At 72.4% G+C, this 115,343-nt stretch carries 67 protein-coding genes (2 of these 67 running past the window's edge); 18 read left to right on the top strand and 49 right to left on the bottom strand.

The genetic code is table 11. The features are described from left to right. From ACIBSV_RS26945 to ACIBSV_RS26915, 7 genes are all read right to left on the bottom strand, one after another. Positions 1–836, bottom strand: partial view of an SCO6880 family protein gene (locus ACIBSV_RS26945; RefSeq protein ID WP_395867331.1) — the 5' portion only. The gene continues 655 nt to the left of window position 1, outside the view; only the first 836 of its 1,491 coding nucleotides appear in the window; its start codon is at positions 834–836; its stop codon lies off the left edge, out of view. Between the two features lie 73 nt (positions 837–909). Beyond that, positions 910–1,725: a hypothetical protein gene (locus ACIBSV_RS26940; RefSeq protein WP_395867329.1), complete on the bottom strand. Its 816-nt coding sequence runs from the start codon at positions 1,723–1,725 to the stop codon at positions 910–912. A gap of 24 nt (positions 1,726–1,749) precedes the next feature. Beyond that, positions 1,750–2,043 carry a hypothetical protein gene (locus tag ACIBSV_RS26935; RefSeq protein ID WP_395867327.1) on the bottom strand — a complete coding sequence of 98 codons (294 nt, stop codon included), beginning with the start codon at positions 2,041–2,043 and terminating at the stop codon, positions 1,750–1,752. A 2-nt stretch (positions 2,044–2,045) separates the two neighbouring features. Beyond that, positions 2,046–2,675, bottom strand: coding sequence for a DUF6668 family protein (locus ACIBSV_RS26930; RefSeq protein ID WP_395867325.1), 630 nt, complete (start codon positions 2,673–2,675; stop codon positions 2,046–2,048). A gap of 75 nt (positions 2,676–2,750) precedes the next feature. Then, positions 2,751–3,080 (bottom strand): hypothetical protein, encoded by a 330-nt coding sequence (locus tag ACIBSV_RS26925; protein ID WP_395867323.1) that lies wholly within the window; start codon positions 3,078–3,080, stop codon positions 2,751–2,753. 385 nt (positions 3,081–3,465) lie between these two features. Continuing rightward, positions 3,466–5,022, bottom strand: a complete 1,557-nt coding sequence (locus ACIBSV_RS26920; RefSeq protein WP_395867321.1) for a hypothetical protein — start codon at positions 5,020–5,022, stop codon at positions 3,466–3,468. A 103-nt stretch (positions 5,023–5,125) separates the two neighbouring features. Further along, positions 5,126–6,022, bottom strand: coding sequence for a hypothetical protein (locus tag ACIBSV_RS26915; protein WP_395867319.1), 897 nt, complete (start codon positions 6,020–6,022; stop codon positions 5,126–5,128). A 554-nt stretch (positions 6,023–6,576) separates the two neighbouring features. Between ACIBSV_RS26915 and ACIBSV_RS26910 the strand changes: the two genes are divergently transcribed. After that, a complete protein-coding gene (locus ACIBSV_RS26910) occupies positions 6,577–7,695 on the top strand; it encodes a hypothetical protein (protein WP_395867317.1) in 1,119 nt (372 codons plus the stop codon). A 265-nt stretch (positions 7,696–7,960) separates the two neighbouring features. Here ACIBSV_RS26910 and ACIBSV_RS26905 read toward each other — a convergent pair whose 3' ends face one another. Further along, positions 7,961–8,947, bottom strand: coding sequence for a LysR family transcriptional regulator (locus ACIBSV_RS26905; protein ID WP_395867315.1), 987 nt, complete (start codon positions 8,945–8,947; stop codon positions 7,961–7,963). A gap of 126 nt (positions 8,948–9,073) precedes the next feature. Between ACIBSV_RS26905 and ACIBSV_RS26900 the strand changes: the two genes are divergently transcribed. Further along, a complete protein-coding gene (locus ACIBSV_RS26900) occupies positions 9,074–10,219 on the top strand; it encodes a Glu/Leu/Phe/Val dehydrogenase (RefSeq protein ID WP_395867313.1) in 1,146 nt (381 codons plus the stop codon). Positions 10,220–10,321: 102 nt separating this feature from the next. On the opposite strand, the gene ACIBSV_RS26895 is transcribed toward ACIBSV_RS26900, so the two are convergent. Beyond that, entirely contained in the window at positions 10,322–11,320 is a 999-nt protein-coding gene (locus tag ACIBSV_RS26895) for a hypothetical protein (RefSeq protein ID WP_395867311.1), read from the bottom strand. Between the two features lie 476 nt (positions 11,321–11,796). Between ACIBSV_RS26895 and ACIBSV_RS26890 the strand changes: the two genes are divergently transcribed. Continuing rightward, positions 11,797–12,735: a hypothetical protein gene (locus ACIBSV_RS26890; RefSeq protein ID WP_395867309.1), complete on the top strand. Its 939-nt coding sequence runs from the start codon at positions 11,797–11,799 to the stop codon at positions 12,733–12,735. 55 nt (positions 12,736–12,790) lie between these two features. Here the strand turns inward: ACIBSV_RS26890 and ACIBSV_RS26885 are convergent, their stop codons facing one another. Together ACIBSV_RS26885 and ACIBSV_RS26880 are read right to left on the bottom strand one after the other, a co-directional pair. Continuing rightward, positions 12,791–13,984: a hypothetical protein gene (locus ACIBSV_RS26885; RefSeq protein WP_395867307.1), complete on the bottom strand. Its 1,194-nt coding sequence runs from the start codon at positions 13,982–13,984 to the stop codon at positions 12,791–12,793. Beyond that, positions 13,971–14,939, bottom strand: coding sequence for a helix-turn-helix domain-containing protein (locus tag ACIBSV_RS26880; RefSeq protein WP_395867305.1), 969 nt, complete (start codon positions 14,937–14,939; stop codon positions 13,971–13,973). The genes ACIBSV_RS26885 and ACIBSV_RS26880 overlap by 14 nt, the downstream gene beginning before the upstream one ends. A 345-nt stretch (positions 14,940–15,284) precedes the next feature. On the opposite strand from ACIBSV_RS26880, the gene ACIBSV_RS26875 reads away from it, so the two are divergent. After that, positions 15,285–16,388 carry an AraC family transcriptional regulator gene (locus ACIBSV_RS26875; protein WP_395867303.1) on the top strand — a complete coding sequence of 368 codons (1,104 nt, stop codon included), beginning with the start codon at positions 15,285–15,287 and terminating at the stop codon, positions 16,386–16,388. 178 nt (positions 16,389–16,566) lie between these two features. On the opposite strand, the gene ACIBSV_RS26870 is transcribed toward ACIBSV_RS26875, so the two are convergent. Next, positions 16,567–17,130, bottom strand: coding sequence for an XRE family transcriptional regulator (locus ACIBSV_RS26870; protein ID WP_395867301.1), 564 nt, complete (start codon positions 17,128–17,130; stop codon positions 16,567–16,569). Between the two features lie 99 nt (positions 17,131–17,229). Next, entirely contained in the window at positions 17,230–18,804 is a 1,575-nt protein-coding gene (locus ACIBSV_RS26865; protein WP_395867299.1) for a serine/threonine-protein kinase, read from the bottom strand. Between the two features lie 97 nt (positions 18,805–18,901). Between ACIBSV_RS26865 and ACIBSV_RS26860 the strand changes: the two genes are divergently transcribed. Continuing rightward, positions 18,902–20,224, top strand: a complete 1,323-nt coding sequence (locus tag ACIBSV_RS26860; RefSeq protein WP_395867297.1) for a hypothetical protein — start codon at positions 18,902–18,904, stop codon at positions 20,222–20,224. Between the two features lie 73 nt (positions 20,225–20,297). Here the strand turns inward: ACIBSV_RS26860 and ACIBSV_RS26855 are convergent, their stop codons facing one another. The 7 genes from ACIBSV_RS26855 to ACIBSV_RS26825 form a co-directional block, all read right to left on the bottom strand. Next, positions 20,298–21,836 carry a hypothetical protein gene (locus tag ACIBSV_RS26855; protein WP_395867295.1) on the bottom strand — a complete coding sequence of 513 codons (1,539 nt, stop codon included), beginning with the start codon at positions 21,834–21,836 and terminating at the stop codon, positions 20,298–20,300. Positions 21,837–21,899: 63 nt separating this feature from the next. Then, positions 21,900–22,901 (bottom strand): hypothetical protein, encoded by a 1,002-nt coding sequence (locus tag ACIBSV_RS26850; RefSeq protein ID WP_395867293.1) that lies wholly within the window; start codon positions 22,899–22,901, stop codon positions 21,900–21,902. Between the two features lie 385 nt (positions 22,902–23,286). Next, on the bottom strand, positions 23,287–23,496 hold the full coding sequence (locus tag ACIBSV_RS26845) for a ferredoxin (RefSeq protein WP_395867291.1): 210 nt from the start codon (positions 23,494–23,496) through the stop codon (positions 23,287–23,289). A gap of 6 nt (positions 23,497–23,502) precedes the next feature. Further along, positions 23,503–24,723: a cytochrome P450 gene (locus ACIBSV_RS26840; protein WP_395867290.1), complete on the bottom strand. Its 1,221-nt coding sequence runs from the start codon at positions 24,721–24,723 to the stop codon at positions 23,503–23,505. Continuing rightward, positions 24,720–25,574: a class I SAM-dependent DNA methyltransferase gene (locus ACIBSV_RS26835; RefSeq protein ID WP_395867288.1), complete on the bottom strand. Its 855-nt coding sequence runs from the start codon at positions 25,572–25,574 to the stop codon at positions 24,720–24,722. The genes ACIBSV_RS26840 and ACIBSV_RS26835 overlap by 4 nt, the downstream gene beginning before the upstream one ends. An 86-nt stretch (positions 25,575–25,660) precedes the next feature. Then, positions 25,661–26,959 (bottom strand): YcaO-like family protein, encoded by a 1,299-nt coding sequence (locus tag ACIBSV_RS26830; protein ID WP_395867287.1) that lies wholly within the window; start codon positions 26,957–26,959, stop codon positions 25,661–25,663. Positions 26,960–26,985: 26 nt separating this feature from the next. Then, a complete protein-coding gene (locus ACIBSV_RS26825) occupies positions 26,986–27,960 on the bottom strand; it encodes an aKG-HExxH-type peptide beta-hydroxylase (RefSeq protein ID WP_395867285.1) in 975 nt (324 codons plus the stop codon). 725 nt (positions 27,961–28,685) lie between these two features. Here ACIBSV_RS26825 and ACIBSV_RS26820 point away from each other — a divergent pair. Beyond that, a complete protein-coding gene (locus ACIBSV_RS26820; RefSeq protein WP_395867283.1) occupies positions 28,686–29,831 on the top strand; it encodes a glycosyltransferase family 4 protein in 1,146 nt (381 codons plus the stop codon). Positions 29,832–29,973: 142 nt separating this feature from the next. Here ACIBSV_RS26820 and ACIBSV_RS26815 read toward each other — a convergent pair whose 3' ends face one another. The 3 genes from ACIBSV_RS26815 to ACIBSV_RS26805 all read right to left on the bottom strand — a co-directional run bounded on the left by ACIBSV_RS26815 (position 29,974) and on the right by ACIBSV_RS26805 (position 32,757). Then, entirely contained in the window at positions 29,974–30,213 is a 240-nt protein-coding gene (locus ACIBSV_RS26815; protein ID WP_395867281.1) for a YbdD/YjiX family protein, read from the bottom strand. Then, a complete protein-coding gene (locus ACIBSV_RS26810; protein ID WP_395867279.1) occupies positions 30,210–32,426 on the bottom strand; it encodes a carbon starvation CstA family protein in 2,217 nt (738 codons plus the stop codon). The genes ACIBSV_RS26815 and ACIBSV_RS26810 overlap by 4 nt, the downstream gene beginning before the upstream one ends. Before the next feature lie 85 nt (positions 32,427–32,511). Continuing rightward, entirely contained in the window at positions 32,512–32,757 is a 246-nt protein-coding gene (locus ACIBSV_RS26805) for a DUF3311 domain-containing protein (protein ID WP_395867277.1), read from the bottom strand. A gap of 186 nt (positions 32,758–32,943) precedes the next feature. Here ACIBSV_RS26805 and ACIBSV_RS26800 point away from each other — a divergent pair, with 186 nt between their 5' ends. The 7 genes from ACIBSV_RS26800 (at position 32,944) to ACIBSV_RS26770 (ending at position 40,702) form a co-directional block, all read left to right on the top strand. Continuing rightward, complete coding sequence (locus ACIBSV_RS26800) at positions 32,944–34,506, top strand: sodium:solute symporter (RefSeq protein WP_395867275.1); 1,563 nt, start codon at positions 32,944–32,946, stop codon at positions 34,504–34,506. Between the two features lie 200 nt (positions 34,507–34,706). Then, positions 34,707–35,219 (top strand): sigma-70 family RNA polymerase sigma factor, encoded by a 513-nt coding sequence (locus tag ACIBSV_RS26795; protein WP_395867454.1) that lies wholly within the window; start codon positions 34,707–34,709, stop codon positions 35,217–35,219. Then, positions 35,216–35,485, top strand: coding sequence for a hypothetical protein (locus ACIBSV_RS26790; protein ID WP_395867273.1), 270 nt, complete (start codon positions 35,216–35,218; stop codon positions 35,483–35,485). Before ACIBSV_RS26795 ends, ACIBSV_RS26790 begins: the two co-directional genes overlap by 4 nt. 508 nt (positions 35,486–35,993) lie before the next feature. Next, the gene (locus tag ACIBSV_RS26785; protein WP_395867271.1) at positions 35,994–37,628 is read left to right on the top strand and encodes a discoidin domain-containing protein; all 1,635 of its coding nucleotides are present in this window, start codon (positions 35,994–35,996) and stop codon (positions 37,626–37,628) included. A 197-nt stretch (positions 37,629–37,825) separates the two neighbouring features. After that, positions 37,826–39,118: an MFS transporter gene (locus tag ACIBSV_RS26780; protein ID WP_395867269.1), complete on the top strand. Its 1,293-nt coding sequence runs from the start codon at positions 37,826–37,828 to the stop codon at positions 39,116–39,118. Continuing rightward, a complete protein-coding gene (locus tag ACIBSV_RS26775) occupies positions 39,115–40,083 on the top strand; it encodes a hypothetical protein (protein WP_395867267.1) in 969 nt (322 codons plus the stop codon). The genes ACIBSV_RS26780 and ACIBSV_RS26775 overlap by 4 nt, the downstream gene beginning before the upstream one ends. 175 nt (positions 40,084–40,258) lie before the next feature. Beyond that, complete coding sequence (locus tag ACIBSV_RS26770) at positions 40,259–40,702, top strand: hypothetical protein (RefSeq protein WP_395867265.1); 444 nt, start codon at positions 40,259–40,261, stop codon at positions 40,700–40,702. 128 nt (positions 40,703–40,830) lie between these two features. On the opposite strand, the gene ACIBSV_RS26765 is transcribed toward ACIBSV_RS26770, so the two are convergent. The 5 genes from ACIBSV_RS26765 to ACIBSV_RS26745 form a co-directional block, all read right to left on the bottom strand. Continuing rightward, positions 40,831–41,511, bottom strand: coding sequence for a hypothetical protein (locus ACIBSV_RS26765; RefSeq protein WP_395867263.1), 681 nt, complete (start codon positions 41,509–41,511; stop codon positions 40,831–40,833). A gap of 349 nt (positions 41,512–41,860) precedes the next feature. After that, positions 41,861–42,049 carry a DUF1059 domain-containing protein gene (locus ACIBSV_RS26760; RefSeq protein WP_395867261.1) on the bottom strand — a complete coding sequence of 63 codons (189 nt, stop codon included), beginning with the start codon at positions 42,047–42,049 and terminating at the stop codon, positions 41,861–41,863. 343 nt (positions 42,050–42,392) lie between these two features. Beyond that, on the bottom strand, positions 42,393–43,985 hold the full coding sequence (locus ACIBSV_RS26755; protein WP_395867259.1) for a sigma-70 family RNA polymerase sigma factor: 1,593 nt from the start codon (positions 43,983–43,985) through the stop codon (positions 42,393–42,395). Positions 43,986–44,278: 293 nt separating this feature from the next. Then, positions 44,279–45,853, bottom strand: coding sequence for an FAD-dependent oxidoreductase (locus tag ACIBSV_RS26750; RefSeq protein ID WP_395867257.1), 1,575 nt, complete (start codon positions 45,851–45,853; stop codon positions 44,279–44,281). 193 nt (positions 45,854–46,046) lie between these two features. Continuing rightward, positions 46,047–46,814 carry an IclR family transcriptional regulator gene (locus ACIBSV_RS26745; protein WP_395867255.1) on the bottom strand — a complete coding sequence of 256 codons (768 nt, stop codon included), beginning with the start codon at positions 46,812–46,814 and terminating at the stop codon, positions 46,047–46,049. A gap of 452 nt (positions 46,815–47,266) precedes the next feature. Here ACIBSV_RS26745 and ACIBSV_RS26740 point away from each other — a divergent pair, with 452 nt between their 5' ends. The 3 genes from ACIBSV_RS26740 to ACIBSV_RS26730 all read left to right on the top strand — a co-directional run bounded on the left by ACIBSV_RS26740 (position 47,267) and on the right by ACIBSV_RS26730 (position 50,843). Beyond that, a complete protein-coding gene (locus tag ACIBSV_RS26740; RefSeq protein WP_395867253.1) occupies positions 47,267–47,977 on the top strand; it encodes an MIP/aquaporin family protein in 711 nt (236 codons plus the stop codon). Between the two features lie 56 nt (positions 47,978–48,033). Further along, on the top strand, positions 48,034–49,563 hold the full coding sequence (gene glpK / locus ACIBSV_RS26735; protein WP_395867251.1) for a glycerol kinase GlpK: 1,530 nt from the start codon (positions 48,034–48,036) through the stop codon (positions 49,561–49,563). A 227-nt stretch (positions 49,564–49,790) separates the two neighbouring features. Next, on the top strand, positions 49,791–50,843 hold the full coding sequence (locus tag ACIBSV_RS26730; protein WP_395867249.1) for a PHP domain-containing protein: 1,053 nt from the start codon (positions 49,791–49,793) through the stop codon (positions 50,841–50,843). 58 nt (positions 50,844–50,901) lie between these two features. Here ACIBSV_RS26730 and ACIBSV_RS26725 read toward each other — a convergent pair whose 3' ends face one another. Beyond that, entirely contained in the window at positions 50,902–51,510 is a 609-nt protein-coding gene (locus tag ACIBSV_RS26725) for a DoxX family protein (RefSeq protein WP_395867247.1), read from the bottom strand. Between the two features lie 131 nt (positions 51,511–51,641). After that, positions 51,642–52,649 (bottom strand): non-homologous end-joining DNA ligase, encoded by a 1,008-nt coding sequence (ligD, locus tag ACIBSV_RS26720; protein ID WP_395867245.1) that lies wholly within the window; start codon positions 52,647–52,649, stop codon positions 51,642–51,644. Between the two features lie 100 nt (positions 52,650–52,749). Between ligD and ACIBSV_RS26715 the strand changes: the two genes are divergently transcribed. After that, on the top strand, positions 52,750–53,814 hold the full coding sequence (locus tag ACIBSV_RS26715; RefSeq protein ID WP_395867243.1) for an ATP-dependent DNA ligase: 1,065 nt from the start codon (positions 52,750–52,752) through the stop codon (positions 53,812–53,814). A gap of 54 nt (positions 53,815–53,868) precedes the next feature. Here ACIBSV_RS26715 and ACIBSV_RS26710 read toward each other — a convergent pair whose 3' ends face one another. The 9 genes from ACIBSV_RS26710 to ACIBSV_RS26670 form a co-directional block, all read right to left on the bottom strand. Beyond that, positions 53,869–55,494: an amylo-alpha-1,6-glucosidase gene (locus ACIBSV_RS26710; protein WP_395867241.1), complete on the bottom strand. Its 1,626-nt coding sequence runs from the start codon at positions 55,492–55,494 to the stop codon at positions 53,869–53,871. A gap of 1 nt (position 55,495) precedes the next feature. Continuing rightward, entirely contained in the window at positions 55,496–56,335 is an 840-nt protein-coding gene (locus tag ACIBSV_RS26705; protein ID WP_395867239.1) for a carbohydrate ABC transporter permease, read from the bottom strand. Between the two features lie 15 nt (positions 56,336–56,350). Further along, positions 56,351–57,310, bottom strand: a complete 960-nt coding sequence (locus tag ACIBSV_RS26700; RefSeq protein WP_395867237.1) for a carbohydrate ABC transporter permease — start codon at positions 57,308–57,310, stop codon at positions 56,351–56,353. Between the two features lie 13 nt (positions 57,311–57,323). Continuing rightward, positions 57,324–58,613 carry an ABC transporter substrate-binding protein gene (locus ACIBSV_RS26695; RefSeq protein ID WP_395867235.1) on the bottom strand — a complete coding sequence of 430 codons (1,290 nt, stop codon included), beginning with the start codon at positions 58,611–58,613 and terminating at the stop codon, positions 57,324–57,326. A gap of 96 nt (positions 58,614–58,709) precedes the next feature. Beyond that, positions 58,710–59,477 carry an SDR family NAD(P)-dependent oxidoreductase gene (locus tag ACIBSV_RS26690; RefSeq protein WP_391588289.1) on the bottom strand — a complete coding sequence of 256 codons (768 nt, stop codon included), beginning with the start codon at positions 59,475–59,477 and terminating at the stop codon, positions 58,710–58,712. Continuing rightward, positions 59,474–60,580, bottom strand: coding sequence for an ATP-NAD kinase family protein (locus ACIBSV_RS26685; protein ID WP_395867233.1), 1,107 nt, complete (start codon positions 60,578–60,580; stop codon positions 59,474–59,476). Before ACIBSV_RS26685 ends, ACIBSV_RS26690 begins: the two co-directional genes overlap by 4 nt. Further along, positions 60,577–62,133: an aminomethyl-transferring glycine dehydrogenase subunit GcvPB gene (gene gcvPB / locus ACIBSV_RS26680; RefSeq protein WP_395867231.1), complete on the bottom strand. Its 1,557-nt coding sequence runs from the start codon at positions 62,131–62,133 to the stop codon at positions 60,577–60,579. The genes ACIBSV_RS26685 and gcvPB overlap by 4 nt, the downstream gene beginning before the upstream one ends. After that, positions 62,133–63,467, bottom strand: a complete 1,335-nt coding sequence (gene gcvPA / locus ACIBSV_RS26675) for an aminomethyl-transferring glycine dehydrogenase subunit GcvPA (protein WP_395867229.1) — start codon at positions 63,465–63,467, stop codon at positions 62,133–62,135. The genes gcvPB and gcvPA overlap by 1 nt, the downstream gene beginning before the upstream one ends. Beyond that, positions 63,464–65,452, bottom strand: coding sequence for a beta-galactosidase (locus ACIBSV_RS26670; protein WP_395867227.1), 1,989 nt, complete (start codon positions 65,450–65,452; stop codon positions 63,464–63,466). The genes gcvPA and ACIBSV_RS26670 overlap by 4 nt, the downstream gene beginning before the upstream one ends. Positions 65,453–65,558: 106 nt before the next feature. Here ACIBSV_RS26670 and ACIBSV_RS26665 point away from each other — a divergent pair, with 106 nt between their 5' ends. After that, positions 65,559–66,215 (top strand): GntR family transcriptional regulator, encoded by a 657-nt coding sequence (locus ACIBSV_RS26665; RefSeq protein ID WP_395867226.1) that lies wholly within the window; start codon positions 65,559–65,561, stop codon positions 66,213–66,215. A 131-nt stretch (positions 66,216–66,346) separates the two neighbouring features. Here the strand turns inward: ACIBSV_RS26665 and ACIBSV_RS26660 are convergent, their stop codons facing one another. The 10 genes from ACIBSV_RS26660 to ACIBSV_RS26615 all read right to left on the bottom strand — a co-directional run. Then, complete coding sequence (locus ACIBSV_RS26660) at positions 66,347–67,120, bottom strand: thioesterase II family protein (RefSeq protein ID WP_395867224.1); 774 nt, start codon at positions 67,118–67,120, stop codon at positions 66,347–66,349. Between the two features lie 106 nt (positions 67,121–67,226). Then, positions 67,227–68,426, bottom strand: coding sequence for a cytochrome P450 (locus ACIBSV_RS26655; protein WP_395867222.1), 1,200 nt, complete (start codon positions 68,424–68,426; stop codon positions 67,227–67,229). Beyond that, positions 68,423–70,054, bottom strand: coding sequence for an MFS transporter (locus ACIBSV_RS26650; RefSeq protein WP_395867220.1), 1,632 nt, complete (start codon positions 70,052–70,054; stop codon positions 68,423–68,425). The genes ACIBSV_RS26655 and ACIBSV_RS26650 overlap by 4 nt, the downstream gene beginning before the upstream one ends. After that, positions 70,051–71,556 carry a DHA2 family efflux MFS transporter permease subunit gene (locus ACIBSV_RS26645; RefSeq protein ID WP_395867218.1) on the bottom strand — a complete coding sequence of 502 codons (1,506 nt, stop codon included), beginning with the start codon at positions 71,554–71,556 and terminating at the stop codon, positions 70,051–70,053. Before ACIBSV_RS26645 ends, ACIBSV_RS26650 begins: the two co-directional genes overlap by 4 nt. A 79-nt stretch (positions 71,557–71,635) precedes the next feature. Next, positions 71,636–73,066, bottom strand: a complete 1,431-nt coding sequence (locus ACIBSV_RS26640) for an acyl-CoA carboxylase subunit beta (protein WP_395867216.1) — start codon at positions 73,064–73,066, stop codon at positions 71,636–71,638. Then, a complete protein-coding gene (locus tag ACIBSV_RS26635; RefSeq protein WP_395867214.1) occupies positions 73,063–76,407 on the bottom strand; it encodes a type I polyketide synthase in 3,345 nt (1,114 codons plus the stop codon). Before ACIBSV_RS26635 ends, ACIBSV_RS26640 begins: the two co-directional genes overlap by 4 nt. A gap of 4 nt (positions 76,408–76,411) precedes the next feature. After that, positions 76,412–88,234, bottom strand: coding sequence for an SDR family NAD(P)-dependent oxidoreductase (locus ACIBSV_RS26630; protein ID WP_395867212.1), 11,823 nt, complete (start codon positions 88,232–88,234; stop codon positions 76,412–76,414). Between the two features lie 51 nt (positions 88,235–88,285). Beyond that, positions 88,286–94,885 (bottom strand): SDR family NAD(P)-dependent oxidoreductase, encoded by a 6,600-nt coding sequence (locus ACIBSV_RS26625; protein WP_395867451.1) that lies wholly within the window; start codon positions 94,883–94,885, stop codon positions 88,286–88,288. 23 nt (positions 94,886–94,908) lie between these two features. After that, complete coding sequence (locus ACIBSV_RS26620) at positions 94,909–110,277, bottom strand: type I polyketide synthase (protein ID WP_395867449.1); 15,369 nt, start codon at positions 110,275–110,277, stop codon at positions 94,909–94,911. 246 nt (positions 110,278–110,523) lie between these two features. Then, positions 110,524–115,343 carry the end of a type I polyketide synthase gene (locus ACIBSV_RS26615; protein ID WP_395867211.1) on the bottom strand. Its footprint extends 13,924 nt past the window's final position, so only the last 4,820 of its 18,744 coding nucleotides appear in the window; the start codon falls outside the window, past its right edge; its stop codon occupies positions 110,524–110,526.

Below are 115,343 nucleotides of genomic sequence, written 5' to 3'. Positions count from 1 at the left end.
GGGCGCGCCTGTCCTGCTCCGGTCATCTGCAGACCGGCGCACAGTCCGGGCAGCCGGGTGCCCAACTCGGTGGCCATCTCCTCCGGAGTGCGCTTGGGCACGCCGGGGCGAGGAGCGCCGGAGAAGGTCAACGCGACCCGGGTGGACACCCGTGCCGAACCCACCGGGTAGAACTCCACGACCTCGTTGAGCACGTGCTTGGAAAGGTTGGGCGCGTCCGGCCGCAGATGGTCGAAGACCTCACGACGCAGGCGTTCACCGGTGTCGACCGCGGTCTCCACTGTGACCGAGGCGGCCACGATGCCGGGCTCGTTGCCCAACGCGGCCAGCCACTGTCCCCAGTAGGCGACCCAGGTGTCCACCTGTTCGGTGTCCACCAGCGATCCGCCGTCGGCGTCGCACTCGATCACGACGGTGTGGTCGTTGGTGGAAGGCACCGTCAACAGCGCGAACGGGCGCTGATAGGCGTCCTGGGCTTCATAGAGCTTCGACCCGGCGGCCAGGCCTGGCAGCTTGCAGGTGCCCAGCGGTATACGACCCAGGGGGCCGGATCGGTAGAGGTGTTGACCCTTCGCTTTGCCCCGCGACCACGCGCCTCGGGCGACCAACCACTGCAACCCCGTACGTCCTTGTCGATCTCGGTACAGCAAGGGAGCCAGGACGACCGCGAGCAACACCGTGAGGAAGATCGCGAAGACCAACGAGATCATCATGCTGACGATGATCGTGACCATGCCGCCCAGCAGGATCATTGTTCCGGCCATCCCCAGGCCGAGGATGCCCGGCGAGGTCGGCTTGCGCCAATTGCCGTAGGTACGAATCTCGGGTGCTGTCACGTTCGTCTCCTCGGTGGCCGCGACCGCTCGGATCCGCGGTTGCGGTCGGAAGTGCCCGGCGGTTCACGGACCGTCAGGGGGTCCACGCCACGTATCCGGCACTCGACGACACCGATCGGGCCGGAGGCCGGGAGCCGTCGGGTGGAAGTTGCAGACGCCAGCCTTCGTCCCAGACCACGGTCCACGTCGTGGCATCGAACGTGCCCGCCCGCTCGCGCATCCGCACCAGGGTCACGGTCGATGCCTGTGGAGAGTAACTGTCGACCCGAAAGCCGACGAACTGGGGCTTGTCCTGCACGGATTGGCCCTGATCCGCGGTCCGCGTCGGCGCCGCCGAACGACTGCGGGCCAGGAAGCTCTCCTTGCCGGGACCCTGCGCCAACATCGTGCCCGCCACCAGGATCGGCGACTCCGCCGTCTCGTAGCGCTCACTGATTTGCGCCGCGGCGATCAACGCCCCGGCCGGCGTGCGCGCGTAGCACCGGACCGTTCCGGAATCGGCGAGCCCCGGGCCGGCCGTGCGCGAGACCGGCAGTCCCACACCGTGGTACGGCTCCCAGACCACGCCCGCCGGCTGCACCGTGGGAATGGTCTGATCCCGGTCGGACAACTCCGGGCACTGTTTCGCCGCGGCGGTCGAACTCTTCTCGCCGCCCGTGCCGGACGGAACCGCCGTCGACGAGGCCACGGTGGTCGCCGCGGCGGAAGCCGCGCCGGCCTGCGGTGTCGAGGGCAGCCCGTCCGGCTCGAACACGATCACCGTGACCGCGGCCAGACACAGGATGCCGAAGCCCGCCGTGGCGACGATGAACCCCCGCTGGGTGAAGGGGTTCCCATCATCCCCGGAGCGGTCGTTGTCGGCCGATTTGTTGCGCCGTAGGAAGGCCACAGTCGTTCCCCCGGGGAGATCCGCCTACTTCAGCAGCAGCTGTGCGAGCGTCGCGCAGCTGCCCACCAGGATGGCGGCGACCATGATCCAACCGAGGCTCATGATGTGCTCGCCGCTGCCACCGCTCTTGTGCGACATCGCCATTCGTCCCGCGCAGGCCAGGACCGCGATGACACAGACCACCGTGACGACCCAGGCACCGTAACCGAGCAACTCGTTGATGCCGCTGCCGAGCTTGCCGGGCGCCTTCGGCTTGGGGTCCTTGATGTCCGTCGTGAAGCCCTCGACCCGTGCAAGCGTCGCTGCGATCAAAGCCATTACTACTCCCCGCTGTATCGGTTGTTGGTGAGGCCGGCCAGTTCGGAAGCCAACTTCCGAACGTCCTTGGCGGAGTTCCGGGCGTCGGGCCACTCACCCAGTCGCCACGCCTCGTTCCAGGAGATTCGCCACAAACGAGGCACCCCTCCCGCGACGAGCTTCAGCCATTGCTGAAGGCTCTTCGGCAAGGGTCCGGGGGCGTCGGCGACGGCCACCAGACCCAGGAGGTCGACTCCTTCCAGTGCCCCGGAAGCCCATTGCCTCCCGGCGTTCTGGGCCGCGTGCAGACCGCCGGCGTGGGTCCGGGCGACCAGGACCACACCGCTTCGTCCCGACGTCGAGGAGACTGGCCATCCCCGGCCCCCGGATTCGGCGCCCTGCGGGATCGCCAGTGCGAGGGTGCTTTCCCCCGCTCCCCCGTGGCAACTCACCCACCACCAGGGCGGACGAGCGGAGCCGGGGGGAGTCCAGGTGCCCAGACCGCCCGTTCCCGGCTGCACCAACCCGCGTTGCGGCGATTGCGGCCCGAGGCTGACGTAGGTGGGAGTCTCCACTACGGGTTCGGCCTCGACGGTCACCGTGGCACGCGGTAGCCACGGATTGTCCTTCGGCTCTTCAGGTCGACGTGACACGAGATCACCTCCCGCGCTACGACGGTCGTCGCAGCGTGGCGGCAGGAGCCATGACCGGATTCCGGGAGCGCGGCATCAGAAGACGACCGCCTTCGCGATCGACACCGAACTTCCGGCCAGGGCACAGGCGACCATCACCCAACCCATGCCGAAGATCGTGCCCTCGGCGTCCCCGTCGCGATACGTCATGGCCAGCTTCGCTGCGGACAACAGGAATCCCACCACACACGCGGCAATCGTCAAATACATGCCGATGCTGATGATTTCGTTCAGCGGCCCGGCGAAAGGCGCGCTCCCCCCGGGATCGGGAGGCAGTTGCTTCACCGTATTCGGTGGCACGATGTAGGTGGGCGGCGCCGGTCCGTCCGGCGGATCGTCCATCGGCAGCAGATCGAACAGCACCATGTGTATCTCCAGGCGTTCGGCAGTCGGCACCGCCCCGCCCCGCCGATCCGAGCCTCATGCCTCGGTGAAAACCCGAAACATCGGCCGTAGTGCCGTATTTCCGCGCGCGCGCGAAAAAAATGGGAGGACGGAAGTCACCAGCGCGCGCTCTCTCCGCGCCGGGCAGACCTCCACGTCGCCGTGCCATCGGCGGAAACCGGCCGATTGTGGGGTCTGCCACGAGATGGTGCTCCGTAAGACGTGATGATGCCGATTGATGCAAGGCGCACGCCGACATTAGCCACCCCGTGGGAACCCCACTATCCAGATTGCGTGGGACCGATCGCGCCAATCGGATGACCGCCGAGGACCGCGCCGCGCGGTCGGTCCCGACCCGACGAATCGGTCAATTCTGCGCCGCCGGCGGGGTCTTGTTCGCGTCCGGACACACCGGTTCCCCGCGGGCGACGAGCACGCCGGTGGGCTCTCCGATCAGCGTGCTCACCACGAAGCAGGAGCTGCGCGGCGCCTGCGAGAACACCGCGGTTCGCTCGTCGGCGCCGACCAGGACCCGCTCGACCAGACTGCCCGCGGGCGTCTGCGCGATGGCCACATACCCACTCACGTTCTGCACGTTCGTCGGCGCCTCCCAACCGACCTTGAGCGCCTTCTCGAACCCGCTCACCGCGACGGATCGCGGCACCCGGGAGGCGAGTTGGGCCTGCTCGACCGGCCGCGCCGTCTGTGTCGACCACGCGGCCGCGGACCCGGACGGCTTGCCCGGCTGGACCGGCACCTGCCGATCGGCCGGTCCGGGCGCGAGCGTGCTCGGGAGAGAGGGTTCCGGCGCCGCCGTGGGCTTGTCGTCGCCGCCCGACACCAGGACCACCCCGATGGTGATCACCAGCAGACCCGCGGCACCCGCCGCAACCAAAAACATCGGCTTGATCCGCTTGCGATCCGCCTTCTCCTCCGCCAACTCCCAGTCGTGGGGGCGGGGGAAGTAGCCGGTGGGACCCGCGCCCGGCGCGCCGGTGGGTAGCGCTTCCGGTTCCGCATTCGCATCCGCAAAGGTGTGCGAATTGCCTTCGTCCGGCTCGTCCTCGTAACCCGCGTACGGCGAGACATAGGGCGGCGGCTCGTCGGGGTCGGAACCTGTCGAGGACGCCGAGGGCACCGAAGGCGTCGCGGCTGCCTGGCGCGGCGGGTCCTGGTCCAGTTCCTCGTAGCCGGCGTACGGCGAGACGTACGGCAGCGGCTCGTCGGCGCCGGAACCGCCCGAGGGCACCGAGGGCATTGCCGCGGCCTGGCGCGGCGGGTCCTGGTCCAGTTCCTCGAATCCGGCGTACGGCGAGACGTACGGCGGCAGTTCGGCGGGCTCGAAGTCCGACTCCGGCTCGGGTGCCGGCGCCGGCTTGGGCTTGGGCGCGGGCGCGGGCGCGGGCTGGAACGTGGGCGTGGGCTCCGGCTCCGGCTCGGGCGCCGCCTGCACCGGCAGCGGCGCGGCCGAGACCGGGACTTCCGCCGCCGGCACGTTCTCCCGCTCGTCGCCCTCGGCCGGCCACCACGCGGGGGCGGACAACTGCCGCGGCGGCGTCCAGGTCTGCCCGGCGTCGGTATCGGCCGGGTCCTGCTCGGCCGCGGTGCCGGCGGAGACGGAAGGTACGCCGACCGTCGCGGGCCACCACTCCCCGTCCGGCGCGAGCAGCGACTCCTGCCCGTTCCGAGCGGCGGCGGGACGCGGCGGCTCGTCGAGCCACCACTCCTCGTCCGGCGGAAGCAACGCCTCCTGCCCACGCGGATCAACGGCGGAGCGCGGCGTCGCGACCGGCCACCACTCCTCGTCCGGCGGGAGCAACGCGGCCTCCGGTCTGCTCGCCCCGTCGCCCGCGCCCACCTCGGGAACGACTCGGTCGCGTTGTGTCGCGGCGCCTTCGTCGGCACCTTCCCGACGCTCTTCCACTGGATCGTCTCCCCTCGATGAGTCTCGATGAGTCGTCGGCCGCGGGACCGGTGACGAGGCCGTCGCCCGTCGGGGCCGAACGAGACAGGACCTGCCAAACCGCTCAACCCAACGAACGGAGTTCCTCGAGCCAGCGCGTCGCGACGCCCGTCGTCGGATCGTCGGCGCCGCGCACCCGCATTTGAGCCTCGACCACGAGGGGACCGACTTCCAGGCTTGCCCGGAGCCGGGTCACCCGTCGCCAACTGGTGTACGCGTTGGCCGCATAGCGTTGTGCCGCCGGGTCCGACGCGACGTCCACGCCCGACTCGAGGGCCAATTCGGCGTAGATGCGCGCCGCCAGCTCGGGTTCCCCGGCGAGGGCGGCGACATACGCGCGCACTTCGCGTGCCCCCCTCGGCGGGGTCCCGCCGTCCGCGACGAGTCGCTCCGACAGTTCGCGGGCCTCGTCCAGGTTCCCGGCGTCGGCCGCCGCGCGGATCCGCACCAGCAACTCGTGCCGCTGCCGCGCGAGGGAAGCCGAGGACTCGGGGGCGGCGGCGGAGGCCACGGGGACGGAGGCTTCGGCGACGGCCGGCTCGGGCGTGGCGGGGCTCGGAGCGGCAGGCGCCGAAGCGGCGGGGGGCGCCGAAGCCGCGGCAGGCGCCGGCCGCGCCTCGACCGTCTCGAACTCGACCGGAGCGGTGTGCGTCTCCCCGACCGGCGCCGTTCGCGCGGCCGGTGCCGACGACCGGGCGGGCTCGGGATGCGCGTCCGTCGCGACCACGGCGCCGTCGACGCCGACGATCAACGGCCAGCGGGTACCGTCCGCCTCGACCGCGACGGCCCGCACCGGCCGCCCCAGGGCCAGGGCCTTGACGGAGACCCACCGAATCGCCTCGGCCCGCGCGTCCTCGTCGGGCGCCAAGGGCACGAGTACCCCGTCCACCGCCGTCTCCCCGTGGACGGTCATCTCGATCACGATCACCGGTACGGCCGGCACCGAAGCAGGGTCGATCATGTACGGCTCCCCCTGGATCCTCGACGAGCGTCTCGAACGCGTCGTCCGGTCTCGACCGAGACCTCCCACCGTGCGCGATCACGACTGTGCCAAGCGAGTCCGCGCGCATCGTGGGAACCCACCCTAAGACCATCGGCGGACGGCCACGCGGTCCCCGGTCCCACCGAGGACGCGCCCGGGCTCGGGAGGGTTCCGGGCGGTCCGCGGTACGGGCCGGCGAAATCCGGGCACAGCCAAAGGAATGACCCGGTATACCCATCGAATGAGCCACCCGGGACGGTCGTCGGCATCGTACTCGTGATGCGCGCCACCTTCGATACACGGGCGCCCCGGGTCGGTGTTCCGCGCGGCAGCACGCCGGTGAATGTATGCTTCCCATCCGCGACTTCGACATCGGAGCTCGGTTTCACGCGGCCGGGCGAATAGGGCCGGACCGCAGCACCGGCCACCCGCTTCGGGTGACGACGCCCGCATGGAAGTCTCCGTGAAGGGGTTATCACAGCACGTCACAATCGGTGCGGTCGTACATCGATTCCCGAAATCGAGGAGCTCTCGTGACCGGTAACGCCATACCCGCTTGGCCGGTTGTCACCATCGAGATCGCGTGGGACGACTCCGTTCGCGTCGACGGCAATGTGATACCGGTCGAATTGAATGGCGATCCCCGGGCGGCGGCCCTTGCCGTCGCGGCCGAGACGGCGCGGCTGCTCGGCCGCCCGGTGCGGGTCGATGCCATCGAACCGGACGGTACGACGTTCCCGCTCGTGGTGTCCACGGACGGCTCGGCGACCGAAGCGGGCCCGGCCTCGGCCGCCCCACAGGCCCGCCGCGGCCTGTTCGGCCGCCGCAAGAAGGCCGAGCCGAGCGGACCGCCGCCCGTGTCGGCACCCGATCCCCGGGTCGCGCCGAGCCCCGCTCCCGAGTTCCGCGAATCCCGCGACACACCGCCGTCGGACCCTCGTCCGGCCGTGGACCCGACGCCGTCCACCCCGTCGGCGGATCTCGCACGTCCCGGGTCTCCCCGCGCCGAATCCGCCTCCGCGCCGGCTGCCTCGGAGCTCGGCTCGCCGACTCCCGGTTTCGACGAAACGCCTGATCCGAGCCCCGCGTGGCGACCTCCCTCGACTGCCGCACCCGCTGCCGCGCCGGGCGAGAGCCGACCGGCCGAGGCGGTTTCCGGCGACGCGAAGGGCCCGGCGCGGGTCTCCTCGACGGCGCCCGGAGGGGCCGCCGCACCTGCGCCCTCGCGCGAGCAGGCACACACCCTCGGCCTGATTCGACGTTCGATCGACGAGCGGGACACGGCACGCGCGTTGGAGCTGGCCGCCGCCCTGGACGCGACCAGCGCCGCGACCGGCGATCCCGCACAGACCCTGGCCGGCCGCGAAGTCCATGCCTACGTGGCCCTGTTGTCGGGTCGGGTCGAGCCCGCGGTGGAGTTGTACGCCGGAGCCGTCTCGATCGGTCTGCGCCTGGGCGCGGACGGGGATTGGCCGCCGCGCATGGCGGAGAACGCGCACTATTGTTGGCTCCGGGTGAAGGATCCGAAATCCGCGCTCGCGTTGGGCCGGCTCGTCCGGGACGCGTACACCACCATTTCCGCCGTGGATTCCCCCGCCGCCAAGGCGGTTGCCCGACGAATGGCCGACCTCGAACGGTCCGCGACCGCCTGACCCGCCGCACGCGTCGCCGAATTCGCCCTCTCGGGATGTCGATTCGGCGACCCGCCGATGTACGCACCGCGAATCCGGCCTTTTCCGTGTCCGCGGGTTCATCCGCTCTCCTGGCCGCGGTTCGTCGCCGGCGCGGGAATGGCCGGCCGTTTTCCGCCCCGTGTCGCGAAAGACTCGATGGCTCGCTGTGGGCGAGCCATCGCTCGATATCCACGGGGCGGAAAGCGGCGACTCCCGGGCTTCGCAGCGGATTTCGGGAACGCGATCAGCTCGGCTTCGTCCCCCGCTCCACGTGCTCGACGGCGGCCGGGGCTCCCAGCGGCCCGAGCGACTCGTCGGCCCGGACGAACCGGCCCTGGAGCCGCTGCCCGGCCAGCACGAACGCCCCCAACGCCGCCTTCATCAGCGGATTGTGGTTGGCGGTGCGGTACAGCGCGGACACCCGACGATACGAGGGCGTGTGCGCCAGCGGTACGCCCACCACCCCCTCCCGGGCCTGGTAGGCCAGGCCGGGGACGATGGCCACACCCGCCCCCGCGGCGACCAGGCCCTGCACGACGTCGTAGTCGTTGCTGCGGAAGGCCACCTTGGGCGCGAAGCGGTGCGCGGCGCACACCCGGGACAGGCTCGTGGAGCCCGCCGTTCCGGGCCGGCTGGCCACCCACCGCTCGTCGGCCAGATCAGCGATGTCGACGCCGTCCTCGCGCAGCGCGGGGTGGCCCTCCGGCACCAGGAGTGCCAGTGTCTCCTCGACGAGCGGGAAGACCGTGAGTTCTTCCGGCCACACGCGCGGCACCAGGTCGTAGGCGAAAACCAGGGCCAGGTCCAGGTCGCCCTTCTGCACCTGCGGTACCAGGTCGTCCGGCTCGGCCTCGTCCAGCAGGATCTCGGCGGTGGGGTGCAGTCGGGTCAGCTCGGCCACGGCGTGCGGGACCAGGCGTTCACCGGCGGTGGGGAACGTGCCCAACGCCAGCCTGCCGCTGCGGCCTTGCACCACATCGCGGATGTCGCGCTCCAGGCTGTCCAGTACGGCGATCGCGTCGCGGGCTCGATCGGCGATCGTGAACGCCATCCCGGTCGGCCGGATGCCGTGTGCCTCGCGCTCGAACAGCGGCGTTCCCACCGCTCGTTCCAGCGCGGCGATTTGCTGGGATACCGCCGACGCGGTGTATCCGGTGCGGCGCGCGGCGCGCGCGAACGAGCCGGTGAGCACGACCTCGATGAGCGTCTGCAGGTGCAAGGGGTTGAGCATCAGTATTCCTTGGCCTCGCTCGAACGAGGTCGCGGGCTGGCGCATCTTGGCACTCGGAATCCGGGCCACGACTCTGTTGGAGCACGGTAACCGTATCGATCGTTGGGTCTCGAGGAGTGCTTCGACATGTCGGATGTCCTGTCGCTGATGGATCAGTGGGGGCCGGAGAAGGTCGTCTCCGTGTCACACACCCGCACCGGAATGAAGGGCGTGCTGGTCATCGACAACACCGCCCGTGGCATGGGTAAGGGCGGCACCCGGATGTCCCCGACGGTAACCACCACCGAGGTGGCCCGCTTGGCCCGGGTCATGACGTGGAAGTGGGCGGCGGTCGACCTGTTCTACGGCGGCGCCAAGGCCGGAATCGTGGGCGATCCGGCCGGATCGGACAAAGAGGCGATACTGCGGGCGTTCGCGCGAGCCCTGTGGAACGAGGTGCCCAGCGAGTACGTGTTCGGTCTGGACATGGGATTGACCGAGGACGACGCCGCGATCATCCAGGACGAACTGGGCGATCGCGGTGCGGCGGTGGGCACCGACGCCGTGTTGGGCGGGGTCCCCTACGACCGGCTCGGGGTGACCGGGTTCGGGGTGGCCGAGGTGGCCGACGCGATGTTGGCGCACATCAATCTGCCCCTTCGGGGCGCCCGGGTGGTGGTCCAGGGGTTCGGCGCGGTCGGCTCGGCCGCCGTGCGCCGCTTCGCGGAGCTCGGTGCGACGGTGGTCGCGGTCTCCTCCGTGCACGGGACGTTGTACGACCCGCACGGCCTGGAGGTGGAACGGTTGTTGCGCTCGCACGCGGACAGCGGCGACCTCGCGGTCAAGGAGTACTCGGGTGGGACCGTGCATCCGCTCGGATTCGAACTGACGGTACCCACCGAGGTGTTGGTGCCGGCGGCGATCCAGGACGTGATCGACGAGCGAGTGGCCGACGGGATCACCGCCCGGCTGGTCGTGGAGGGCGCCAATCTGCCCACCTCGCCCGCCGCCCAACGCGTGCTCACGGACCGGGGCATCGTGGTGGTGCCCGACTTCATCGCGAACGCCGGCGGTGTGGTGGCCGCCGGATTCGCCATGGACGCACGCTACTCGGCGTTTCGCCCGGACCCGGAGGTGATCCGGGCGACCGTGTCCACGAAGCTGCGCGAGAACGCCGTACTGGTCCACGAGGAGGGCGCTCGTCGAGGGATCACCTCGCACGAGGCCGCGCGCTCGCTGGCCCAGGAGCGGGTATTGGCCGCGATGCGGCTGAAGGGCAGGGTGGCGCGTTGACCGCCGGCTCGGGGTTCGGGGGTCGGGGTCGTGTCCGACCGTCGACCTGCGGCCGGCCTTCGCACGGCACCTGACCCGGCGCATGGCGATGTTCGACCCGGCTCAGGCGTGCGTGTCCAGGGACAGCGGCATCTGGCAGAAGGTCTCGATCTCCTCCTGGAGTTCGCGCACTCGCGTCTCGCGCGCCCGCAGCGGACGACGCAGCCGCATGTGCACCTGCATGACCAGGGACAACAATCCGTGCACGCGCCAGGCAGGTTCGAGTCGCAGCACCGGGCGCAGCGCCTCGGTGGTCGCCTCGATCTCGTCCAGGCTCGCGTAGGCCAGCGCGATGGCGACCCGGGCCTGCATCTCGTCGGCGAACGAGTAGCCCTCGGGGGCGACCGCCGCGTACCGGCTCAGCGCGATCTCCGCGGCTTCGATCGCCCTGCGTTCCGCACCGGGGATGAAGACCCGGGTCAGCGCCTCGTAGGCACTTTGCCGAGCCGGGTCGAAGTTCAGCAGGCCGCCGATCTCGTCGAGTTCGTCGCGCCGGGACAGCTCGCGGGCGTCGGCGGCGGCGCGCAGCGCGGCCGACGCCGCGAGCGCGTCGCCCAGCGAGGCCTGGGTCAGCGCGACCAGGGAGTGCAGCCACACGGCGGGGGTGCCCACCCCGGAGTCCTGTACCGAAGCGCCCAGTCGGGCGTAGCGCAGTGCCTCGTGCACCCAGCCGGCCCGGTAGGCGATCAACGACTGCACACCGCGCAGCCACACTTCGGCGCTGGGGTTGCGCGCGTCCGCGACCGCGTTCACCAGTCCGGCCTGGGTCGCCGCCAACGCTTCGCGGGTGTCTCCCAGGTCGTGCCGGGCCCAGCCGGAGATGCCGCGCACAAGCGCCTTGGTCAGCGGGTCGACGCGCGCACCGTCCGGGTCTCCGTGCTCCGACTCCACCGCGGTGGCGCGCCGGCGGACGGCGACCAACTCGTCGTGGAACGTCGGCAGTGCGGTGTGCGGATACACCGCCGCCAGACGCCGGACGGCCGCCGTCGTCCGAGCCGGGGACAGGAACTCGACCGCGCCCCCGGGCTCTTCGAGGACGTCGACCTTGTTCGGGAGTTTCATGCGTTATCTCTCCGCCGATGCGAGATCGTGCCTTACCTGCCGCCAGCGTGCCCCCATCGGGCGCGCGCGCAAAGGCCGTATCGGTTACCCGAACTCGGTAAACCCGAAGGTAACCGCAGGGAATGGCCATCCGGGGCTTCCCGGAGCCGCCCGGGGCGACCGCCCGCCGGCTCCCCGCAATTGCCCGGAAACATCGACACCCGATGCCGCATCGAATGGCGGGACGCCCGACGACGACTTTATCCTCGAAATGTTGCACCGGTCGATACCCCCGCCGCTGCGCCGACTGCACCGTCGAATGTATGCTGCAAAACAGTTCCGCTTCCCCCCACATTCATTCCGGCCGGCGCCCGGATCGAGCCGATGGCCGGGTGACATTCGATCGCGACCTCCTCGGGTCGATTCCGTGAGCGCATTTCCACTGCGCGTCACCACCGTGTCGCCGGTGCGCCGATTCCTGATATCGAGGAGCCCTCGTGACAACTGGCATCGTCCCCGACGGGCCCGTCATCGTCGTGGAGATTTCGGCGGATCACGCCGTGCGGGTGGCCGGTCAAACCGTGCCGGTGCCGCCCGGGGGCGATCCACGCGCAATTGCCCTCTCGGTCGTCGCCGAACAGGCTCGGCTGCTCGGGCATCCGGTTCGGGTGCACGCCGTGGAGCCGGACGGGACCATGTTTCCGTTGAACGTGTACGCGGACCGCTCCATCGCCGAGGCGGGCCCGCCGGTGCTGCCGACGCCGCGGGTCGAGCCGGCGCGGCCGGAGCGGCGGCGCGGCAGGTTCGGCCTGCGACGGTCTTCGTCCGAGGAGGTCGCCGGGTCCGTCCCGGCCCGGCCGCCGGTGACGCCCGAGTTCACGGCGGCGCCTGCCGTGGGGTCGGCGGCGAGCCCGGTGATCGGTGCCGACCCGGTCCTGCCGGCGCCGACCTGGGCCCCGCCGGGATCCGCGCCCGCGGTTTCGGCGCCGTCGGCCCCGAGGGTGCGCACGCCCGACGACCTGCCGCCTCCCGAGGAGGAGGAGCGCCTGGTTTTGGACCTGATTCGCGGTGCGATGCACGCCGGGAACGGGGCTCACGCGTTGGCGATCGCGGCCGATCTGGACGCGATCTCCACCGCGGATCCGGCCCGGCGGTTGGCCGCGCGCGAGGTGCACGGCTACGTGGCACTGGCCACGGGGCGACCCGAGTTGGCCGTGCGGTTGTACGCCGAGGCGGTCACCTTCGGCGACGGATTGGCCGAGCCCGGGGAGTGGCCGGCGCGGATGGCCGCGAACGCGCACTTCTGCTGGTTGCGGGTCACCGACCCGGTCGTCGCGCAGGCCGTGGGCCCGTTGGTGCTGGACGCCTACGCGGCCGGCGGGGCGGCGGATTCCGCGGGGGCGCGAGCGGCCCGCAGGCGGATGGCGCGAACCTGAGCACGCCGGCCGGGTCCGATCCTGCGGCCCCGCCCGGCGGGGCCGCGTGGGTTGGTCAATGGTGCGCGAGCGCGCGTGGCGGAAGCGGGTTTCCACTCCCGCCCACCTGGGGGCCGGCCGCCCACAGGCGGTGCAGGTCGTCGGGGGCCAGGGGGGTGTGGTATGCCGCGCGCAGCACGTCGGCGGCTACCGGTCCCCCTTCCTCCGCGAGCCGGACGAACCAGTCGAAGCCGGCCGGATAGGCCCACAGGTACGAGCGCAGCAGCGGGTTGGCACCGCGGTCGCAGATCAGATCGGCGATCTGCTCGTCGGTCCAGAACGGCACCCGGGCCCGGGCATGGGCCGCGCACGCCGCCACACCCACTCCGCGGTTGATGGCCAAGTGCAGTTCGCTGCGCACCAGTTGCAGGTAGTGGTCCAGTCGCACCCGGGCGATCAGCACGGCGTCGTCGGGCGTCACGAACAGCGGGAGCGCCTGGGCCAGTCCCTCCAGCACCACCTGGGTGGGTCCGTGTACCGACAACACCCGCACCCACGGCACGTCCTCGCCGGCGCACCGGTGCGCGAAGCTCGCCGCCTGGAGACCGTGGCCCAGCACCTCGTGCAGTGCGAACTGCCGTGCGCCGACCCGGGTGAAGCGCGCGTTGCGCGGATTGAGCCGTAGTCGAACGTGCCGTCCCACGCCGTCCAACCAGTACGCCCAGTAGGCGTCGACCTCGACGCATTCGATGGTCAGCTCGTAGGACGCCACGGATTCGGTCACCTTGCGGACCGCCGGTTCGTACTCGGCCGCCGCCACCCGGATCTCGGTCGGCACCAGGTCCGCGTCCAGGGGCTCTTCGGCGATCCGCAGTTCCCGATCGGTGGCGTCGTGCCAGCCGATGCCCAACCCTTCGAGCAACTCGCGTGCCAGTTCAGCTCGTTCGGCGACGTAGTCCGCCGACCAGCCCACCGCGGCGCAGCCCTGGGTGGCTCGGATGTACTCGTCGAGGTCGAGACGTTGCCCCAACTGGGCGCCCAGATAGGCCAGATCGGCGTTCAGCCGGGTGGCCAGGCGGGGTGCGTCCGCCAGTTCCGGGGCCGCCGCGAGTTCGCTCAGCCGCGCGTGTACGGCCAGTCGATCACCCGCGGCGGGCACCGGCGCGGCCTCGGGAAAGAAGTCGAAGTCGATGATCGGGGCACCACCTCGCTCGATCTCGAGGTGGTGCCAGGCGCGAATCGCCGCTTCGATCTCGTTACGCACTGTCATGGACCACATCCCAACGCAAGGTCACGTACTGATTGGCGTGCAGGTCTTGCCTGGACAACGTCACGTGCAGTCGATCCTCGTCGAGACTCCATCGGGTGTGCTGGGTGACCGAGCTCTCCGAGCCGTCCGGATACTGCTCGATCGCACCGCACCCGCGGAACTCGGTGACCCCGTGTTGGGTCACGCTCAGGGAGAATTGTCGCGTAGGCCGCGCGATGGCCTGACGCCAGTACGTCGCGTCCACGAACATCCCTCCCTCACACACGTATTCGATGACCGTAGTCTCCCCGTGCGGGACGGGCGGTGAAATCTGGCACGCGAACTTGCTCAAGCCGGTGGTTTCGTACAGCCGCTGGATGGCGATCTGCCGGTCGCACGCGTCGGTGGGCGTGATGGTCAATCGGCCGCGGGTGCGCTCGAACCACATCTCCCGCACCATCCGGGTGAGCGGTCGGCCGGTCAGGTTCAGTACGACCTGGCGATAGGTCAACCGCACGTCCCCCCGGGCGTCCACCTCGATGTTCACCTGTAGCGAGAGTTCCACCGCGTCGCCGAACGGCATCGACTGCTCGCTCGACGTGTCCCACGGCACCGGTTCCCAGTGGTCGGCGGCGGCGGCGCGGGTCGGCTCCCCGACCGGGGCCGGGGCGTCCAGGGGCCGGTCGTCCTCCCACGGCTGGGGGGCAAGGCCCAACATTTCGCCGGGAATGCGCAGCCCCTGGGAAACCCGCTCGATAACGTGCTGCTGGCGGACCTGGGCCCTTCCCTTGACGTAATCCCCCACCCTGCTCGGTGTCATCTCGCACAGCCGCGCCAATTTGCTCAGAGTAAATCCGAGATCATCTTGCGCAAGCCGGAATATGGCCCCCAGATCGCGGTCCGCACAGGCCCTGATCATGGCCGGAGTGGCCAACAATTCGGTAGTCAGCGGCGTTCGGTCACCGATTTTCGGCATATTGAGCTCCCCGTGACGGGGCCACCCGGGAGCGGCCCACGTTGTTACTGACGAATTTACCAGCGCCGGGTAACGGACTCGACCTTATGCGGGACTCTTCACGGATCCATACTCGAACGAAAGCGCGTTCATTCGAACGCGGTCCGTGACATCCAATTCCGAAGCGGGCGGGCAGGCACAAATGCGGTACGGGCAAATGGGGCCGGCGGGCATATATCGCCCGTTCTCGTGGCCCGCTCGCGTGTGTGACACCGACCACCGCGAAATCGCCCATGCCCGGGTCGTCCGCGACCGATCGGCGCGCCTGTCCCGCTGCGCCGCGGTCACGTCCGCAAGGCGCCCGGCGTGAACCGTCCCATCGAGGCGAAGACCCAGGAGATCATGTCCGCGTCCACCCCCTTTCGTCCCGTATTGGTCGAGCGGAGGCAACCCATCGCCGAGGCCGCCCGCGTTCCCACGACCGAGACCACCGCCCATCGGCGTGTGCTCTACCAAGGGGCCGATCCCGCCGCGGTGCACGCGGCCGTGGCCTCCCGGCTGGGGCCGCACCGGCTGCACATCCCCGCGGCGCGGATCAAGGCGAGCTTCCGGGTGCTGCACGAGGGCGACATTTCGATCCACGAACTCGCCTACGGCGCCCGCGTCGACATGTACCTCGACGGCAACACCCCGGATTACCTGATCCCCATCCGCCACCGGGGGTGGGGCCGAGTCGTCATCGACGACGTGGAGAGCGCTCTCTCCCCGTGTGTCCTGGGCCCCGATCGCCCGGCGCGGCTGAGCTGGGAACCCGACACCTCCGTGGTGATCGTCCGGATCCCGGGCGCGACGATGGAGCGGGCGATGGAGCGCGCCGGCGAGTCGTCGAGGGTCGGCGCGTTGGGCCCGTACCTGGACGGCGCCGACCTCGGCGTCCGGCAATGGCTCTCGCTGGCCCGCGACTTCAGCGCGATGGTCGATTCGGCCGGACATCTGGCCGGTTCGCAGTTGGCCGCGCGCCATTTCGAACAGGTGCTGGTGCACGGGTTGCTCTCCTGCGCGCCCGCCTACGGCGCCGGTTCGCGGCCCGACGCGGGCTCGACCGAGCCGAACGGCCTGCGCCGGGCCCTGGCCTATTGCGCCGAACACGCCGGTGAACCGATCTCGGTCAAGGCCGTTGCCGCCGCGGCCGGCATGAGTGTGCGCACACTTCAGGAGAAGTTCCGCATCCACCTGGGCGTGACTCCCGTGGGCCACCTCCGCCGAGTGCGCCTGGCCGGCGCGCACGCGGATCTGCTCAACGTGGCCGAGGGAAGGTCCCGGGAGACGGTGACCGACATCGCGCTGCGTTGGGGCTTCGGTCACCTGGGTCGTTTCGGTTCCATGTACCGCGAGACATACGGGCAGTTGCCCTCGCGGACCTTGCGCAGCGGAGCGGCGGACCCGGAGATCTCGCGCGCCGCGGGCTGATCGGGGGCACCGCGTCGGGTCGATGATCGATGGAATCGGTGGCCCGGCCGCATCGGCCGGGGCACCGTGTCCGTCGCATCCGCTGTGCCCACCGCGCCTGTTGTGCCCGCCGCATGCGGTGGGCGCGGCGGGCGCGGTGGGCGGACACGCCGTCGGGCGCACGATGATTCGCGACCGCCTACAGCGCCGAGAGTCCCACGGTGGCGCGGAAGTGTTCGCGGGCGTCCGATGTGCGTCCGTTGCCGTACACCCGCAGGACCTCCGCCAGGCCCGGATAGCGCTGGGCGAGCAGTTCGGCCGCGGACTCGATCTCGGCGGCCGACGCCACCGCACGCAACACCGCGTGCACCGCCGCGGCCGGGTCCGCTCGCGGACCGGTCAGCACCTCGGGACCGTTCAGCCGCAGGGCCGTGCGCGTGCTGGGCTGGTGCGAACGCACCCGCTCCAGCGCGGCCTCCCGATCGGCGACCGCCAGGCGGTCGAAGTCGGTGGAGGCGACGAGTGCCTCGACCTCTTGGAGTCGGGCCAGCACGGCGGGGTTGCCGATCTTGGCCCGCTGACCGGACATCAGTTGCGAGAGCATCGGCGCGGACAGGCCCAGCATGTTGGCCAGTTCCATCTGCGAGGTGCCCAGCCGTTTCAGGAGCCGACGGAAGCGGTCGTTCAACGGCTCGCCGTACCACTCCGTCTGGCGCGCCCGGTTGCGCGCGACGGCCTCCTGATCCTCCTGCGACTTGGTCACCGTCGCATCATGCACTGCGAACGGCGTGTTTGCAATTGCAATGCGCCGGATCGTTCCCGACCCGGCGCGCGAGGTCGGGCCCGCCGGTTCGAGGCCGCCTCAGGGCGTCGGGAGCGCCATCCACCGATACGTCCCGTCGTCCCGATAGGTGCAGCGCATGCGTTTTCCGTCGGGTGTGCGAACTTCCGCCGACACGTCGTACCAATCACACGGGGTGCCGGCCGCCACGTCCCTCGGGAGCGGCGCCGGCGCCGGAGGCGAGGCCGACGGCTGCGCCCCCGCGGTGCCGGACGGCCGGTCCGAGGGGCGGGTGAGCGCGGGCGCGCTCGGTTGCGTCGGACCGGGGTCGGCCGGTTCCTCCTCGTCGCCACTCGTGATCAACGCGGTCGTCACCGCCGCGACGGCGACCACGCCGCCCACGAACGCCCACGTCCCGGGGGATCCGACTCGGCGCCGACCACGGCGATTTCCGGCCGGCGCCCCGACCGGCGCGGGTGCCCGGGGAGCCGGATCGGCCGCGTTCCGTTCCGCCGCCCGCAGCCACAGCGAGACCGACGGCGCCTCGGCCGGAACCGCGAGCCCCGACAACGCGGCCGGTGCCGACGGCGGCGCGGGCGGCGGCGCGACGGGGCGGGCGGGCGGTGTGGCGACGACGGGCGGCGCCGGGACGCCCGCCGGCACGGGCGGCGCGGTCGGCCCCGGCGGCGACACGGGCGCCGACGACGACACCGTGACCACCCGGCTCCCCGACGAGGCACCGCGCGCCGCCGGGACCCGACCGTCCGGCCAGGTCACCGTGGTCCGCGACACCCCGCGCAGCACCGGGCCTTCCGGCGCCTCGCCGGGCAGCGGGCCCACCACGTCGAAGACCTCGATCGGCTCGCCGTCCACGGTCGACGCGGGGGTCACCGGCCCCAATCCGGGCGCGATCTCGCGAAGCCGGGCCGACGCCCACGCGGCGTCCTGCGGTCGCGCTTGCGGTTCGGCCTCGGTCAGCGCGCCCACCAGGTCCCACAACGCACCGGCGGCGAGGGGGATGCTCGGCGGCCCGTCGGGCGGATCCTCGCTGCCCGACAGCAGTTGCCACGCCAGGACGCCCAGCGCGTACAGGTCACGGCGTACGTCCGGCGGCGCGCCGGTGGCGGCCTCCGGCGGCAGATAGCCCCAAGTGCCCACCACGTGACCGGCCTCGGTCAGCCGCGGACCCTCGCGGGGCAGCGCCAGGCCGAAGTCGCCGAGCAGGCAGTGCGGCCGGCCCTGTCCCGTCACCTCGAGCAGGACGTTCGCGGGCTTGACGTCGCGGTGCACGAGGCCGACGTCGTGCACATGCTCCAAGGCGTCCAGGAGTTGGCCGAGAATCGCCGCGACGTACGGCTCGGGCAGGGCGCCGTGATCCCGGATCAGCGAGGCCAGCGACCCGCCCGCGTACAACTCCATCGCGATCAGCACGTCGCCGTCGGCGACCCACGTGTAGGGCGACGAGACGTGCGGGTGTTCCAGTCGGAACCCCTGCTCGCGCACCACCCGCAGCAGCAACCCCGCGTCGGCCGGGCGCACCAGCTTGGCGGCGCAGTAGCCGCCCAACCGGTGGTCGAACGCCCGCCATACGGTGCCGGACATTCCGGTTCCGACGGGATCGACGAGGGTGAAGCGGCCGGCGAGCGGTGTGGGCACGCCGTCACCCTAGCGCAGGGGTTCGGGCACCCAGCGGGCCCATTACTCTCCGGTAATCTATTGTTTGCAAGTGCAATCCCGATCTACATTCCCGGGCATGAGACTGCCAGCGTTCCTGGCCGGTGCGGCGGCGCTCACCTTGGGTATGGTGTCGGTACCCGGCGCGGCTCCGCACGCCTTCGCCGCCGAGGCGCACACACTCGCCCCTCACCGGTCCTCGCCGGAACCCGCGTCCGCCTCGCTGAACCATCATGCGCCCCGTACCTACTCGCCCACCGGAACACCCGTCTCCGGCGCGCCCGACGGCGCCCGCGCGGTGTCGCTGGCCCCCGGCGACTATCTGGACCGGATGGCGGACAAAGAGGTCAAGTACTACGCCGTGGACGTGCCCTTGGGCCACACCGTATACGTGTCGGGGACGACCGTCAGCACGGTGAAGGGCCTGGAAGCGCTCGATCTCAAGCAGATCGACGACCGCAGCGGCTCGTGCCGGACGGACACCGGACTCTCCCAGTCGTTGTCGAAGGTCGTCACGGCGTCGTTGAACTGGGGAGCGACCTCCACCGGCCGCAACAACAGTTGTGTTCGGCCCGGCCGGCAGGTGTTCTCGGTGACCCGCCGGGGCACCGGTCCGCCGGTCCCGCTGGAACTGCGGATCTTCCTGGAGCCGGCCGTGCTCGACAAGGGCCCGGCCGAATCCGTGATCGCGCGCTACACCGAACCGGGCGGCGCGCCCGTACCGGTGGTCGGCGGCGGCTCGTTCGCCGATGCCGCCCCGCTCCCCGGCTCCGGCCACTTCACCGACGACATCGCGTTCGGCGAATGGGCCTTCTACCGCGTCCGCCTGGACTGGGGCCGGAGCCTGGCCCTCCAGGTCCGGGTCGGTGGCGGGCGGGGGTACGCCCCGACCGAGGTGCGCCTGTACAACCCCGTACGCGAGGAACTCGCCCAGGAGTCGGCGGCCGTGTTCGACACGGAGCACATCTTCGCCGGCCGTTCGGACCCGTTCGCGACCCGGCCCGTGCGCTACCTCAACCGCAGCGAACGGCAGCAGGAGCTCGCCGACATGCTGCCCGGGTGGTACTACCTCGCGGTCGCGGTACAGGGCGAGGGCGAGCAACGCTCGCTCGCCGTCGACGTGTCCGTCGGCGGTACCAAGGAGCCCGGTCCCGGATACGCGCCGGACTCGGGGGCATCCGCCACACCCCCCGGGTGGACGCCCACGAACGGCGCGGCCACTGCGGGCGGGGCCCCGGCCCAGGCCGGCGGGCAACCGACCGGCGCCGAGAAGTCCACGGGCGCGAATGCGGCGTTCGGCGGCCCCGCCGTGTGGCTGGGCCTGCCGCTCGCGCTGCTCCTGGGCGCCGGACTGGCGACCTGGCTGATCCGCCGACGCACCTCCGGTACCCGCCCCGGCTGAGCCGGGTTCGGCCCGCGCACCGCTTCCTCGGATCCCCGACCCCGGCGACCCGCCGCGACGCCGACCGGTCGGGTCACCCGGACAGGCCGGCCCGCAGGGAGCGCATGCGATCGCGAACGGCCGCCTGCCCCGGGTCGGTCGGGACCGCCGAGTAGGCCCGCAACAGGACCCGGCCGAGATCGTACGCGGACTCCATGTCGTCGATCCGCAACCAGCAGTAGTGCGCGTTCGAGGTCATCCGGGCCGCCTCCTTCGGGTGCGTCCCTTGGGCCAGGGCGGCGTCCGCGTACAACTCCAGGGCCAGTTCCGGGCGACCGGTCAGCACCGCGACGTACGCGTGCACCTCACGCGCCGCGGGCATCGCCCCCTCGTCGCCGCCCGCGCTGGTGGCCGCGTCCAGGGACGCGGCAAGGGCCAACGCGCGCTCGTCGTCGCCGGCACGGACGAACCGCGCGATCTCGGCCACCTTGAGGGCCTGTTCCTCGGTGGGCTCGACCCGAACGGCCGCCGGGGTGCGGGCCGACGCCGGCTTCGGGGCCGGAGCCTCGGCCCGAGCCGAACTCGGGGCCGGTATGGGCGGATCGGCCACCGGGGCGGCGGGGAAGGCGGCGGGCTCCTCGTCGATCGGCACCTGCGCGACCTGGCGCTGCGGAGCGTGCCACGAGGGCGTGGGCTCGACCGGATCGACGGGTGCGACGGGCGGGATTACCGTCACGCGCGGCGCGAAGAGGGTCTGAGCGGGAGCCGGTTCGGCGGCCGGCTCGGGCGCGGGTGTCGAGCGCTCGACCGCCGGCGTGGCGGGGGCGGCCTCCACCGGCGCGACGGATGCCGCCGGCACGGCCGACCCGGTCACGCTCGTCGGAGTCGGAGTCGGAGCAGGCGTCGGAGTCGGAGCAGGCGTCGGCGCCTGCGTCATCGGCGTCGAGGAGTGCGCGGACTCGACGGAGGGTTCGGGCGCGGACGCGGCGGGCGGCTCGTACGTCGGTGTCCGCCCGGGCTCGTTGCGGGGGGCGAACGGCGCCTCCACGTAGTCGTCCTCGGCCTGGGACGGCCGCCCGGAGGCACGGGGGCGGTCCCGGTCCGGCTCCCGGGGCGCCTCCGGGGCCGGTGGTGCGTACATCCCCTCCGGTCCCGCGGGCGACGCCTCGAACGGCGCCTCCGGGCGCGCCTCGGGCTGCGGCGCGACCGGTGGGGTCGGCGTCGCGGCACCGGTCGGGAGCGTCCGCCGACCGCGCTTGGCTCCGTCGCCGGACCGCGTATCCGATGGATCCCCGGCATCGCGACCCGGTTCGAACACCGGACGCGGCGTGCTCTTGCGCCGGCCCAGCAGCGAGCGTCGCTTCGTGTTCGGGGTGATCGGATCGTCCGCCGCGGTCACCCCGCCGTCCTGCGCGACGATCAGGGGGAAGACCGTACCGTCCGGCTCCACCGCCTCCGCGCGCACCGGGCGGCCCAGGACGCGCGCGGTCACCGCCGCCGCCTCCAGCGCGGCGGCCCGCGGATGTACCCCGGACGGCACCGGAATCGACACGCCGTCCACCCGGACCGTGTCGTCGATCAACAGCTCGATCGTGACGACGGGCCACGCCGGCACTGCGGAGTTGTCGGGCACGAGGGCTCCTTCGGTCGAGCGGAATGCGGTCGGACGAGGCGGCGGGGTGGTCCCGCCGCGGCACTACCCACGCGGCGTCGATGCCGGCTTGGCGGGCGGCGGGCGCGAGCCGGACGCCCCGGAGGGGGGTGTCCCGGTCGCCGGCGGTGCGCACACCGGCCCGCCGGGAGCAATCTTCATCGTGGGCGCTCCGCGGATCAAGGTCACCACGACCACGCACGAATCGGCGCTCACCGGTGCTCCGGCGAAGACGACACCCATCTCGCCCGGGCGCGGGAGTTCGGTCTTCTGGAACACGCCGGCCGGACTCTGCGCGACGGCCATGTATCCGGCGACTCCGTCGGTGTGCGTCGGCGGCAGCCAGGACACCTCGACCCGTCCGTCCACGACACGTCGGCTCACCTGTCGCGGCTGGTATTCGGCGAGCAGCTCGGGAGCGACCTGAGTCGCGGTGCCCGGCGCCGCGGAGGACGACGCGACCGGGGGCGGCGGCTCCGTCGGCTCCGTCGGCTCCGTCGGCGGTGGCGGCCCGGCGGTCGAGGCCGCGGGCTCGTCGCCTCCGGTCAACAGGACCGCCGCGACGGTGATCCCCGTGACCAGGAGCAGCCCCGCGAGCACCAGGCGGGTCCGGGAGCGGCCTTCCTGCCCCTCGAAGCCCCGTCCCCGATGGCCCCGTTCGTCCGATTCGAAGTCCCATCCGTAACCGGCCGGCGAACCCGACCACGCGGGCGCCGCCGGCGCCTCGAATCCCCCGCCGAGTTGTTCGTCGTCCCCGGGCGCCATACCGGGCGCGAGCGGGATCGGAGGAGGTCCGGCCACCCGTCGGGGCGTCCCCCGGGCGGGCGTCGGCGGTCCGGCCACCGATCGTTCCTCGACGGTGTTCCGTACCGGGGTCGCGGGGTTCACCGCGGCGATCGGCGTCGTGGCCGGCACCGGGACAGTCCGGGTCGCCGGACTCGGCACGGACACGGGGGCGGCGGCGCGAACGGGCGACCCGGGCGCATCGAGATCGATCTCCGCCGGCCACCAGGCCGGCGGGGTCAACCCGGGTCGGGTGTAGGTCACGCCGCTTTCCTCGCTCCATACCCCGGGCCCCGGATCGGGCGAGCTCACCCGGAGCTTCGCGACCGGTGTCCATCACCCTCGTCCCGGGCTCTTGTCGGTTCCACAGGAAGGCCCCACCGCCGCCGGGGCGGGTCGGTGGCGACCGGGCGCGATCCATCGCCGGTGACCGCAGCGGATCGGGCAACGGAACCCATGGGAAGTGTAGAAACCGCCCGACTCGATCGATAGGCCGGATTGCGCGACGCCGACCACGCGAATCGGCTGATCCGGACACCCCGACCGACCTACCGCGCACCGCACACCCGCGGGCCCGCGCCGAGGGTGTGCCCGAGCCGGTCGAGACCGACGAGAGGTGGTGAGTCTGCCGGCCCGGTGGTCGGCGTGCTCAGTCCCGGTCTCGGGTGAACGTGATGGCCTCGACCGGGCACAGGTACGCGGCGTCCTCGGTGTGCGCGTCGACGGGTGGGGCGTCCGGGCGGATCGCGGCTCGGCCGTCCGCGCTTCGGGTGAAGTGGGCGGGTGCGGTGGCCGCGCAGATGCCGGAGGAAATGCACAGGGCGCGGTCGACGAGCGGGCGGGGTGGGTCTTCGGACATCGGTGGTCACCACGTCACGGGGAGAGTGCCGGGGGCTCGGGTCTTCAGGCCGGTTTTCCAGGTCGGCGGGGCCGCGGGGCGCAGTGTCGGGAAGCGTCGGGTCAAGGCGGTCAGGGCTTCCTGGAGTTGCACTCGGGCCAGTTGGGCGCCCACGCAGTGGTGTACGCCGTGCCCGAAGCTCAGATGCGGGTTGGGGGTCCGGGCCAGGTCGAGGTGGTCGGGGGTGTCGAAGACGGATTCGTCGTGGTTGGCCGCGGAGTTGACGGCCATCACCGCGTCGCCCTCGGCGATGTCGACGCCCGCGAGGGTCATCGCCTCGGTGGCCACCCGGAGATTGGCCTGCACGTTGGTCTGGGCATAGCGCAGCAGTTCCTCGGTGGCCGTCGGAATCCGGTCCGGGTGGTCGACGAGGTGCCGGTAGCGGTCGGGCACGTCCAGAAGAAGGTGGATCATGCCGGACAGCCGGTCGGCGGTGGTGCCGTAGCCGCCGGCCAGGAGCACGACGCAGAAGGAGAGCAGTTCCTCCTCGGTGAGGCGGTCCTCGTCGTCACGGGCGGCGATCAGGACGCTGAGCATGTCGTTCGCCGGGTGGCGGCGTTTGTCGGCGATCAGGGTGCCCATGTAGCCGGTCATCTCGCCGACCGCGTGGGTGACGGCGGCGTCCGGGATCGCGGTGAGGCTGCGCAGCGCGTCGCACCACGCGTCGAGGCGGTCGCCGTCGTCGCGCGGGGTGCCCAGGAGGTCGCAGATGACGGCCAGCGGGAGGGGGCGGGTGAACAGGGTGACCAGGTCCGCGGGGCGGTCGTGGGCGGTGACGGTGTCCAGGAGGTCGGCGACCAGGCGGGCGATGTCGGCACGCATGGCCTCGGCGCGGCGCGCGGTGAAGGCGGCGGCGACGAGTTTGCGCAGGCGGGTGTGCACCGGCGGGTCGGCGGCCAGGATCGAGTCGGCCAGGGTGGGTACGGCGGCCATCCGCGGGCCGGTTCCCCGGGTCGCGCGGGTGCGGCTGAAGCGGGGGTCGCCCAGGACGAGACGTACGTCCGCGTAGCGGGTGACCAGCCAGGCCGGGTCGCCGCTGGGCAGCCGAATGCGGGCGCATGGGGCGTCGCGGCGCAGGGTGGCGAACTCCGGTAGGGGGTCCAGTCCGTCGCGGTGCGGGAGCGGAAAAACGGCGGTGGGAACGGACGTTCGGGTCTCGGATGCGGGATCGGGGGTCGGCCCGGTCACGACGCCTCCGAGGTGTCGGGTGCGTAGACACAGACGTGGTAGGCGCTGTCCCGGGTGAAGGGCGCACCCGCCCAGGAGCCCAGGCGTTGCTTGAGGCGCAGGCCCGACCGCTGTGCCAGCAGGTCGAGTTCGCCCGGTGACGCGTAGTGGAAGGAGACGCGGAGATGACGCGTGCGGTCGGCCTCGTGCACGAGGTAGTGGGAGTGGTACGTCTGCGTGGACGGGTCGATGCGGCGGTGGCACAGGATGAGGAGTTCGTCGGTCTCGACGACGACCTCGGGAATGCCGGACGCGGCGGCGACCGCGAGTGCCTCGGGCAGGTGGGCGTCGAAGGCGAGGAGGCCGCCGGGGCGCAGTCGTGCCCGGGCGGCGGTGAGGCAACGCTGCATGCTCCGGCTGTCCGGGAGTTCGAAGAAGGTGCCGCCCGCGAGGTAGATCAGCGAGAACGAGCCGGAGGTCGGCACGTCGGCGAAGTCACCCATGGTGACCGGGATTTCCGCGCCGCCGGGTTTGCCGCGAAGGTGCCGGATCATCGCCTCGGAGGCGTCGATGCCGTGCACGCGCAGGCCGCGTTCGGCCAGGGGGAGGGCGACTCGGCCGGTGCCGATGCCCAGTTCGAGCACGGGGCCGGGGCCGGCGACGGCGGCGAGATCGGCAAGGCGGTCCACGGTCGCGCCGGTGATGCCCGGTTTGCCGAACCAGCGGTCGTAGTCGGCCGCGTGGGTGTCGGCGTAGTGCGCGCCGGTCTGCGCCGGTTGGGCGGCCGGCGGTCGAGAATGCGCGGTGTCGACGTCGGGCGACGCGACCGGCGGGCGGGGGCTCGTGGTGGTCGGGCTGTCCGTCTTCGGCATGCGGCTCCTCGCGTCACGGTGGTCCGGTGGTCCGGTGGTCCGGGTGATTCGGGTAATTCGGGCACCCCGAGTGATCCGGGCTGCGGTCATCCGAAAGGATGCGGCCCGCGAACGGTCTGGAAGTGACGTTCGGCGCTCGGGCCGTTGGGCAGTGCTCGGGCGCCCGGGGCCACGACCCGGATCACGGTCGTACCCCGGGTGCGCGCCGGCCCCGCCGTGGTTTCCACGATCACGACGTCCCGCGCGGTGTGGGCGGACAACGCGGCGAGACCGGGTCGGGAGGCGAACGCACCGACCGGAGTACGAGCCGGCTGGTCCGCCGGGGTACTCGCAGCCGCCGCGCCACAGCCCGAGCGTGAGCCCGAGTCCGAGGGCGAGCCCGGATCCGGCACCGAGGCCGGCCACTCCGAGCCCGACGCGAGCCGCCCCGACATCGAGGCGGCTCCTCCCGACGTCCGGGTTGCCGCCCCATCCGTCCACAGCCGCAGGCTGTCCTGGCGGTGATAGGCCCACAGGGCATGCTGCACCGCCGTCTCCGGAGGCCCGCTCCCCCGCCACCGGTCCCACGTGTCCACGGCCACCGCGCTGCCCATGCTCCAGCGCACCATGAGCGCCTCGTAGGCCGCCTTCTCGATCAGGGTCGGCACGGCGGAGTCCGGGCCGCAGCGGGCGCCGAACGTCTGGCCGGCGCCGTCGGCGGCGTGCAGGCACACCACGACGCAGCGCGTTCCGCTCGGGGCGGGGAGGTCCAAGCCGGTAGCGGTCAGGTCGAGTACGCGCAGGAGTTCGCACAGTGGGCCCGGGAGTTCGCCGGTCGGGAGCGGCGTGGGGGCAGCGGCGAGGCCGTACCAGCTTCGCCGGATCAGGTCGCGTTCGAGGACCTCCCAGGCCGCGTGGTCGGCGGCGGCGTCCGGGTCGGGGTGTGCGGCGACGCCGGTGGAGCCGACGCCCGGACCCGGGTCGCAGCCGGCCGGCGGGCGGTGCTGAAGGAAGGCGGCGCCGGCGGGGACGTGGATCTCCTCGCCGGAGTCGGCCAGGTGCCCGAGGACCCACAACCGTCGGGTGGTTCGGGCCGTGTCCGGCGGTGCGGAGCCGTCCGGGGTCGACTCGGCGGGATCCAGCGCGGGAACACCCTTGCGCCGCAATTCGGCGTAGGACGCCACCGTGGCGGCATCCGCCTCGGCCGCCCGGCCGGCCAGGATGTTGCCGACCCGCTCCAGGAGTTCCCCGCGTGCGCTGAGCACCACCTGTTCGCGGCGATGGCCCGCGGCGCTGCCGACCAGGACGGGCCGATCGCCGGACGCGCAGACCGCGTCGAACTGCGGCGAGCGGGCCGCGATCCGCGCGATCACGACGTCGGGCGTGTGGCCGTAGGGCGTGAACACCTGTGGCTCCCATGCCGGAGCGGGCGTCACCCGCGGGCCCGGGCGATGTCGGCGGCCTCGTCCAGGACGGACGTCCCGTGGTCGGTGAGCGCGTCGCGATGTTCGAGCAGGGTGTTCACGGCGTCGATCGCCGAGCGGGCCAGCCGGTCGTGTCGCGAGCGCACGGCGGCCGCGGCCTCGGGCGTGGGTGGCGCCACGTCGGCGTCGAGCAGGCGACGGTAGAGCAGCAGGCTTCGGGCCAACACGACGGCCTGCTGGAACAGCCCGGTGAGCGGCCTCGGATCGGCCCGCAGCGGGGTCGCCACGAGGGGGCCGTCGCCCTCGACCGGGCACAGGAAGGGCTCGGCGGCGACCGCCGCCGCGTTGCAGCGCGTGTGCGTTCCCTCGTGCACGAGGGCCTCGGCCAGTCGGATCGCGCCGGGCAGGCCGTCCACGCCTCGCCGCAACCGGTCGCGCCGGATGAACACCGCGCCGTGCACCCCGAAATCGGTGAAGCCGTCGATGGCCGCACCGTGCAACAGCGCGATCTGCACCAGGATTTCTTGCAGTTCCGCGCTCGCCTCGGGCCACACCCGGGCAAGCAGCGCGGTGCTCTCGTGGATGATCTCGGTATCGGTGTCCCGCCACGCGACCACGGCCGACACCGGCGCGGGCGCGTTGTCGTCGTCCCGCCTGGGGATGGTCTTGAGTGCCCGGGCCACACTGCGTTCCAGGTGTGCGCGGGGCGCGACGAGGTCGACGGGCCAGGGCAGTTCGCAGGGCGGGGCGGCGATGTCGGCCCTGGCTCGCGCGAACATGCGCCCGAGCGCTTCGAGCCGTTGTGGGTCGGGGACGTCGGCGCGCAGGACTCGTTGCGCGATGTGTGCCGTTTCGATAACCGCCGGGTGGGTCGATTCCCGTGGTGTGGCCGTCAGTTCGGCTCGGGCCAGGATCGTTTGCGTCATCCGCGCCAGGACCGCGCGTTCCTCGGCGCCCTGACCTGCGTCTGGTTCCACGCGCATCGCGAGTGCCTCCGGGCTCCCGGTGGGGTGGGTGCGGCGGACCGGATCGTGCGACCCGCCGCACCCGGTGACGTTGCCTCAGCTGGGCAAGTCGATCATCAAGGCCAACTCGGGCAGTTCTTCTTCCGGGACAAGTTCGATGTCGTCCTGCATATCGGACTCCCTTCCGCTCGCCGGCTCCCCCGCCGTCGACGGGGACGACCGGAAGCGCCATGGTGTGCGGGCGACGACGATGAATACAAGGAGTACGCGGCGGTGGCGCTCCGTGGCGGGTCAAGTCCGTACAGCCGGAAACCGCCTTGTATTCGGTGCGGGACACTCGCCTCGGGGTCGACCGGGTCGAGTGATCAGCCGTTATGGCGGCGGCGCCGGAGGGCGGCCACTGCGCTCGCGGGCTGTCAACGATGCATCCGGACCGGCGGATTTCGGTAGGTCGGCCGAACAATGGCCGAAAACAGTGAAACAACGACACATCGCGTCCCGCGCGCGGGCCGACCGGTTCTCGCTCCCGCCCGCGCGTCACCCTTGGCAACGGGGCGATCACCGGTGATGATGACCCGGCGCCGCCGGCCCCGAGCGCACCCGAGCCCCGGCTCGCGACACCCGCCGCCCAGGACGAGGAGACGCCGATGGACCCCGTACGCATCGCACCGCGGCAATCGACCGCCGACGCCCGCCCATGCCCGCTCGCGGCGTTCTCGATCCAGGGCTGAGACGGGGCCGGTATGCGCATCGCCTACCTGCACGGCGGCAGCATCCCATCCGTGTGGGCCAACAGCGTCCATGTCATGCGCATGTGCGACGCGTTCGCCTCCGCCGGACACGACATCACCCTCTACGCGGCGCCCGGCACCCACGAGGCCGACGACCCGTACGCCTACTACGGCGTCCGCCATCGTTTCCCCATCCGCACCGTCCCGGTCCCCGACGGCTACTCCCCCGCCGGCTACCGGCAACGCGCCCAGCGGGTGCGCGAGTTGCTGCTCGAAGCGGGCGCACCGGACCTGATCTACGGCCGCGATCCGTACAGCCTCGTCGCCGCGGCGGACGTCGCGCCGTTCGTGTACGAGGTCCACCAGATCCGCGAGGACCTGACCCCACCCGAGACCGATCACCGCCTGCTCGCCGATCCGCGCCTCGCCCGTCTCGTGGTGATCACCCACGCACTCGCCCGCGACCTGCGCGCGACCTACCCGGACCTGGATCCGGCCCGCGTCCTGATCGTGCCCGACTGCGCCGACCCGCCCCGACTCGACGTCGAGAGCGTGCGGTTGCCCGGTCGCGAGGGGGTGCCTCGGATCGGCTACGTCGGACACCTGTACGACGGTCGCGGCATCGACCTGATCCTCGACGTCGCCGAGCGCATCCCGGGCGCGGACTTCCACCTGGTCGGCGGTACGCCCGAGGACCGGGATCGCTGGGAGGCGCCCTGCCGACTCGCCAACGTGTACTTCCACGGCCACCGACCGCCCGCCGAGCTGCCCGGGTATTACCCGTTGTTCGACGTCGTGCTGGCTCCGTACGAGGAGAAGGTGTACCTCACCGGCAGACTCGGCGAGACCGGCCGCTGGACCTCGCCGATGAAGCTCTTCGAGTACATGTCCTACGGGCGCGCCCTCATCGCCTCCGACCTGCCGGTCCTGCACGAGGTTCTGACGGACCGGGTGAACTGCCTGATCCGGCCGCCCGCCGACCCGAAAGCGTGGGCGCACGCCGTTCTGGAACTGATCGACGACCCGGGCCTGCGCCGCTCGCTCGGCGACGAGGCCCGCCGCCAGGTCCTCGACCGCTACACGTGGCGCCACCGGGCCGACGTCGTCCTGGCGGGCCTGGCCGGCGCGGACCCGAGCGGCGGCACCGGCCCGGCATGAGCATGTGCGACCGCCCGCCCTCACCACGTGGTGGTGCGCGGTACCCGCGTGCCGCGCACGGGCCGCGCGACCGGGTCGGGCGGACCCGGCCGGCGCGGCGCGTGCCGGTCGTCGGATGTCGGATCCCCGCCGGTGGCGCGGCTCAGCAGCAGCGGGTCTGCGGGTTCTCCTCGCGCCGCCTGGCCCGCCAGGACTCGTAGGCCCGTCGGGACGGCACCGGCCGATCCGGATGCTCGCGCAGGTGCCGCCGACAGTGCCGGTCGTACTCCGCGTCGCCGGAGATCTCCCGCAGGTACCACCGGATCCATTGCAACAGCCGCTTCGGGCCCGGCCCGCCCCCCACGTCGGGGTCCGGGTTCGCTTCGGTGTCGGTTCGCGTCACAACCGAGCCGCCTCGTCGCCGGAGCCCGAAGCCGCGCCCGTGCCCGTATTCGCTCCCGCTCCCGCTCCGGCGAGTTCGCGCACGCGCGGTGCGTCGACGGGTTCGTCCGTCAGCTTCGACTCGACGTACGGGGTCTCCGTGGTGGGCAGCGTCCCCCCGGCCCGGATCGCCCGCACGCACACGATCGCCGCGTTGCCCATCACCAGCGCGATCAGTACCAGGAACAGCGAGATCAGCACGCCGTCCACGGTGGAGTTGAGCACCACGGTGTGCATGTCGTCCATGTTCTTCGCCGGGCCCAGCACCTTGCCCGCGTCGATCGCGTCGGCGTAGCGGTCCCGTTGCGCGAAGAAGCCGACCCGGGGGTCGTCGGAGAAGATCTTCTGCACCCCGGCGGTGTAGGTCACCGCCACGTCCCAGGCCAACGGGATGCCGGTGACCCAGGCCCAGCGCAGCTTGCCCGACTTGATCAGCACGGTGGTGGCCACGGTCAGCGCGACGGCGGCGAGCAGTTGGTTCGCGATGCCGAACAGCGGGAAGAGCTGGTTGATCCCGCCCAGCGGATCGGTGGCCCCGGCGTACAGGAAGTAGCCCCACAGGCCCACCACCACGGCGCTGGTGATCCAGATGCCGGGCTTCCAGTTGACCCGGCCGATCGGCTTCCAGACGTTGCCCAGCATGTCCTGGAGCATGAAGCGGCCCACCCGGGTGCCGGCATCCACCGTGGTCAGGATGAACAGCGCCTCGAACATGATCGCGAAGTGATACCAGAACGCCTTCATCCCCGCGCCGCCGAAGACTTCGGCGAATATCTCCGACATGCCCACGGCCAGCGTGGGCGCTCCGCCGGACCGGGCGATCAGGGTCTTCTCCTCGACCGCGGTCGCCGCCGAGCGCAGGTCCTCGGGGCTGATCGTGAACCCGAGACCGGCCACCGCGTGTGAGGCGCTCTCGGCCGTGGCGCCGAGCACTCCGGCCGGGGCGTTCATCGCGTAGTACAGACCGGGATCGATCACACACGCCGCGATCAGCGCCATCACCGCCACGAACGACTCCATCAGCATGGCGCCGTAGCCGATCATCCGGACCTGCGACTCCTTCCTGATCAGCTTCGGCGTGGTACCGGAGGCGACCAGGGCGTGGAAACCGGACAACGCCCCGCACGCGATGGTGATGAACAGGAACGGGAACATCGACCCGGCGAACACCGGCCCGGAACCCGAGCTCGCGAACGAGCTGACCGCGTCGGTCTTCAGGTTCGGCGCGGCGACCAGCACCCCGATGGCCAGGAGCACGATCGTGCCGACCTTCATGAAGGTGGACAGGTAGTCGCGCGGGGCCAGCAGCAGCCACACCGGCAACACCGAGGCGACGAAGCCGTACCCGACCAGACAGAACACCAGCGTGGTCGGGCTCCACGTGAACGCGTCGCCCAGCGCGGTGTCCTCGATCTGCCCGCCGCCGATGATCGCGGCCAGCAGCAGTACGACGCCGATCACGCTGGTCTCCAGCACCCGACCCGGGCGCAGGAAGCGCAGGTAGACGCCCATGAACAGGGCGATCGGGATGGTCAGCGTGACCGAGAAGGTCCCCCACGGCGAGTTCGCCAGCGCGTTGACCACGACCAGGGCGAGCACCGCGAGCAGGATGATCATGATCACGAACACCGCGATCAGCGCCGCGACGCCGCCGACCCGGCCGATCTCGTCGCGGGCCATCTGCCCCAGGCTCTTGCCGTCCCGGCGCATGGAGAGGAAGAGGATCACCATGTCCTGCACGGCCCCGGCGAAGATCACCCCCACCACGATCCAGATCGTGCCCGGCAGGTAGCCCATCTGCGCGGCCAGCACCGGGCCCACCAGCGGTCCGGCGCCGGCGATCGCGGCGAAGTGGTGCCCGAACAGCACCCGGCGGTCCGTCGGTTGGTAGTCGACGCCGTCGTCCAGGCGTTCGGCCGGGGTGGCCCGGGTGTCGTCCGGCTCCAGGACTCGTACCGCGATGAAGCGCGAGTAGAAGCGGTAGGCGATCGCGTACGAGGCGACCGCCGCGAAGATCAGCCAGACGGCCGAGATCTCCTCGCCGCGGGCCAGGGCGACCACGCCCCAGCCGGCCGCGCCGATCAGGGCGACGACGGTCCAGATCAGGATCGACCTCGGATTGTACGAACGGGGGCTGCGGGTGCCGGTGCTGGTACCGGTGTTGGTGGGGGGCACGCGTACTCCTCATCGGGCAGGGGGACGGAAGAGCGACGGACGGGTACGGCGGGAGCGGCCGGGAGCGGCGGCCGATCCGGGTCGGTCAGGGCTCGCGCCGGTCGGGGCGGCGCAGCAGCAGGTAGGCGACGAGCATGGCGGCGGCGCACCCCGGCACCCAGGCGAGCTGGTACCAGTAGAAGAACGGGACACCGGCCATTTCCGGCCCTCGACGGGCGTACGAGGGCACCCACAGCAGCGCCGCGACCGGCGCGGCAAGGCAGATCCCGGCCGCGATCCGGCGGCGCGCGCGGGCGTGTCCGGCGGCGGTCGGGGGTCGATTCCCGGTCATCGCGCCTCCTGCTGTCGGTGGCCACGGGGCCGACCGTGCGCCGGCCCTGTGGAAGAGTTGCGCGTGCGCGCTTTTTGGTTGACAGCCGATGTCCGGCGGATTTCCGTGAGGTGGCCCGGGCCCGGTCGGGTACGCTCGCGCAACCCGTGGGCGAGCGCGCTCACACGTCGATCCGGACGGTGACGGATGACCGACGGGGCCATGATCGCGGCCCTCCTGATCGTCGTCGGCGGTGCCTCGCTACTGGCGGTGACCGCACCGCGCCTGCGCCGCACCGCGGATCTGCCGTCGCTGGAGAACTGGTCGCTGGCCGACCGCGGTCTCGGCCCGGTGTGGACCTGGTTCCTGCTCGGCGGCACGATCTTCACCGCGTACACCTTCACCGCCGTGCCGGGCCAGGTGTACGGCCGGGGCGCGTCGGCGTTCTTCGCGCTTCCGTACACGGTGATCGTGTGCCCGATGGCCTTCGTCCTGCTGCCCCGGCTGTGGGCGGTGGCCCGCCTGCACGGCTACCTGACCGTGGGCGACTTCGTCCGGGGTCGCTACGGCTCGCCGGCGCTGGCGCTGGTGGTCGCGTTGACCGGGATCCTGGCCACGATGCCGTACCTGGCGCTCCAGGTGCTGGGCATCCGCGCCGTGCTCGCCGCCGCGGGGTTGCATCCGCGCGGCCTGACCGGCGACCTGACCATGGTCGCCCTGTTCGCCGGGTTGGCGATCGCCACGTATCGGCACGGGCTGCGCGCGCCCACGGTGATCTCGGCGCTCAAGGGTGTGGCGATCTTCGGCTCGGCCGCGGTGGCGGTGGCGTTCGTACTGCGCCGGTTCGGCGGGCCGGGGCCGATGTTCGAGGCCGCGGATCGGCGGCTGGCCGCGCACGGTCCGGTGGACGCCTCGCTGGTCCTGGGGCCGCATCAGCAGGCCGGGTTCGCCACGCTGGCGTTCGGTTCGGCGCTGGCGCTGTTGATGTACCCGCATGTGCTGACCGCCGGGTTCGCCGCGTCCGGTCCCGACACGCTGCGTCGGGTCTGCGTCGCGCTGCCCGCCTGGACCTCGGTGCTGGCGATGTTCGGCGTGCTGGGCATCGCGGCGGTGGCGATGGACGTCGACGCGCCCTCGGGTACGGCCGAGGCGGCGGTACCGATGCTGGTCGACCGGCTGCTGCCTGCCTTTCCGGCCGGTCTGGTGTTCGGCGCGATCATCGTCGGCGCGTTGGTGCCGGCGGCGGTGATGTCGATCGCCGCCGCTACCTCCTTCGTGCGCAACGTCTACGTCGCGTACTTTCAGCCGACGGCCACGCCCAAGCGGCAGATGCGCGTCGCGCAGTGGGTGTCGCTGACCGCGAAGGTGGGCGCGGTGGCGTTCGTCTTCGGGCTGCGCGACCAGGCCGCGATCAATCTGCAACTGCTCGGCGGGGTGTGGATCCTGCAGATCTTCCCGGCCGTGGTGATCGGGCTGTTCACCCGGCGTCTGCACCACCGGGCACTGCTGGCGGGCTGGGCGGTGGGCATGCTGACCGGTACCGTCGCGGTCGTGCGGGAGGGCTTCGTCTCGCTGATCCGGATCGAGCTGGGAGGTCGGGGAGTGCAGATGTACGCGGGGCTCGCCGCACTGCTGCTCAACCTCGCGGTCACCCTGGTCCTCACCGAGGTGTTCGACCGGATGGGCGCCGCGCGGGGTGCGGACACCACGGCGCTGCCGGCCCGCCTGCTCGGCCGGCGTTGCCCGGGGGAGGAGGCGAGCGGCTCGTGAAACGCCTGCGCCGGGACATCGAGCCCGCACCGGCACCCGCGCCCGCGCCGTCGCGCGGCGCGCCGGTCCCGGAGGCGCCGATCGTGGAGTCGCGGGTTCCCGAGGCGTCGGTCCCCGAGGCGCTGGTTCCCGGGGCACTGGTCCCTGAGCCACTGCTCCCCCAGGCCGCCCGCGTTCCGGATGCCTCGCTCCCGGGCGGGATGCAACCGCCGCCGGCCGCAGACGAATCGGATCGCGAGGTGCAGATCGCGCGCCTGTTCGACCTGCACTACCCCTCGATGCTCCGACTCGCCACCCTCCTGGGTGCCGACGACCCGGAGAACATCGTGGCCGAGGCGTACTACGAGATCTACCGCAAATTCCGCAAACTGCGCACACCCGACGCCGCCGCCGCCTATCTGCGTTCGGTCGTGTGCAACCAGACCCGGATGCGAATACGCCATCTCCAGGTCGCCCGCCGACACGTCGAGGATTCCGTCGACACGGTGGCCTCCGCCGAGACCTCGGCCCTGCTGCGCGACGACCAGCAGGCGCTGATCCGCGCGCTGCGCGAGTTGCCCGCGCGCCAGCGCGAGGCACTCGTACTGCGCCACTGGCTCGGGCTCAAGGAGAAGGAGATCGCGTCGACCATGGGCATCTCGGTCGGCTCCGTCAAAACGCACACCGCTCGTGGGATCGCCGCTCTCACGCACGCGCTGGAGGTACGGCGATGAACAACCCTCCCACCCCTCCCACCTCGCCCGACACCGAGCGACACCTGCGCGAGGCCCTGGAAACCCTCGCCGCCGGCGTACACCCGGCCCCCGACGCCTACCACACCGCCCACCAGGACTGGCAACGCCGCGAACGCCGCCGCCGCCTGATCCTGGCCACCCTGATCCTCGTCGTCTTCACCCTGGCCACCGTCATCGGCGTCCTGGTCCTCAACCACACCCCCGCCGCCCCCACCCCCACCTTCGACCACCCCTCCTCCCCCTGACCCACCACCACATCCACCCCCCGACCCGGCGCCCATGCGGCCCTCGGGTCATCGGCGTGTTCCGCGCCGGGGCGCAGGGGTGGGTGGCTTCTTGTCGCCGGGTTCGGGCAGGGGCCTGGACTGCGCGGGTCTTGTTCGACCTCCCCACCTCGCCCTGACCTACGGCCACAGCCGACCCCGGGTCGACACCCATGCGATGCCTCCGGGGCGTCGAGGTGCCCGGCGCGGCGCCGCAAGGGGTGTCGGGAGGCTTCCTGTGGACGGGTTCGGGCGGGGACGTGGACTGAGCGGGTCTTGTTAGTAAAGTTTCCTAACAAGTCTTGACGGGGTGCGCGGCTGCTTGGGATCGTCGGGGCCAACAGTCGGGCCGGAGGCTCCTGTTGGGGCATCGCGGGCTGCTTTTTCGCGGTGTCGCCAGGTCCCGCGAGCGCACTTCTCCGGCCCGATCGAGCGCACCATCCCGCCCGGCTCAGGCACGACGATCGGCTCCTCAACGCTGGAGGACGACGTGCACCTGTCCCTGCCCACGCGCCCGCAACGCGGAAGATCCCCGGCCCGGTTCGGCCGGCGCGCCCTGTCCCGAATACCTCGACTGCCCGCGGTGATCGCCGTCGTCGCGATGTTGGCAACGGTGCTGACCTTCGGGGAAACCGCCTCCGCCGCCGAGGTGTTGCTCTCCCGCGGCAAACCCGCCACCGCCTCGTCCACCGAGAGTTCCACCTACGGCGCGGCCAAGGCCGTGGACGGCAAGACCACCACCCGGTGGGCGAGCCAGGAGGGCGCCGGCGCCCAATGGCTCAGCGTCGACCTCGGCTCCGACGTCTCGATCTCCCGGGTACGGCTGACCTGGGAGGCCGCCTACGCCAAGGCCTACCGGATCGAGGTCTCGCCCGACGGCGCGTCCTGGACCAAGGTCTACAACACGTCCACCGGCGACGGCGGCACCGACGATCTCGGCGCGCTGTCCACGCACGGTCGCCACGTGCGCGTGTACGCGACCACGCGTGCCACCGAATACGGCTATTCCCTCTGGGAGTTCGAAGTCTTCGGCGCAGGCGGCCCGGACACCACCGCACCGAGCACGCCGACCGCGTTGCGGGTGACCGGCACCACGTCCACCGGCGTCTCGCTGGGCTGGACCGCCTCCACCGACAACGTCGGGGTCACCGGCTACGACTTGCTGCGCGACGGCGTCACGGTCGGCACCAGCGCCGGCACCTCCTACGCGGACACCGGCCTGACCACCGGAGTCGGCTACACCTACACCGTCCGCGCCCGCGACGCGGCCGGCAACCTGTCCGCGCCCAGTGCCTCGGTGGTCGGCACCCCGCAGGCCGGCGGCTCCTCGTTCACCGTCGTCGCCGCCGGCGACATCTCCGACCCGGGCTGCACGTCGTCGCAGGACTGCGGGGCGGAGCAGACCGCGAAGCGGGTCGAGGCGATCAACCCGGACGAGGTGATCACGCTCGGGGACAACCAGTACGACACGGGCAGCCTCGCCGACTTCCGCAAGTACTACGACACCACGTGGGGCCGGTTCAAGGCCAAGACCCGTCCCTCGCCCGGCAATCACGAGTACGACGACAGTCCTCCCGAGTCCGGCTACAAGGCCTACTTCGGCGACCGGGCGACTCCGAACGGGACCACCTGGTACAGCTGGGACCGGGGCGGCTGGCACTTCATCGCGCTCGACTCCGAGCAGTCGATGTCGGCGAACTCGGCGCAGATCCAATGGCTGAAGGCGGACCTGGCGAACAACTCGCAAGGCTGTGTGGCCGCTTACTGGCACAAGCCCCTGTACAGCTCGGGACCGCAGGCCGACAAGGTCAGTCAGACCGCGTGGCAGGTGCTCTACGACGCGCACACCGATTTGATCCTCAACGGGCACGACCACCTCTACGAGCGCTACGCGCCGCAGAACCCCAAGGCCAAGGCGGATCCCGCCGGCATCCGCGAGTTGCTCGTGGGCACCGGCGGCGCGGACCCGTACGACTTCGAGAGTCCGCAGCCCAACAGTGAGAAGCGGGTGACCGGTTCGCCGGCCGTGCTCAAGCTGACCCTCTCCGCCGGCACCTACTCCGGACAGCTCGTGCGCTACGACGGCAAGCAGCTCGACTCCTTCGGGCCGGTCGGCTGCCACTGAGTCCACCGATCGAGTCCACCGATCGTGCGGGCCGCCCGGCGACCTCCTTCCCGGTCGGCCCGCACCGGGCCCGTTCCCCTCCGACCCTCCCCCGTCCCGACCCTGCCCATCGCGCTGCATCCCGCTCCGTCTCACCCCGCCCCGCTCCGACCCGACCCGAGTCCACCGTCCCCGGACGGATCGAGGGAGGAACGCCCGTGTACATCGCCGCCACCCGGCGCGCGGACCAGGCCGGTGGGATCGCCTCGGCCCGGACGCCGCGCAGGTTCGCGCGCAACGTCCCCGCCAACGTGCTCGCGCTCGGCGCCGTCAGCCTGGTCACCGACGTCTCCTCGGAGATGGTCACCGCCGTGCTGCCCACCTACTTCGTCCTCACCCTGGGTCTGAGCCCGTTGCAATACGGCCTCCTGGACGGCACCTACTTCGGCGTCACCGCGTTCGTCCGTCTGCTCGGCGGCCAGGTGGCCGACCGCACCCGCCGGCGCAAGCTGGTCGCGGGCAGCGGGTACGGACTGTCCGCCGTGTGCAAACTCGGCCTGCCACTGGCCGGTTCGTCGGTCACCGGGCTCGGCCTGGTGCTCGCGGCGGACCGCACCGGCAAGGGGCTGCGTACCGCGCCGCGGGACGCGCTGATCACCCTCAGCACCCCGGCACCCGACCTGGGTCGGGCGTTCGGCGTGCACCGCGCGATGGACACGATCGGCGCCTTTCTCGGCCCGCTCGCCGCGTTCGCCGTGTTGTGGGCCACCCACGACGCGTACGACGCCGTGTTCGTGGTGAGCTTCTGTGTGGCCGTGTTCGCGGTGCTGCTGATGGCGCTGTACGTGCGCGACCACCGCGAACCGGCCGGCCCCCGGCGCGAGTCGTCGTTGCGGGCCGCGTTCGCGCTGCTGCGACTGGGTCCGTTCCGGCGCGCCTGCGTCGCCGCCACCGTGCTGGGGCTGCTCACCGTCGGCGACACGTTCGTCTATCTGGTCCTGCAACAGGGCTTCGACATCCCGCTCCGATACTTCCCGCTGTTGCCGCTGGGCACCGCCGGGGCCTACCTGCTGCTCGCCGTGCCGCTCGGTCGGCTCGCCGACCGGGTCGGCCCTTTCCGTGTCTTCCTCGGCGGGCACCTCGCACTGCTCGCGGCCTACGCGGTGGCCGCCGCGCCCACCGGGGACCGCACCCCGGGCACACCGCTGTTGTGGACCGTGCTGCTGAGCGTGCTCTTCCTCCAGGGCCTGTTCTACGCCGCCACCGACGGCGTGCTCATGGCCGCCACCGGACCGCTGCTCCCGGTGCACCTGCGCACCAGCGGCCTGGCCCTGCTCCAGACCGGTCAGGCCGGCGCCCGGATGGTGTCCTCGGTGCTCTTCGGCGCGGCCTGGACGTTGTGGGGTTCGCGCCCCGCGCTGCTCGCCATGGGAGTCGGGATGGCCGGCTGCCTCGTCCTGGCCCGGCGGTTGTTGCCGTCGCGGTCCCCGCTCCCGGAGGTGACCGGATGAGGCGCGCCCTGGCGTTGCTGCTCGGCCTGTTGGTACTGGTCGGAGTGGGGGTCGGGTACTCGACCTTCGCGGCCGGACGCGAGGAGGACGCGACGGTCGAACGCCGGCCGCTGGACCTGACCGCGGGCGGGCAGTTGGTCTTCGTGGACACCGACCGCGGCGGCGGCCGGCGCACCGTGGCCGCGACCGGAATCGATGCGGCCGGCAGCACCGGCCCGTCCCGGATCGACAGCGGGCTGCGCTGCGAACGCTTCGCCGTCGGCGCGGGCACCGGGGTCTGCCTGCAGACCCGAGGCGGCCCACTGCCCGGCACCGACGCGCTGATCGTGGACCGCTCGATGAATGTGCGACGCCGGATCGAACTCGCGGGCACGCCCAGTCGCGCCCGGGTATCGGCGAGCGGACGCATGGTGTCCTGGACCGTCTTCGTCACCGGCGAGTCCTACAACAAGACCGGATTCTCCACCTGGACCGGCATCGTGGACACCCGCACCGACTACACGCTGATCAACATCGAGGCCATCCCGCTGACCATCGACGGCAAACGCTACCGATCCGCCGACGTCAACTACTGGGGCGTCACCTTCGCCGCCGACGACAACCGCTTCTACGCGACGGTCTCCACCAAGGGACGCACCTACCTGGTCGAGGGCGACTACGCGAACTGGGAGGCGCACACGGTACGGGAGAACCTGGAATGCCCGTCGTTGTCCCCGGACGGCACCCGGATCGCGTTCAAGAAGCGCTCCGGCAGCACCACGTGGCGACTGCACGTGCTCGACCTGGCCACGATGCGCGAGACCCCGTTGGCCGAGCGCGCGAACGTCGACGACCAGGCGGCCTGGCTGGACGACCACACCGTGATGTACGGGCGGGACAAGAACGTCTACGCGGTGCCCGCCGACGGAACGGGCGCCCCACGCCTGCTCGCCGCGAAGGCGGCCTCACCGACCGTCCTGCGCTGACCGGTGGCCGCCCGACCGCACCCGGCCGGGCGGCCACCGCACCATCACCCCACCGCGCCTACACGCCGACACGCACCACGCCCTCTCAGTCGACCGGCAAGGCTCGGACCCAGGTGCGGGCGTCATCCAGATGCGCGTCCACCACGAGCCCTGACTCGCCCAGTGCGGCGGCCAGTTGCGCGTCGTCGAGCGGGCGGGACCGGAACTCCTGGATCCACCGCGTGCCGAACATCTCGCGCTCGACCCGGAGGGCTATCCGGATCACCCGTCGCCGGCGCCCGGCCGGGATGGCGAGCTGTACCCGATCGCTCGCGACGGCACCGACCGACCACTGCTCCTGGCCGGCACCGACGGCTTCACCGACCAGCGGCACCTGGACCGCTCGTGGTGCGCGCTGCTCGCCGACTCCCGCCGACCCGTACCGCGGCGCCGGATCACGCACGCCGCGCACCAGGTGTTCACCGACCACGCGGTGATCGCACCCCGGCCGCAAGCCTGGGGGCTGATGCCCGCCGCCGACCGGATCTCGCCGATCGGCGCGATCGAGCCGACCGTCTCGGTGCCCACCGTGCGCCGGCACGTGCGCTCGTTCTTCGCCCGGCACCTGCCCACGCGCTGACCGACCCGGCACGACGCGAGCCTGAGGCTCGACGGCCGGACAACCCGACAACCCGACGGCTCGATGCCTCGACGCCTCCACGCCGAGGCCCCGCCCGGCCCGGGAGTAGTGGCCGGCCGACGGGCGGATCAGAACCGGCAGCTCACGCCGGAGAAGTCGCACGTGGCGTTGGTGACCGGGTCCTTGAGCTCGAAGTAGAGCGTGAGTTCCTCGTGCGGCTGGAGGGGCCGCGTCGACGTGGCGGTCGCCACCGTGGTGCCGTACCGCGCGGTGAGGCCGCCGTTCCCGTCCGCGCGGAAGACCGTGAACCGTGAACCCGACACGGTGACGGTCAGCTTCCATGACTTGAGCGGGCGGTCGGTCGGGTTGACCACGTCGATGTATCCGCTGGTGGCGAAGCGGTCGACCAGCACCGCGATCTCGCCGGGCTGCGCCTCGCTCGCCGGCGGCGTGCCCACGGGTGTCGCGCCGGGCGCGGTCGCGGGCGGCGGCGCGGGGACGCCCGGGGGCTGCGTCGCCCCGGATGACGCGCCGGGCTGTCCCGGCGCGGGTGCGGACGACGACGCGGAAGGCGCGGGCGACCCGGACGCGGTGCCGCTCACCGTGCCGCCGGCCCTCGGCGTGGCGCCCGTCGGCGCGGGGCTGTCCGACTGCGCGACCACCCCGCCCCCGGCGGGAGTGCCATCCGCCACCGAGGTGGCGTCCGGTGCCGTCGACCGCGCGCCGTGCTTGTCGTCGCCCGTGAACAGCCAGGCCCACGACGTGATCAGAAAGCACACGATCACCACGGCGATCAATGGGATCGCCACACCACCGGCGGTTCCGTCCCGTCGCTGCCGGCGCCCACCATCGGCTGCCGCTTCGTCGTCCCCACGCCGACCCACGTCCCACCCGTTTTCTCGTCGCTGCCGTGCCCGGCGCAGGAAGTGGGAAAGCACTCGGCGCGCGGAGGCACTCCCGTACCCCTGTGACTGCGGACGAGCGCGATGCTGCCCGACACGCCGATCACGCCACAAGCCGAAGCACGCGGAAGTGGCATCGCGTTCCGAACAGTGCGGCCCTCGATGGACCCGCATCGTCGAAAGGTCGGCGGAACGTCATCGGGTGGGCGCCGGGAGGCGTGGCGGCTCGCTCCGAACCTCCCCGATCGGCGCGGCACTAGCGTCCGGGTTCCTCGTCCTTCAGCTCCTTGCGAATCTCCTCGCGCAGCTCGGGTGAGTCGGTATGCCCGTGCACGGTCTGGGCGTGCTGGGCGGCGGCCAGGACGACCTCGTCCTCGGTCCCGGCGATGGTGAGGGTGCATCCGGACTCACTGGGAAAGTCCCGGCAATCGACGACCTTGCGCATGGCGTCCTCCCGGACTGGGATGTCGTCCCCGAGCTGCATGGCCTCGGGTCGGACGGCGCGAGGCCATGGTCATAGTTTAGAACGGTTTGTGGTGATATCGAGCCGGTCCGACTGTCGGCACGGACCGCCGAGCGGGGTGGGTCGGCCCCGCTCGGCGCACCCGTCGCGCCACGCCGAGTCGGCGTCAGCCGTTGGCGAGTTCGTGGACGCCCACCAGCCGCTCTCGTCGCGGTGGATAGCGATGCCCGCCTCGGTGTGGCCGGGGTCGGTCCGGTTGCGGTGGTGGCCGGGGTTGTGCCGCCACCAGGCAGCCCGGCAGGCAGGCCATGGGCGGGCGCACGGGTCACGCCGGTGTGGCGAAGACCTGGGTCCACCACGTGGTGCCGCCCGGACCCACCGTGACGCCGACACCGATGTCGGTGAAGCCGCAATCGAGGATGTTGTCCCGATGGAACGGGCTGCCCAGCCACTGTGCGACCACGTGCGAGGCGTCCTGGCGGCCCCGGTCGAGATTCTCGCCCCAGGATCGCCAGCGGTAGCCGGCGGCGGTGATCCGGCCGTCGGCCCGCACCCCGTCCGGGTTGACGTGGTCGTAGAAGCGCCGGGCGAGCATGTCGTCGGAGTGTTTGCGGGCGACGGTGCGCAGTCGCTCCTCGACGCGGACCGGGGCGCAACCGTGTTCGGCCCGGGCGGCGTTGACCAGGTCCACGACGGCGCGTTCGAGCCGGGCCCGGGTGTCGATGGCGGCGGTCGTCCGGGTGGCCGGCGGTCCCGTCGAGGCCGGTGGCGTGCCGGCCGGCCCGGTGGTCGCCGGCGGGTCGGGCGACGGTGGCGTGCTCGGGAGCTGGGCCGCGTCGACGGCGGGCGGGCCGGGGGCGGGATCGGGCGCGCCTTGTCGCGGTCCGGCGTGCTGGGGACGGTCGACGAGCAGGACCACGGCCAGTACGACGAGGCCGATCGCGGCGGCGACGCCGGACGCGACTCGGCGGGGTCGGCGAGCCGGACGCGGTGCGGCGTGGCCGGGAGGGGTCGGCCCGACCTGGGCGGATCCGGCGGCCGGGTCGGCGGTCGGACCCGGGCCACCGACCGAGGCCGGGTCAGTGAGCGGCTGTGTGAAGGCGACCGCACCCGGCCCCGCCGTACCGGCCGCCGCCCATGGCGCCTGGGCGAGAAGCCGCAGCAATACCGCCGTCGGCGGCAGCAGCGCCAACCCGGCGAGCAGGCCCTCCACCGGGGCCAGGCCGTGGCGATGCGCGCCGCACGTACCGCACGCGCGTGCGTGGCGGGAGATGCGCTTGCGCCACAGCGGTGTCGGTCGCCCCTCCCAGGGCGTGATCAGCGCGGCCACCTCCGCGCAGCGCGGGTCGGCGGCGAGCGCGCGGACCACCACGCGGGCCGCCTCCAACTGCTCCTTCATCCGCTGGACCCGGACCGCCACATGCGTCGCGGGCAGGTCGAGGGCGGCGGCGAGTTCGGCCCGGGTCAGCGTGCCGGCCGCCTCCAACCACCACAGGGCGAGCAGTTCGCGGGTGTCCGGGTCCAGCCAGCGGGTCGCCTCGGCGACGTCCCGGCGCTGCCCGGACAGGCCCAGGCGCAGGATGGTCAGGTCGGCGAAGTCGCCCGCGGGATCCGGGTACTCGGCGATCTCGTCGAGCGCGGTCGTCGTCGTACGACGCGCGTATCGACGGCGCACCTGGTTGATCGCGATGGCCACCAGCCAGGACCGGAAGCGCTCGGGATCGCGCAGGCCGCCGAGGCCGGACACCGCGCGGAGCATGGTCTCCTGCACGACGTCGTCGACGTCCGCGTGCCCGTCCAGCGCTCGGCCGACGATGTTGTACACCAACGGCAGCCACCCGGCCACCAGTCGATCGCGGGCACACAGATCACCGCCCTGGGCCGCGACGACCAGGGCGGTGTTGTGCTCGTTGTCCACGTACGTCCACTTTCCTCGACCGGCGTGACGGGCCCGATCCCGTCCATCCGCCACTCGGGAGAGCCCCCGGGTCGGCGCGGATAACGAAAATCGCCGGACGAGTTCCGAACGTACAGACCACGCGCCGACGACCGAACCGCGCCCCGGGAGCGGCGGCGGGCCGTTCGTGCACGGCATGTACGCGCACGCCCCCGGCGCCGACGGCCGGACCGCGCCCCGGGCCGACCGCCCCGAACCGCCCCGGACCGCCCGCTCGCGCCGTCGGCTCCCGGGGCGGCCACGCGCCCCGCGGGTCAGTGCGGCTTGGCCGCCAGCAGATCCTCGACCCGCGAGCGTACCTCGGCGTTGTCCAGACCGCGGATGGTCACCGTGGTGCGCCGGCGCAGCACGTCGTCCACGGTCATCGCCCACTCGTGGTCGCGGGCGTAGGCGACCTGGGCCCAGATGTCCGGGCCGTCCGGGTGGATGCGCTCGCCCAGTTCGCGGTCGGCGCGGACCAGGGCGGCGAGGTCGTACGCGAGGTTGCCGTAGTGCGACGCCAGGTGGCGGGCCACCACCGGGTCCACGCCGTCCTCGGCCGTGGCCTCGCCGAGCAGCCGGTGCGCCACCGCCTCGGGGTTGGCCGAGCCGGGCAGCGCCACCCGGCGCAGCGGGGTCGCCATGTCCTGTTCCAGGGCCACCACGCCGGCCTTGGCCAGCTTGTCCAGCACGGTGCGGCCGATGTGCCGGTAGGTGGTCCACTTGCCGCCGGCCACCGACAACATGCCCCCGCGTCCCTCGGTGACCACGGTCTCCCGCTTGGCCTCGCTGGTGGCACCGGCGCCGCCGGGCAGCACCCGCAGACCGGCGAAGGCGTAGGTGATGTCCTCGCGGCGCAACTGCGCCGGGTCGACCGCGCTGCCCGCCTCGTCCAGGATCTGCGCGATGTCGGCCTCGGTCGGGGAGACCTTGCCGGGGTCGCCCTCGTACGCCTCGTCGGTGGTGCCGAGCAGCAGGTGCTCCTCCCACGGAATCGCGAAGGACACCCGGTACTTGTCGATCGGGATGGTCAACGCCGCGCGCCACGGCTGCTGTTGGCGCAGCACCAGGTGCACGCCCTTGGACAACCGGATGCTCGGCTCGGCCGTCGGGTCCTCCATCCGGCGCAGGTGGTCCACCCACGGGCCGGTCGCGTTCAGCACTACGCGCGCGTTCACCCCGAATTCGGCGCCGTCCAGCCGGTCGCGCAGTTCGGCGCCGATGACCCGGCCGCCGGCGTCCTTGCGCAGGCCGACCACCTCGGCGTGGTTGAGCACGACCGCGCCGGCCTCGACCGCGGCCCGGACGGTGGTCACCGCGACCCGGCTGTCGTTCATCTGGTGGTCGCCGTACACGGCCGCGCGGCGCAGGCCCTCCGAGCGCAGCGCCGGCACGAGTTCGAGCGCGTTGTCCGGGCCGATCACCTTGCCCATGCCGTCACCGAACGCGGACAGGGCCGAGTACAGGAACACGCCGGCGCCGAGCTTGGCCGCGCCGTGCGGGCCGTCCTTGTAGACCGGGACCAGGAAGGACAGCGGGCGAACCAGGTGCGGGGCCACGTCGCGGGCCAGCGTGCGGCGCTCACGGTGGTTCTCCGCGACCAGCTTGAGGTTGCCGGTCTGCAGGTAGCGCAGGCCGCCGTGGACGAGCTTGGAGGACGCGGACGAGGTGGCGCCGGCGAAGTCGCCGGCGTCGACCATGGCCACCCGCAGGCCGGTCTGGGCCGCGGTCCAGGCGACCGCCGTGCCCAGGATGCCGCCGCCGATGACGAGCAGGTCGTGGGTGCCGCGCGAGAGTTCGGCGCGGCTGTGGGCACGAGCGGGAACGGTCGGATCCGTGGCGGTGCTCATCACACGTCTTCTTTCCACTGGGCCGGCTGTGGTGCGGGGGGACCAGTACTGCAACGGTCCCGGTCCGAATCTACGTGGTCGGCATTGTCGAACGACGAACGACAGTTTTCATCGTCGGTCGGGTGGCGGTCAAGTGCGCCGGTCACCGCGCCGGTCGACCGCACCGGTCCGAAGCGGGCGGCCGAGTGGCGCCTCAGTAGGGAAACGTCGCGCCCAGGTCGCGCGAGATGGCGCGCGCCGCGTCCCGGACCGAGGCCACCAGCGTGGGTCGCGGCACCCCGTCGGCGACGATCCGCTCGACCGCGCCGCTGATCCCCACCGCGCCCAGCGGTGTGCCGCGCCGATCGCGGATCGGCGCGGCGATGCCCGCCAGGCCCAGGACCGACTCCTCGATGTCGCACGCCCACCCGCGTTCGCGCACCGTCACGCTCTCCGTGTCCACCGCGACCGGGTCGACCACGGTGCGCGAGGTGAACGCGACCGGATCGGTCTCGTCCAACTCGGCGCGCGCGGCCGGGTCCAGCGCGAGCAGGACCTTGCCCCACGCGGTGGAGTGCAAGGGCAACATCGCGCCGATCTCCAGCACCTGGCGGCTGTCGTCCGGCCGAAAGACGTGGTGGATGACCAGGACGCCGCCCTTGTGCAGCACCCCGATGCGCACGCTCTCGCCGCTCGCGCGGGCCAGGTCGTCCGCCCAGACCAGGGCACGGGCGCGCAACTCGTGCACGTCCAGGTAGGAACTGCTGAGCCGGAGCAGCTCGGCGCCGAGCTGGTACTTGCCGCTCTTGGGGTCCTGTTCGACGAACCCCTCCTGGTGGAGGGTGCGCAGGATGCCGTGCGCGGTGCCCTTCGCCAGACCCAGAGTGGTGGCCACTTCGCTCAGACCGAAGCGCCGTTCGCCGCCGGCGAGCAGCCGCAGGATCGCCGCTGCGCGTTCGAGCGACTGGATGGGACCGGGCATACCAACTCCTCCATCGAAGATCAGGTTGGCAATCAAGATCGGGTTGGCAATGTAGAACAGCGGTCGCACACACGCCGGCCACGTCCACCACCCTCCCGCCGGGCCCGGCGCTCGCGGGGAGGTTCGGAAACGAGATGTTCACGGACTCTTGACGGCGGCGCAACCCGCAGAGAACACTGCCGGACAGCGGTCGTCAATGTCGAATGCCAGTCAGAGTCATCGAATGGACGGGCCCGGACGATTCCGGGCCGAGCGTGGTCGGGCCCGCCCCGCCGCGCACACGCCACACGGCACCGCATTCGCCGGGCTTCCCCGGCACCGCCTCATGTGGTCCGGATTCCCGCATCCCCGCACGGCGCGCCGACCCGGCGCGCCGTGTGCCGTCCGGCGCCCGGTTCCGGCGTCGATCCATCAGCGCGGTAGGCATCAGCGCAGTCAGAAGGGGTCGTGTTGTGACAAGCGACAAGATCTTCATCGGTGAGACCTTGGGTACGGCCATCCTGCTGCTCATGGGCGTCGGTGTCTGCGCCGCGGTCACCCTGAACCGGTCCAAGGCACAGAACGCGGGTTGGCTGGCGATCGCCTTCGGCTGGGGCTTCGCGGTCCTGGCCGGGGCATATGCGAGCGTGTCCCTGTCCGGAGCGCATCTCAATCCCGCCGTGACACTCGGGATAGCCGTCAAGACGGGAGAATGGGACAAGGTGCCGGTCTACCTCGCCGGGCAGTTCGTCGGAGCGGTGATCGGCGCCGTGCTGGCCTGGGCGACCTACCTGGGACAGTTCAAGGAGCACGGCGAACCGGTACTCGGGGTGTTCGCCACCTCGCCGGAGATCCGCAACCCGATCCAGAACGTGATCACCGAGACGATCGCCACGACCGTGCTGGTCATCGTGATCCTGACCCAGGGCCTGACCGACGGTCTCGCCCTCTCCGGCACCGGCATCCTGATGACCGCGCTCCTGGTGGTGGGCATCGGCCTGTCCCTGGGCGGTCCGACCGGCTACGCCATCAACCCGGTCCGCGACCTGGGCCCGCGCCTGGCACACTCCCTGCTGCCCATTCCCGAGAAGGGCGGCTCGGACTGGTCGTACGCGTGGGTCCCCGTGGTCGGCCCCACCCTCGGCGGGCTGGCGGCCGGCGGCCTGTACCGGCTCGCGTTCTGAGCCCGCGCATTCGTACCGACCCCGACCTTTCCCTCGGATCCTTCGGAAGAGGAGCCATGTCCGACACCTACATCGCCGCGATCGACCAGGGCACCACGTCCAGCCGATGCATCATCTTCGGCGCGGACGGGCGCATCGTCGCCGTCGACCAGCGCGAGCACCGGCAGATCTTCCCGCGTCCGGGGTGGGTCGAGCACGACGCCGCCGAGATCTGGAGCGTGGTGCAGGCGGTGGTCGCCGGCGCGCTCGCCCAGGCCGGCATCCGCCGCGAGCAGATCCGCGCGCTGGGCATCACCAACCAGCGCGAGACCACCGTGTTGTGGGATCGCCATACCGGCGTACCGGTGCACAACGCGATCGTGTGGCAGGACACCCGCACCGACGCGCTGTGTCGCGAGCTGGGCGGCAACGTCGGCCAGGACCGCTTCCGGGTGGAGACCGGGCTGCCGCTCGCCAGCTACTTCGCCGGACCCAAGATCCGCTGGCTGCTCGACAACGTCGAGGGGCTGCGCGAGCGGGCCGACCGGGGCGACATCCTGTTCGGCACGATGGAGTCCTGGGTGGTGTGGAACCTCACTGGCGGCCCGGACGGCGGTGTGCACGTCACCGATGTCACCAACGCCTCGCGCACGATGTTGATGAACCTGGAGACGCTGGACTGGGACGACCGGATCCTGCGCGCGATGGACGTGCCGCGTTCGCTGCTGGCCGAGATCCGCTCCTCCTCCGAGGTGTACGGCACCGCCCGGGGCATCCTGGAGGGCGTCCCGGTCGCCTCCGCGCTGGGCGACCAGCAGGCCGCGCTGTTCGGGCAGACCTGCTTCGAGGAGGGCGAGGCCAAGAGCACCTACGGCACCGGCAGCTTCCTGCTGATCAACACCGGGTCGCGGATCGTGCAGTCGCACCACGGCCTGCTCAGCACCGTCGGCTACCGGCTCGGCAAGGAGGCGCCGGTCTACGCGCTGGAGGGCTCGATCGCGGTCACCGGTTCGCTGGTGCAGTGGATGCGCGACCAGATGGGGCTGATCTCCACCGCGGCCGAGATCGAGACGCTGGCGCTCACCGTGGAGGACAACGGCGGGGCCTACTTCGTCCCGGCCTTCTCCGGCCTGTTCGCGCCGTACTGGCGCTCGGACGCCCGCGGTGTGATCGCGGGTCTGACCGCGTACGTGAACAAGGGACACATCGCGCGGGCCGTGCTGGAGGCCACCGCGTGGCAGACCCGCGAGGTGGTGGACGCGATGGAGCGCGACTCCGGGGTCAAGCTCGCGACGCTCAAGGTGGACGGCGGCATGACCGCCAACAACCTGCTCATGCAGACCATCGCCGACGTGCTGGACGCCCCGGTGGCCCGCCCGTTCGTGGCCGAGACCACCGCGCTGGGCGCCGCGTACGCCGCCGGCCTCGCGGTCGGCTACTGGCCGGACCTCGACTCGCTGCGGGCGAACTGGCACCGCGCGGCCGAGTGGACCTCGCGGATGGACGACGCCACCCGCGACCTGGGATACCGCAACTGGCGCAAGGCGGTGGAGCGGACGATGGACTGGGTCGAGGAGGGCGACCCCCGGCCCGGACCCGACGCCTGACCCACGCCGCCGACGACCCGCGGGGGTGCCGAGGATGTCCCTCGGTACCCCCGTACGTGCGTCGCCGAGCGGCCGCTCACCACCCCGCCGCCGTCCCGGGCGCCGGCGAGGCCGACGGTTCGCGGGCACGGGGCGAGGAGCGCGGGCCGGGTTCGCTTCCGTCGCCCCCCACGGCCGCCCGATCGCCCACCCGGTTTACCGCCGTCGCGCGCGGCCACAGTCCTCCCATGGCTTCACGACGCACCGATTCCGCCCCACCCCCGCCCGCCGCCGACCCGGTGGCGGCGCTGGATCGCATCGCCTACCTGCTCGAACGCGATCAGGCGCCCACCTACCGGGTCAAGGCCTTCCGCACCGCGTCCGCCGTGGTCGCCGGGCTCGACCCGGACGAGCTGCGCCGGCGGGTGGAGCGGCACACGCTCGGCGAACTGAAGGGCATCGGCCCCAAGACGGCGGACGTGATCGAACAGGCGCACGCGGGCGGCGTACCGGGCTACCTCGCCGACCTCGAGGCCCGCCCGTCGCCCGTGCCCACCGACGGCGCGGCGCTGCTCGCCGCCCAGCGCGGCGACTGCCACATGCACTCCGACTGGTCCGACGGCGGCAGCCCGATCGAACTGATGGCCCGCACCGCGCGGGATCTGGGCCACGAGTGGGTGGTGCTCACCGACCACTCGCCCCGGCTGACCGTGGCCCGTGGTCTGACCGCCGAGCGGCTCCGCGCGCAGTTGGACGTGGTGGCCGAGATCGCCGCCGAACTGGCCCCGTTCCGCCTGCTCACCGGCATCGAGTGCGACATCCTCGACGACGGTTCGCTCGATCAGGAGCCGGAACTGCTGGACCGCCTGGACGTCGTGGTCGCGTCGGTGCACTCCAAGCTGCGGATGGACGAGCCGGCGATGACCCGCCGACTGCTGGCCGCCGTGCGCAACCCGCGCGTGAACGTGCTGGGTCACTGCACGGGTCGGCTGATTCAGGGCAAACAGCGCCCGGAGTCCGCCTTCGACGCCGACGCGGTGTTCGCCGCGTGTGCCGAGTCGGACACCGCCGTGGAGATCAACTGCCGCCCCGAACGCAGCGATCCGCCGTCCCGGCTGCTCCGCCGAGCGCTCGCCGCGGGTGTCTTCCTCTCGATCGACACCGACGCGCACGCGCCGGGCCAGCTCGACTGGCAGGGCTACGGGTGTGCCCGAGCGCAGGCATGCGACGTGCCGGCCGACCGGGTGATCACCACGTGGCCGGTGCGGCGTCTGCTCGCCTGGACCGGCGCGTCCCGCTGACGCCACCCGCTCGGCCGACGCCCCTCGTCCCGCCGGCGCCCGTCGGTGGAGCCGCCGCTCAAGCCGAGTCGGCCGCGGCGTCCGCCTCCGCGGCGGCCACCGCCCGCCGCCGCCCGATCACCGCGGCCGCCGCCGCGGCGCTGCCGGTGAAGGCGAGGCCGACCACCCACGGGCGGTCGAGCACGTGGCAGGTCAGATGGTCCACCGAGAACCGCCCGGGACCCGCGACGCCGAGCCCGGCCGCGACGAAGCCGAGGAACGCCGGGTACTCGAAGCCGCCCGATTGGGCGAAGAAGCCGGCCGGCGCGTGTACCGCGACCGCGCCCGCCATCGCACCGGCCGCCGCCGCACCCGCGGCGGGCGTGGCCAGACCCAGCGCGAGCAACACGCCGCCGCCCGCCTCGCCCAGCCCGGCCGCGATCGCACTGTGCCGGCCGGGCCGAAAGCCCATGTGCTCCATCGCCGAGCCGGTGCCGGCCAGGCCGTGCCCGCCGAACCAGCCGAACAACTTCTGCGCGCCGTGCGCGAACAGCACGCCGCCGGTGCCGACGCGCAGCGCGAGCAGACCCACGTCCTTGCGAACGGACCGGCGCGCGCGACTCGACAGGGGATTGCGAATCGAGACGGGGCTGTGCACGGACAGCGGCACACGGAACGACACACACATGAGGGACTCTCTCCTGTTTCGGATTCGATTCGGATTCGATTTCGGATTCGGTTTCGGCTTCGGCGCCCACGAAAGCGGCCTTGCCGGCGACCGCGGCTGGGATGCACCGCCCGCGGGCGCGGGCCGGGATTTCAGTGTTCGCGGGCGCGGCTGGGCTGCACCCGGGGTGGCTCGCCGGGCATCTTGGGGTGGTCCGGCGGGTACGGCATGTCACCCACGCCGTGGTCACGCGCCTGTCGGTCGGCCAGTTCGAGCGCCGGGCGCAGATCGAAGGCCTGCTCGCCCATGTCCGCGTGCACGTCGCCCACCCGGGCGTAGCGCTCGGGCATGCTGCCCAGGTCGAAGTCGTCGGGGTGCGCGTCGTCGACCTCCTCCCAGGTCAGCGGTGCCGAGACGGTCGCGCGGGCGGTGGGGCGCGGCGAGTAGGCGGCGGCGATGGTGCGGTCGCGGGCCATCTGGTTGTAGTCCACGAAGATGCGTTCGCCGCGCTCCTCCTTCCACCACGCGGTGGTCACCCGATCGGGCATCCGCGCCTCGAGTTCGCGGCCCAGCGCGATCACCGCGCGCCGCACGTCGGTGAACTCCCACTCGGGGCGCACCGGCACGTACAGGTGCAGGCCGCGCCCGCCGGAGGTCTTCGGCCACGCGGTCAGCTCGTACGCGGCGAGCACCTCGCGCATCGCGTGTGCGGCGCGGACCGCGTCGGCGAAGTCGGTGCCCGGCTGCGGGTCGAGGTCGATCCGCAGTTCGTCGGGGTGTTCGGTGGCGCTGCGCCGGACCGGCCAGGGGTGGAAGGTCAGGGTGCCCAGGTTGGCCGCCCACACCAGCGCGGCCACGCTGTCCGGGGCCATCTCGTCGGCGTACCGGCCGCTGGGGAAGGTGATCCGGGCGGTGGGGATCCACTCCGGCAGATACTTGGGCACCCGCTTCTGGAAGAACGACTCGCCGTCCACGCCGTCCGGAAAGCGCTGGAGCGTGGTGGGCCGATCCCGCAGACCGCGCAGCAGTCCGCCACCGACCGCGATCACGTAGCGGACCACGTCCCCCTTGGTGAAGCCGCGGGCGGGGTAGTAGACCTTGTCGATATTGCTCACCCGGACGGACCTGCCGTCGACCTCGAACTCCTCGGCAGCGCTCATCCCTCAGGGTAGGCAGATTTGCCCTGATTCGTCCCGATGGCATACCGCCGGTCGGCCGCTGCGGAGGCGACCCGTGGAGGGCCCGCGCACACTGAGGCGCATGCGCCTTCCCGTGATGCCCCCGGTCAAGCCGATGCTCGCCAAGGCGGCCGCGCGGATTCCCGCCGGTCTGCACTACGAGGCCAAATGGGACGGGTTCCGGGCGATCGTCTTCCGCGACGGTGACGAGGTGCTGATCGGCAGCCGCAACACCAAGCCGCTGGATCGTTATTTCCCGGACGTGGTCGACGCGGTGCTGCGGCTGCTCCCGCCGCGTTGCGTGCTGGACGGCGAGCTGGTCATCGCCCGGGACGGGCGGCTCGACTTCGATCGGCTCCAGGACCGGATCCACCCGGCGGCCTCACGGGTGCGGCATCTGGCCGAGACCACCCCCGCGTCGTTCGTGGCGTTCGACCTGCTCGCGCTGGGTGACGACGACTTTCTGCCTCGGCCGCTGACCGAGCGCCGGGCCGCGCTGGAGCGGGCGCTGGCAAACGTGCCGCCGCCGATCCACCTCGCGCCGGCCACCACCGATCCGGGCCGGGCGCAGGACTGGTTCGACCGGTTCGAGGGCGCGGGCCTGGACGGCATCGTGGCCAAGGACCCCGCGGGGCCGTATCTGCCGGACGTGCGGGCGATGGTCAAGGTCAAGCACGAGCGCACGGCGGACTGCGTGGTGGCGGGCTATCGCGAGCACAAGTCGGGCCCGGTGGTGGGTTCGCTGCTGCTGGGCCTGTACGACGACCGGGGTCGGTTGCAGCACGTGGGTGTCAGTGCGGCCTTCACCGCCGCGCGGCGGGCCGAGCTGGTCCGGGAGTTGGCGCCCTATCGCATGGCGGATCCGACCGGGCACCCGTGGGCGCACTGGGCCGAGGCCGAGGCGCACGAGGCCGACCGGCTGCCCGGCGCGGTGACCCGCTGGTCGGGCGGCCGGCTCTCGGACTGGGTGCCGCTGCGACCGGAATCGGTCTGCGAGGTGGCCTACGACCACGTCCAGGGCGACCGCTTCAGGCACACGACCCGGTTCCGCCGGTGGCGCACCGACAAGGACCCCGCCGACTGCACCTACGAACAACTCGCCGAACCGGCCCGATACGACCTGGCCGACGTGCTCGGCACCCGCTGAGGCGCCCGGGCCCGCCCGCCGTCACCCGTCCGGCGACGACGGCGGGCGGTGTGCTCAGCTTCGGGCCAGGTCCACGAACAGCGCGCTGGACCAGCCGAATCCGGTCGTCGCGCGCCCGGCCCGGCTCCCGGTCAGCGGGTTCCAGTACTCGTACAGCCCGCCGCCCTCAACCACCATCCGCACGGTGCGCTCGGTCAACTCGTCGGCCACGTCCGGGTATCCGGAGCGGCGCAGGCCCTCGATCAGCAGGTAGTTGACGTTGAGCCAGACCGGGCCGCGCCACATCGCCTCCGGGTCGAACGCCGGATCGTCGAACGCCACGGTCGGTACCGGGCGTTCGCCCCAAAAGCTCGGCGAGCGCAGGTCCGCGACCAGCCGGTCGGCGATCTCGCGCGGGAGTCGTCCGGTGAGCAGCGGAAGCAGTTCCAGCGGTGTGCGGACCCCGACCACGCGTCCCGCCGACACGGTGGTGAAGCGCTCGCCGTCCCAGCGCCGCGACACCAGGAGTTCGGTGTGCGCGGCGGCCCGCTTGCGCCAGGTCTCGGCCTCCTCGGCCCGGCCCAACTCCTGGGCGATGTCGCCCAGTACGTCGAACTGGAGTGCCAGGTAGGCGTTCAGGTCCGGCGGTTCGGCCTGCGGGCCGTAGTCCCAGACCGGGCTGTCGTCCAGCCCGCTGGAGTACGGGTGCAGGTATTCGGCCAGGCCGTCGCCGTCCGGGTCGGAGTGGGTCAGCCACCATTCCTGGGAGCGGGCGATCGGCTCGTACACCTCGGCCAGGAAAGCGAGGTCGGGCGCGGCCCGGTGGATCTTCCAGACCGCCCACGCGGTCAGCGGCGGCTTGGTCACCGGGACCACCTCGCCGGCCGCGGCGGACGGTGCCGCCTCCTCGCCGAGTGCCTGGCCGACGTGCTCGGCCAGCCGCGCCCGGTCCGAGCGCGGCAGGTCGGTGGTCTCCGCCAACACGCCCTCGTCGTGCACGACATCGGGAATCAGGCCGTCGGCGCGCTGGTGCGCGAGCAGGATCCGGATCTGGTCCCGGGCCAGTTCGGGGTCGCCGTGCCGCAGCGCGATGGCGTGGAAGTAGGCGTCCCAGTTCCACACGCCGACATAGCCGAACCGGGACGGGACCAGGCCCTCCCGGCCGCCCGCGAAGCGGATCGGCAGCAGGTTCACGCCGAGCGTCCACCACGCCATCGCGGCCCGTTCGCGCAGGTCCGCGCGAACCGCCGGCATGCGCTCGAACCAGGCGTTCCAGCGCGCGCCGGCCGCGGCCAGGACGGCGTGCCCCTCCACGCGCGTGTCCTCGCCCACCAGCACCCGGCAGCCCTCGATCGCGGCCTCGTGCGCGGCGCCGTCCGCCGTCCGCCAGCGCGCCCGGGCACCCGTGCCGGTCACCACGAGCGTGTCCGGACCGGCGAAGGCCAGGTGCACGCCGCCCGCGAAGGAGATCCGGTCCGGGTGCGCGGCCCGGATCGGCAGCGGGTCGCCGCCCGCCGACTCGATCCGCAGCCCGGTGAGCACGGTCGTCTCGGCGAGTCGCCTCTCGTACTCGGACCGGGCGACGCACAGATCGCCGTCCTCCTGCGCCACCACCAGGAGCCGCGAACCCCGGTCGGTGAAGGGGCGTTCGCGCAGGTCCAACGCGACCCGGTCGAGCAGTTCGCGGTCGTGCGCCGTCATCTCAGCGGCCTCCCATGCCGGATGCCGCCATGCTGCTGATGATCCTGCGCTGCCCGATCACGAACGCGATCAGCATGGGCACCACGGAGATCGTCGAAGCGGCCAGGAGCATGCCGTAGTCCAGTCCGCCGTGCTGGCCCTTGAACGAGGCGAGCAACATCGGAACGGTGAATTTGTCCTCGGAGTTGAGGAAGATCAACGGGTAGATGAAGCTGTTCCAGCTGCTCAGGAAGACGATGATGCCCAGCGCGGCCATGCCGGGCCGGATGTTGGGCAGCACGATCCGGGTGAAGATCGTCCACCGGTTCGCGCCGTCCAACCGGGCGGCCTCTTCCAGTTCGATCGGCACCGCGCGGATGAACTGGCGCATCATGAACACCGCGAACGGGTTGGCGATGGCGGGCAGGATCAGCGCCAGGTGGGTGTCGATCCAGCCGAGGTTCGACAACATCACGTACAGCGGCACCAGGGTGACCTGGGTCGGCACCATCTGGGTGAGCAGGAAGATCACGAACAGCGTGCGGGAGAAAGGGAATTCGATCCGGGTGAAGGCGTAGGCCGCCATCGACGCGGTGAGCAGCGTCACCACGACGGTGATCATGGCGATGTAGAAGCTGTTCCAGTAGGCGCGGCCGAACGGCATCGCGTCGAAGGCGTCGGGGAAGTTGCTCGCGCGCCAGGGGTCCGGCAGCCAGGCCAGCGGATCCTGGATCATCTGCCCCTCGCTCTTGAACGCGGTGAGCAGCATCCACACGAACGGGAACGTCATCAGCAGCCCGCCCACGATGAGCAGGGTGTGCAGTGCGACGGTGCCGAAACGTCGGCGGATGGCAGTGACCATCACGACCATCCTCTCTTACGACTCGTAGTGGACGAAGCGCTTCTGCATGCCGAACTGGGCCACGGTGACCACGATCGTCATCAGCGTCAGGAGCAGGGCGGCGGCGCTGCTGGCGCCGAACTCGAACTTCTTGAAGCCCAGGTCGTAGACCTGGTACACGATCGTGCGGGCCCCCTCGTTGTGGGTGGGGTCGACCAGCACGTAGATCTGGTCGAAGGCCTGGAAGGAGCTGATCACCGCGACCACGAAGGAGAAGAAGATGGTCGGGGACAGCAGCGGCAGCGTCACGTGCCGGAAGATCCGGACCGGTCCCGCGCCGTCGAGCCGGGCCACCTCGGTCAGGTGCGCCGGGATGGACTGGAGGCCGGCCAGGAAGATCACCACGTTCAGGCCCAGCGAGGACCAGATGGTCACCGCGGCGATCGCGACCATCACCCAGTCCGGATCGTTGAGCCAGTCGGGCAGCGTGATGCCGAACCAGTCGTGCACGGTGTTGTTGAGCATCCCCAGGTCACCGCTGGCCAGCAACATCTGCCAGATCACCGCGACGGCCACCGAACTGGTGACCACGGGCAGGAAGTAGATCACCCGGTAGATGGTCTTGCCGCGCACGTTGTTCAGCGCCATCGCGATGAGCAGGGCCAGGACCAGGCCCACCGGCACCGTGATCAGGCCCAGGGTCAGCGTGTTCAGCACCGCGTCGCGGAAGGTGGGATCGGAGAGCTGGGTCTGGAAGTTGTCGAAGCCGACCCAGGACTTGTCGCCCAGGCCGTCCCACTTCATGAAGGCCAGGACGACCGCGAAACCCAGCGGCCCCAGGGTGAACACCAGCAGGGCGGCCAGTTGCGGACCGAGGAAGAGGGCGGCCCACCACCGCTCCCGGCGCCGCCGGCCCCGAAGGGACCGGCGGCGCTCGGGGGTTTCGGTGGCCGGGCGCCGTGCGTCGGTGGTGCGGCTGAGCGTGGACGTGGTCACGGCGGGCCCCCGGTCAGCGCAGTTTGCCGGAGACGAGCGAGCCGAGGTCGTTCATCGCCTGGTCGAAGCCGATCTTGCCGGTCCACAGCTTCATCAGCAGTTCGTTGATGCTCGCCGTCAGCTCCGGGACACCGGCCTCCTCCGGGTAGTTGGCGAAGCCGCCGTCACGGGTGTCGATGAAGGTCTGCGCGTGCGCGGGGTAGCCCTCCATCACCACGCTGTCCGCGCCCTTGACCGAGGGCACCGCGTTGCCGCCGCCCTTCAGGCGCGTGGTCTGGCCGTCCTTGGAGACGAACTCGGACAGGAACGTCCAGGCCGCCTGCGCGTTCTTGGCGTCCTTGTTCAGCGCCAGGAAGGAGGTGCCCACCGTCTGCGGCATCAGCACGCCGGTCTGGGACGGGAACGGCACGATGTCGTAGTTGTCCTGCTGTCCCTTCTTGACGGTGTCGATCATCCATCGGCCGCCCGCGGAGAAACCGGCCTTGTGCTTGATGAACTGCACATCCGAGCCGTTGCCCTCGGGCAGGTTGTCGGCGACCAGGAAGGTCCCGTTCTGGTAGCCGTCGGCCAGGGTCTTCAATGCCTCGCGCGACTTGGGGTCGGTGTTGCCGACGAACTTGCCGCCGTCGTACACCTTGCCGCCGAAGCCGTTGATCATGCTGTAGGTCGAGCCGTACCAGTTGTAGAAGATCGAGCCGGCCTTGTCCGCCGCCTTGAGCTTGCGGTTCATCTCCAGGTAGGTGGCCATCGTCCACTTGCCCTGGGCGTTCAGCGTGGCCGGGTCCTCGGTGATGCCGGCGTCCTTGAGCGCCTGCTTGTCGTACCAGAGCACCTCGGGGTTGGCGTCGTTGGGTATGCCGTAGATCTGCCCGTCCTTCTTGGCGCCGCCGTACAGGCCGTCGAAGAAGTCCTCCGGCTTGGCCTTGCTGTCCGGGGCCGCCATCTTCTCGTTGAGCGGCGAGACCACCCCGGCGGAGACGAACTTCCCGATGAAGTCGTCGCCGACGTAGAACACGTCGGGCGCGGTCTTGGAGGAGAGCTGGGTGAGCAGCTTGGAGTGGTAGTCGCTGTAGGAGGGGACCGCCTGGAGCTTCAGCTTGATGTCGGGGTGGCGCTTGCCGAAGTCCTTCTCGAAGTCCTTGAACCGGGCGAGTTCCTCCGGGTTGCCCCAGGTCGACCAGGTGACGGTGGTCTTGCCGGAGCCGGAGCCGGAGCCGCTGCTCCCGCCGCAACCGGTGGTTGCGGCGAGTGCGGCACCGGCGGCCAGCACGGCGACGGTCTTCGCTGCGCGGGAAAATGACACGTTGTGCCTCCGGGGGGATGTGTGCGGGACGTACGCGTGCTGGGACCGGGCCCGGGCCCGTCGCCGCTGGCGACGACGGGAACGGGGCCGGGATGACTAGGCGAGGCCGCCGCCGTCTACGACGAGGGCGGTGCCGGTGATGTAGCTGGCCGCGTCGGAGGCCAGGAACAACACCGCGCGGGCGATCTCGTCGGGCGTGCCGGACCGGCCCATCGGGCGGTCCGCCGCGTCGGCTGCGAAGGCCGTCCAGTCCTCCGCCAACTGCCGGGCCTCCTCGCGCAACATCGGGGTGTCCGTGTCACCGGGGTTGACCGAGTTGACCCGGATGCCCGCCGCCGCGTGGTCGATCGCCAGGGCGCGGGTCATGTTGACCACGGCGGCCTTGGACGCGCAGTAGGAGATCGCGTTGCCGCCGCCCTTGAGCCCCCAGCCGGAACCGGTGTTGACGATGGAGCCGCCGTCGCTCATCGCGGGGACGGCGTGCTTGCACATCAGGAAGACCGAGCGCACGTTGACCGCCATCACCCGGTCCCACTCGTCGACCGTGGTGCCGATCGCGTCCGCGCGCCGGATGATGCCCGCGTTGTTGAAGAGCACGTGCAGCCCGCCGAAGGTCTGCACCGCCGTGGACACCACGGACACGCAGTCCGCCTCGGCGGACACGTCCGCCTTGACCCCGACCGCCCGGGCGCCCTGCGCGGTGATCTCCTCCGCGGTGCGGGTCGCGGCCGCCGCGTCGATGTCGGCGATCACCACGTCCGCGCCCTCCGCGGCGAACATCAGCGCGGTGGCCCGGCCGATGCCCGAGCCGCCGCCGGTGACGATGGCGACCTTGCCGTGCAGGGATCCAGTCATCCCGTTCATCCGGAGCACTCCTCACTCGCAGGAACAATTCGATAGGGGACGCTCTCGCGGTAGCCCGTGATCACCTTGACGAAACCGCTCAACCGCGCGTCCGTGGCCGGGTCCCCGGTGTCCGCCAACAGCGGCCGGCCGCCGAGCGCGGCCAGCTTGGTGCGGGTGGCGAGCACGGTCAGAGCGTGCACGCGGGCCAGCACCGACGGGCTGATCTGCTGGTTGCCGCGACCGAGCACGAAGCCCTGGCCGCCGATCACCGACACCACGGCATCCGTCTCGTGCCCGTCCACCAGGTCGAGCAGCGCGCGCTCGCTCAGGTCGACCCCGATCGGCACGCCGTCGGCGACCACGTCCACGCCGAGCAGCGTGGACTCGGCGCCCAGCGCGCGGCCCACCGCTCGCGTGGTGGTGCCCGGGCCCAGGATGTAGCGCACGCCCGGGCGCATCCGGGCGACCACTTCGCGGGCGATGCCCTCGACGGTCTCCGGCGCGGCGCCCGAGGAGCCGGTCTTGCGGCCGGACAGCCGTACCCGGGCCGCGGGCACGGTCAGTGTGCCGTAGAGCCGGGGGCTGACCCGGCCCTCGCGGTAGGCCTGTTCGTCCAGGTCCACCACCTCGGCCTCGGCGGTGTCCCCGGCGAACTCGGCGGCGGCGTGGCCGGCCGCCGCCGGGCCGACCGCGAAGCAGCCGGAGTAGACCTTGACGCCCGCCGGAATGCCGAGCACCGGCGCGGTCGGCCCGGCGTCGAGCACGTCCCGCGCGGTACCGTCGCCGCCCGCGAACAGCAGCAGGTCCACCGCCGCCAACGCCCGGACGCCCGCCCGGGTGTCGGCGGACGAGGACGGCTCCCCCGGTGCGCACGCCACCAGCTCGGGTACCGCGCCGGCGGCGCGCACGGAGTTCTCGCCCATCGTGCCGGCCACGGTGACCACGACGGTGTCCGGGCGGGCGCTCAGGAGCGCGCGCACGGCCACCGCCGCGCGCTCCCCCGCCCGGGCGGTCGCGCCGCGGGCGAGCGCCTCGCGCTGCACGTCGGCGCCGTCGCTGCCCTTGAGCCCGGCCGCCCCGCCGAGGCCGGCCACCGGGTTGACGATCAGGCCGATTCTCATGACAGGTGCTTGCGGACGTAGGCCCGCCAGGTCATGGCCCACTGCTCCGGGTCGTCCAGGCAGGTCGGGTCGATCTTGTGCACGGTCTGGTTGTAGGGCGCGCCCTTGACGAACTCCGGTTCGCTGCGCGCCTCGTCCGCGACGTGCGCCAGGATCGCGGCGTACTCGTCCAGATCCTCCTTGGAGTACGACTCGGTCGGCTCCAGGGTGAACGGCTCGGGTACCAGGTACGGGTGATGGCTGGTCCAGTAGTGCACCCCGAAGTCGGCCGCGCGCACGCCGATCTCCTCCGAGTGCACGCCGGTGTCCTCGTACAGGCCCTGCCACGAGTAGCGGACCTGCTCCAGCCGGCGCTTGTCCCAGTGGGCGGAGGCGCCCGGGATCTGCAACACCTTGTGCATCAGGTAGTTGTTGTTCAGCACCGCCGTCTCGGCCACCTGCCGCAGGCCCTCGGCCCCCAGCGCCATGATCCACGCGTAGGCGCGCACCACGTTCTGGGTGACCCCCAGGTAGGGCCGGTTCTTGCCGATCGACTGCGGCCGGTCGGAGTCCAGGAAGTAGCGCTCGCCGTCGAACTCGATGGTGGGGCCGGGCATGAACGGCACCAGCTTCTCCGCGACGCCGCAGGCACCCGCGGCCGGACCGCCGGACGCGTGCGGCGTGGAGAAGGTCTTGTGCAGGTTGAAGTGGCACAGATCGAACCCGGCGTCGGCGGCCCGGGTGATGCCCAGGATGCCGTTCGCGTTGGCCTGGTCGTAGCAGGCCAACCCACCGACCCCGTGCACGAGTTCGACGAACTCGGCGATCCGGGGGTTGTAGATCCCGGTGTCCTCCGGGTTGGTGATCATCAGCGCGGCGGTGCGCGGGCCCACGGCCGCGCGCAGCGCCTCGATGTCCGGGTAGCCGTCGGCGTCCGGCATCAAAGTGATCACCTCGTACCCGGCGGTCTTGGGGGAGGCCGCGTTCGTGGGGTGCGAGAACATCGTGGTGATGACCTGGTCGCGCTGCTCGCCTTCGCCCCGGGAGGCGTGGTAGGCGCGGATCATCGCGATGTTGGCGTAGATCGCCGCCGAACCGGAGCCCGGTTGCAGGCTGACCCGGTCCAGACCGGAGATCTCCTTGAGCATCTGCTCCAGCTGCCAGTAGATCGCGAGCACGCCCTGCACACTGTCCTCGGGCTGTGCCGGGTGCAGTTCGGCGATCTTCGGGTCGCTGACGAACCGGTCGTTGATCTTGGGGCTGTACTTCATCGTGCAGGTGCCCTGGCCGACGGCGATGCCGAGGTCGACGCCCACGGTCTCCTGGGACAGTCGCATGTAGTGCCGGAGCACGTGCAGCTGGGACATCTGCGGCAGCGCGGGCGGCGTCTCGCGCCGTATCCCGGCGGGCAGTTCGACGGCGGGCACGCCCGCCTCGGGCACCCCGATGCCGCGCCGGCCGGGGCTGGAGTGATCGAAGATGATCGGCTCGTCCCAGCGCGCCTGGTGGAACCGGCGCAGCGGCGGCTTGGCCTCGATCGGCAACTTCGCGAAGGATTCTCCGACGGCACCCATCAGCCCTGCACCTCTCGTACCGCTCGCACCAGCGTGTCGATGTCGTCCTTGGTGTGCCGCTCGGTCACACAGACCAGCAGCGTTGTGGCGTCCAGCGCGATGCCGGCGTAGATGCCGTGTGTGCGCAGCGCGGTGAGCAGCGCGTCGGTGTCGGCCACCTCGATCGCGAACTCGCGGAAGTGCACGGCGGCGGCGTGCCGCACCCGTACCCCGGGGACCGCGGCGAGTTCGTCCATCGCGTAGCGGGTCCGGGCCAGGATCGTCTCGCCCAGTTCGCGCATGCCCTCCGGGCCCATCAGCGCAAGGTAGACGCCGGCCGTGATGCCCCACAGCGAGGCGGCGGTGCCCACCCATTCCTTGCCCTCCTCGCGCAGCGCGAAGGAGGTGCGGTCGTAGAAGACGTCGCCGAAGCCGTATTCGCCCGGCACCGCGGTCGGCGCGATGCCGAACAGACGCGAGGGGAACTCGGCGACCAGGCGCGGTTCGTCGCGGGTGGCGATGTAACCGGCGTGACCGCCGCCGTAGTTCTGGTGCATGCCCAGCGACTGGATGTCGCCGCAGACGATGTCCGCGCCGAGCGTGGCGGGCGGGGCGAGCACGCCGAGCGAGATCGGGTCCGCGCTGACCACGAGCAACGCGCCTTCGGCGTGCGCGAGTTCGGCGATCTCGGCGGTCCGGGCCTCGACCACGCCGTAGAGGTTGGGGCTCTCCAGGTAGACCGCGGCGACGGTGTCGTCGACGGTGAAGGCGCCGGCCTCGCCGTTCTCGGCGACCGGGATCATGACGATCTCGATGTCGGGCGCGAGGAAGTCGTGCAGCTTGCTCAGCTTGTCCGCGCCGATCGCGGCGGTGACCAGCACCTTGGACCGGCCGGTGTAGCGCGCGGCCATCCGCAGCGCGGTGCCGGAGGCCTGGAAGCCGTCGTAGGTCGGGACGTTGACGACGTCCAGTTCCAGGAGTTCACCCATCATGCTGACGTACTCGAAGAGCGCCTGGAAGCGGCCGTGGTCCTCGTACGGTTCGCCCGCGTAGGCGGTGAGGAACTCGCCGCGCGAGTTGATCTCGTCGCACACGGCGGGCACGTGGTGCGGGTAGCAGCCGCCGCCGAGGAAGCTGAGCACCTCGGTGGTGTCGGTGTTGCGTCCGAGCAACCCGCGCATGTGCCGGACCAGTTCGGTTTCCGAGTTCATCGGCGCGGGCAGGTCGAGCGGCCGGTTCAGGCGCAGCGCGGCGGGGATGTCGGTGTAGAAGTCCTCGATGGACTCGACCCCGATCGCGGCCAGCATCTCGGCCCGCACGGCCGGCTCGGCATTGGGTATGTAGGGGTGGGTCACTTCTCTCCCTCGTGAGCGGTGCGCAGCACCACGGCGTCCCTGGGCCCGATTTCGATCGGGCCGTGCAGGTCGCGCCCGGTCAGCAGGTCCGTGCCGGGGGCGCGCAGGGTCAGTGCCGCGGTGGTCGTGCCGTGGTTGAGCAGGAACAGGTAGTCGGCGTCGGGCCCGGTCCGCAGGCACGCCTCGACGTCGGGCGGTACGTCCGCGACGGGGCGCACGCCGGCGCGGGTCAGTACGTCGGTCAGGATCGGGGTGACGTCGTCGAGGGCGCAGCCCACGTAGGTGGCCCGGCCGAGCCGGGTGATCGCGGGTTGTCCGGCCAGGTCGCCGCCCTCGTAGTCGGCGATCGGCGTGGCGCCCTCGGGTCGCAGCCACTCGGCCCACCGGGTCGCGGTGCCCGGGGTGCCGTCGGCGTACCGCACGCTCTGGCCCACTCCGTCGGCCAGCGGCCAGAACTCGTCGACGCTCAGGCCGAGCAGGTCGCGCAGCGGACCGGGTGCGCCGCCGGGGTGTACCCGGTCGGCGGAGTCGACCACGCCGCTGAACGGGCCGACGATCAGTTCGCCGCCGAACGCCCGCAGGTTCTCGGCCTGTTCGTCGGTGCACAGGTAGAGGTTGGGGGCGATGACCACGCGATACCCGGACAGGTCGCGGTCCGGCGGGGCCAGGTCCACGGTGATCCCGCGGGCGTGCAGCGGCGCGTACCAGGCGTTCAGGAGTCGCTTGAGTTCCAGCCGCTTGGACGGCATCGACTCGGGGGCCTCCAGGCCCCACCACGAGGACCAGTCCAGGAGCAGCGCGACGTCCGCGGCGGTGTGCGTGCCGGCGATCTCGGCGAGCTTTTGCAGGTCGCCGCCCAGGCGTAGCGTGTCCTGCCATCCGCGGGTTTGCACACCACCGTGCGGCAGGAGGGCGGAGTGGAACTTCTCCGGTCCGTACCGGGCCTGGCGCCACTGGAAGAACATCACCCCGTCGGCGCCGTGCGCAAGTGCCTGGAGGCTGTCCAGGCGCATCTTGCCGGGCGGCTTGGGCACGTTGACCTCACGCCAGCTCACCGCGCTCGGGGCCTGTTCCAGCAGCAGCCACGGGCGCCGCTTGAGCGAGCGCATCAGGTCGTAGCTCACCGCGATGCCCACGTGCGAGGTGGGGTCGGCCGGGTCGGGGTAGGCGTCGTCGCTGACGATGTCCTCGGCGCCGGCCCACTTCCAGTAGTCCAGCCCGTGCAGGATGCTCATGAAGTTCGTGGTCACCGGGATGTCCGGGGTGACCTCGCGCAGCACGCTCTTCTCCGCCTCGAAGCACTCCAGGAGCGCGTCCGAGCAGAACCGCCGCCAGTCCAGCACCTGGGCCGGGTTGACCGGGCCCGGTGCCTTGCGCGGCGGGGCGATCTGCTCGAAGTCGGTGTAGTGCTGGCCCCAGCAGGAGGTGCCCCAGGCGGCGTTGAGGCCGTCGATGTCCTGGTATCGCTCGCTCAGCCAACGCCGGAAGTGCCGGGCGGACTCGTCGCAGAAGCATTCGAGCGTGTGGTCCGCGTACTCGTTGCCGATATGCCACATGGCCAGGGCGGGGTGCTCGGCGTAGCGCTCGGCCATCGCCCGGGCCAGCCGGACGGTGGCCGCGCGGAAGATCGGCGAGCTGGGACAGTAGCCCTGGCGGGAGCCGAACTCCAGCCGGGTGCCGTTCGCGTCGACCGGCAGCAGCTCCGAGTGCTCGCGAACCAACCACGGCGGCGGGGTCGCGGTCGCGGTGGCCAGGTCGGCGGCGATGCCGTGCTCGTGCAGCAGGTCGAGCACCCGGTCCAGCCAGCCGAAGTCGTACTCCCCGGGGCGCGGTTCCAGCCGTGACCAGGAGAAGACCGCGACGGTGGCCATGTTCACGCCCGCCTCGACCATCAGCTTGGCGTCCTCGGCCCAGACCTCCTCCGGCCACTGTTCGGGGTTGTAGTCACCCCCGAACAGCAATCCCGGCACTCGCGTCAACCGCACGTCGACCTCCCGTTCATGTATTCTGTATTCATAATTCAAGGTGTGTGCGGTGCGTTATGTCAAGCACCAGATATCGACGCCGATCAACACGAGGAGTAACCGACACATGGCCATCCAGCGGCGACCTCTGCGGGAGCAGATCCGCGAGGAGTTGCTTCTGCGCCTCGACAGAGGCGACTTCGCGGCAGGCAAGGACATCAACGAGGTGGTGCTCGCGGCCGAGTTGGGCGTGAGTCGCACTCCCCTGCGCGAAGCCCTGATCACCCTGGCCGGCGAAGGCGTCCTGGAGAGCAATCAGGGGCGCGGCTTCCGGTTCGCACCGGTCAGCAGCAAGGAGTTCCGCGAGCTGTGCGAAATCGTCGCGGGTCTGGAGTCACTCGCACTGGAGCTCTCCGATCCGGATGAACTCCGGGAAATGGCACCGGAGTTGCTGCGCCTGGCCCGGGGCTTCCCGGATCCGGTGGCGGAGCAGTCGGAGATCGAGTGGCACGACGACGAGTGGCACGATCTGCTGCTCGGGAAATGCCCCAACGAGCGGTTGCTGGACCTGGTGACCAGCGTGAAGGCGGGCATGCGCCGCTACACCCACCTGATCGCGGGCGAGGACACGCTGTTGGAGCGCGAGGCCGAGGAGCACTGCCGGATCGCCGAGCACCTGCGCGCCGGTGACGTGCCGGCCGCCACGGCGGCGCTGCGCGACAACTGGATCAGCGGCATGGAGCGGATGACCGGCCGGATCCCGGTGAACCCGGAGTCGGCCTGATCGTCCGCGCGCCGCTTCGGCGGGCCGCCTTCGTCGACGAGACGAAGCCGACCCGCCCTGTGGCGTGCCCGGAGCCGGGCGGCCGGGATGCGCCCGCACCGAGGCGCCGGGTGCCGGCAGCGCGGCGGTGATCAGATCGAGGCGTCGGGGGCGAGCAATGCGGCGGTGATCAGGTCGACGACGGCCGGCCGGTGCTCGTTGAGGTAGAAGTGTCCGCCCGGGAAGACGGACATGTCCGTGGTACCCACCGTGGTGTGCTCGCGCCAGGCCCGGGCCTCGTCCACCGTGACCTTCGGGTCGGCGTCGCCCACCAGGACCGTGATCGGGCAGTCCACCCGGGCCCCGGGGCGCACCACGTGGCGCTCGATCGCCCGGTAGTCGGCACGCAACGACGGCAGCACCATCCGCAGCACGTCGTCGTCCAGCAGTACGCCCGGCTCGGTGCCGTTGAGCAGCAACAATTCGTCGATCAGCCCCGCGTCGTCGCGCAGGTGCACGGTCTCGGTCCGGTGCCGCCCGGGCGCCCGCCGGCCCGAGACGAACAGCCGGCTCGGTCCGACCGCGCCCGGGCGCTCGCCGAGTCGCAGCGCCACCTCGAAGGCCAGCGTCGCGCCCATGCTGTGCCCGAAGAAGGCCGGCGGTCGGTCGGCCCACGCGGGCATGATCTCGGCGATCTCGTCGGCGAGCCGCGCCAGGTCGTCGACGCAGGGCTCGTGCCGGCGATCCTGGCGCCCGGGATACTGCACCGCGAGCACCTCGACCGAGGGGGCCAGGGCCTTGGCGAAGGCGAAGAAGAAGCTCGCCGAGCCGCCCGCGTGCGGGAAACAGACCAGCCGGGGACGTCCCTCGGGGGTCGGGTGATAGCTCCGCAGCCAGGTGCCCTGCGCGGAGGTGGTGACGTTCATCGCATGCCCTCGTCTTCGGTGAGTACAAAGGCCGCGCGGCGCCCCGCCCCGACCCGGCCGCGTTCGGCGACGGGCGGGGCGGGGCGGGCGGGGCCGGGTGGTCGGGTCAGGCCCAGGTCACGTCCAGCGGCAGCTTCAGCGGCGCGAACGACGAGCGCGCGTCGTGCGGGACGGCGCCCGCGCCCGCGAACTCGGTGAAGCGGCCGAACAACACCTCCAGCACGGTCTTGCACTCCAACCGGGCCAGCGGTGCGCCGATGCAGTGGTGGATGCCGCGCCCGAAGCTCAGGTGCGCGTTGGGCGTGCGACGGATGTCGAACCGGTCGGCGTCGGGGAACTGGCCCGCGTCCCGGTTGGCCCCGGACAACCACAACACCAGTGAGGCCCCGGCCGGCACCAGGCCGCCGCCGACCGTCGCCTCGCGCAGCGCCAGCCGCTCCTGGCGGACCGAGGGGGTGCGAAAGCGCAGCACCTCCTCTATCGCGCCGGGCAGCGCGTCCGGTTCGCGGCGGATCTCGGTGATCGCGTCGCGGTGGTCGTCCAGGCAGGACAGCGTGGCGCTGATCATCAGCGTGGTCATGATGTGCCCGGCCAGGAGCAGCATGCCGACGAAGCCGACGATCTCCTCGTCCTCGAGGTGCTCGCCGTCGATCTCGGCGGCGATCAGGTTGCTGGTGAGGTCGCCGTTCGGGTTGGCCCGGCGGCTGCGGATGTGGTCGAGCAGGTAGGCGTTCATCTCCCGCAGGGTCAGCGTCAGGCTGCTCAGCACCTCGCCGTCGGGCGCCGCGGTCACCTCGCCGCCGATGCCCAGGAGCGCGTCGGCCCACCGCTGGAAGGTGGCCCGGTCGCTGGTCGGGACGCCGATCAGTTCGGCGATCACGATCACCGGCAGCGGGTAGGCCAGGTCGCCGACCAACTCGATCCGATCCCGGTCCTGCACCGCGTCCAGCATCTCGTGCGCGATCTCGGCCACCCGCGGCGCCAGCTTCCCGACCACCTTGGGGGTGAACGCCTGACTGACCAGCCCGCGCAGCTTGCGGTGCTGGGGCTCGTCCATGCTGATGAACAGGCCCTTCTTGAACACGTCGAACTCGGCGTGCCGGGGCGAGAGATCACGCAGGTCCGAGGAGAAGGTGGTGTGGTCGTTCAGTACGTCGAGCACGTCGCGGTAGCGAAAGACGTGCCAGTTGCCCTTTTCGTCCTGCCACGGTCCGTCCTTCGCGCGCCGCTCGGCGAGCCAGTCCAGCATCTCGGCGTGCCCGGAGGGCGGTTCGGTCCAGGCGGTGGTGGTTCCGAAGGTGGTCAACGTCGTGCCCTGCTTTCTTGCTCGTCTGTGTCGATCCGCACGGGGTACTCGGGGTTCTCGGTGATCTCGGGGATCTCCGGGTGCTCGCGGATCTCGGGGTTCTCGGGGGTTCCCGGGTTTCCGGGTGTCTCCGGGTTCTCTGCGGTCGCCGGTGCCTCCTCGTCGGGGTTCTTGGTCTGCTCGCCCTGCGGCCCGGCGTTGATCAGCACGCCCGCGAGGACCGCGCACAGGAGCAGGATTCCGGTGGCCCACCCGCAGGCGACCGCGTAGCCGTGCACGGTCGCCCGGGCCCGGTCCGCGGCCTGGACCAGGTCGCCCCGACCGCCGGCGTAGGAGGCGGTGGCGCTGGTGGCGATCGTGTTCAGCAGCGCCGTGCCGATCGAGCCGCCCAATTGTTGGGACGTGGTGGTGAACGCCGAGACGGTGCCGGTGTACCGGGGTTCGACGGCGTTCATCGTGCTGGCGACCGACGGCATCAAGGTGATGCCGGAGCCGATGCCCAGCAGGAGCAGCGCGGGCAGCACGCCGGTGACGTAGGTGCTGTCCGGGGTGAGCCGGGTCAGCACCAGCAGGCCCGCCGCGGACAACACCAGGCCGGGCACGATCAGCACCCGCGCGGGCAGCCGGGGCAGCAGTCGGGCCGCGATCAGCATCGCCGACAACACCACCGCGACCGCCATCGGCAACATCGCCACCCCGGTGCGCAGGGGCGAGTAGCGCATGATGCCCTGGAGTTGGTAGGTCAGCACCAGGAACATGCCGAACATGCCGATCGCGGTCAGCCCGATGGTGACGAACGCCGCGGCCCGGTTGCGGTCGGCGAGCACCGCCATCGGCAGCAGCGGGTCCGCCGATCGGCGCTGGCGCAGCACGAAGGCGGCCAGGAGCACGATCGCGACCGGGATGAGCGCCCACACCCGGGTGGATCCCCAGCCGTGTGCGCCCGCCTCGGTGAGCAGGTACACCAGCGCGACCATCGAGCCGCTGCCCAGTGCCACGTCGAACAGGCCCAGTCGGCCCGTACTCGCGCGCTCCGCGGCGGACGAGTCCTCGCGCGGCAGTACCGCCAGGCCCGCGATCAGCGCACCCACCGCGATCGGCGAGTTCAGGTACAGGCACCAGCGCCAGTCCAGGTACTGCGTGCACAACCCGCCGACCACCAGGCCGAGCGCGCCGCCCGCGGCGAGCACCGCGCCGTACACGCCGAACGCGCGGGCGCGTTCCTTGGTCCCGGTGAACGTCGTGGTCAGCAGGGCCAGCGCGGACGGCGCCAGCAGCGCGGAGAACAGCCCCTGCGCGGCGCGCGCGGCGATCAGCGTGCCGGCGTTCGCGGCGGCACCGCCGGCGGCGGACGCGATGGCGAACCCGGTCAGCCCCACCAGCAGGCCCCGGGTACGCCCGATCCGGTCGGAGATCCGGCCGCCCGCGAGCAGGAAGCCGCCGAAGGCCAGCGTGTAGGCGGTGATCACCCACTGCCTGCCCGCGTCCGACAGGCCCAACTCGCGCTGCGTGGAGGGCAGCGCGATGTTCACCACGGTGACGTCCAGCACCACCATCAGTTGCGCCGTGGCGACCACCGCGAGGATCGCGCCCCGGCTGCCGCCCGCTCGGGGCGCCCGCCGGATCACGACCGCGTGGCCGGGGTGGCGGCGGCGACGTCGGGCAGGTCCTCGGCCGGCGGCGGGTCGTCCAGGGTCTGTCGGGTGGCCTTCGCGTTGATCAGTACTGCGGCGACCACGGCCGCGAACACCATCAGTCCGGCGGACCACATGGTGGCCACCCGGAAGCCGTGTCCGTCCGCCAGGACGGTGGCCTGGTCGTGGTGTTGCAGGACGTAGGAGGCGGTCGCGGTGGTGGCGATGGTGTTGAACAGCGCGGTGCCCATCGCGCCGCCGAGTTGTTGCGCGGCGAACGTGAACGCCGACACCGAGCCCGCGTCGCGCGGGTGCAGTCCGCTCAGCGCGGCGTTGGTGGCCGGGATGTGCACGATGCCCAGGGTGAAGCCGAGCAGCACCAGCGCGGGCAGGATCAGCAGCGGGTACGAACTGTTCTCGTCCATCTGCGCGAACATCACCATCGCCACCGCGCCGGCGATCAGTCCGGGCACGATCATCGTGCGCGGCGCGACCACCGGTTGGAGCTTGCTGATCACCCCGGCGGAGATCACCGTCGCCACGGTCAGCGGCACACAGGCCAACCCCGCCTCCACCGGCGAGTAGTCCATGATCACCTGGAGCTGGTAGGTCAGGAACAGGTACAGCCCGAACGGGCCCAGCGCGCCGAGCGCGATCACGATCAGCGCGCCCGCCCGGCTGCGGTCGGCCAACAACCGCAGTGGCAACAGCGGTTGGGTCGCCTTGGACTGGCGGATCGCGAAGCCCGCGAGCAGGACCACCGAGCCGACCAGCAGGGTGACCGCCTCGGTGGAGCCCCACCCGTTGGCGCCGGCCGTGCTGATCCCGTACATCAGCGCCACCATGCCGCCGCCGCCGAGCACCGCGCCGGGCAGGTCGAGCGCGGTCTCCCGGTGGCCCCGGGTGTCCGGCAGCACGATCAGCGCGCCGACCACCGCGATCACCGCGATCGGCACGTTCAGGTACAGGCACCAGCGCCAGCTCAGGTACTCGGTGAGGCCGCCGCCGGCCACCATGCCCAGGCCGCTGCCCGCCGCGACGATCGCGGTGTACAGGCCGAACGCCCGCCCGCGTTCCTTGGGTTCGGTGAACGTGGTGGTCAGGATGGCCAGTGTGGACGGGGCCAGGATCGCGCCGAACACGCCTTGCACGGTGCGCGCGGTGACCAGGAACTCGGTGTTCTGCGCGAGGCCGGCCACCAGCGAGGACGCGGCGAAGCCGACCAGGCCCACCAGCAGGGTGCGGCGGTAGCCGACCCGGTCCGCGATCCGTCCGCCCAGTGGCAACAGGCTGCCGTAGGCGACCATGTAGGCCGCCGCGAGCAGGTGCCGGCTGGAGTCGGACATGCCCAGGTCACGCTGTGCCCAGGGCAGGATGAGGTTCACCAGCGAGGTGTCCAGCGCCACCATCAACTGGGCGAGGCCGATCACCACCAGGATCAGGGCCTTGCTGCGCTCCGCCGGCGGGGCGGCGGGTTTCGCTGCGCTCGTGGTCATTGTGTGTGTTGCCTCTCTCCGGCCTGGACCGGATCCGACCGGGTTCGACTCGGTGGGTGATGTGCGCGGACGGTCCGGATCAGAGCGGGATGTTGCCGTGCCGGCCTCGGTCGGCGGGCGCTCCGGCCAGCGCCTGGGCCAGCCGGAACCGGGTCTCGTCGGGTTCGATCACCTCGTCCACCACCCCGATGTCCAGCGCCCGGCTCACCCCGCCGGAAGCCTGTTCGTGTTCGGTGACCAGGCGGGCCAGCAGTGCGGGACGGTCCGCCTCGGCGGTGGCCGCGATCTTCTTGCGGTGCAGCACGCCGACGGCCGCCTCCGCGCCCATCACCGCGACTTCGGCCTCCGGCCACGCGTACACCGCGGTCGCGCCCAGCGAACGGGAGTTCATCGCGATGTAGGCGCCGCCGTAGGACTTGCGGGTCACCAGGGTCACCCGCGGTACCACCGCGGCGGCGAACGCGTGCAACAGCTTGGCGCCGCGCCGGATCACCCCGCCCCACTCCTGGCCGACCCCGGGCAGGTAGCCGGGCACGTCCACCAGGACCACCAGCGGTACGCCGAGCGCGTCGCACATCCGGACGAACCGCGAGGACTTCTCCGCGGACAGCGAGTCCAGGCAACCGCCTTTGCGCAGCGGGTTGTTGGCGATCACCCCGACGGTGCCGCCGGCGAGCCGGCCGAAGCCGATCACGATGTTCGCGGCCCAGCGCGCCTGGAGTTCCAGGAACGCCCGGTCGTCCAGGAGTTCGCGGACCAGCGGGTGCACGTCGTAGGCGCGCCGGGGCCGGTCCGGTAACAGTCGCCGGGGGTTCTCCGCGGCCTCACCGACGACCGCCGCCGGGTCGGGCCGGCCCGGGCGGCTCAGCAACTCCACGAGTGTGCGCGCCTGTTCGATCGCCTCGGCCTCGGATGCCGTGGTCACGTGCGCGACCCCGGACTGGCGGCCGTGTGCCTCGGCGCCGCCGAGTCCGACCATGTCGATCTGCTCCCCGGTGACGCTGCGCACCACGTCCGGGCCGGTGACGAACATCCGGCCGGTCTCCGCCATCACCACGATGTCGGTGAGCGCGGGACCGTACGCGGCGGCGCCCGCGGCCGGGCCGAGCACCACGGAGATCTGCGGCACCAGGCCCGAGGCGCGGGTCATCGCGGCGAACATCCGGCCCACGCCGTCCATCGAGGCCACGCCGTCGGCGAGTTTTGCCCCGCCGGAGTGCCAGAGCCCGATCACCGGCAGGCCCCGGTCCACCGCGTCGTCGATCGCGGCGATGATCCGGTCCGCGCCGGGCGAGCCCAGCGCGCCGCCCATCCGGGTGGCGTCGGTGCAGTAGGCGAGCACCGGCAGGCCGTGCACGCTGCCCTCGGCGGTGAGTACGCCGCTGTCGTCGCGGGGTTCGCGCGGGAGCAGGGTGTCCGGGTCAAACAGTGCGGCCAGGCGTAGTTCGGGATCGCGCGGATCCGGGGCTTCGGGCGTCCCGGTTCGGGTCGGATCGGTCGCGGTGGTCATCGGTGGCCTTCCTGGGTGAGGTCCGGCACGGCGTCGTCGGCCGAGGCGGCGGAGCGGGCCAACTCGTCGGCGATGAAGCCGGCCACCAGCGCCGAGTTGTTGTAGTCGTAGATCAGCGTCGGGTTCAGCTCCAGGCCGGTCGCCTCGGCCAGCCGCTTGGTCAGTTCGACCGCGGTCAGCGACGCGAAGCCCAGGTCGAGGAACTCGCTGTCCGGCTCGATCGCGTCGGGATCGGGGTGGCCGAGCACGGCGGCCACGTGTTCGCGCACCACCTCGCCCAGCGCCCGCACCCGCTCGTCCGGGGAGAGGACGGCCAGCCGGGCGGGCAGCGCCTGCGAGCGCGCGTCGGACTCGGCCCGCTCGGGCAGGTCGTCGGGCAGACCCGGGGCCGATCCCCGGTCCTCCATCCGCCGCCGGTACCAGTCGGCCAGCAGCGGCAGCGCCGACTCCAGCAGCGCCTGTTCGTCCTCCGCGTCCAGCTCGCGGGCCAGTGCCGCCGCGTCCTCGCGCTCGACGGCGTGCCACAGCGGCGAGTCGGCCGCCGTGGGGCCGAATCCGGGTCGATCCTCCAGCCAGTAGCGGCGGCGCTGGAACGGATAGGTCGGCAGCTCCACCCGGCGTCCCCGCCGCGGCGCGAACACCCGCGACCAGTCCACCGCGACCCCGCGCACGTGCACGTGGGCCAGCGCCTCGGCGACCGCGCGGGGCTCGGGCCGGTCCTTGCGCAGCAGTGGCACCACCACCGCGTCCGGGACGTCGGTCAGGCACTGTCCGGCCATCGCGCTGAGCACGCCGTCCGGGCCCAGTTCGACGAAGGTGCCCACACCCTGCCCGACCAGGGCGCGAACCCCGTCGTGGAAGCGCACCGCCTCGCGGACGTGCCGCACCCAGTAGTCCGGCGAGCCCAACTCGTCGGCGGTCGCGGGCCGCCCGGTCAGGTTGGAGATCACCGGGATCTCCGGTTCGCGCGCCTCCAGCGCGGCGGCCACCCGGCGGAACTCGGCCGCCATCGGGTCCATGTGCGGCGAGTGGAAGGCGTGGCTCACCCGCAGCCGGGTGGCCTTGCGACCACGCTCGGCCCACTCCCGGGCAACCGCCGCCACCGCGTCCGCGTCGCCGGAGAGCACCACCGAGTGCGGCCCGTTCACCGCCGCCACGGCCAACCCACCCGGGTGGTCCGCGATCGCGGCGTTCGCCTCCTCCTCCGTCGCCTGGATCGCCAGCATCGCGCCGCCCGCCGGCAGCGCCTGCATCAGCCGCCCGCGCGCGGCCACCAGCGCCGCCGCGTCCGGCAACGACCAAACACCGGCCACGTGCGCGGCGGCGAGCTCGCCGATCGAGTGGCCGAGCAGGTGGTCCGGCCGCAGCCCCCAGCTCCACGCGAGCCGGAACAGCCCCACCTCCAACGCGAACAGCCCGGCCTGGGTGTACACCGTGCGGTCCAGGAGCGCCGCCGTCGGCGTACCCTCCCCGGCCGCGAGCACCTCCGTCAGCGGCACCTCGACGTGCCCGGCCAGCCGCAGGTCCAGTTCGGCGCACGCGGCGTCGAACGCCTCGGCGAACACCGGCTCCGTCTCGCGCAACAACCGGCCCATCCGCGGTCGCTGGCTGCCCTGTCCGCTGAACAGGAAGCCCAGGCCGCTCGGGCGGGCCACGGTGGTGCCGGTGCGCCCGGTGATCACCGCGGCGCCGCTCTGCCCACGTGCGAGCGTCTTGAGCGCGCCGGCCAACTCCTCCTGATCGGCGGCCACCAGCACCGCCCGGTGGCCGAACACCGCCCGGGTGTGCGCCTGCGACCAGGCGATGTCGGCGATCCGCTCTTCGGGCCGCAGTCGGATGTGCAGGCCCAGGCGCAGCGCCTGGTCGCGCAGCGCGTCGGCGGAGCGCGCCGACAGCAGCACCGGCACCGGCACGCCGTCCGGGACCGGGTCGCGCTCGTCCTCGGCGGGGGCGGGCGGCTGTTCCAGGATCGCGTGCGCGTTGGTGCCGCTGATCCCGAACGAGGACACGCCCGCGCGGCGCGGCCGGCCGGTGTCCGGCCACGCCATCGACTCGGTGAGCAGGCGTACCGCGCCCGAGGACCAGTCCACGTGCTCAGAGGGCTCGTCCACGTGCAGCGTGCGTGGCAGTACGCCGTGCCGCATCGCCTGCACCATCTTGATCACCCCGGCCACCCCCGCGGCGGCCTGGGTGTGCCCCAGGTTGGACTTCAACGAGCCCAGCCACAGGGGTTGTTCGGCGGGCCGGTCGCGGCCGTAGGTGGCCAGCAGCGCGTGCGCCTCGATCGGGTCGCCCAACGTGGTGCCGGTGCCGTGCGCCTCGACCGCGTCCACCTGCTCCGGGGTCAGCCGGGCCGCCTCCAGGGCCTGCCGGATCACCCGCTGCTGGGCGGCGCCGTTGGGCACGGTCAGGCCGGTGCCGCCGCCGTCGGAGTTGACCGCGGTGCCCCGGACCAGGGCGAGCACGGGATGCCCGTGCCGCCGCGCGTCCGACAACTTCTCCAGCAGCAACATGCCCGCGCCCTCGGACCAGCCGGTGCCGTCCGCCGCGTTCGCGAACGACTTGCACCGACCGTTGGGGGCCAGCCCGCGCTGCCGGCTGAACTCGAGGAACACCCCCGGGGTGAACATCACCGTGACGCCGCCGGCCAGGGCCAGCGAGCAGTCGCCCCGGCGCAGCGCCTGGGCCGCCCAGTGCAGCGCGACCAGCGAGGACGAGCAGGCCGTGTCCAGGGTGACGGCCGGCCCCTCCAGGCCGAGCGCGTAGGCCACCCGACCCGACGCGATGCTGCCCGCGTTGCCGTGCCCCAACTGGCCTTCCATGCCCTCGGGCACGGATCGCAGCCGGGTCGCGTAGTCGTGGTACATCAGCCCGGTGAACACGCCGGTCGAGCGCGCGTCGGGTGAGCCCGGGTCGATGCCGGCCCGCTCGAACGCCTCCCACGCGGTCTCCAGGAGCAGACGCTGCTGCGGATCGGTGGCCAGCGCCTCACGCGGCGAGATGCCGAAGAAGCCGGCGTCGAACTCGGCCGCGTCGTACAGGAAGCCGCCCTCGCGGGTGTACGTCTTGCCCGGCCGGTCCGGGTCCGGGTCGTACAGGTCGGCCACGTCCCAACCGCGGTCGCTGGGGAATTCGCTGATCGCGTCACCGCCGGCGTGCACCAGTTGCCACAGGTCCTCGGGCGAGTTCACTCCACCCGGGTAGCGGCAGCTCATCCCGACGATCGCGATCGGTTCGGCGTCCCGCTCCTCCAGGGCACGGATACGCTGGTGCGCGCGGCGCAGGTCGCCGGTGACCCGCTTGAGGTAGTCCAGCAGTTTCTGTTCTTCGGTTTCCGACATTTCCTCAACCCCCGTGGCTGGCCGAATCGGCGTCCAGGGCGCCGAATTCGTCGTCGATGAGCGCGAACATCTCCGCCGCCGAGGCGGTGGTCAGTTCCGGACCGGTGCGAGCGTCGCCTTCCTCGTCGCCGCCGTCGTGCGGCGCGTCGCTCCACGTCCACAACAACTGCCGCAGGCGTTCGGCGATCAGCGCGCGTTCGTCCCCGGCGGGTCCCGCGGCCGCGGTGCCGGCCAGTGCCGCCTCCAGGCGGTCCAGCTCGGCCAGGACCGGCAGCACCGGACGATCGGTGTCCGGCACCAGCTCGGCGCGCAGCCAGTCGGCCAGCGCCGCGGGCGTCGGGTGATCGAAGATCAGCGTGGCCCGCAACCGCAGGCCCGCCGCCGCGCCGAGCCGATTGCGCAGTTCGACTCCGATCAGGGAGTCGAAGCCCAGTTCCTTGAACGAGCGGTCCGGGTCGACCGCGTCCGCCGAGGCGTGACCCAGCACCGCCGCCACGTGCTTGCGCACCAGGTCCGACACGGCGTGCGCGCGCTGCCCGACCGGCAATTCGGCCAGCAGCTCGCGCAGCGGTCGGGCCGCGTCGCCCTCCCGCGCCGCCCGCTTGGCCGGGGTTCGGACCAGGCCGTGCAGGATCGGCTGGAGCACCCCGTCCAGGGCCGCGGCCTGGAGCGCGGTGTGGTCCAGGCGCGCGGCCAGGACCGTGGCGTCGCTGTGGATCGCCGCGTCGAACAGGGCGAGTCCCTCGTCGTCGGACAGGCCGGCCACGCCCGCCCGGCCCAGCCGGGCCAGCTCGTTCGCGTCCAGTCCCCCGGTCAGCTCGCTGGCCGTCTCCCAGCGGCCCCACGCGATCGACGTCCCGGGCAGGCCCTCGGCCCGGCGCCGGGCCGCGAGTGCGTCCAGGAACGCGTTGGCCGCCGCGTAGTTCGCCTGTCCGGGGCCGCCGAGCAGACCGGCCGCCGACGAGAAGAGCACGAGGGCCGTCGGGCCGTCGCCGTGCTCGCGGGTCAGCGCGTCCAGATGCGCCGCCGCGTCCGCCTTGGGCCCGAAGACGCCGGCGATCCGCTCGGGCGTGAGCGACTCGACCAGGCCGTCGTCCAACGCGCCGGCCGCGTGCACCACCGCGTCGAACCGATGCCCGGCGAGCAGCCCGGCCACCGCGTCGCGGTCCGCGACGTCACAGGCCACGACGGCGACCCGGGCACCCGCCTCGACCAGTTCGTCGGCCAGTTCGCGGGCACCGGGTGCGTCCGGACCGCGGCGACTGGTGAGGACCAGGTCCAGCACACCGTGCCGGCGCACCAGGTGTCGGGCCACCAGCGCGCCGAGCGTGCCGGTGCCACCGGTGATCAGGACCCGGCTGTCCGGGCCCCACGTCGGCGCCGCATCCTCGTGCGCCGTGTCCGCCGCCGGCTCGTCCCGGGTGAGTCGGGGTACCCGCGGCGCGCCGTCGACGAGCGCGACATACGGCTCGCCGGTGGCCACCGCCGCCGCGAGTTGCGCGTCGGTCGGGCCTGTTGTGCCGCCCGCGGCCGGATTCTCCGGCTCGGCGTCGACCAGGACGAAGCGGTCCGGGTGTTCGGCCTGCGCCGACCGCACCAGCCCGAAGGCCGCCGCGAGTTCCGGATCGGCGTGCGCTCCCCGCCCGACCAGGACCAGCCGGGAGCCGCCGAAACGCTCGTCGGCCAGCCACGACTGCGCCAACGCCAGGGAGCGGAGCGTGGGTTCGTGGGCCCCCGGGTCGAGCGCCGCGGAACTCGACGTCGATGCGAACTCGTACACGACCAGGTCCGGGGCCACTGTGTCGAGCGTGTTCGGCAGTTCGCCGGCCGGGCCCAGTCGGAGCACGGTGGGCGCCGGGCCCTCGACCGGGTCGTCGGCCGGGATCCACCGCACGCGGTACAGCCCGTCCGCTCCGGCCGTGCCGGCGGACCGCAGCAGTTCCTCGGCCACCGGCCGGAACACCAGCGATCCGGCCGAGGCGATCGGGCGACCGCTCTCGTCGGCGACGTCGAGGGACACCGCGTCCGGCCCGGCCGACGCCAGGCGTACCCGCAGCGCCGAGGCGCCCGAGCCGTGGAGCGTGACCCCGGACCACATGAACGGCAGTCGAATGCCCGAATCGGGCGACGTCCGCTCGCCCTCGGCACGCAGGAAGACCGCGTGCAGTGCGGCATCCAGCAGCGCCGGATGCACCCCGAAGCCGGCCGCCGGCGTCTCCTCCGGCAGCGCCACCTCGGCGAACACCTCGTCGCCGCGCCGCCAGACCCGACGCAGTCCCTGGAAAACCGGGCCGTAGCCGTAGCCGCCGCGCAACAACCGGTCGTAGAACCCGTCCACATCCACCGGAACGGCACCCGTCGGCGGCCACACGGCCGCATCGGCGTCGGCGGATCGCCCCCTGTCGTCCTTGGCTTCGCGGGCGAGCACACCGGTGGCGTGCCGACGCCACTCGTCCTCGCCCGCTTCCGTGCCTCCCGCGTCCCCCGGCTCCTCCGCGCGGGAGTAGATCCCCAGTTGCCGATAGCCGGCCTCGTCGGGAGCCGAGACGGATACGTGCAGCCGCACCGCGCCGTCCTCGGTCAGCACGATCGGGGCCTCGACCACCAGTTCCTCGACCGACGCGCAGCCGACCTGGTCGGCGGCCCGAACGGCCAGGTCCACGAACGCCGTTCCGGGGACCAGGATCGCGCCGAGCACCGCGTGGTCGGCCAGCCAGGGATGGGTCCGCACCGAAAGTCGACCGGTGAACGCGAACCCGCCCGAGTCGGGCAGCGCGACCGCCGCACCCAGGAGCGCGTGTCCCGCGCTGCCGAGCCCGAGTCCGGCGACATCCGTGCTCGGCGACTCGACCGACTTCAGCCAGTAGTGCTCGTGCTGGAAGGCGTAGGTGGGCAGTTCGACGACACGAGCGCCGGTACCCGCGAAAGCCTGCGACCAGTCGACCTCCACGCCATGCGCGAACGCCTCGCCGAGCGAGGTCAGGAACCGATCGAGCCCGCCCTCGTTGCGCCGCAGCGACCCGAGCGTGACCGCGTCGGAGTCGGCGTCGTCGAGCGTGCCCTGCACGCCGACCGTGAGCACCGGATGCGCACTGGACTCGACGAACGCCCCGATCCCGTCCGCGAGCAGCGCCCGCGTCGCCAGATCGAACCGCACCGGCTCCCGCAGATTGCGGAACCAATACCCCGCGTCCAACCCCGCCGTATCCAACCGCTCACCCGTCACCGCCGAGTAGAACGGAACCACCGACGAACGCGGCACGATCGGAGCGAGAATCTCCAGAAGTTCGTCCCGCAGATCCTCCACATGCGTGGAGTGCGACGCGTAGTCCACCGGAATCCGCCGGGCCTCGACGCCGACCTCGGCGCCCAGCGCGGCGATCAGCTCCTCCAGCGCGTCCGGGTCACCCGATACGACCGTGGACGTCGGTCCGTTCACCGTCGCCACGCCGACCCGGCCGGCCCACCGACTCAGCCGTTCCTCGACCTCGGCGAGCGGCAACGGTACGGACACCATGCCGCCCCGCCCGGCCAGCGACCGCGCGATCGCCTGACTGCGCAAAGCCACCACGCGCGCCGCATCCGACAACGTCAGACCCCCGGCCACACACGCCGCCGCGATCTCACCCTGCGAATGACCCACCACCGCCGCCGGCACCACCCCGAACGACCGCCACAGCTCGGCCAACGACACCATCACCGCGAACAACACCGGCTGGACCACATCCACCCGGTCCAACGACGGCGCATCCACACCGCCCCGCAACACCTCGACCAGCGACCAGTCGACGAACTCCGCCAACGCCGCCTCACACTCCGCCACCCGCGCCGCGAACACCGGCGCGGCATCCAACAGTTCGGCCGCCATCCCGACCCACTGCGACCCCTGACCCGGAAACACCAGTGCCACGGCTCGGCCGGCCGCCGGGCCCGTGCCGACCGCGAGGTCGGAGAGACCGGCGAGCAGCGTGTCGCGGTCGGTGCCCACGACCACCGCGCGGTGGTCGAACACGGATCGGGTCCGTGCCAGTGACCAGCCGATGTCGATGGGCGTAGTGTCCGGGTGGGCGACCACGAACTCGCGCAGGCGCGCGGCCTGGTCGCGCAGTCCGGTCGCACTGCGCGCGGACAGCGGCCACGGGACGGCGGGCGTCGAGCCGGTCGGCTCCGCTTCGGACTTTTCCGCAGCGGGCTCGGGTTCGGCCTGTTCGAGGATCGCGTGCGCGTTCGTGCCGCTGATCCCGAACGAGGAGACGCCCGCGCGGCGGGGTGCGTCGCGCTCCGGCCACTCCCGCGCCTCGGTGAGCAGCGACACTGTCCCCGAGGACCAGTCGATGTGCGGGGAGGGCTCGTCCGCGTGCAGCGTCCGGGGCAGTGCGCCTCGACGCAGCGCCTCGACCATCTTGATCACACCCGCCACCCCGGCGGCGGCCTGCGCGTGCCCGATGTTCGACTTCAACGACCCCAGCCACAACGGGCGTTCCGCGTCGCGGTCGCGCCCGTACGTGGCCGACAACGCCTGCGCCTCGATCGGATCACCCAACGCCGTCCCGGTACCGTGCGCCTCCACCGCGTCCACGTCACCCGCCGACAACCGCGCATCCGCCAACGCGGCCTCGATCACCCGCTGCTGCGACGGACCGTTCGGCGCGGTCAACCCATTGCTCGCACCGTCCTGGTTGACCGCCGTACCGCGCACCACGGCCAGCACGCGGTGCCCGTTGCGCCGCGCGTCGGACAGCCGTTCCAGCACCAGCATGCCGACGCCCTCGGCGGAGCCGAAGCCGTCCGCGTCGGCGCCGAACGCCTTGCACCGGCCGTCCACCGCCAGTCCGCGCTGCTTGCTGAACGCGACGAACATGCCGGGGGCCGACATCACCGTCACTCCTCCGGCGAGTGCCATGGCGCACTCGTCGTGGCGCAGTGCCTGCACGGCCAGGTGCAGCGCGACCAGCGAGGACGAGCACGCGGTGTCGACCGTGATGGCCGGCCCCTCCAGACCGAAGGTGTAGGAGATCCGGCCGCTGATCACGGAGGCCGCGTTGCCGGTGAGCAGGTGGCCCTCCAGGCCGGTCGCGCCGTCGCCCGGCCGCCCCGCGTAGTCCTGCGCGATGGCACCGACGAAGACGCCGGTCCGGCTGCCCCGAACCGTGTCCGGATCGATTCCGGCCCGCTCGAACGCCTCCCACGACGTCTCCAGGAGCAGTCGCTGCTGCGGGTCCATCGCGAGCGCCTCGCGCGGCGAGATGCCGAAGAACGCCGCGTCGAACTCGCCCGCGTCGTGCAGGAATCCGCCCTGCCGGGTGTAGCTGGTGCCGGGATGCTCCGGGTCCGGGTCGTACAGCCCCGCCAGATCCCAGCCCCGGTCCTGCGGGAAACCGGTAATCGCGTCGCCACCCCGCGACACCAGGCGCCACAGGTCGTCCGGCGACGCCACGTCGCCGGGGAACCGGCAGCCCATCCCGACGATCGCGATCGGCTCGTGGTCCGACCCGGGTTCGGCGGCCGGCCGAGCCGGCGTGGGGTCTGCCGTCGTGTCGAAGAGCCGGTCGTGCAGGTACTGCGCCAGTACGGCCGGGGTGGGGTAGTCGAAGACCAGCGTGGCGGGCAGCCGCAGTCCGGTCGCGGCGTTGAGCCGGTTGCGCAGTTCGACCGCGGTGAGCGAGTCGAAGCCCAACTCCTTGAACGCCCGATCCTTGTCCACCGCGGCCGCCGACCCGTGCCCGAGCACGGTGGCGACCTGGACGCGGACGAGTTCGCGCAGCGCGTCGGCGCGTTCGGCCGCGGTGTTCCCGGCCAGTCGTTGGGCCAGTGCGGTGCCGCCGGCCGCGGGCCCTGCCGCGACGGTGCGACGCGTCCGGGTCCGGACCAGGCCGCGCAGCAGGTGCGGAGTCGCACTGGTGGCAGCCTCGCGCGGCGTCGACAGGTCCAGGCGGGTCGGCACGAGCGCGGGCTCGTCGAGCGCGAGCGCGGCATCGAGCAGGGCCAACCCCTGCTCGGTGGTCAGCGGGATCAGTCCGCCACGCGCCATCCGGCGCAGGTCGCCCTCGCTCAGGTGCCCGGTCATCCCGGTGGACTGGGCCCACAGGCCCCAGGCCAACGACACACCGGGCAACCCGCGCGCGTGCCGGCGCTCGGCCAGCGCGTCCAGGAAGGCGTTCGCCGCGGCGTAGTTGGCCTGCCCCGGACCGCCGAACGTGCCGGCGGCGGAGGAGAAGAGCACGAACATCGCCAGGTCCGCGTCCGCGGTCAGCTCGTCCAGGTGCACCGCCGCGTCGACCTTGGCACGGAAGACCGCGTCGATCCGGTCGGGCGTCAACGACTCGATCACGCCGTCGTCCAACACACCCGCCGCGTGCACCACGCCGGTCAACGGATGCTCCGGCGCAATCGCGGCCAGCACCTCGGCGAGCGCCGTCCGGTCGCCGACGTCGGCCGCCGCGAAGGCCACCTCCGCTCCCGACTCGCGCAGTTCCGCGGCGAGTTCGGCGGCGCCCGGTGCGTCCGCACCGCGCCGGGAAAGCAACAGGAGGTTTCGCGCGCCTTGTTCGGTCACCAGATGCCGGGCCAGCAGTCCGCCGAGTGCACCGCTCGCACCGGTGATCAGTACCGTGCCGTCGGGATCCGGGGTGCGTGGGACCCGCAGCACCAACTTGCCCACGTGGCGGGCCTCGCGCAGGTGCCGCATCGCGTCGGGCGCGCGGCGCAGGTCCCACGCGCTCGTCGGCAGCGGGTGCAAGGCGCCGCTCTCGCACAGCGCCAGGATCTCGGTGAGGATCTCGTGGATGCGGTCCGGCCCGGCATCGGCGACGAGGTCGAACGCGCGGTACGTCACCCCAGGCCGCTCGGCGGCCACCGCGTCCGCGTCTCGGATGTCGGTCTTGCCCATCTCCACGAACCGACCGCCGGGAGCGAGCAGTGCGAGCGATTCGTCCACGAACTCCCGGGCCAGCGAGTTCAACACGACATCGAAGCCGCGCCCGTCGCCCGCCGTCGCGAAGCGCTCGCCGAAGCCGACCGATCGGGACGAGGCCAAGCGTTCGTCGCCCAACCCGGTCGCGGCCCACTTCGCCGGACTCGCCGTACCCCAGATCTCGGCGCCGAGGTGGCGGGCCACCTGCACCGCCGCCATCCCGACACCACCGGCCGCCGCGTGCACCAACAACGACTCGCCCCGCCGCAGCCCGGCCAGATCCACCAGCCCGTAGTACGCCGTCGCGAACACCACCGGCACCGACGCCGCCTGCTCGAACGACCAACCCGTCGGCACCCGCACCACCATCCGGGCGTCGGCCACCGCGAGCGGCCCGAAGGCACCCGCGAACAGGCCCATCACCCGATCGCCCGGGGTCAGGTCGTGCACTCCGGGCCCGATCTCGACGACCACCCCGGCGCCTTCACTGCCCAACGACGCCTCGCCCGGATACATCCCGAGGGCGATCAGCACATCCCGGAAGTTCAGCCCGGCGGCCCGGACCGCCACCCGAACCTGACCGGCCGCCAACGGCTCCTCGCCGTCCCGGTCCGGGAGCAGGGCCAGTTCGGCCAGCGATCCATCGGCCGACGCGGCCAGCCGCCATCCGGCGACGTCGGTAGGCGGAAGCAGGGCGGTGGTCTCGGCGGCCCGGACCAGCCGGGGCGCGTACACCGTGCCGGCCCGGACCGCGAGTTGCGGTTCGTCCCCCGCGAGGGCGCCGTTCAGCACGTCCGACGGGATCGCCTCGCCGTCCAGGTCGAGCAGCACGATCCGCCCGGGATGCTCCGCCTGTGCCGACCGCACCAGCCCTCGGGCGGCGGCGACCGAGGGATCGGCGCCCGTCGTGGCGCCGCCCCGGGTGACCAGGACCAGCCGGGCATCGGCGAACCGCTCGTCGGCCACCCATCGCTGTACAAGGGCCAGTGCCCGACTCGTCGCCGCCCGCGCGGCCTGCGCCGGCTCGACGCCGGCGTCGTCCGCACCGAGGTCCACGAAAACCAGCTCCGGCACGGCCGCACCGTCGGCGAGCGCGGCGTCCGCGTCGGCCGCCGGCTCGAGACCGTCGAGACCGAGGTCCGTCTCGGAGACACCGAGGTGGACGCGACGACCGGCGGGGGTCGCGTCGGCGGCCGGCTCCAGCGGGATCCAGTCGGTGCGGAACAACGCGTCCCGGGTATTCACGGTGGGCCGGAGCCCGTCGGCGGCCACCGGACGGGCGACCAGCGAGGCGATCGAGGCCACCGGGTTGCCCGTCGCGTCGGCCACCAGCACGGAGACCGTGTCCGGTCCGGCCGCGGTCACCCGAACCCGAAGCGCGTCTGCCCCGGTCGCGTGCAGCACGACATCGGACCACGCGAACGGCAGCCGCACCTCGGCCGGCGCGCCGCCCGTCGTGCCGAGGAGCACGGCATGCAGCGCCGCGTCCAGGAGCGCGGGGTGCAGCCCGAAGTCGGCCGGCGAGACACCCTCCGGCAGGGTGACCTCGGCGAACACGTCCTCGCCCGCCCGCCAGGCCCGGCGCAGGCCCCGGAACACCGGCCCATAGCCCAGGCCCGCGTCCGCGAGGCCGGAGTACAGCCCGGACGTGTCGAGTTCCTCCGCACCGGCCGGCGGCCAAGTCGTCAGTCCCTGCACCGCCTCCGTCGCCGCCACGCCGAGTACGCCCGACGCGTGCCGCGTCCACGGCTCCTCGCTCCCGTCGGCGTCCTCGGGACGCGAGTACACGTCGAAGGTGCGCCGCCCGCTCTCGTCCGCCGCCGATGTGGCCAGGTGCACCTGTACGGCGCCGTGTTCGGGCAGGAGGAGTGGTGCCTCCAGGGTCAGTTCCTCCAGGGTCGGGCAGCCGACCCGGTCACCGGCCTGGATCGCCAGTTCGACGAACGCCGTTCCCGGCAGCAGTACCGTGCCGTGCACCGCGTGGTCGGCGAGCCACGGCTGGGTGCGCACCGACAGCCGGCCCGTGAGCAGGACTCCGCCGGACTCCGGCATCGAGATCGCCGCACCGAGCAGCGGGTGCCGAGGCGCGCCGAGCCCCAATTGCCGTGCGTCGGTCAACCCCTCGACGTTCGGCAGCCAGTAGTGCTCGTGCTGGAAGGCGTAGGTCGGCAGTTCGGCCGCGCGGACGGTCGTGGCGGTGAACGCCGGCGACCAGTCGACGTCCACACCGTTCACGAACGCCTCGCCGAGCGAGGTCAGGAACCGGTCCGGACCGCCCTCGTTGCGCCGCAGCGACCCGAGCGTGACCGCGTCGGAGTCGGCGTCGTCGAGCGTGCCCTGCACGCCGACCGTGAGCACCGGATGCGCACTGGACTCGACGAACGCCCCGATCCCGTCCACGAGCAGCGCCCGCGTCGCCAGATCGAACCGCACCGGCTCCCGCAGATTGCGGAACCAGTAGGCGGCATCCAATCCCGCCGTATCCAACCGCTCACCCGTCACCGCCGAGTAGAACGGAACCACCGACGAACGGGGCACGATCGGACCCAGAATCTCCAGGAGTTCGTCCCGCAGATCCTCCACATGGGTCGAGTGCGACGCGTAGTCCACCGGAATCCGTCGGGCGCGCACATCCTCGGCCTCGTACCCGGCAACCAGCTCGTCCAGCGCGTCGGGATCGCCGGAAACCACTGTCGACGCAGGCCCGTTCACGGCCGCGATGCCGATCCGACCGGCCCAGCCGGTCAGCCGCTCCTCGACTTCGCCGAGCGGCAGCGGCACCGAAACCATCCCACCCCGCCCGGCCAGTGACCGCGCGATCGCCTGACTGCGCAAAGCCACCACGCGCGCCGCATCCGACAACGTCAGACCCCCGGCCACACACGCCGCCGCGATCTCACCCTGCGAATGACCCACCACCGCCGCCGGCACCACCCCGAACGACCGCCACAGCTCGGCCAACGACACCATCACCGCGAACAACACCGGCTGGACCACATCCACCCGGTCCAACGACGGCGCCTGTGCGCCATCGCGCAGCACCTCGACCAGCGACCAGTCGACGAACTCCGCCAACGCCGCCTCACACTCCGCGATCCGCGCCGCGAACACCGGCGAGGCGTCCAACAGTTCGGCCGCCATCCCGACCCACTGCGACCCCTGACCCGGAAACACCAGCGCGACGGGGCGGCCGATGCCGCCACCGCCGCTCAGTACGCGCTCGTCGGTCGCCATGTCGGCGACCGACAAAGACTTCAGCCCGGCGACGAACTCGTCCCGCTCGACGCCGAGTATCACCGCCCGATGCTCGAACGCCGACCGCGACCGGGCGAGCGCGTGGCCCACCTCGGCGACCGACCGCTGCGATCCACCCGCGACGAACTCGGCCAGCCGCGCCGCCTGGTCGGTCAGCGCGCGCTCCGTGCGGCCCGATACGACCCACGGAATCGTCCTCCCGAAGGCACCGGCCGAGGCGTCGACCGCGTCCGGCGCCGGCCCTGCTTCGGGCTCTTCCTCCGCAGCCGGGGCCTGCTGGAGGATGGTGTGCGCGTTGGTGCCGCTCATGCCGAACGAGGACACGGCGGCCCGTCGGGGCCGGCCCGTCTCCGGCCAGGCCACCTGCTCCGCGAGCAGCGAGACCGCTCCCGTCGACCAGTCGACCCGGTCGGTGGGCCGGTCCACGTGCAGCGTCCTGGGCAACACGCCGTGTCGGAGGGCCTGGACCATCTTGATCACGCCGCCGACCCCGGCCGCCGCCTGGGTGTGGCCGACGTTCGACTTCAACGACCCCAGCCACAACGGGCGTTCCGCGTCGCGGTCGCGCCCGTACGTGGCCAACAGCGCCTGCGCCTCGATCGGATCACCCAACGCCGTCCCGGTACCGTGCGCCTCCACCGCGTCCACGTCACCCGCCGACAACCGCGCATCCGCCAACGCGGCCTCGATCACCCGCTGCTGCGACGGACCGTTCGGCGCGGTCAACCCGTTGCTCGCACCGTCCTGGTTGATCGCGGAGCCGCGGACGACGGCGAGCACCGTGCGGCCGTTGCGCCGGGCGTCGGACAGTCGCTCCAGGACCAGGATGCCGACGCCCTCGGCGGAGCCGAAGCCGTCCGCGTCGGCGGCGAACGCCTTGCACCGGCCGTCCGCGGACAGACCGCGCTGCCGGCTGAATCCCACGAAGGTGCTGGGCGTGGCCATCACGGTCGCGCCGCCGGCCAGGGCGAGCGCGCACTCGCCGTGCCGCAGCGCGCGCACCGCGAGGTGCAGCGCCACCAGCGACGACGAACAGGCCGTGTCCACGGTGACCGCCGGGCCCTCCAGGCCCAGCGTGTACGACAGCCGGCCCGAGGCGACGCTGGTGGCCCGGCCGGTGACCAGGAAGCCCTCCAGGTTCGCCGCCGTGGCCTCGTCCATCCGTACCGCGTAGTCCTGGAACATCGCGCCGATGTACGCGCCGGTGCCGCTCCCGCGGATCGACTCGGGGCGGATGCCGGCCCGCTCCAGGGCCTCCCAGGACGTCTCCAGGAGCAGTCGCTGCTGCGGGTCCATCGCGAGCGCCTCGCGCGGCGAGATACCGAAGAACGCCGCGTCGAACTCGCCCGCGTCGTGCAGGAATCCGCCCGTGCGAGCGTACGAGGTGCCGACGTGGTCCGGGTCGTCGTCGAACAGCGTCTCCAGGTCCCAACCGCGGTTGTCCGGGAAGCCGGTGATGCCGTCGCCGCCCTCGGCGACCAACCGCCACAGGTCCTCGGGCGAGGACACCCCGCCGGGGAATCGGCAGCCCATGCCGACGATCGCGATCGGCTCGTGGTCGCTCTCTTCCGCGGCGGCCAGCCGCCGGCGGGTCTCGCGCAGGTCGTTGGTGACCCGCTTGAGGTAGTCCCGCAGCTTCTCTTCGTTCGCGTTCGCCACCGTGCCGTCAACTCCCCTTCAGAACACGCGATTCGTACGTACGGGACCCGGTCAGGACACGCCGAGCTCGTTGTCGATCAGGTCGAACATCTCGTCGTCGCTGGCCGTGTCGACCTCGTCCCGGGCGACCGGGGCGTCCTCGGTCGCCGAGTCGGCGCCCTCGTTCCACTTCCACAGCAGCGCGCGCAGCCGCGCGGTGATCCTGGTGCGGTCCTGATCCGGCACCTCCACCTCGCCCAGGGCCGCGTCCACGCGGTCCAGTTCGGCCAGCAGCGTGGCCGCCGAGGTGGGGCCCGCCGCCGGCGCCAGTTCGGCGCCCAGGTGCGCGGCGAGCAGCGCCGGGGTGGGGTAGTCGAAGACCAGCGTTGCGGGCAGCCGCAGTCCGGTCGCGGCGTTGAGCCGGTTGCGCAGTTCGACCGCGGTGAGCGAGTCGAAGCCCAACTCCTTGAACGCCCGATCCTTGTCCACCGCGGCCGCCGACCCGTAGCCGAGCACGGCCGCCGCATGGGTGCGGGCCAACTCCACCAGCACCCGCTCCCGTTCGGCGGCGGGCAGGCCCGCGAGCCGATCCGCCACCGAGGACCGGCCTCCGCCGCTCGATCCGGCCCGCGCGGTACGCCGCGCCGACCCGGTGCCCAGCGCGCGGAGCAGGTGCGGGACGGCCTCCGGTGCCACCTCGCGCAGCGCGGCCGGTTCCAGCCGGGTGGGTACCAGTACCGGCTCGTCGACGAGCAGCGCGGCGTCGAACAGGGCCAGTCCCAGTTCCGTGGACAGCGGGATCAGTCCGCCGCGCGCCATCCGGCGCAGGTCGCCCTCGCTCAGGTGCCCGGTCATCGCGCTGGACTGGGCCCACAGACCCCAGGCCAACGACACACCGGGCAACCCGCGCGCCCGCCGACCGGCCGCCACCGCGTCCAGGAAGGCGTTCGCCGCAGCGTAGTTGCCCTGCCCCGGACCGCCGAACGTGCCGGCCGCGGAGGAGAACAGCACGAACATCGCCAGGTCCGCGTCCGCGGTCAACTCGTCCAGATGCACCGCCGCGTCCGCCTTGACCCGGAAGACCGCGTCCACCCGGTCGGGTGTCAGCGAACCGATCACCCCGTCGTCCAGGACGCCCGCCGCGTGCACGACGCCGGTCAGCGGATGCTCCGGGGAGATCCCGGCCAACACCTGGGCGAGCGCCGCCCGGTCGGTCGCGTCGGCCGCCGCGAATCGCACCGTCGCACCCGATTCGGCCAGTTCGGCGGCGAGTTCCCCGGCACCTGCCGCGTCCGCGCCGCGCCGAGACACCAACAGCAGGTGGCGCACGCCGCGTTCGGTCACCAGGTGCCGGGCCAGCAGTCCGCCCAGCACGCCGCTCGCACCGGTGATCAGCACCGTGCCGTCCGGGTTCACGGCCCGGGGCATGGTGAGTACGACCTTGCCCACGTTCTTGGCTTCGCGCAGGTAGCGGAAGGCGGTCGGGGCGCGGCGGATGTCCCACTCGACGATCGGCAGCGGGGTCAGCACGCCCTGCTCGAAGAGCGCGACGAGTTCACCGAGGATCTCGCCGACCCGGACCGGTCCGGCGTCGCCCACGAGGTCGAACGCGCGGTACGTCACCCCGGGCCGCTCGGCGGCCACCGCGTCGGCATCGCGGATGTCGGTCTTGCCCATCTCCACGAACCGACCGCCCGCCGCCAGCAATCCGAGCGACTCGTCGACGAACTCCCCGGCCAGCGAGTTCAGCACCACGTCGAAGCCGCGGCCGTTGCCCGCGCCCTCGAACCGCTGGCCGAAGCCCAGGGACCGCGACGACGCGAGGCGTTCCTCGGGCAGTCCGGTCGCCGCCCACTTGGCCGGGCTCGCGGTACCCCAGATCTCGACGCCGAGGTGGCGGGCCAACTGCACCGCCGCCATCCCGACGCCACCGGCCGCCGCGTGCACCAACAACGACTCACCCCGCCGCAGGCCGGCCAGATCCACCAGCCCGTAGTAGGCCGTCGCGTACACCACCGGGATCGACGCCGCCTGGGCGAACGACCAGTCGGCGGGCACCCGCACCACCATCCGTCCGTCGGCCACCACGATCGGGCCGAATCCGCCGGAGAACACGCCCATCACCCGGTCGCCCGGCGCGACGTGGGTCACCTCGGTGCCGATCTCGGTGACCACACCCGCGCCTTCGGCGCCCAGCAGCGCGTCGTCCCCGGGATACATGCCGAGCGCGACGAGCACGTCGCGGAAATTCAGTCCGGCCGCGCGCACCTCGATCCGCACCTCGTGCGCGGCCAGCGGCTCCCGCGCACGCGGCGCGGGCAGCAGCGCCAGGTCCTCCAGGGTGCCCTTGACCGGGATGTCCAGGCGCCAGGCACCGTCCGAGTTCGGCGGGATCAGTGCGTCCTCGGCCGCCGCGCGGGCCAGCCGGGACACCCGCACCCGCCCGGCGCGCACCGCGAACTGCGGTTCGTCGCTCGCCCGCAGGACCGGCAGGACGCGGACCGCGTCGGCGGCTTCGGCCAGGTCCAGCAGCACGAATCGGCCGGGCTGTTCGGTCTGGGCGGTGCGGATCAGGCCGCGCACCGCCGCGCCCACCGGATCGGTGTCCGCGCCCGCGCCGACCGGGACGGCACCTCGGGTGACCACGACGAGTCGGGACTGCGCGAAGCGTTCGTCGGCCAGCCACTCCTGGGCGACGCCGAGCGCGCGGTGGGTGGCGAGCCGGGCGGCGTCCGCGACGCTCACGCCCGACTCGCCGGCATACGGCGTCCCGGTCTCGCCGAAGGCGGCGAACAACACGAGGGCCGGCGGCTCCTGCTCCGCCGAGGTCGGCAGTTCGGCGAGCGAACCGATCGCGGTCGTCTGGACCCCCGCCTCCCGCAGCGCCGCGCTCAGCGGTCCGTCGGCGTTCTCCCCGAGAACCACCCAGGTCCCCTCCGCCGCACCGTCGTCCACGGCCGGTTCCCACTCCGGCCAGGTGGGTCGGAACAGGGCGTCCTGAGTCGCCCGTCCCGCGTCGCGCACCTGCTCGGCGGCAAGGGGTCGCAACACCAGCGACCCGACCGAGACGACCGGCGCACCGCCGGCGTCCACGGCCTCGACCGAGACCGCGTCCGCACCCGCGCCCTGCGGCGCCACCCGCACCCGCAGCGTGTCCGCACCCGTCGCGTGCAGCACGACCCCGGACCAGGAGAACGGCAGCCGCACCTCGGCCCGCTCCCCCGCGCCCAGCGCCACCGCGTGCAGGGCCGCGTCCAGCAGCGCCGGGTGGATGCCGAAATCGGCCGGCGAGACACCCTCCGGCAGGGACACCTCGGCGTACACCTCGTCGCCGACCCGCCAGGCCCGACGCAGCCCGCGAAACACCGGCCCGTAGCCCAGGCCCGCGTCCGCCAGGCTCGGGTACAGGTCCTCGACCGGCACCTCCGCCGCGCCCGCCGGCGGCCACTGCGCCGACGCACCACCGGCCGGCGCCGATCGTGCGCCGCCGAGCACCCCGGAGGCGTGCCGTGTCCACGGCTGCTCCGCCGGCGCCCGCTCGTCCGAGGCGTGCACGGTGAACGCCCGGCGACCCTCCTCGTCCGGTCCGCCCACGGTGAGCTGAAGCCGTACGCCGCCCTCGATCGGGATCACCAGCGGTGCGTGCAGGGTCAGTTCCTCGACCACACCGCAGCCGACCCGGTCGCCCGCCGCGATCGCCAGTTCGACGAACGCCGTACCGGGAAGGATCACCACGTCGTGCACGGCGTGGTCGAGCAACCACGGTCGGGTCCGTGTGGACAACCTGCCGGTGCACAGCAGTCCACCGGTCTCGGGCAGCGGTACGACCGCGCCCAGCAGCGGGTGCTCCGCCGACGCCAGCCCCAGCCCCGAGGCGTCCGAGGGGCCCGCGTCGCCGGCGTCCAGCCAGAAGTGTTGCCGCTGGAACGCGTACGTGGGCAGGTCGATGGGGTGCCCGGCGGCCTCGGGGAAGGCCGCGGTCCAGTCCACTCGGGCGCCGTGCACGTGCGCCTCGGCGACCGAATGCAAGAAGCGACCCAGGCCGCCCTCGTCGCGCCGCAGCGAGCCCAGCGCGACCCCCGAGCTCTCTCCGGCCTCGAGCGTCTCGCGCGCGCCGACGGTCAGCACGGGGTGCGGGCTCGCCTCGACGAAGATGTCGATGCCCTGCCGGGACAGCGTGTCCACGGCCTGCTCGAAGCGCACCGTCTCGCGCAGGTTCCGATACCAGTACTCGGCGTCCAGGCGCCCGGTGTGCAGCCAGTCGTCGAGCACCGTCGAGTAGAACGGGATCTCCGACTCGCGAGGCTCGATCGGGTCCAGTACGTCGAGCAGTTCCGCGCGCAGGTCCTCGACGTGCGCCGAGTGCGACGCGTAGTCCACCGGGATCCGCCGGATCCGGATCTCGGCCGCCTCGAAGTGCGCCATCAGCTCGTCCAGCGCGTCCGCGTCGCCCGAGACCACCGTGGACGCCGGACCGTTCACGGCGGCGACACCGATCCGGCCGTCCCACCGGGTCAGTTCCTCCTCGACCTCGGCGAGCGGCAGCGGTATGGACACCATGCCGCCGCGCCCGGCCAGCGACCGCGCGATCGCCTGACTGCGCAACGCCACCACGCGCGCCGCGTCCGACAACGTCAGCCCGCCCGCGACACACGCCGCCGCGATCTCACCCTGCGAATGACCCACCACCGCGGCCGGCACCACACCGAACGAGCGCCACACCCGCGCCAACGACACCATCACCGCGAACAACACCGGCTGGACCACATCCACCCGGTCCAACGACGGCGCACCCGCACCGCCCCGCAACACCTCGACCAGCGACCAGTCGACGAACTCCGCCAACGCCGCCTCACACTCCGCGATCCGCGCCGCGAACACGGGCGAGGTGTCGAGCAACTCCCGCGCCATGCCCTCCCATTGCGAGCCCTGGCCGGGAAACACCAGTGCCACGCCGACGTCCGCCGCCTCGCCCAGGGCCGTGCCCAGGACCACGTTCGGCGCGGGCATCGCCGGGTCGGCGGCGGCCAGCGATTCGAGTCCGGCGAGCAGGTCCTCGCGTTCGGGGCCCAGGATCACGGCGCGGTGCTCGAAGGCGGTTCGGGAGCCCGCGAGCGCGCGGCCGACCTCGGCGATCGACAGGTCCGGCCGGTCGGCCAGGAACTGTCGCAGTCGCGCCGCCTGCCCGCGCAGCGCGTCCGCGCCGCGCCCGGACAGGACCAGGGTGGCGTGGTCGTGCCGATCGCCGTCGACACCGGCACCGGACTCGATCGGTTCGGCCGGCGGCGCCTGTTCGAGGATGACGTGCGCGTTGGTGCCGCTGATCCCGAACGAGGACACTCCGGCACGGCGCGGGGCGTCCCGCTCCGGCCAGGCCACCGGCTCGGTCAGCAGGGACACCGCGCCCGTGGACCAGTCCACCTGGCGGGTCGGCCGGTCGATGTGCAGGCTCTTCGGCAGTACGCCGTGCCGCATCGCCTGGACCATCTTGATCACGCCGCCGACCCCGGCCGCCGCCTGGGTGTGACCGATGTTCGACTTCAACGAGCCCAGCCACAGCGGGCGTTCGGCGGTGTGCGCCCTCCCGTACGTGGCCAACAGGGCCTGCGCCTCGATCGGGTCGCCCAGCGCGGTCCCGGTGCCGTGCGCCTCGACCGCGTCGACGTCCGCGGCGGCCAGCCCGGCGTCCGCCAGCGCGGCCCGGATCACCCGCTGCTGGGCCGGGCCGTTGGGCGCGGTGAGGCCGTTGCTGGCGCCGTCCTGGTTGAGCGCGGTACCCCGGACCAGCGCGAGCACCCGATGGCCGTTGCGCTGTGCGTCGGAGAGCCGTTCCAGGAGCAGCATCCCGACGCCCTCGGCCCAGCCGGTGCCGTCCGCCGCCGCCGCGAACGACTTGCAGCGCCCGTCCGAGGACAGGCCGCGCTGGCGGCTGAACGCCACGAAGGTACCCGGGCTGGACATCACGGTGGCACCGCCGGCCAGGGCCAGCGTGCACTCGCCCCGGCGCAGCGCCTGGACCGCCAGGTGCAGGGTGACCAGCGAGGACGAGCACGCGGTGTCCACGGTGACCGCCGGGCCCTCCAGGCCCATCGTGTACGACACCCGGCCGGAGGCGACGCTGCCCGCGCTGCCGTTGCCCAGATAGCCCTCGACGTCCTCCGGTACCCGGCGCACCCGCGACGCGTAGTCGTGGTACATCAGCCCGGCGAAGATCCCGGTTCGGGTGCCCCGTACCGACTCGGGGTCGATCCCGGCCCGTTCGAACGCCTCCCAGGACGTCTCCAGGAGCAACCGCTGCTGCGGGTCCATCGCGAGCGCCTCGCGCGGCGAGATGCCGAAGAACGCCGCGTCGAACTCCAGGGCGTCGTGCAGGAATCCGCCCTCGCGGGCGTACGAGGTGCCGGCTCGCTCCGGGTCGTCGTCGAAGAGCGTGCCCAGGTCCCAGCCCCGGTCCTCGGGGAAGCCGGTGATGCCGTCGCCGCCCTCGGCGACCAGTCGCCACAGGTCCTCGGGCGAGCCCACGCCGCCCGGGTAGCGGCAGCTCATCCCGACGATCGCGATCGGCTCGCCGGCCGCGTCGGTCAGGTCCCGGTTCCGCTGCCGCAGTCGCTCGTTCTCCTTGAGCGAGGTCCGCAGCGCGTCGAGGACCCTCGTGTCCGTGTTCGTCATCAGGTGCTCCACAGATTTCGACATGGTCAGGACTCGGAGGTGCCGAGGGCCAGATCCAGCAGGGCTTCGGTGTCCATCGCGTCGATGGAGTCCACGTCGGCCGGGCCCGATCGCCCGGTCCCGCCGTGGTCGTCGGAGGTGTTCGTGTGGTGTGCCGCCGGTCCGGCGAGCCGCAGCAGGCTCTCCAGCAGTCCGGACTCGCGCAGCACGTGGACCGGAATGCCGGCGAGCGCGGTGCGTACCGCCGTGTCGTCCCGGTCGTCGACCGGGCTCGCCGCGGCATCGTCCTCGGCGCCTCGCGGTGCGAGTTCGGCGCGCAGGTAGCCGGCCAGCACGCGCGGTGTCGGGTAGTCGAAGACCAGGCTCGCGGGCAATCGCAGGCCGGTCATCGCGTTGAGCCGGTTGCGCAGTTCGACCGCGGCCAGCGAATCGAAGCCCAGGTCCCGGAACTCCCGCGAGGCCCGCACGGTTTCCCCGGGTGCCAGGCCCAGCACCGCCGCCGTCTCACCGGTCACCGCCGCGATTACGGCCTGCTCGCGTTGACCCTCCGGAAGCCGGGACAACCGCTCGGCCAGCGATTCGGATGTGCCGCGCTCGGGGCCGGTGCCGGCGACCCGACGGGCGACCCCGGCGAACGCGGGTACCAGTTCGCGCAGCAGGGCCGGTACGCGAGCCGAACCCGTCCTGAGCGCGGCGGTGTCCAGCCGCATCGGGACCAGCACCGCTCCGTCCGGCCGGGTGTTCACGGCCGCGTCGAACAGGGCGAGCCCCTCCTCGGCGGACAGCGGAAGCATCCCGCCCCGAGCGGTCCGCCGCAGGTCGGCGGCGGCCAGCCGGCCGGTCAGCTCGCTCGCCTCGGCCCACATCCCCCAAGCCAGCGACGTGGCGGGCAGGCCCTGTCCGTGTCGGACCTCGGCCAGCGCGTCCAGTGCCGCGTTGGCGGCGGCGTAGTTGCCCTGGCCCGGTGCCCCGAACACTCCGGCGGCGGAGGAGAACAGTACGAACGCGGTCAGTTCCCGATCCCGGGTGAGTTCGTGCAGGTGCAGCGCGGCATCCGTCTTGGCCGCGAGCACCGCGTCCACCCGCTCCGGGGTGAGCGCCTCGACCACGCCGTCGTCGAGCACGCCGGCGGCGTGGATCACCGCGGTGATCGGGTGCGCGTCGAGCAGCGCGGCCACCGCGTCGCGGTCGGCCGCGTCGCAGGCAACCACGGTCGCCCTGGCGCCCAGTTCGGCCAGCTCGGCGACGAGCGCGTCGGCGCCCGGTGCGGCGGAGCCGCGTCGACTGGTCAGCACGAGGTTGCCGACGCCGTGTTGCCGGACCAGGTGCCGGGCGACCAGCCCGCCCAGCGTGCCGGTGCCGCCGGTGATCAGGACGCTCGCGTCCGGGCCCCACTCGGCCGCGGTCGGTTCGGCGGACGCGCCGACCCGGGTCAGTCGCGGCGCGAACAACACACCGTCACGCAGGGCGAGTTGGGCCTCCACGCCGGTCGCGGCGAAGGCCACCGCCCGGGCGGCCTCGCTCGACTCGGCCTCCGCCTCGCCCGGCCCGGGCAGGTCGATCAGCACGAACCTGTCCGGGTGTTCGGACTGCGCGGTGCGCAACAGCCCCAGGGCGGCGGCGTGCGCGACGTCCGTCGGGCTCGGGCTCGGGCTCGGGGTCGGGTCCGGCGTCGTGGCACCACGGGTCAGCACCACGAGTCGGGTGTCGGGGTAACGCGCCTCCGCCAGCCAGGCGTGCACCAGGGCCAGCGTTCGATGCACGGCGCCGTGCACGGCGTCGGGCGCGAGGTCCGGCGTGTGCGCGAAGGGCACCACGACCGCGTCGGGCACCTCCCGCGTGCCGCCGTCGATCGCGGCCGACAGCGCGGCCAGGTCCGGATAGGCGTGCTCGGCCGCACCGAGCGTGTCCTCGTCGCCCAGCAGGACGATCCGACCGGGCGCCGTCGGTTCGGCGACACCGGGCGCGTCGATCTCGACCCAGCTCGTCCGGAACAACAGATCGTCGGCCGCCCCGCCCGTCGGGATCGAGCGCGGCACACTCCGCAGCACCAACGCGTCGACGCTGAGCACCGGTCGGCCCTCGGCGTCGGCGGTGACGATCGAGATGCCGTCCTCGCCGGTCGGCACCACCGCGACCCGCAGCGCGACCGCGCCGGTCGCCGCCAGACGCACCCCGCTCCAAGCGAACGGCACCAGCGGGGAGCCGAGTTCGGCGTCCGAATCACCGGCCAGCGCGGCGGTGTGCAGTGCGGCGTCGAGCAGCGCGGGATGCAGGGCGTACCCGTCCACCGGGACGTCGTCGGCCAGGGTGATCTCGGCATAGGTCTCCACGCCGCGCCGCCAAGCCTTGCGCACGCCCTGGAAGGCCCGGCCGTAGTCGATGCCGGCGGCGGCGAAGCGGTGGTACAGGTCCCCGGTGTCGACCGGTTCGGCACCGGCGGGCGGCCATTCGATCGACTCGGCGGCCTCGCCCGGCACACCCGGTGCGAGCGTGCCGGTGGCGTGCCGGGTCCACCCGCTCCCGGTGTCCGCGTCGTCCGCCGACGAGTACACCGCCAGCGGCCGACGGCCGGCCGCGTCCGGGTCGCCGACGGCGACCTGAAGCCGGATCGCGGCGCTCGCCGGGATCGGCAGCGGAGCCTCCAGGGTCAGTTCCTCCAGAAGGCCGCAGCCGACCTCGTCACCGGCCCGGATGGCCAGTTCCACGAAAGCCGTTCCGGGCAGGACTACGGTGCCGAGCACGACGTGGTCGGCCAGCCACGGATGCGAGCGCACCGACACGCGGCCGGTGAACAGCACACCGGTCGAACCGGCGAGCGCGACCGCGACGCCGAGCAACGGGTGCCCCGCCGACGCCAACCCGACCGCCGACACGTCGCCGGCGGAACCGGCGTCGAGCCAGTAGTGCCGCCGCTGGAACGCGTAGGTGGGCAGATCCACCTGTCGGGCACCAGGGAACCAGGAATCCCAGCCGATGTCGGCGGCGCTGCCGGTGACGTGCAGTACGGCCAGGGCCGCCAACGCGGTCTCCGCCTCGTCCCGGTCCCTGCGCAGCACCGGGACGACCGGCAACACCTCGTCGCCGTTTCGCGGGCCGTCCCCCAGGCCGTCCCGGATCAGCGCGGTCAGCGCTCCGTCCGGGCCGAGTTCGACATATCCGCCGACGCCTCGCTCCTCGATCGCGCGTATCGCGTCGTGGAAGCGGACCGGCTCGCGCACGTGCCGCACCCAGTAGTCCGGATCACTCCACTCGCCGACCACGGCGGCACCGGTCACGGTGGACACCGAGGCCACCTTCGGCTCGGCGAAGGACAGTTCGTCCACGACCCGGCGGAACTCGTCGAGCATCGGGTCCATCAGCGGCGAGTGGAACGCGTGACTGACCCGCAGCCGCCGCACCCGACGGCCCGACGCCTCGAAGTGTTCCGCGACCTGCGCGACCGCCGTCTCGGCACCCGAGACCACCACCGCGGCCGGACCGTTGATCGCGGCGATCCCGACGGGCTCGTCCCGATCCGCCAACAGCGGCAACACCTCGGCCTCGGCGGCACCGATCGCCACCATCGCACCGCCGACCGGCAACGCCTGCATCAACCGGCCACGCGCCACCACCAGACGGCACGCGTCGTGCAACGACAACACCCCGGCCACATGCGCGGCCGCGATCTCGCCCACCGAGTGCCCGACCAGCACGTCCGGCCGCACACCCCACGACTCCGCCAACCGGTACAGCGCCACCTCGACCGCGAACAACGCCGGCTGCGCGAAGCCCGTCTCGTCCAGACCCTCCGCCTCGCCACTCACCACCGCCCGCAACGAGCCCGCGGCCGGCTCCGCTTCGAGCCGATCGCACACCTCGTCGAACGCCGCCGCGAACACCGGGAAGGCGTCGTACAGCCCACGCCCCATCCCGACCCGCTGACCACCTTGCCCCGCGAACACGAACGCGAGTCCTCGGGTCGAACCGCCGGCCGTCCCGATCGCCGCGCCCCGTGGCGTACGCCCGTGGGCCAGGTCGTCCACGCCGGCCAGCAGCGTGGCCCGGTCCGAGGCCGCCAGCACCGCGCGGAACTCGAACGCCGCCCGGCCCTCGGCCAGCGAGAACGCCACATCCGCCGGCTCGATCTCCGGGTGCTCGGCCAGATGCGCACCGAGCCGCCCCGCCTGGGCCCGCAGGGCCGTTTCACTGCGGGCCGACAGCAGCACCGGCAACGGTGTGACGCCCGAAGGGCGTTCGTCGACGACCGGCTCGGCCGGCTCCGGCTGCTCCAGGATCACGTGCGCGTTGGTACCGCTGACCCCGAAGGCGGAGACGCCCGCTCGCCGGGGAGCGCCCGTCCTCGGCCACTCCACCGGCTCGGTCAGCAGCGACACCGCGCCCGACGCCCAGTCCACATGCGGCGACGGCTCGGCGATGTGCAACGACTTGGGCAGGACGCCGTGCCGCATCGCCTCGACCATCTTGATCACGCCACCCACCCCGGCGGCGGCCTGTGTGTGGCCGATGTTCGACTTCAACGAGCCCAGCCACAACGGCCGATCCTCCGGCCGCCCCTGGCCGTAGGTGGCCAGCAGCGCCTGGGCCTCGATCGGGTCGCCCAGCGAGGTGCCCGTACCGTGCGCCTCCACCGCGTCGATCTCCGCCGTGGACAACCCGGCGCCGGCCAGCGCGGACTGGATGACCCGCTGCTGCGACGGCCCGCTCGGCGCGTTGAGGCCGTTGCTGGCGCCGTCCTGGTTCACCGCCGTACCGCGCACGATCGCGAGCACCCGGTGGCCGTTGCGGCGCGCGTCGGAGAGCCGCTCCAGGAGCAGCATGCCCGCGCCCTCGGACCAACCGGTCCCGTCCGCGGTCGCCGCGAACGCCTTGCACCTGCCGTCCGCCGACAACCCGCGCTGCCGACTGAACTCGACGAAGACACCCGGCGTGGCCATCACCGTGACCCCGCCCGCCAGCGCCAGCGTGCACTCGCCCCGGCGCAGCGCCTGTCCTGCCAGGTGCAGGGCGACCAGGGAGGACGAGCACGCGGTGTCCACCGTCATCGCAGGGCCTTCCAGACCGAACGTGTAGGCCACCCGCCCGGACGCGACGCTGCCGGAACTGCCGTTGCCCAGGTATCCCTCGACGCCGCTGGGGATGTCCCGCAGCCGGGCCGCGTAGTCGTGGTACATCACACCGGCGAACACACCGGTCCGGCTGCCGCGTACGGTCTGCGGATCGATGCCGGCCCGCTCGAACGCCTCCCAGGTGGTCTCCAGGAGCAGCCGCTGCTGCGGGTCGGTCGCCGCCGCCTCGCGCGGCGATATGCCGAAGAACTCCGGGTCGAACTCCAGCGCGTCGTGCAGGAATCCACCCTCGGTGGCGTAGGTCCGGCCGGGCCGGTCGGGGTCCGGGTCGAAGAGGTTGTCCAGATCCCAGCCTCGGTCCGTCGGGAAGCCGGTGATGCCCTCTCGGCCCTCGGCGACCAGTCGCCACAGGTCCTCGGGCGAGGCCACCCCGCCCGGGTAGCGGCAGCTCATCCCGATGATCGCGATCGGCTCGTCGTCGGCGACGGCGACACCGGTGGAGCGAGAAGCGCTCGACCCGGTCCGCGCCGTCGCGTCGACGGTCTCCGCCTCCGTGCCCAGCAGTTCGGTGCGTACGTGTTCGAACAGCGCGGCCGGGGTGGGGTGGTCGAAGACCAGCGTCGCCGAAAGCCGCAGCCCCGTCGCCGTGTTGACCCGGTTCCGCAGTTCGACGGCGGTCAGCGAGTCGAACCCGAGGTCCTTGAAGGCCCGTTCCGGATCGACCGCGTCGGCGCCGGAGTGCCCGAGCACCGCCGCGACGTGCGTGCGAACCAGGTCCAGTACGGCGCGATCCCGCTCGCCGATGGGCAGCGCGAGCAGCCGGTCCCGCAGCGAACCCTCGCCGCCGGGGCCCGATTCGCCGTGCGCGGAACGCCGGGCCGGGGCGCGGTAGAGACCGCGCAACAACGGCGGCAGACCCCCGTCCGCCGCCCTGGCCCGAAGTACACGCGAGTCCAACCCGACCGGTACCAGCAACGGTTCCGCCGTGGCCACGGCCGCGTCGAACAGGGCCAGTCCGAGTTCCGGGGTCAGCGGCACCATGCCCGAGCGGGTGACCCGGCTCAGGTCGGCGGCGTCCAGTTCGCCGGTCATCCCCTCGGCCTGTGCCCACAGGCCCCAGGCCAGCGAGGTGGCCGGCCGACCCGCCGCCCGCCGACGCACCGCGAGCGCGTCCAACGCCGCGTTCGCCGCCGCATAACCACCCTGACCCGCCGAACCCAACACACCCGCCGCCGACGAGAACAACACGAACGCGGACAACCCCCGCCCCCGCGTCAACTCGTCCAACAACAACGCGCCGTCCACCTTCGCGGCCACCACACCCGCAACACGCTCCGACGACAACGACTCCACGACACCGTCATCCAGCACACCCGCCGCGTGCACCACCGCCGACACCGAACGACCCGCCAACAAACCCACCACCGACGCCCGATCCGAGACGTCGCACGCAACAACCTCCACCCGAGCACCCGAGGCAACCAACCCCGCCCGCAAACCCTCCACACCCGGCGCCGCCGAACCCCGCCGACTCACCAACACCAAATCCCGCACACCATGCCGAGACACCAGATGCCGAGCCACCAACCCACCCAGACTCCCGGTACCACCCGTCACCAACACCGACCCCGAACCCCAATCAGGCCCGGCAGCGTCCACGGCAGGCACCATCCGCGCCAGGCGCGGCACACTCGCCGCACCCTCCGCCACGAACACCTGCGGCTCGCCCGACGCCACCACGGCGGCCACCAACTCCGCCGACGCCGTCTCCGGCGTGTCCACGTCCAACAGCACGAACCGACCCGGATGCTCCGACTGCGCCGACCGCACCAGACCCCACACCGCGCCCTGCACCGGATCCCCGACCGCACCACACGTCACCACGACCAGTGGCGGTGCGCTCGGATCCGCCAGGTGCCGCTGGAGCGCGTCGAGTACATACGCACCCGCCTCGCGCACCGTGGCCAGGTCCGAGCAGCGCAGCGGCGTCGAGGCCACGGTCGCGGGGTCCGCCGTGCCCAGCACGGTGGGCACCCGGTCCACGCGGAAGAGCGCGTCCCGGTGCGCGGGCCGCCGTTCCCGGAGCCCGTCGGCGGACATCGGGCGCAGCACCAGCGAGCGCACCGAGATCACCGGGCGGCCGGTCGGGTCGGTGACGGTGATGGACACCGCGCTGTCGCCGATCGGCGACACCCGGACCCGGACCGAGGAGGCACCGCCGGCCTGGAGCACGACGGATTCCCAGGCGAAGGGCAGCGCGCCCTGGCCGATCCGCAGTCCGTCCGCCGCCGACTGGAGGAAGGTCGCGTGCAGCGTGGCGTCGAGCAGCGCGGGGTGCATGCCGAATCCGGCGACGGACGCGTCCTCGGGCAGCGCGACCTCGGCCAGGATGTCGTCGCCCCGGCGCCAGGCGGCCCGCAGGCCCCGGAAGGTCGGACCGTATCCGTAGCCGAGCGCGGCCAGCCGCTCGTAGAAGCCGTCCAGGTCCACCCCCTCCGCGTCGGCCGGCGGCCACTCGCCGAGCGGTTCGGCGTCGATCTCGGCAGGCTCCACCGCCTGGGCGAGGGTGCCGGTGGCGTGCCGCTGCCAGGCGGGCTCGCCGCCGTCCTCTTCCGCCCGGGAATACAGGCCGAACGTACGACGCCCGGAGTCCTGGGGTCCGTCGACCCAGAGCTGCACGACCACCGCGCCGCGCTCCGGAACGATCAGCGGTGCTTCCAGGGTCAGTTCCTCGAGCAGGCCGCAACCCACCTCGTCGCCGGCCCGTACCGCCAGTTCCACGTAGGCGGTTCCGGGTAGCAGCACCGTGTCCATCACCACGTGGTCGGCCAGCCACGGATGGGTGCGCAGGGACAGTCGGCCGGTGAACAACACGCCACCGCCGTCGGCGCGTTCTGCCGCCGCACCGAGGAGCGCATGCCCGAGCGGGGCCAGTCCCAGGCCCGCCGCGTCGGTGTTCCCGGCGGCGGACAGGTCCAGCCAGTAGTGGTGGTGCCGGAACGCGTAGGTGGGCAGGTCCACCCGACGGGCCCCCGGGAGGAAGGTGTCCCAGCGGATGTCCGGTACCACGTCGCGCACATGCAGGGTCGCCAGCGCGGACAGCGCGCTCTCCGCCTCGGCACGGTCCTTGCGCAGGACGGGCACCACGGTCACCGCGTCGTCGGCGGCGTCGAGCCCGCCCCGGATCAGCGCGGTCAGCGCACCGTCGGGGCCGAGCTCCACGAACGCCGCGACGCCTCGCGCCTCGAGCGCGACGATCGCGTCGTGGAAGCGCACCGGCTGCCGGACGTGACGCACCCAGTACTCGGGATCGGTCCAGTCACCGTCGGCCTCGACCGTCGACACGTAGTCGGACTCGGCTCGGCCGTACGCGAGTTCGTCGACCACGCCGCGAAACTCGTCGAGCATCGGATCCATCAGCGGCGAGTGGAACGCGTGACTGACCCGCAGCCGCCGCACCCGACGCCCCAACCCCTCGAAATGGGCCGCGACTTCGGAAACCACCGCCTCGGCACCGGAAACCACCACCGACGTCGGGCCGTTGATCGCCGCGACACCGACGACGTCTTCCCGCCCCGCCAGCAACGGCAGAACATCCGCCTCGGCCGCACCGATCGCGGCCATCGCACCACCGACCGGCAACGCCTGCATCAACCGACCACGCGCCACCACCAGCCGGCACGCGTCCTCCAACGACAACACCCCGACCACATGCGCGGCCGCGATCTCACCCACCGAATGCCCGACCACCACATCCGGCCGCACACCCCACGACTCCAACAACCGGAACAACGCCACCTCGACCGCGAACAACGCCGGCTGCGCAAACCCCGTCCCATCCAGACCATCCACATCGCCCGAGATCACCTCGCGCAACGACCCACCCAAACCCGCGTCCAACCGCACGCACACCTCATCGAAGGCCGCGGCAAACACCGGGAAGCTCTCATACAGCTCACGACCCATCCCGACCCGCTGACCACCCTGACCCGCGAACACGAACGCCAACCGCCCCGGCTCGGCACTCGCCGTACCGCGCACCAGGGCCGGCGACTCCGCGCCGGCCGCCAGCGCGTGCAGCCCGGTCCGGATGCCCTCGTGGTCCTCGCCCAGCACCACCGCGCGCTGCTCGAACGTCGTACGACCGTGGGCCAGCGAGTACGCCACGTCGACGGGCGCGAGTTCGGGCGCCTCGGCCAGGTGCGTCCGCAGCCGCTCGGCCTGTGCCCGCAGCGATTCCTCGTCGCGCGCGGACAGCAGGAACGGCAGCGGGCCACTCGTCGGCGGGCGTTCCGCCGCGACCGGGTCCGCGGTCGGCTCCGGGCGTTCCAGGATCACGTGCGCGTTGGTGCCGCTCACCCCGAACGCGGAGATACCGACCCGGCGCGGCGCACCGGTCTCCGGCCACGCCATCGGCTCGGTCAGCAACGACACCGCGCCCGACGCCCAATCCACGTGCGGCGACGGCTCGACGATGTGCAGCGATCGCGGCAGCACGCCGTGGCGCATCGCGCCGACCATCTTGATCACGCTCGCGACGCCGGCGGCGGCCTGGGTGTGGCCGATGTTGGACTTCAACGAACCCAGCCACAGGGGCCGTTCGGCGTCGTGCTCCTGTCCGTACGTGGCCAGCAGGGCCTGCGCCTCGATCGGGTCGCCGAGCGTGGTCCCGGTACCGTGCGCCTCCACCGCGTCCACGTCGGCGGCGGACAGGCCCGCGTCGGCCAGCGCCGCCCGGATCACCCGTTGCTGCGAAGGGCCGTTCGGCGCGGTCAGGCCGTTGCTGGCGCCGTCCTGGTTGATCGCCGATCCGCGCAGGACGGCAAGCACCTCGTGGCCGTTGCGTCGCGCGTCGGACAGTCGCTCCAGGAGCACCATCCCGACGCCCTCGCCCCAGCTGGTTCCGTCCGCGTCCGCCGAGAACGCCTTGGCCCGGCCGTTCACCGCGAGGCCGCGCTGCCGGCTGAACTCGATGAAGGTCGCGGGCGTCGCCATCACCGTCACGCCGCCGGCCAGGGCCAGCGAGCACTCGCCCTGGCGCAGCGCCCGGGCCGCCCAGTGCATGGCGACCAGCGAGGACGAGCACGCGGTGTCCACCGTGACGGCGGGACCCTCCAGGCCCAGGGCATAGGCCACCCGCCCGGAGATCACCGCGGCGGCGTTGCCGGTCAGGAAGTAGCCCTCCAGGCCCTCCGGGATCTCGTCGACCCGCGGCCCGTAGTCCTGGCCGTTGGAACCCGCGAAGACGCCCGTGTCACTGCCGTGCAGCGTGCTCGGGTCGATCCCGGCGTGCTCGAACGCCTCCCACGATGCCTCCAGGAGCAGCCGCTGCTGCGGGTCCATCGCGAGCGCCTCACGCGGCGAGACACCGAAGAACGCCGCGTCGAACTCGCCCGCCTCGTACAGGAAGCCGCCGCGGTCCACGTAGGTCTTCCCGGACTGCTCCGGGTTCGGGTCGAACAGGGCGTCCAGGTCCCAGCCCCGGTTCTCCGGGAAGCCGCCGACCGCGTCCACCCCGCCCTCGACCAGGCGCCACAGGTCTTCCGGTGAGGCCACTCCGCCCGGGAACCGGCAGCTCATCCCGACGATGGCGATCGGCTCGTCCGGCTCGCCGGCCGGCCGCGCGCTGTTCGCCGGGGTCGTGCCGGCGGTCCGGCCCAGGATCTCGGCCCGCAGGTAGCGGGCCATGGTCGCGGGCGTCGGGTAGTCGAAGACCAGCGTCGTGGGCAGCGTGCGCAGGCCCGTCGCGCGGATCATCCGGTTGCGCAGTTCGACCGCCATCAGCGAGTCGAAGCCCAGTTCCCGGAACGCCTTGGTGTCCTTGATCGCGGCGCCGGAGCCGTGCCCGAGCACGGCCGCGGCGTGCGCCCGGATCAGCTCCAGCACGGTGCGGTCCTGCTCCGGTTCGGGCAGGTCGGCCAGGCTCTCCCGGAGCGCCGGCGCGTCGGTCCCCGCGCCGGCGGCCGAGGAGTCCCGGGCCGCGAGTTCCCGCGCCTCCGGGACGCCGTCGAACAGCGGGCTGCGTCGGGTGGCGGTGGCCGCCGGAAGGAAGCGTGTCCAGTCCAGGTCGGCGACCGCCACGAACGGCTCGCCCGAGCGCACCGTGTCGCCGAGCACCTCGATCGCCAGGTCCGGGTTCATCGGCAGCGCGCCGCCGCGCCGGATCCGCGCGTCGACCGCTTCGTCCGTGGCCATCCCGGAGCCGGCCCACGGGCCCCACGCGATCGAGCAGGCCGGCAGGCCGAGTTCGCTGCGCTGCCGAGCGAGCGCGTCCAGTGCGGCGTTGGCCGCCGCGTACCCGGCCTGCCCGGGCGAGCCGACGGTGCCGGCCATGGACGAGAAGAGCACGAAGGCGGACAACTCGTGGCCGACGGTGAGCTCGTGCAGGTTGCGCGCGGCGGTGAGCTTGGGCCGGAGCACGTCGTGCAGGCGTTCCTCGGTCAGCTCGGCCAGGACACCGTCGTCCAGGACGCCCGCGGTGTGTACGACAGCGGTCAGCGGCCGGTCGGCGGGGATCGTGTCGAGCAGCGCGGCCAGCGCGGCCCGGTCGGCGGTGTCGCAGGCCGCGACGGTGACCGTGATCCCGTCGGCCCGTCCGGTCAGTTCGGCCACGAGCTCGTCTGCTCCGGGTGCGGCGGCGCCACGCCGGCCGACCAGGAGCAGGTGCCTCGCGCCGTTGTCCGCCAGCCACCGTGCCACCCGCGCGCCCAGCGCTCCGGTGCCACCTGTGATCAGTACCGTCCCGGAACTCGCCCACGGCGCGCCGGCGTCGACCTCGTCGGCAGAATTGCCCGTACCCGGCGCCCGGACCAGCCGCCGCGCGAACACTCCCGCCGCCCGCACCGCGACCTGGTCCTCGATCGATTCGCCGGCCGCCAGCACGCCGACCACATGGCGCAGCACGCCGCTGTCCACGACCTCGGGCAGGTCGATCAACCCGCCCCAGGTGGTGGGGTGTTCCAGGGCGGCGACGCGGCCGAGGCCCCAGATCGCGGCGCCCGCGACGCCGGTCGTCCGGTCTCCGTCGACCGCCGTCACCGCACCCCGGGTCAGGCACCACAGTGGTGCGGTGACGTCGGCATCGCCCAGCGCGTGCAGCAGGACGACCGTGTCGAAGAGGTCCTCGTCCGCCCCCGACAGCCCGAGAAGCGAGATGACGCCGCCGAGATCGTCCACGCCGTCCGTCGCCTCGCGCAGCCGCACGGCGACGCGCTCCCGGTCCCGGTCGGCGGTGTCCAGTTCCAGCGTGCGGATCGTGCCGTACGCACCCAGGTCGGCGGACAGTTCGTGCCCGCCGCTGGGTACCACGACCAACCAGGTGCCGGTCAGCACCGGCGGCGCGGCGGACGTGATCGGCTGCCAGCCGATCCGATACCGCCACGCGTCCGTGCGGGACTGCTCCTCGGCCCGCCGCGACCACGCGGACAACGCGGGCAGCAGGGCGTCGAGCGAACTGCGCGCCGCATCGTCCTCGACCGCGAGTTCGCGCGCCAGCGCCTCCCGGTCCCCCGCACCGACCGCCGCCCAGAACCGCTCGTCCCGGGCGTTCCGCGCGGGCGCCTGCTCGGCGTCCAGCCAGTACCGGCGGCGCTGGAAGGCGTACGTCGGCAGGTCCACCCGCCGCGCGCCCGGGACGAACGAGGCCCAGTCGACCCCGGCCACCGCACCGTTGACATGCAGCGTCGCCAGGGCGGACAGCGCACTGTCCGGCTCGGCCCGATCCCGCCGCAACAACGCCACGACCGGCTGGTCGCCCGCCTCCAGTGCGCCCCGGATCAGCGCGCTCAGCGTCCCGTCGGGCCCGAGCTCGACGAACCCGCCGACTCCCTCGGCCGTCAGGGTGCGAATCGCGTCGTGGAAACGCACGGGCTGTCGGACGTGGCGCACCCAGTACTCGGGGTCCGTCCAGTCACCATCGGGTGAGACGGTCGAGACCACGGCCAACTGCGGTTCAGTGAAGCTCAGTTCCCGCACGACCCGGCGGAACTCGTCGAGCATCGGGTCCATCAGCGGCGAATGGAACGCATGGCTGACCCGCAGCCGCCGCACCCGACGACCCAACCCCTCGAAATGCGCCACGACCTCGGAAACCACAGCCTCCGCACCGGAGACCACCACCGAATCCGGACCATTGATCGCGGCGATCCCGACGAGGTCATCCCGCCCCGCCAGCAACGGCAGAACATCCGCCTCGGCAGCACCGATCGCCGCCATCGCACCACCGACCGGCAACGCCTGCATCAACCCACCACGCGCCACCACCAGCCGGCACGCGTCCTCCAACGACAACACACCAGCCACATGCGCGGCCGCGATCTCACCCACCGAATGCCCGACCACCACATCCGGCCGCACACCCCACGACTCCAACAACCGGAACAACGCCACCTCGACCGCGAACAACGCCGGCTGCGCAAACCCCGTCCCATCCAGACCATCCACATCGCCCGAGATCACCTCGCGCAACGAACCCGCGCCCAACTCGACTTCGAGCCGACCGCACACCTCGTCGAACGCCACCGCGAACACCGGGAACGCCGCATACAACCCACGACCCATCCCGACCCGCTGACCACCCTGACCCGCGAACACGAACGCCAACCGCTCGGCGTCCCCGTCCGCGACACTCCCCCGCACGACATCGGCGTGCGGCGTCCCGTCGACCAGCGCCGCCAGGCCGGCGAGCGTGCCCGCCCGGTCGTGCGGGTCGCCGAGCACGACCGCGCGCCGGTCGAGCGCCGACCTGCCGGTCGCCAGCGAGTACGCCACGTCGGCCTGGTCCGCCTCGGGGTGCTCGGCCAAGTGCGCGCGCAACCGCGCCGCCTGGGCGCGCAGGCCCTCCTCGGTACGGGCCGCGAGCAGCAGCGGCACCCGGCCGGGCACCGGCTGCGGTTCCGGTGCCGTGTCCGCAACCGGGTCCGGTGTCGGTCGGGGCTCCTCTTCGAGGATCACGTGCGCGTTCGTGCCGCTGACCCCGAACGCGGACACGCCGGCCCGTCGGGGCTGCTCGGTCCGCGACCACGAGACCGGCTCGGTCAGCAGCGACACCGCGCCCGACGCCCAGTCCACATGCGGCGACGGCTCGTCCACGTGCAGCGTCCTGGGCAACACGCCGTGACGCATCGCCTGGACCATCTTGATCACGCCGCCGACCCCGGCGGCGGCCTGGGTGTGGCCGATGTTCGACTTCAACGACCCGAGCCACAGCGGCCGTTCGCCGTCGCGACCCCGGCCGTAGACGCCGAGCAGCGCATCCGCCTCGATCGGATCGCCGAGCGAGGTGCCGGTCCCGTGCGCCTCGACCGCGTCGACGTCCGTCGCGCTGAGACCGGCGTTGGCCAGTGCCGCCCGGATCACCCGCTCCTGGGCGGGGCCGTTGGGCGCGGTGAGGCCGTTGCTGGCACCGTCCTGGTTGATCGCCGTACCCCGAACCACCGCGAGCACCGGATGGCCGTTGCGGCGCGCGTCGGAGAGCCGCTCCAGGAGCAGCATCCCGACACCCTCGGACCAGCCCGTACCGTCCGCCGAGGCGGCGAACGCCTTGCACCTGCCGTCCGCCGACAACCCGCGCTGCCGACTGAACTCGACGAAGGTGGCCGGTGTGGCCATCACGGTGACGCCGCCCGCCAGCACGAGTGAGCATTCCCGCTGCCGCAGCGCGCCGACCGCCCAGTGCAGCGCGACCAGCGAGGACGAGCACGCGGTGTCCACGCTGACCGCCGGGCCCTCCAGCCCGAGCGTGTACGCGACTCGGCCGGAGGCCACGCTGCCCGCGCTGCCGCTGCCGAGATACCCCTCGAACTCGCCGGCCGTGGCGGCCGTCCCGGAGCGCAGGCGCGACGCGTAGTCGCTGTACATCACGCCCGTGTAGACACCGGTCCTGCTGCCGCGCAGCGCGGCCGGGTCGATGCCGGCCCGTTCGATCGCCTCCCACGCGGTCTCCAGGAGCAAGCGCTGCTGCGGGTCGATGGTGAGCGCCTCGCGCGGCGAGATGCCGAAGAACTCCGGATCGAACGCGGCGGCGTCGTGCAGGAAGCCGCCGTGCCGGGTGTAGCTGGTGCCGAGGTGTTCCGGGTCCGGGTCGTACAGGCCGTCCAGGTCCCAGCCTCGGTCCACCGGGAAGCCGGAGACCGCGTCCACGCCGTTGTCGACCAGCCGCCACAGGTCCTCCGGCGACCCGACCCCGCCCGGGTAGCGGCAGCTCATCCCCACGATCGCGATCGGCTCGTGCTCACGCTCGTCGGCCTCGCGCAGTCGGCGGCGGGCGTCGTGCAGGTCGGTGGTGACCCGCCTGAGGTAGTCGCGAAGCTTCTGTTCGTCGGCCACTGTCGTCATTCCCCCTCGTAGCGTGCGGCCGTTGAACGTGCGGCCTGGCAACCGGTGATCTCGCGGGCGTCGATGCGGGTCCGTGGACGGGTGCTCGTGCGGGTGCTTGCCTGTGTCGTCGTGCGAGTGCCTGCGTGCGTTGTCGTACGGACACTTGCTTGCGTCGTTGTGCGGGTGCCGGTGTCGACGCATGCGCCGGTCGTCGTGCCGGTGTCGGTGTGCGTGCGGGCGCGGTTCGTCATCGGGTCACAGCTCGTTGTCGATGAAGTCGAAGAGATCGTCGTCGTCGGCCGTGCCGAGCTTTTCCGCGACGGATCCGCCGGTGTCGTCGCGGTGGTCCGCGCGGTGGGTGCCCGCGTCGGCGCCGAGCTTGGCGAGCAGTTCGCGCAGCCGGCCGGCCACCGCGTCGCGGGTGCCGCCGTCGGCCGCTCCGAGCCACGCCTCCAGGCGGTCGAGTTCGGCCGCGCCGGTGGATCCGGCGCCGTAGGTGCCGTCGGTGCCGTTCGCGGACTGCGCGAGCGCCTCGGCGGCGGCGAGTTCGGCGCCCAGGTGGTCGGCCAGTGCCGCCGGCGTCGGGTAGTTGAAGACCAGCGCCGCCGGCAACCGCAGCCCGGTCGCGGCGTTCAGCCGATTCCGCAGCTCGACCGCGGTCAACGAGTCGAAGCCCAGGTCGCGGAACTCCATTCCGGCGCCGATGCGATCCGCCGCGTCGAAGCCGAGCACCGAGGCCACGTGCGCGCGGACCGCGTCCAGGACCAGCCGAGGTCGATCGCCGGTACGCGCACCCAGCAGGGACCGGACCAGCGGCGGTACACCCGAGCCGGTGTCCGTGCGAGCCGCCGGGTCACCGGCGGTGGGTCGGCGCGAGCGGTTCCCGGCCGTCGGGCCGGTGCGCAGATTCCGGGTCAACGCGGCCAGTGGGCCGACCGGGCCGGCCTGCTCCTCGGCCCGGGACCGCATCGCGGCCGGGTCGAGCCGGGCGGGCAGCAGCGCCGCGCCGGCCGTGCCCGGCACCCGGTCGGGTCCGGTCGGGTCGGCGGTGGCACCGGCGGTCCCGGCCAGGGCCCGGTCGAACAGCGCGAACGCGTGTTCGGTGGGCAGCGGCAGGATGCCGTCGCGGGCCATGCGTTCGCGGTCCCGGTCGGTGAGTTCGCCGTCCATGCCGCCCGCCTCCCACGGTCCCCAGGCCAGCGAGGTGGCGGGCAGGCCGCGTGCCGCGCGGTGTCGGCCGAGGGCGTCCAGGAAGGTGTTGGCCGCCGCGTAGTTCGCCTGTCCGGCACTGCCGAACTGGCCCGCGGCCGAGGAGAACAGCACGAACGCGGAGAGCGCCCGGTCGATGGTCAACTCGTGCAGGTGCCAGGCCGCGTCCAGCTTCGGGCGCAGTACGCGGTCGATGCGTTCGGGGGTCATCGCCTCGAACAGTCCGTCGTCCAACACACCCGCCGAGTGCACGACGGCGGTCACCGGGTGCGCCGCCAGCAGGGCGGCCAGCGCGGTGCGGTCGGCGACGTCGCACGCGACGGTGCTCACCCGCGCGCCCAGCGCGGTCAACTCGGCGGCGAACTCGAGGGCGCCGGGCGCTTGTTCGCCGCGCCGCCCGGCCAGCACCAGCCGGCGGACCCCGTACTCGGTGACCAACCGGCGCACCACGAGGCCACCGAGGCGGCCGGACGCGCCGGTGACCAGGACGGTGTCATCCGCGCCGAGCACCGCGTGCGCGGCGACCGCGGCCGTCTCGGCATCCGCGCCGGCCGGCTCGGGGACCAGGCGGGGTACCAGGAGCGCGCCGTCGCGGATCGCGAACTGCGGCTCGTCGTCGCCCGCCGCGAGTACGGCGGGCAACCCGGTCGGGCCGGTGAGCGCCGGGATCCCGGCCGGTCCCCCGTCCAGGTCGACCAGCACGATCCGCCCGGGGTGCTCGGACTGCGCCGAGCGCAGCAGACCCCAGACCGCGGCCTGCGTCAGGTTCTCGATGCCGGACTCGTCGACGGTGTCCCGGGTGGACACCGCGTGTTGGGTGAGCAGGACGAGCCGGGCAGCGCCGAACCGGGTGTCCGCCGACCAGGCCCGCACGATGTCCGACGCCCGTCCGAGCGCGTCCCGCGCGGCGACCGGGAGGTCCCGGTCCCGCCCCTGCGAGGGCGTCGGTGACAGCGCGACGAGCACCGCGTCCGGTACCGGCGCGCCCGCGTCGATCGCGGCATCGAGCGCGGCGAGGTCGGCGTGTACCGTCCCCGCCCGCGCGGTACCGGTCGGGAGCGCGCCCGCGACCGCGCTCGCGACGTCGTGTCGGACATCGCCGATCACCGCCCACGTGGCGGGCACCGCCGACGCGGTCCGGGCGCTCGGCGCGGGTTCCCAGTCGATCCGATACAACGCGCCGTCCCGACCGCCCTGCGCGGCACGCAGCGCGTCGGCGGCGACCGGCCTGGTCACCAGCGAGGCCACCGACCCCACCGGTCGACCCGAGTGGTCGGCGAGGGTCACCGCGAAGCCGTCGCCGGCCACCGGCGCGATGCGCACCCGCAGCGTCGTGGCCGCGGTCGCGTACAGCGCGACCCCGGTCCACGAGAACGGCAACCGCACCGCGCCCGCAGCGTCACCGGCAAGCCCGATCGGGTGCAACGCAGCATCCAACAGGGCCGGATGCACCCCGAAACCCTCGGTCGACACGTCGGCGGGCAGCGCAACCTCGGCGAACAGCTCCTCACCGTGCCGCCACATCGCCCGAAGCCCCCGGAACACCGGCCCATAGCCGAGTCCTTGTGCGGCGAGCCGGTCGTAGCATCCGTCGATCGACACCGGCTCGGCGCCGACCGGCGGCCACGGCCCCTGCCCGTCTTCCGGCCCGAACGCCTCCGCGTCCGGCGCCCCACCCCTGGCCAGCACGCCCTGCGCATGCCTGGTCCAACCTTCCGTCGGACCGCCGGGGCGCTGCCGGCCGGAGTGGATGCTCAGCGTGCTGCGGCCCGCCTCGTCCGGCGCACCGACCACGAGCTGGATCCGAACCGCGTCGTCGTCGGTCAGCACGAGCGGTGCCTCGATGGTCAGTTCCTCGATCAGATCGCACCCGACCTCGTCGCCGGCCCGAAGCGCGAGCTCCACCAGCGCGGTACCGGGTACCGGCACGGTCCCGTGCACCGTGTGGTCGAGCAGCCACGGGTGGCTGTCCACGGACAACCGACCGGTGAACAACACACCCGCCGAGTCGGCCAGTTCGACCGCCGCACCGAGCAACGGGTGATCGGCGGCGGTCAGCCCGATCGACGCGGCGTCCCCGGACCGATCGACCACCGGGTCGAGCCAGTACCGCTGCCGCTGGAACGGGTACGTGGGCAACGCCACGCGCCGGGCTCCGGGAACGAACCCGGCCCATCGGATTTCGGCGACGGCACCCGTCACATGGAGCGTGGCCAGGGCGGTCAGCGCGGCATCAGGCTCCGGACGGTCCTTGCGCAGCACCGGAACCACGGTCACCGCGTCGTCGGCAGCCCGAATCCCGTCCCTGATCAACGCGGTGAGGGCGCCGTCCGGCCCGACCTCGACGAAGGAGACGACACCGTCGTCTTCCAGCACGCGAATCGCGTCATGGAAGCGAACCGGCTGCCGCACGTGGCGCACCCAGTACTCGGGATCCGTCCAGTCGGCATCGGTCGAGACGGTCGAGACCACCGCCAACTGCGGTTCCGCAAATGTCAGTTCTCGAACCACGTCACGGAAGCCATCGAGCATCGGGTCCATCAGCGGCGAATGGAACGCATGGCTGACCCGCAGCCGCCGCACCCGACGACCCAACCCCTCGAAGTGCGCCACGACCTCGGAAACCACAGCCTCGGCGCCGGAGACCACCACCGAATCCGGACCATTGATCGCGGCGATCCCGACGAGGTCATCCCGCCCCGCCAGCAACGGCAGAACATCCGCCTCGGCCGCACCGATCGCGGCCATCGCACCACCGACCGGCAACGCCTGCATCAACCGACCACGCGCCACCACCAGCCGGCACGCGTCCTCCAACGACAACACCCCGACCACATGCGCCGCCGCGATCTCACCCACCGAATGCCCGACCACCACATCCGGCCGCACACCCCACGACTCCAACAACCGGAACAACGCCACCTCGACCGCGAACAACGCCGGCTGCGCAAACCCCGTCCCATCCAGACCATCCACATCGCCCGAGATCACCTCGCGCAACGACCCACCCAAACCCGCGTCCAACCGCACGCACACCTCATCGAAGGCCGCGGCAAACACCGGGAAGCTCTCGTACAGCTCACGACCCATCCCGACCCGCTGACCACCCTGACCCGCGAACACGAACGCCAGGCGGCCGGATCCGCCGCGGGCGACACCGCGCACGACTCCCGGAGCCTCGGTGCCGGAGGCCACGGCCTCGGTGACACGCAGCAGCGTCTCCCTGTCGGTCCCGAACACCACCGCGCGGTGGTCCAGTCGGGGCTTGCCGGCCAGCGTGAACGCCACGTCGGAGACAGCCGTTTCGGCGTTCTCGGCCACGTGCGTACCGAGCCGGGCCGCCGTGGCGCGCAGGGCCTCGTCATCTGCGGCGGCAAACATCCAGGGGGTGGGAATCGCCCCGGCGAGCGCCGCCTCGGGTGTCGTGTCGGACGCCGCGCCGACCGGTTCCCGGTCCCCGACCTCGGGCTGCTCCACGATGACGTGTGCGTTGGTGCCGCTGACCCCGAAGGCGGAGATCCCGGCCCGGCGCGGTGCGCCCGTCTCCGGCCACGCCACCGGCTCCGTCAACAAGGACACCGCACCCGACGCCCAATCCACGTGCGGCGAGGGTTCGTCCACGTGCAACGTCCTGGGCAACACGCCATGACGCATCGCCTGGACCATCTTGATCACGCCACCCACACCCGCAGCCGCCTGCGCATGCCCGATGTTCGACTTCAACGACCCCAACCACAGCGGCCGCCCACCCTCACGCTCACGCCCATACGTCGCCAACAACGCCTGCGCCTCGATCGGATCACCCAACCGCGTCCCCGTACCGTGCGCCTCCACCGCGTCCACATCGGCAGCCGACAACCCCGCAT

Origin of the sequence: Embleya sp. NPDC050154, from assembly GCF_044460165.1 — a bacterium.
Taxonomy (GTDB): Bacteria; Actinomycetota; Actinomycetes; order Streptomycetales; family Streptomycetaceae; genus Embleya.
The sequence above is the reverse complement of the archived record's forward strand: the minus strand, read 5'-3'. Positions and strand labels throughout refer to the sequence as shown.

What these genes read in the sequence shown, in the direction of transcription:
- ACIBSV_RS26885 (WP_395867307.1), bottom strand. Translation starts at nt 13,984, where the DNA reads ATGACAGTGCGTAACGAGATCGAAGCGGCGATTCGCGCCTGGCACCAC.
- gcvPB (WP_395867231.1), bottom strand. Translation starts at nt 62,133, where the DNA reads ATGGGTGCCGTCGGAGAATCCTTCGCGAAGTTGCCGATCGAGGCCAAG.
- ACIBSV_RS26665 (WP_395867226.1), top strand. Translation starts at nt 65,559, where the DNA reads ATGGCCATCCAGCGGCGACCTCTGCGGGAGCAGATCCGCGAGGAGTTG.
- ACIBSV_RS26845 (WP_395867291.1), bottom strand. Translation starts at nt 23,496, where the DNA reads ATGTCCGAAGACCCACCCCGCCCGCTCGTCGACCGCGCCCTGTGCATT.
- ACIBSV_RS26915 (WP_395867319.1), bottom strand. Translation starts at nt 6,022, where the DNA reads ATGATCGACCCTGCTTCGGTGCCGGCCGTACCGGTGATCGTGATCGAG.
- ACIBSV_RS26745 (WP_395867255.1), bottom strand. Translation starts at nt 46,814, where the DNA reads ATGCCCGGTCCCATCCAGTCGCTCGAACGCGCAGCGGCGATCCTGCGG.
- ACIBSV_RS26880 (WP_395867305.1), bottom strand. Translation starts at nt 14,939, where the DNA reads ATGCCGAAAATCGGTGACCGAACGCCGCTGACTACCGAATTGTTGGCC.
- ACIBSV_RS26660 (WP_395867224.1), bottom strand. Translation starts at nt 67,120, where the DNA reads ATGAACGTCACCACCTCCGCGCAGGGCACCTGGCTGCGGAGCTATCAC.
- ACIBSV_RS26800 (WP_395867275.1), top strand. Translation starts at nt 32,944, where the DNA reads ATGACCGACGGGGCCATGATCGCGGCCCTCCTGATCGTCGTCGGCGGT.
- ligD (WP_395867245.1), bottom strand. Translation starts at nt 52,649, where the DNA reads ATGAGCGCTGCCGAGGAGTTCGAGGTCGACGGCAGGTCCGTCCGGGTG.
- ACIBSV_RS26705 (WP_395867239.1), bottom strand. Translation starts at nt 56,335, where the DNA reads ATGGTCACTGCCATCCGCCGACGTTTCGGCACCGTCGCACTGCACACC.
- ACIBSV_RS26685 (WP_395867233.1), bottom strand. Translation starts at nt 60,580, where the DNA reads ATGAGAATCGGCCTGATCGTCAACCCGGTGGCCGGCCTCGGCGGGGCG.
- ACIBSV_RS26690 (WP_391588289.1), bottom strand. Translation starts at nt 59,477, where the DNA reads ATGAACGGGATGACTGGATCCCTGCACGGCAAGGTCGCCATCGTCACC.
- ACIBSV_RS26640 (WP_395867216.1), bottom strand. Translation starts at nt 73,066, where the DNA reads ATGACCACCGCGACCGATCCGACCCGAACCGGGACGCCCGAAGCCCCG.
- ACIBSV_RS26905 (WP_395867315.1), bottom strand. Translation starts at nt 8,947, where the DNA reads ATGCTCAACCCCTTGCACCTGCAGACGCTCATCGAGGTCGTGCTCACC.
- ACIBSV_RS26760 (WP_395867261.1), bottom strand. Translation starts at nt 42,049, where the DNA reads ATGCGCAAGGTCGTCGATTGCCGGGACTTTCCCAGTGAGTCCGGATGC.
- ACIBSV_RS26730 (WP_395867249.1), top strand. Translation starts at nt 49,791, where the DNA reads ATGGCTTCACGACGCACCGATTCCGCCCCACCCCCGCCCGCCGCCGAC.
- ACIBSV_RS26935 (WP_395867327.1), bottom strand. Translation starts at nt 2,043, where the DNA reads ATGGCTTTGATCGCAGCGACGCTTGCACGGGTCGAGGGCTTCACGACG.
- ACIBSV_RS26715 (WP_395867243.1), top strand. Translation starts at nt 52,750, where the DNA reads ATGCGCCTTCCCGTGATGCCCCCGGTCAAGCCGATGCTCGCCAAGGCG.
- ACIBSV_RS26775 (WP_395867267.1), top strand. Translation starts at nt 39,115, where the DNA reads ATGAGGCGCGCCCTGGCGTTGCTGCTCGGCCTGTTGGTACTGGTCGGA.
- ACIBSV_RS26860 (WP_395867297.1), top strand. Translation starts at nt 18,902, where the DNA reads ATGAGACTGCCAGCGTTCCTGGCCGGTGCGGCGGCGCTCACCTTGGGT.
- ACIBSV_RS26820 (WP_395867283.1), top strand. Translation starts at nt 28,686, where the DNA reads ATGCGCATCGCCTACCTGCACGGCGGCAGCATCCCATCCGTGTGGGCC.
- ACIBSV_RS26835 (WP_395867288.1), bottom strand. Translation starts at nt 25,574, where the DNA reads ATGCCGAAGACGGACAGCCCGACCACCACGAGCCCCCGCCCGCCGGTC.
- ACIBSV_RS26710 (WP_395867241.1), bottom strand. Translation starts at nt 55,494, where the DNA reads ATGACGGCGCACGACCGCGAACTGCTCGACCGGGTCGCGTTGGACCTG.
- ACIBSV_RS26795 (WP_395867454.1), top strand. Translation starts at nt 34,707, where the DNA reads ATGCAACCGCCGCCGGCCGCAGACGAATCGGATCGCGAGGTGCAGATC.
- ACIBSV_RS26805 (WP_395867277.1), bottom strand. Translation starts at nt 32,757, where the DNA reads ATGACCGGGAATCGACCCCCGACCGCCGCCGGACACGCCCGCGCGCGC.
- ACIBSV_RS26725 (WP_395867247.1), bottom strand. Translation starts at nt 51,510, where the DNA reads ATGTGTGTGTCGTTCCGTGTGCCGCTGTCCGTGCACAGCCCCGTCTCG.
- ACIBSV_RS26645 (WP_395867218.1), bottom strand. Translation starts at nt 71,556, where the DNA reads ATGACCACGAGCGCAGCGAAACCCGCCGCCCCGCCGGCGGAGCGCAGC.
- glpK (WP_395867251.1), top strand. Translation starts at nt 48,034, where the DNA reads ATGTCCGACACCTACATCGCCGCGATCGACCAGGGCACCACGTCCAGC.
- ACIBSV_RS26900 (WP_395867313.1), top strand. Translation starts at nt 9,074, where the DNA reads ATGTCGGATGTCCTGTCGCTGATGGATCAGTGGGGGCCGGAGAAGGTC.
- ACIBSV_RS26790 (WP_395867273.1), top strand. Translation starts at nt 35,216, where the DNA reads ATGAACAACCCTCCCACCCCTCCCACCTCGCCCGACACCGAGCGACAC.
- ACIBSV_RS26895 (WP_395867311.1), bottom strand. Translation starts at nt 11,320, where the DNA reads ATGAAACTCCCGAACAAGGTCGACGTCCTCGAAGAGCCCGGGGGCGCG.
- ACIBSV_RS26925 (WP_395867323.1), bottom strand. Translation starts at nt 3,080, where the DNA reads ATGGTGCTGTTCGATCTGCTGCCGATGGACGATCCGCCGGACGGACCG.
- ACIBSV_RS26750 (WP_395867257.1), bottom strand. Translation starts at nt 45,853, where the DNA reads ATGAGCACCGCCACGGATCCGACCGTTCCCGCTCGTGCCCACAGCCGC.
- ACIBSV_RS26635 (WP_395867214.1), bottom strand. Translation starts at nt 76,407, where the DNA reads ATGTCGGAAACCGAAGAACAGAAACTGCTGGACTACCTCAAGCGGGTC.
- ACIBSV_RS26825 (WP_395867285.1), bottom strand. Translation starts at nt 27,960, where the DNA reads ATGCGCGTGGAACCAGACGCAGGTCAGGGCGCCGAGGAACGCGCGGTC.